Raw genomic sequence first — 115,343 nt, forward strand, 5'->3', positions numbered from 1 at the left:
AAGAACAAAAATGTATTCAAATAATTATGAAGTTTCTGATATAATTTATCCATACGGAAAAAGAGAAATAGAAACTGTTTTTGAAAACGGTGATAAAAGAATAGAAACTTATATGATAGATAATTCTAAATCTATTAATACAAAAACCTCATCAGGCGATACTTATGAATATACTTTATACCCAGACGGTTCTTTTATAAATAGAAAAACTTTAGACAGCAATAAAGCATTTGTTGTAGAGAGATCTGACGGCTCTATTACTACAAACTATAAAGATGATAACGGATCATTTTTCTATACTAGGAGTTTGGATGGAACGGAAGTAAAAAGAACTGAAGATAATTCTGGAAATATAGTAACAGAAACAAAACGCATTGACGGGGCTTTAATCGTAAAAACAGAAAATCCAGACGGAAGTTATGTTGTAGTGGCAAATTATATAGACGGAAGTATAGGAACTACAACTGTAGATACTAATGGCACAAGCAGTTTAAAAGTAGTTTATCCGGACGGAAGAGTAGAAGAGAGAAACTCAACTGGAGCGGGAGCTGGTACATTTTCATATAATGTTAAAGCTGATGACGGAAGTATTATTACAAAAACGTATAATGATGACGGTTCTTTCACTGTTGTAACCAAAAAAGTTGATGGTACTATTATTACTGATACGGTATCTGATGACACTATAAGCGAAATAAAAATGCCGGACGGTACTGTTATAAAAAGAATAATAAGAGAGGACGGTTCAAGAGAAACTACAACTATTAATAGAGATTCAAGCACTATAACCGAAGTTGTATCAGCAGATTCAAGCAGTATTACAACTACAGTAAAACCAGATGGATCTATTACAATAACTACAAGAGATACTGCAGGTAATACAGAAACTACTACAACAGAAGCTGACGGAAGCACTTCTACATCAAAAACTTATATAGATGGAAGAAGTTCTTTAAATGAAGTAAGAGCTGACGGCGTTACTATAGATATGGAAAATGACGGCAGAAATAAAACAACTACAGCAAGGGATTCTGAAGGTTATGTTCTTGAAATGAAGCAGTATAGAAATGAAGACCCTGAAATAACATTGCTTGATGCTTTGGGAGAAACTGTTGATATTGAAACTGCGAAAATGGTTATAAGAAGAATGGATTTAAGTATTAGGGCGGAAGATATTGATAATCTTAAATTGCCTCCTAAAGAAGAGCCGGCATCAAATGAAATAGTTACAAGCCCTACAGATGATACAGCTGAAACTATTACAGATGAGACAACTGTAGCTGATGATACTGCAACAGATGAAACAATAACAGGAGAGGAAACAACAACTACTGATGATACAGTAACAGAAGACACTGCAGCAAATGAAACTGATACAGAAGATACAACGGATAATGATACCGCAGAAAATGCTCCAGACGCTGTAAATTAAAATATCACTAATACCACTTTAAAATATAAATTATTTTTAAGAGCTATGCATTATTGTCATGGCTCTTTTTATTTTAAAAATTATATATACTGGAACAATTTCATTTTGTCAAATAATGCACTTTATATGGAATTATCAGCTTTTTTGTTGCGATTTCGTAAAAGTTTTTATACTTCATATACGCTCACAAAAAACTTAATTGCTAGAACTTTACTTTTAAATATATGTATCAAATGTAGGCTATACCTAAATTTAAACTAAAAATGCAGTATTTTTTTTGCTGCTGATGCCTGTACATGGTTCTTTGTGCAGATAGCGTACAAAATAACTGGGGTACAACTGTGTGGTTCTCAGCAAAGCCGCGAAAATATTTATAATTTAAAAGACTAATCTTGACAAACTTATATAAACAATTTGTCATAGAATATTAGATAATTATTATAAATCACTAAATTTATTTAAACTTTACGGCAAAATAATTATTAAAAACATTTACGGTTAATTAAATAAAAACTAAAAGTAAATTTGAAATACCATTTTCTGCAATGCCTATCATAGAATGCACAGAATGCGGTCTTACTCTTATAATATCGCCTTCTTCTAAATCCACAATTTCTTCTTCTACTACATATCTTACTTTACCTTTTAATACTATTACCATTTCTTCAGAAGGGTGCTCATGATATGGTATAAGCTGATTAGATTTTTGGGCTATTGCATAAACCGTGTAGCCTTTATCCGATAAAGTTTCTATTAATCTTTCATCATCCTTTACACAGTCAAATTCTCTTTCAGTTGTTGATTTGTAATAGTATTGTTCAGTCATTGTACACCTCATTATTATAATATAATTTCGGCTTATAAATCATAAAATTGAATTTATACAAAAATACATTTATACGAAAACTTGTGTTTTTATATCATATTTTTCCATTTATTAATTAAATTTATAGCATCAATTGGGGTAATATTATTTATATTTAATTCTTTAATTTCTTTTTCTATTTCGCTTTCTTTTGTTTTTTCTTCTATTATGTAGTCATTATTTGTATTGTCATAAAATGGAAGTATATCCTTTGATTTTTGAGTATTTAATTCTATATTTTCAACTTGTATGCCTGCCTCCGTTTCAAGTTTTTTTAATATCTCACTTGCTCTTCTTATAACCTTATTAGGAGCTCCTGCTATTTTTGCTGCATATATTCCGTAGCTTGACTGTGCTGCTCCTTCTGTAACTTTTTTCATAAATATTATTTCATCTTTATATTCTTCTACTAATACTTTATAGTTTTTAACCCCTTCTAAATCTTCAAGCATAGTAAGTTCATGGTAATGCGTAGCAAATAGAGTTTTAGCCTTTTTATTTTCTTCATGAACCAAATATTCTACTATAGCCCAAGCAATAGAAAGTCCGTCATAAGTAGAAGTACCTCGTCCTATTTCGTCCATTATAACAAGGCTTTTGTTGGTACAATGATTAAGTATATATGCTGTTTCATTCATCTCTACCAAAAAAGTACTTTCACCTCTTGCAATATTGTCGCTTGCCCCAACACGAGTAAATATACGGTCAACTATAGATATCTTAGCACTTGCAGCAGGCACAAATGAGCCAATCTGAGCAAGAAGCACTATTAAAGCGGTTTGTCTTAAATATGTACTTTTACCGCTCATATTAGGTCCTGTAATTATAAGCATATGCTCATTTTTGCTGTCTAAATATGTATCGTTTGGAATGAAACTTTCTGTTTTTAGATTGACCTCTACAACTGGGTGTCTTCCTTCTTTTATATCTATTATTCCGTCATCTGTTATTATTGGCTTAACATAATTATCCTCTTTAGCAAGGCATGCAAGAGAAGAATAAACATCTATTATAGAAATTACTCTTGCCATTTTTAATATTGAGTTCAAATATTCATTGGTTTTGTTTCTTACATTAATAAATATATCATATTCTAATGCGTAACTTTTTTCATTAGCTTCATTAATAATATTTTCATACTCCATTAATTTGCTTGTGGTGTATCTTTCACTTCCTATTAATGTTTGTCTTTTGATAAAATCGCTTGGTACTGATGAGGCATTTGCTTTGGTTACTTCTATATAATAGCCTATAACATTATTGTAGCGTATTTTTAAATTATTTATTCCAGTATCTAATTTATAATTATGCTCAAGTTCTGCTATCCAAGAGCGTCCTTCTCTTCTAGCTTCATTGTATTTTTTTAATGTCTCATCATAATCATCTTTTATAATGTCGCCTTCATTTATAACTATTTTAGGTTCTTCCAGTATGGCACGTTCTATCAAATCAGTAATTATTTTTATATCGTTAACCTCTTCAAAGTTTACATCCTCAAAATTATTCATAGCAAGTTCTGTTATAACCTCAAGTGAAGTTACCAAAAATCTTTTTAATGATACTAGTTCTTTAGGGTTAATCCTTGAAAGTGCTAGTTTTGATGCAAGTCTTTCTATATCTCCAATATCCTGAAGCAAATCTCTTATTTTATACATAAACTTTTGATTTTTATAGAAAAACTCTACATTATCAAGTCTTTTATTTATATCATTAATATTTAATAATGGCTCTACTATTATTCTTTTTAAGTATCTTGCTCCCATAGAAGTTTTTGTTCTGTCTATAGTGTCAAACAATGTCATTTTATTGTTATCATTTCTTATTGTTTCTAATATTTCCAAACTTGCTATAGTAGCATAGTCCAAAGTCATTGAATCTTTTCTATTATATAGTTTAATATTAGATATATGTTCAAGTGAAGTTTTTGAAAGTTCTTGAATATAAAATATAGTTGAACCTAAAAGCGATATTAAAAGAGGTTTTTCTTCTATACCAAAACTTTTTAATGACACTGTTTTAAAATGATTAGTTAAAGTTTTGTATGCATAAGAGTATTCAGCAGTATAATTTGCCGTTGTACTATAAAATATATTTGAAAACTTATTTTTTATCTCTTTTATAATTATACTTTCTGAAACGGATTCTATAGTCATAATCTCTTTTGGAGAAAATCTTATAATCTCTTCTATAAGTTCATTAATAATTTCTTTTACAGCTTCATTTTGATTTTCTAAATTAGAGTTTATTTCTGAAGCGTAAAGCTCGCCTGTAGAAATATCGCATATAGATAAAGCTGCATTTTTTTCGCTTTTTGAAACTATTATAGAGGCTAGATAATTATTGCTTTTTGATTCTAAATATTTATTTTCTGAAATAGTACCCGGTGTTATAACCTGAGTAACTTCTCTTTTTACAATACCTTTTGCTGTTTTTGGGTCTTCCATTTGATCGCATATAGCAATTTTCATTCCAGATTTAACTAACTTTGATAAATAGTTATCTATTGCATGATAAGGAACTCCAGCCATAGGTACATTAGCTCTTTTGGTGAGGGTAAGTCCTAATATATCTGACACTACTTTTGCATCATCAAAAAATACTTCATAAAAATCACCCATTCTAAAAAGTAGTATGCTGTCATTATATTTATCTTTAATTTCTTTATACTGCCTCATCATAGGGGTGAGTTTTTGAGTTTCTTCTTTATTATCGCTTCCAAAAAATGTTTCCTGCATTATATTTATCCGTTTATAATTTTTTAATTAGTATAATATATTTTTATTCTTTAATCAAATTTGAATCAAACTATGATTAAAAAATATGAAATTAAAAGATTATAGGCATTAATAAATTGGGTTTTGAAACAAGTATAATGTAGATTTTATAAATATGAATATGCTTTTATATAATTGGCTAATAAAAGAGAAATAATAAATGATAATAATATTATTATAGAAATTATAATAAACATTTGGATTTTAAATGTAAAGAAAATAGTTATTACAATAAAAGATATTATTAATGAAAAAATCAAAGATATTATATAAGCAATATTTACAAATATAAATCTGCTCCAAGGATTCATAAACTTAGATGACATTATATTAAAAACTGATAGTATAGCTGATGACAATAAAGAGTTTGATATACTTAATAAAATAATAATGTATTTAGCTTCATAAAATAAATATAATGATATAAAAGCCGATGTATAGAGAAATGATATTAATAATATATTTGAAATAGATTTAATACTAAAAAAGCGTTTATCTCCATTTATAAAAATTTTTTCTAATATGAAATATACTGTATTAGCTAGTATTATAGAAATAAAATTCATAATAGGAAGAAGTGCGTATATATAATTAAATACTACTGATTTATTAAAAACATTTTTTGTAATTAAAATATATAAAATTAATGATATAACAAAACCAATAAAAGAAAATAGAGTTTTATTTTTAATTTCTTTCTTGTAATTTTTAAAAATATTAGTATAAACTGTACGGGAATTGATAAACATGAATACTGAAAATAAACTAAATAAATATACGGCATTAAATATTATATTTATATTGAGTAATGCTGTTAAATTTATTAAAGCTGATATTAAAGAGATTATTAAATTAACTCTTCCTTTGTATTTATATATTGGAGATGCATATTTGTTCATAATATTATTATATACTTTTTTAAAAGTAAAAATTTTCAGCATATATAATTTTAAGCTGCATAATAAAAATCAATTATCTGAAAAAACCAGCTATATTTTCAATAAATCCTGATATTGCATAGAATATAAAAGATGGTATAGCAACTATAATTATAAGTAGAAGTATAAAAATAGGGTATAATATATCATTAAATATTTTACTAAAAATTAATTTTATATTATATGTAAATCCTCCTTGATATGCTTTTTTTCCATTATTATTTTTTATGTTTTTATCTGCATTATTTTCCATCAAAAGGGATATAACTTTTTTTTCCATATCAATATTTCTATATCTATTATTTTTTTTATATGAAATTTTATGAAGTGCAGTATCTCCGTCATTATTTTGTAAATTAATATTTACTGCGTTTTTTATAAGCATTTCAATAATATCATATTCTTCTGTTCCTATATTATCTCTAGAAAGTATATGGTGAAGTATACCATTTCCGTCATTATCTTGTATATTAATATTTGTTGCTCCTAGATTTATAAGTGTTTCAATTTTATATTTACTATCTGGAACTCCTATAATTTCACTTGTAGAGAATTTAGGTTTACGATGTGAGTCGTAGGACTTACTTACATCAAGTATAAGGCTTTTTCCTGCTTCATTTTTCTCGTTAATATTCATTCCATTATCTAATAAAACTTTTACGAAATTAGAGAAATTATTAGTGCTTAAATTAGGTATATAGTCATACCACTCATAGCTACTATTCGTTATAGAGTAGGTTATATATTCTTTATTGTTTTCCATATTTTCAATTACATATTTAAACTCATCAAGATTTTCAGAATATACTGATTGTGCTAATGCTGATTCTTTATTTGTTGCCGCTAATTTCTTAAAATCTTCACTCACTTGAGCATAAGAAATGCACGAACTGATAATAAATATAATAATGACTTTCATCATAAATCTCTTTTTAATTGCATATTTTTCGTAATTATACGTCATATAGGTATGCTTGTCAAATATATGTTTCATAAATTGAATTTTAGAAAATAATTTTTTTATATATTAATTATAATAATAAACTTTATTTATCTATTTTCGGCGATACATATATATTATTTTTTTTCAATTTAAAAGCAAATGTAATTATAACTATTGCTAAAACTATAAATATAAAAGCCAAAATTAATGTATATTTATTAGGTTCATTTATAATAGTTTGCGATTTAGTATCATAAAATATTTCTGTTTTTGAATTAATTGATAAATTATTATTATTATCTTCTAAATATGAATTGGTAATTATGATATTTTTTCCTTCATATAAAAAACTGTAAACTACATTTGCAAATTTTCTTTTTTTAATAGTGCCGTATTCATAGTGATTTATACTTTCTATATTGGCATCAATTTTTATTATACTGCTGTTATTATTATAAAATCTTATATTAAGAAATATAATTATAAATGCTGCAAATATAAACATTAATCCTATAAAAAAAAGAGTTATTTTATATTTTATTATTTTGTATTTATTATTCATAATAATATATAATAATATATTTTAGTTTTTAAATAAACTATCATTAAGTAAAAAATGATAATTAATTAATTGATTTTTTATATTCTATAGTATAGTATTTTCTATATTGTAAAATAATTAAATAAAAGGATTAGTTTCATGAAAAAGATTTTTTGTTTATCTTTATTATTAATTGGATTTATATTTGCTTCATGTTCTTCTTCCAATAATAATGACAATGAAGGATTATTTATCAATGTAGGACCTGAACCAAAAACAATAGACCCAATTTTAAATATAGCAGCAGATGCTTCAGTTTATATAGTTCATGCTTTTGAAGGGCTTGCTTCTAAAGATAAAAATGGTTTAATAACTGCAGGTGCGGCAGAAAGATGGGATATAAGCGATGATGGACTTACATATGTATTTCATTTAAGAACTAACGGCAAATGGTCTGACGGTACACCATTAACTGCAAATGACTTTGTATATTCTTGGCAAAGGGCAGTTGATCCTAAAACGGCAAGCGAATACAGTTATCAGTTTGAGCCTGTAAAAAATGCTATGTCCATTAATGCTGGAAAAATGGAATTGAATACTTTAGGAATAAAAGCTATTGATGATTATACTTTAGAAGTAACATTAGAAAAACCTACTGCTTATTTCTTGGAATTAACTGCTTTTCCTACATTCTATCCAGTAAAAAAAGATATAATAGAACAATACGGTGAAAGTTGGACTATGAAGCCTGAAACTTATATAGGAAATGGTCCTTATGTAATGATAGAGAGAAACATTGATAATAACATAGTAATGACAAAAAATACTAATTATTGGAATTATTCTTCTTTAGTTCCTGAAAAAATTACTTTTGTACTTATGGATAATGCCGCAGCTTCTGTTGCAGGTATTAAAGAAGGTTCTTTGCATTTTTCTGACAGAGTGCCTGCTCAGGATATTGATACTTTGAGAGCCGAAGGGCTTTTGCAGTTAGTAAACCGTTTGGGAACATACTATTATGCTGTTAATCATACTAATGATGTTTTAAAAGATGACAGAGTGAGAAAGGCATTATCACTTGCTATAGACAGAAACTATATAGTTGACAATATAGTTAAAGCTGGTACTCCTGCAGGAGCTTTTGTACCTTATGGGGCCCCTGATGTTAATGGCGATTTTAGAGAGGTAGGCGGTGATTATATAAGTGTAAAAGCTGAAGACTATCAAAAAAATGTAGAAGAGGCTAAAAGATTAATGGCAGAAGCAGGATATGCTAATGGAGAAGGTTTTCCAGTACTTCAGTTTTTAGTAGATTCTAACAGAGAGATTCCGACCTTTGAAGCAGTACAGCAAATGTGGAAAGAGCATTTAGGTGTTGACAGTACCATAAGTCAGCAGGAATGGGCCGTATTTTTGCAGACTTTATATACAGATAAAAATTATCAAATAGGAAGAAGCGGCTGGACAGCAGATTATAATGATCCTATGACATTTTTAGGAATGTTTTTAAGCTACAGTCCCCAAAACCATGCATTATTTACAAATAAGGAATATGACAGTCTTCTTCAAACTGCCATGAATACAATAGATCAAACTGTCAGAATGGATGCTATGCATAAGGCTGAAAAAATATTTATGGATAATGATGTTATAATACCTTTATATTTTTATGCTACTCCTACATTGATAAGCCCTAAATTAAAGGATATTGTTTTTGACAGCTTAGCTATGCATAAGTTTTTCTATGCTTATATAGAAAAATAATTTTTATTTTATAAAAATTTATAAAAATAACTGCAGTAGTACAAAATTACAACTGCAGTTATTTAATAAAATTTACTTGACTTAATACTTTCTTTTAAGAATTTATTATCTAAAATAAAATTATAATATAATTTTTTTAGTATTAACTACGAAACTAATAATGGAGTAATTTAATATGTATGTAGAAAATGTTCACATAAAGAATTTTACTGTATTCAGAGATTGTAGAATAAATTTTTTTAATGGAATATGTCAATAACATAATTGTTTTTATTGAAGTAAAAAATTATAATAAAAAATATTTGGAACTTGAAACAGAAGAAGAAAAAATAATTTCTTTTCAAAATTTGCGTATAAAAAACAAGAAGATGGATATTCTTATACTTATGATTGTATACAAAAAGCAAGAGATACATTTATAAGAGAATATTCATCAAATAGATTAGGATTAAATATACATTATTATGTTATTGTTTCTATGCCTAACAATATTCCAAAGTTTATATTAAGAAATATGCGTAAAGATTTGGAGCGTAACTTACCTATTTTTTCAAATATCGATAGATCATTATATATTAATCAGTTTATACACACTTCCAACGTTTTAACAGAATATTCTTGGAATAATTATATAAAAAACATATTGGGTATTGAAGTTAATTTTTATTAGAAAATATTATTTGAAATTAACATAATAATAAAATTCGCTTGATTTAATAATAATTTATGATAATGTTATAGCGATTTTATTATATTTTAATAAAAAAAATAAAAATTAGAGGATTATATGAACACTAAATACATATTTGTAACAGGCGGTGTTGTATCTGGTTTAGGCAAGGGTATAACAGCAGCTTCACTAGGAAGACTTTTAAAGGCTAGAGGATTAAGCGTAACTATACAGAAATTTGACCCTTATATAAATGTAGATCCAGGTACTATGAGTCCTTTTCAGCATGGTGAAGTTTTTGTTACTGATGACGGAGCGGAAACTGATTTGGATATAGGGCATTATGAGAGATTTATAGACGAGAACTTAAATAAATACAGCAATGTTACTACTGGTAAAATATATCAGCATGTTATAAATATGGAAAGAGAAGGTAAATACTTAGGAGAAACTGTTCAGGTTATACCTCATATTACTAATGAAATAAAAAGAAGAATATACAGAGAAAATGATACTAAAAAAACGGATATAGTGATTACTGAAATAGGAGGAACTATTGGAGATATAGAGTCTCTTCCTTATATAGAAGCTATAAGACAGGTGAAAACACAGTTAGGTCAGGATAATGTACTTTATATACATGTAACTTTAATACCTTTTATAAAATCTTCAGAGGAAATCAAAACAAAACCTACTCAGCATAGTGTTAAAGAACTTATGCAAAGCGGTATCATACCTGATATTGTAGTTTGCAGAACTAGTCAGCATTTGCAGGAGTCGCATAAAAAAAAGATAGCATTATTCTGTAATGTACCTAAAGATAATGTGTTTGAAAACTTTGATGAGCCTAATATATACGGAGTGCCTTTAATGCTTGAAGCTCAGGGACTTTCTGATGTGGTATGCAGACATTTTAAATTAGAAACTGCTAAAATAGATTTAACTAATTGGACTGATTTGGTATGTAAGCAGAAAAATATAGCTATACAGAATGATAAAGTGAAGATTGCTATAGTAGGAAAATATGTTTCTATGAAAGATGCTTATATTTCTTTAACAGAGGCATTAAATCATGGCGGAATATACAATGATGTTAATGTTGATATAGATTGGATATCTGCTGAGGATTTAGAAGATATTGAAGATATATCAAAATATTTTCAAGGTGTTCATGGACTTATTATACCGGGAGGATTTGGCGAGAGAGGACTTGAAGGTAAAATAGAAGCTATTAAATATGCTAGAGAAAACAAAATACCTTATTTCGGAATATGCTTGGGTATGCAGCTTATGAGTGTAGAGTTTGCAAGAAATGTACTACAACTTGAAGATGCTAATACTATAGAAGTTAATGAAAATGTTAAAAATCCTATTATTACGCTTATGGAAGAGCAGAAAAAAAATATATTAAAAGGCGGTACAATGCGTCTTGGTGCTTTTGACTGTGATATAAAAGAAGGAAGTTTGGCACATAAATTATATGGAAAAACTACTATAAGTGAAAGACATAGACATAGATATGAGTTTAATAATGCATATACTGATAAAATGGAGAAAGCAGGATTTATTATCACAGGAAAATTAAAAAATGGTAATCTGGTTGAAATAGCAGAAGTAAAGGATCATCCTTATATGATAGGTGTTCAGTTCCACCCAGAATTAAAATCTAGGATTACCAATCCGCATCCTTTGTTTGTAGGATTTATAGAGGCAGCTAAAAAATTTAGAAAGTAAAAATTAATATTTTTATAAATAGGCATGCTTACAAATTAGCATGCCGTTTTTTATATATATTTTGTTGAAAATGAATTTTTGAAATTTAAAATATTTACTTGTATTTAAGAGTTCTTTATATAAATTTTTAGTTATATGTTAATATCATTTAAAATCTTTATAGAGCATACTTGGCTGAACATCGGTATTATTTTGATATTTACTGCTAGTATATTCTTCATATTCTCCGTCTATAGTGTGATAATAAAGCTGGGCTATCTCTACATTAGGATATATGATAATAGGTTTTATGCAAAATATTTCCAAAGTCCAATATCCTGCAAAACCTACATCTCCGAAACCAGCTGTAATATGAATAAATATTCCAAGTCTTCCTATAGATGAACGTCCTTCTATCATAGGTACATAGTTTTTTGTATTTGTATATTCAAAAGTGCGTCCGAGATATAATTCATTAGGCTTTAATTCATATCCGCTTTCTGGTATTATTATTTCTTCTGCCTCATTGGGTTTTTTCATATCAAGAACTTTGTCTTTATATACTAAAAGTTTATTATGAAGTCTTACATTATAGCTGTTTGAATTTAATTGTTTTCTATTAAATGGTTCTATTATTATATCTTTACCTATATTTTTTTCTATTTGAAGCCCAGACAAAATCATCTATCTTTATCCTATATACAGTATTTTATTTTAGAAATTATAATTATTTTCTTTATTTTTCGGTATTATTATAGTATAATTTACTCACTAAAATAAAACTATGGAGTTATTATGATATCTATAAATTATAAAAATGTGTTGTCTTTTTTAAGAGAACATGAATTGGAATATTTATCTGACTTTGCAAAATATGCTAATGAACTTTTAGAAAATAAAAAGGGTGCTGGTAATGATTTTTTAGGCTGGGTTGATTTACCTGCAGAAGCTTTAAAAATGGTTAGTGAAATCGATAACTTGGCTAAAGAAATAAGAGAGAATGCTGAAGTATTGGTTTCAGTTGGTATAGGAGGTTCTTATTTGGGAGGTAAAGCTGTAATCGAATCATTTTTAAATCCTTTTGCTCAGGCTAAAAAAGGTAATACTCAGGTGGTATATGCTGGTCATAATATGAACGGTGAATATTTTAAGCATTTACTCGATTATTTGGAAGGCAAAGATTTTTATATCAATGTAATATCTAAAAGCGGTACTACAACTGAACCTGCTATAGCTTTTAGAATGCTTAAAGAATATGCTGAAAAAAGATACGGAAAAGAAGGAGCTTCTAAAAGAATAATAGCTACTACAGATAAGGCTAAAGGAGCTTTAAAAACATTATCCAATGAAAATAAATACAGAACTTTTGTTATACCTGATGATGTAGGCGGAAGATATTCTGTACTTACTCCAGTAGGACTTATACCTATTGCCGTTGCTGGTATAAATATAGAAGAGTTTGTTAAAGGTTTTGATGCTATGGCTAAATTAACTAAAGAAATGGATTATAAGAAAAATCCTTCTATGTTATATGCTATGCTTAGAAATGCACTTTATACTAAAGGATACAGTACAGAAATAATGGTTAATTATATACCTAGAATGCATTATATATCAGAATGGTGGAAACAATTGTACGGAGAAAGCGAAGGTAAAGATAAAAAGGGAATATTCCCTGCTTCTGTTGATTTTTCTACTGATTTGCATTCTTTGGGTCAGTTTATACAGGACGGTAAAAGAGGATTATTTGAAACTGTTATAAGAGTTGATAAAGAAGATATTGATTTAAAAATACAAAAAGAAGCATCAGATTTAGACGGACTTAATTATTTAGACGGAAAATCTTTGCATGAAATAAATAAATCAGCATTAGAAGCTACAGTATTAGCCCATGTTGACGGAGGCGTACCGAATATAATAGTAGATATTGATAAAATTACTCCTTTCACTATAGGAGAGCTTTTGTATTTCTTTGAAAAAGCATGCGGTATATCAGGTTATATGCTTGGAGTTAATCCGTTTGACCAACCGGGTGTAGAAGAGTATAAGAAAAACATGTTTGCTATGCTTGGCAAAAAAGGCTATGAAGAGATGGGTAAAACTTTAAGAGCAAGATTAGAAAAATAATAATATTGTATTATAAAAGAAAGAGGCTTTAATATATAAAAGCCTCTTTTTTATTTGTTAAAATAACTCTTTAACAATATCAGGGTATTTCACTATTTCTATTTTTTTATTTTCCGGAGTATTATCAAATTCTGTTGTATGTACTTTTATAGGATTTATCTGCCTTCTTATATATTCTATGACACTCTCTGAAACGAATACATCTTTTTTTATATTTATGACTATAAAAGGAACTTTGAATCCTCTTGTGTGGAATAATTCTACTTGTTCTAAAGATGTATGTATAAGATTGGAATCATACTCTATAACAGGTATTATATGCACTTCATTTTCTTTTTCTATATCAAGTATCAAGTCCATAAAGTTATAGTTTTCTTTTATAGGGCAGTAGAGAGATAATGATTCAAAAACCATATAATCATAGATATTTTTATTTTCATCTATCAAGTCAGTAATATCTCTTTCATCAATTTTTGTATTAATACTATGCATGGGAGATATATTTCCATTTGCAGCATAAGAAACAAATATTTCTGAAGCTTTTAGATTAGTAGTATTTTTTATATATTCGCAGTCAAATAATTTATTGTCTCTTACTTCCATAACAAAAGGTTTGTAATAGCATACTTTCTTATCAAACATTTTTAATGATGATACTATATGAGAGGAAAGATAAGTTTTTCCTACATGGTTTTTATCAGATATAATACAAAATATTTTCATCAAACACCCTTAAAATTAAATATATTTTAAATATCTTTAACAGAAGCTTTAATTTTATATTTTATTTTCTCTCCCGCTTTTAATGATATTTTTTTACAGCATACTATTGTGGAGTTTTGATAATTCATTTCAAGTTTATCAACAGCATCGGATATAGTATAGTTAGGCATATACAAGAATGAAGTTTCTTCACTGCTTTCTATCATCACATTTATTTTTATGTATCCTTCATCAGCCATAGCAAAAGAAGTACCTGTATACTCACCAATATCAGAAAGATTATCTGATATTCTCACCCCTCCGCCTATATAATATCTGTCTTTTTCCTGTCCTGCAAGAAGTGTTATATTATTTTCTAATGCATATATAAACTCTGTATCTTCATTAGATTTATTTTCAATAATAACATCAAGAGAGAAAGTACCGTCATTATTTATTACGTATCTTTTTATCAAATGAACATCTTTACCATTAGCTTTTGAAGTTTTTTCAAAAGAAACTGTAGCATAATCTTTATTAATGAGATTTTCTAGTATATTGTAATACTCTTCATAAAATGATGCATTCTCTTCATATTTTAATAATTGGAATTCTTCTGCAGTAGGCATTTTATTTAAGAAGTGATCTACTCCGAAAACTTTTTCATTTTTATCAAATACTAAATATTTAGCTATTTTTTCATCAACTTTTTTTGCTATTTCATGTATGGATACATGTTCATTGCCGTTATTATTAGTATCTGCATTTTTCATAGCCTCTATATGATAAGCCTCTTTTCTTCTTTTTAGACAGTCTATTAAATTTATAGGATTTTCTTTTTTTATATCCCATTCTATTATAGAGCCGCTTAAAGAATGCAAAATGAAATCGGCACTTTCTGATGAAATCATAACTTCATCTCTTCCGTCCATATCAAAATCCATATTATGACTTAAGAAATGTTTTCTTCCATATACTTTTTCTAAAGATATTGTTGTTGCTTTTATTAGATTGGCATATGTTTCATGTCTTAAATTATTTAAATAAAGTCCTCCAAATGTACCATGCCAATAAGGGCAGTTGCATTGTCCTTTTAATAAATAGTTTAAAGCAATTTCTTTTTCTTTGTAGTTGGATTCTGTAATTTCGCCTATAAGATTGGAAGTAAATATCATTCTCTTATTCATTCTGTTGCTTTCAGAATATTTATAAAAATAATTTCTCCAAAATCCGCCTCTCATAAATCTAGTTATTATTTCATTATTTTCATCTTTTTTAAGCTCTTGCTGTTTTTTATGGAATTCATACTGAGTTTCAGCAGGAAGTACCCAAGTAAGCATTTCTTCATAAGAGCCTGTAGGTATATATATTTTTGAAACAGGTGCATGACGCTCCATATATTCACTGTATGTTGTTGTTATGATAGTATCTTTTTCTTTTGTAAGTGCTTCAAAGAATTTTTCAAGCCATTTATCTTCATATACCCATTTTTGAGTACCAGGCCAATCCCCGTATTTTTCTCCGTCATCGTGCAAAACTACAACTCTGTTTCCATCTTCTGTTGCTATTGATTTTAAATACTCAATAGATTTTTCTACGTCTCTAAAAGGTATAAGGTAGCGAAGTTCTTGTGATATAGGAAATATATTAAGTTTATAGCTTTCATTATCAGTAATAAAATATCCGAACATATTTTTTGTGTCTATTCCTGTAGTTAAAAACTGAGAATCATCAAGCATTATATATTTAATACCGTTTTTGGCTAAATTTTTAACTAATGTAGGCTCCCATACTCTTTCAGCAAGCCAAGCTCCTTTAGGTGTTAAATTAAATTTATCTTCTATATATTCATTTAATCTTTTTATCTGTATGTCTTTATCTTTATCAGGTATTGAAGGCATTATAGGCTCATAAAAACCGCCGCTTTGAAGTTCTATTCTATTATCATCTGCCAATTTTTTTAATGCTTCTATATGTTCTGGGTGATGTTTTTCTATCCATTCTAACAGACAGCCTGTATAGTGAAAATTAAATTTTATATCTTTATATTTTGTGAGTATATCCAAAAAAGGTTTATATGCTTTTTGGTATGTGCTTTCAAATACAAAGTCAAAATTACCTACTGGCTGATGATTATGATTGCCTAGTATTAAGTTAATAGTTTTCATTATTATGCCCTGCCTGATTAAAAATTTATTACTTATAATTTCGTAATAATAGAAATTTTAATTAACATAATTCTATACTAAATAATGCTTTTTGTAAAGTCACTATTATATTTATAGTATTACTTCAAACAGTATTGACTTTATTTTTTTATGATTTAAAATATACGATTATCAAAAATAGGCTATTTTTAAAAAATAATGTTTTTGATAAAATTTATTATTTTGGGAATTTTTTATGTGCGGAATAGTTGGATATATAGGACATAATGATAATGCTATTAATATATTAATGGAAGGACTTTCATCTTTGGAGTATAGGGGATATGATTCTGCAGGTATATCTATAGTTGATTCAAAAAATGATATTATAACTTTTAAGGCAGAAGGAAAACTCGAGAATTTGAGACATATTGTTCAGGATAATATATCCTCAAATATAGGAATAGGTCATACTAGATGGGCAACGCATGGGGCTCCTTCTGATATTAATGCCCACCCGCATTTTACTGAAAGGCTTTCTCTTGTTCATAACGGTATTATAGAAAATTATAAAGATATAAAAAAAGATTTAGTAGCTAAGGGATATAAATTCCTTTCTGAAACTGATACTGAAGTGGCGGCAAATTTAATAGATTCATTATATGATGGTGATCCTCTAATAGCTATAAAAAAAGCAGTTAACATAATAGAAGGATCCTATGCTTTTGCTATAATATTTAAAGATGATATTAATAAAGTATATGCTGTAAGAAAGTCAGCTCCTTTAATAGCAGCATTGGGTCATAATGAAAACTTTTTAGCTTCTGATATACCAGCAATATTGAAATACACTAATAAATACATTCTAATAGAAGAAAATAATATTGCTGTTTTGGAAAGAAACAAAATAAATATATACGATGAAAACTTAAAAGAAATTGATTATAAAATACTTGAGGCCAATTGGACTGTAGAGCAGGCAGAGAAATGCGGATATGATCATTTTATGCTTAAAGAAATTAATGAACAGCCTAAAGCACTTCTTGATACTATAGAGCCTAGAATAGTTCAGGGTGTTCCGGATTTTGAAAGGGACGGTATAACTGATAAAAGTTTTTGGAAGTTTTTTGATAGGGTTTATATAGTAGGCTGCGGTACTTCTATGCATGCTGCTATGATAGGAAAAAGGCTTATAGAAGATAATTGCAGAATACCTGTAGAATGCGAAATAGCTTCTGAGTTTAGATATAAAAATCCTATACTAACAGAAAAAACTTTATCAATATTTATATCACAGTCTGGAGAAACTGCTGATACTTTAGCAGCTTTGAATTTGGTTAAAGATAAAGGATACAAAACTTTAGCTATAGTAAATGTTAATGGATCTTCTATTGCTAGGAATGCTGATTATGTGATATATACTTATGCAGGACCTGAAATATCAGTAGCTTCAACAAAGGCTTATTCTGTACAGATGGCCATAATGTATTTAATAACTTTTAAGATAATATTAGAGAGAAAAATAAAAGATAATGATTATATAAAACTTCTTATAAAAAATTTGCTTAATACTATAGACTCTATAAAAGATGTGCTTAATATGAGCGATGCTATAAAAGATTTATGTATAGATTATAAAGAAGCAAGCAGTATATTTTTTATAGGGAGAGATTTGGACTATTATCAGGTTATGGAAGGGGCTTTAAAAATGAAAGAGATTAGCTATATTCACTGCGAGGCATATGCAGGAGGCGAGCTTAAACATGGTGCTATATCTCTTATAACCGATAATACTCCAGTTGTGGCATTGGCTATACAGGAGAAAATATTAAGTAAAATGATAAGCAATACAAAAGAGGTAATATCTAGGGGAGCTAATGTTCTTTTATTTGCCAAAGAAGATATTGATATAGATAAAGATGCCTACAGAAAAATAGTATATCTTCCGAAAGTAGAGGATATGTTTATGCCTATAGTGTCTATAGCAGCATTACAATTATTAGCTTATCATACTGCTGTTATAAGGGGATGCGATGTAGATAAGCCTAGAAATTTGGCTAAGAGTGTAACTGTAGAATAGTGTTTTTGTGTTTTAATTTAGTATATGCCTAAACAAATATAGTTTGTAATATTTGGCTAAGTGTACATAGTGAGCATTCTGAGTGTATTTGTAAAGGTAGATTAAATTTTATATATTACAATACATTTAATATGTATTTTTTTAATATAAAGTTATAGCAATTGCATTTTATGCGAAGTGTGCCGACGAAGTACTCCTGCGGCTGAAGGAAGTACAGTTAGGTATGTCGTTGGCAAAAACTTGCGTGTGCGGTAAAAAAGTTAATAATTTCTATGAAAAGTGCATCAGTTGATAAAATAAAATTGTTCCAGTATATACTAAATTTAATAATTTATTTCATATGTAAAATATAATTTAGTATTATTTTTAGACTTGCACTTTTTTGGCTCTTTGGGAGAAGTATGCCGTTCTATGTGCCATAGATAAGCGAATCTGGAAAAAATTAATAAAAAATTGATAAACTTAAAAGTTTAACGAATTTTTTAAAATCTATAAGAAAGCGGTACAAGGCTTTATTTTTATTGCAAGACAAAATACAAGCAGGAATCAAACTATTTGAGAGATAGTTTTTCACACTTGTACCGCATTTCAAGCTTATTAAAATTAAAGAACAATTACTGTTATTTTTCTTCTGAGCATACAACTCTTTTGAAGATAGTATTATACTTCTATCCACTTTCATATTGATTCCTTTAATGCTTCAAAAGTTTCTCAGGCTTTTGTTTTTGATGCATTTTATAATTTGTCTTGCGTTAACTAATATACACAAAATAATTTTAAAGTCAACAAAATAAAAAAAATTTTTAAAACTAATTTTTTAATAAAATAAATTTGATTTTTTAGTAGGTAGGTGGGTAGGTTTGTATGCAGTTTTTGGCACATTTCTTGCAGTAGGTTAACTACTACTACTTACCTACCTACTTTTTAACTTTCTTTTTGATTTAAAGATTTTAAAAATAAAAAATTAGAAAACATAGTTATCTAGTATTTATAAAAAAGCCGTGTTTTTGAAGTTTTTTAATCAGGCATACATAAATCTATATTAAACCTAAAAAAGCCCTAAAAACAAGCCTCTACGCTTCAAATAAAACCATTCAAATCAAAAATCAAAACTCAATTTTTAATGATGTTATCGCAATAGCATAAATTAAAAATTAAAATAGCTCCTAATAGAAAAAAGGCAGTAAATAAAATCATAATTTTTTATAGTAAAGTGTGCAAAACGTGCATGTTCATTTCGAGCATCTTAACTAGTAAAGTGTACAAAGCGTGCATGTTCATTTCGAGCATCTTACCAGTAAAGTGTACAAAGTGTGCATGTTCATTTCGAGCATCTTACCAGTAAAGTGTACAAAGTGTGCATGTTCATTTCGTGCATCTTACCAGTAAAGCGTACAAAGTGTGCATGTTCATTTCGTGCATCTCATAAAAAATACCAAATCAATTATAAAAAGTTAAATCAAAAAGTTTTTATTCTTCAGGAATATATTATTTATAAATATCATAATATAGTATGGTATTTATATATAGCCTAGCTATCTATTTTTTATACTCAGTTTATCAATCCTGTTATTAAGCTCATTCATTTTGATGACTATTGTATTAAGTGTATTTGTTATATTTTCTTGAAAGTCATTTTTTATATTTTTGATTTCATTATCTCTATTTATTTTTTCTGTATTTGCTTTATTGAATGGGTGATTACTCATTGCATTTTTTATCATATTCATAAGCACATAAATATATCTGCTCGTTGTTGTATTAATATTTGAATGTCCCATCATCTTGCTTATTAAATAAGTTTCTGTTCCGCTTTCTGCCATATCAGTTGCAAAACCACGTCTAAAAGAATGGCAGGTTATTTTTACCTTATTTCTTTTTGATATTACTCTCATAATCATAGTCATAGTTTCTATTGCTAAATCCTGACCATTATTTTTTATAAAAAGATTATTCTGTTCTTTAATTTTATTTTTTCTTAATATCTCATCACGCTCTGCTATATAATCAATTAATACATCTTTGATCATATCAGAAAAAACAACTATGCGAGGCTTACTTCCTTTGGTTTTATAAATAGTTATAGTTTTGTTTTCAAGATTAATATTTCTAATATCTATTCCTGCAGTTTCCTTTCTGCGAATGCCTGTGTTTGACATTAAAAGCATCATTAAAATATTTCTTTGATTTGTGAAACTTTCTTTTGAAGTTCTTTCTATTTTTTTTATGATATCTAAAGTTTGATTTGCTTTTATCACCAACTGCTCTTTTATTATTGGCTTTGGTCTTTTTATATCATCAAAAGTATCTATCAATATTTTAGCTTCTATTATTTTTTTCTTATGCAAAAACTTCAGATAACTTTTAACAACATTTATTCTGCAGTTGATAATATCAGATGATAATTGATGTTCTGTTTGGTATGATATATATTTTTCTAATAATTCTTTATTTATATTTTTGTATAGAACTTCAGTACTACAAATATATAGATAATCTTTTTCAGCGAAAATAGAATAATCATTATCTTGCTTAATTATGAACTTAAAAAAATATATAATATTATTTTTATAAGTTTTTACAGTTGATGGGCTTTTATCTATAGAAAGATAATCAGAAAATTGAATAATAAAATTGACATCTTTGGAATAATCATAAAGATTATATTTTTCAGCATTAAGCATAAAAAACAACTCCATTTTTATTCTAAAAAATTTGCTTGACTTTTGAAAAAGAATAGAGTTGTTTTCTTAGATGTAATTATTATCGTCTTAAATAATTTTTCATTAAATATTTTTATATAATTATTGACAAAGTCATTTTATTTTATTAAATTTTTAGTAAACAATAGAAGTGAGGGTTATATGTTAATAGCATTTATGATATTTATTTTTATAATAGTTATAGCTAGTTTTTTATATAGTTTTACTTTCTCTAAAAAATCAAATGTTGAAAAAGTTAATAGCAATGATCACATAGAAATTACTTTTGAATATAATGAACCTAGAAAAACAGGTAAATTATTAAGGGACTTTCCTGCTAATTATACCATAATAGATGTTGAAACTACAGGATTAAAACCTAGAGAAGATAAGATAATAGAAATAGGAGCCATTAAATATAGAGATAATAAAGAAATAGATTATTTTTCAACTTTAGTAAAAGTAGATTATATTCCAAACTTTATAAGTTCATACACAAATATTACTAATAAAATGGTAAAAAATGCACCTAGAGTAGATGAAGCTATAAAACAATTTTATGATTTTGTAGGGGATGATATATTAGTTGGTTATAATGTTCCATTTGATATAAAGTTTTTATATGATGCTTTATATGAAGTTAGTAATGGAGAACTTTTATTAAATAATGATTTTATTGATGTTATGTATATAGCTAAAAGAGTATTAAAAGATTTAGAAAATTATAAGCAAGTAACAGTTGCATCATATTATAACATTAGTATAGATAATTTGCATAGAGCTATGGGAGATTGTAAATTATGCAGTGCTATATATGAATGTTTACAAAAAGATATACTTGAAAAATGGGGAGCATTTAATAAGTTCTACAAAAAATATCCGAAAATAAAAAATAAGATTGAAAATAACAAAAATGAATAATTCTTTTGCTATTCATATTGATTGCCTATTTTTATGAAAAAGTTTAAAATTAATTTATATTAATTTCTAAAAACCATAAATTATATTTTTATTCTCAAGGGCAGGAGTTTAAGCTTCGCCCTTATTTTTTATATTCAGTCATAATCAATAAAAAAGATTAATAAAGATTATAGTATAAAGTTTTTTTCTTAAAAGAAATCATAAACCTTAATATTTTGTATATATGGTATAGAATAAAAAATATTTTTTTAATCTGATAAAAAAATATTTTTACTAAATAAAAAAGGAGGTAAATTATGACTTTTAATTTAGAAAAAGCTATTAGAGCAATATTTGTTATAGTTAATACCGTAATTGCTCTAATAGACATATTCAAAGATTAAGGTTAATACCTTATTAAAAGCACCAAATATAGAGCAATATATTTGGTGTTAAAATTATAATATTAAAATAAATAATATCAAGGAGTTGTATATGGCTAATGAATTAGAAAAAAAAGAAGAGTTAAAAAAAGCACCCAAAAAACTGCACTGGGCTTTTACAGCCCCAGAAGAATGTATTAATGAAATGAAAGACTATGCAAGAAAGTACAATATGTCTTTAGGCGAATATATAGAGGCTATTCATAAAAGATATTTAGAAAGCATACAAAAAAAATAATAAAAAAATACAAGGCTGAAACTTGGCAAAGTTACAGCCCTTAATCCAACATATTAGTGAGTCTAATATGCAAAAACTAAACCATATTTATTTTATATTAATAATTAATAATATCAATATAAAATATATTAATAAAAAATAGAGCAGAACTTTAAAAAAGCTCTGCCCATAAAACATTTTATTATAATTTAGGAGAAAAAAATGGTAGATGAATAGTAATATTGATTATTTATTATTTATCGCCTTCAAACTTTGACTGATAACTTTTAAATCCAGCAAGTCCAAGCAAACCACCCATCAAAAATGGAAGAGCTTCACCAAGCCTAACATCTTTAGAAAAAACCAAAAACGCTATACAAACAAGCATAACCGCCGAACCTAATAAGCTGATTAAACGCATACTAGAAAGATGGCCAGTCTTTGAACATAGAAGTAAATCTTTAAAGGTATTAAACATAAATAACCTCTGTAATAATTTTTTAATATAAAAAACTTAAAAATAAAAAATTGGGAGCATCTGCTTGATTTATCAAGCAGATACTTAAAGCGGACAATTTTTTATATATAAAATAAAAAGTAAATCTTTTAATACGTTCATAATGCGTCCTACGAAATTACAGCTATAAAAAACATCACACATCCGTAAGTTAATTTAATAAAATAATATATTGATGTTTTTTCTTTAATAAGAGCTTTTAATCTCTCAGTAAAAGTTCCTTCAATCTCATTCATAAACTTGTTATAGTATTTTACTATTCTAATGAAAGTAAAAACTACCATAACACCTATTAAAAAAATTAATATTAATTTAAACATATTCACTCCTTAAAACTATTTATAAACTTTTAATTTTTCTGCTATTATCTTAAAACTATTAATAAATACCTCTTTTATTTTTTCTCTGTTATTTTCTAATTCTGTTATTTTACTTTCTTTTACTTCAAATAAAGTTCCTATCTGCTTGTTTTGATTATTGAACATATAAACAGTTTCAATAGGAAGATTCTCACTTTCTATAACTTCTGATATTTGCCTAGCCATACCGTAAACATTAACATCAAATAAATAACTAAAATATATATACGGATGGAAATATTCATCTTCAATATGACCTTCGCAGCACTGACTAGTTTTATATCCTTTTTTGTTTAACTCTAAAATGATATCTGCTATATTTTTATCAATGCGTATAAAATGTATTAATTCTCCGCATTGACAAATCATTTTATCTTCATAAAGAGTATTGCACTTAGGACAAAAATTATAATGCTCTTTACTGTTTAAAATATTATGTTTAAATAATGTATCAAATTGTCTATTCATTATTATATCCTTTTAAATTGCTGGCTGTTTAGGACATTCAAAATATATAATATTTTCTTTATTTGCTATTAATCCATTAATTGCTATATAAGCATAAAGAGGTCTTTGATTTACAGTTTGTATTGTATATCCTGAATATTCATAGCCTTTGCCATTTTCAAAAAAATCTTCTATATTGCAATTTACATAAAAATTAACAGTTGTGTTTGGTGGGGTTATTGAGCCTTTTAAAATATATTTTCCACCTATTAAGTGAATACCAAAATCCTCTGACATATTGTATCTAACAGAATTAGCATATCCTATATCATAAGGACATATTACATTAGGATTGTATATTTTATCTGAGCTTATATTAATATTTGCCGATTGATTTTTACCCAATATAAAACATATATATAAATAATTATTTTGATAAACTGAGAAATATTGTGTTCCAGTTGTTTGATTCATTATTAAACCAACTAATTTTCTAGCATCTATATTTAATGTTTTATTAACTCTTATAACAGATGCTTCTGCTGAACTTATAAGTTCAATAGTTCCAAGAAGATATAAAGAACCATCACTTTTTTTTATTAATTTTACTTGGCTTAAATCTCCAAAGCAATTACTATTAATTTCTATATCAGATTCTCCATTATTTAAAGTAATTGTAGTCTTTTCAAATGAATATACTTCCTCTTCAAAAGTTTCTCCAGTATCAGAAGGCGGTTTAATCACAGAGCCGCTTTCCAAAGCAAGCAGACGTTCATGAATATCTTTTATAGTTGCAACAGGAGCTTCATTAGCTTGTCCTCCTTTTATTTTTTCTATATTTGATATTATTTGATTAATATCTTCTGCATACACAGTTTCTTCGCTTTGCCTTGCAGATACTTCTTTATATTCGTTAGGTTTACTTAAAGCCATATAAAACTCCTAAAAACATGGATGTTTTTATACAGCTGCTACACGGAGGTAAAAGCAGCTGTATACATATTATTTATTTTTTATATAAGTAATAATTCGTTCCTACTTGTATGTTGTACCAGAGCTGCCATTCTCCTATCTTTATAATGCTTTCTTGGTATCTTCTCATTAAATCTTGCCGATTTGTTACGGACTTGATTATAAATATTTTTGGCGGTGTAGAAAGCGGTACTTTGACATATTTTGTTTTTGTACTGCATGAAGTTAATATCATTAAAATACTTATAAAAATTATTAGATATATTATTAAATGTTTCATTTTCTGTCCTTGTCAGTAATTCTTCATCTATATTTTTAATCATTAAACTAGAATTACTAAAACTATTTTGAAACTTCTCATTTTCTTTAATAAATAATATTTCATTTTGAAGCGTTTGATTATTAAGCTCCAAGCCCTTAATATCTTCCTGATACTGAGCAATCTCTTTTTCTTTTTTATGTATTTCACTGTCTTTAGCAGCTATTAATACTATAAAAATAGAAACTATTAAAACCATTATGACTGCTATAATGATTTTTTTGTTTATTTTGGACAAAAAGCCCGTTATTATTGTAATCATATATACTCCTATTATTATATTTTTTAATCTTTTTTATTTAATAAAATAAAGAATAGCTTTTATTATTACTATGCTCAAAAAAGCCTATAAGTAAATCGATAATAAATTATCGATTTGGCTTTTTTTCACTTTTTTCTTATTTAGTAAAATAAAGAACAGCCCCTATTATAGTACCTATTGCTGTAAGAAGTCCTGCTATACCCACAACCGCTTTTTGAAACTTATGCAAGGTAGCAACAGTAATATTACCTTCTAAACTTTTCTTTATTTCTTTTAATTCTTCATCTATTTTATTTTTATATTCCTGTATTTCAGTTAAAAAATCTTTTACATGATTTTCCAGCTTTTCTATTCTCAAATCTATTTTGATAAAATCTTCTGACAAATTATCTAAATATGTATCATAGCTTTTTATATCATTTCTCAGATTTTTAATTTCTTCTTTCACTTCTTCTACTTTATGAATAATACCGTTTCCATTTTTTGTGCCGTCCTCATTATATCCGACTTGAAGTTCCAAACGGCTTAATCTTTTTTCTAGCATAGTAGTTTTAGTTTCTCTAGTTGTTGCCATTACTTTAACCTTCTAATATTTTTAAAATATTATTATATCTTTCTTCTCTGTCTTCAAGTCCATTGTACCCGCCGTTAATAAGTTTAGTAACTCCTTTCACATCGCCTTGACGGGCAAGTAAACCGCAGCCTTTCTCCTTCCAAAATAATAATGCAATCTCTATAGCATTATTAGGCTCTTTGGCAAGGTCTGGATTATTAACTAAGTCAGCATTTATTTTTTTACCATAGTTTTTATAATTATTTTTTCCAGTAAGCTGAATAATGCCTCTGCCTCTATATTTATAGCCTTCATCTTGGCCATTACCCAAACGTCCGCCATAAACAAAGTTGCCAATAGCCTCAGCTCCCTGAATACATAACTTTTTAGCATTTTCCAAACTTCCAACTCTTTTTTTGAATACCTCAAAAAGCCTTTGCGGAGTGTATCTGAAGCTCTCTTCAAGTCTTTTATAATTATTGCTTTCATGAGTTGTTTGTGCCAAGAACATAGCAGCTTCTTTTATGTCTGTAATACCATGTTTTTGAAAAGCATTATTTAATGGTAAAAGCCATTTCTTATTTATACCGATTTTATTTAATGTATTTTCATTTAGCATAGATTAAGCCTCTTTATTTTCTATATTGCTGTTATGCTCGTATTCGCCTAAAAATCCCGCTATACTCCAGTATAGCGGCGGCTCATACTCGCTTATTATTGCTTATTATTTACTTTCTTCTTTTTTTAATTCATATACTTTTATATATTCAGTTTTTTGTTTCTCTTTTGCTATTTGGAGTGTTACTTCTCTTTGCTTTAAGACTTTAATCTCTGTTTCTATATTCACTATAGCTTCACTGTATTGATATGATGTATTTTCATGCATTGATATGTTATATCCGTTATGAACTACTTTGCCTTCATGTTCTTTTAATAATGCAAGAACATCATCTTTTAAAGCCTCAATATTTTCTTTATTTTTTTTCTCTTCATTTTTCAGTTTTATATATTTTTCTATTAATGAAGTTTCTTTTTTATTTAATTCTGTTATACTTTCTTTTGCCATGTTTTATCCTTATATCTATATTCATACACTTATATAAAAAAATATAAGGATAATTCATTGCCTAAAGAAAAAATTATAAAATATACGGCATTATCTGTATCATTGAATCCTGAAGTTCTTTCTTTATACTATTTAATTTTTGGGATACATTACTTTGAGACATTTTTAATTTTTCTGCTATTTCTTTTTGTGTATATCCTTTTGCAAGCAGTTCCAGCATTTCTCTTTGATCTTTTTTAAGTAATGCTATTATTATTCTTTTACTGTCTCTATCTTCTACTTTTGAAAGTCCGAAAGTATATATAACTTTAGAAATATCTGTTTCAAATACATTAAATGTAGCATCAGAATAAATATCATTGTTATTTTTTTTATTTCTTATTGCTTTTTTCATATCATCACATAACTCTCTGCATTTATCTCTCTTATGACATAAATTGCAGGTATTAGTATTTTTTTTCATTTTTTATCTCCTAAATTATTTATATACTCTGCTATTTTTAAAGCATCATAAGTATTGCAAATATTTTTAATCTTTAATTTTTTTTTCGCAGAATCTATATCATTTTTCAGCTCAATATACTCAGTGTAATTATTGCTGTATGCTATATCTTCTAAAGACATATTATCTATTGTAATAACTCCTAAACTCGTAATCATAATCTACCCCCTATAATTGTCTTAATTTTATAATATTGTCAAATATATTAAGTTTAAGTATTTCACACTTACAAGGCTTTATATAATAACTTCCATCTTCTCTTTTATATTCTATCTCTACTATATCAAATAACTTTAGAAAATCTAAAGTTTCATAATATTCAAATGTATAATACTCTTTTAATATATATCTGCTTTTCATTATTTCATTAGATAAGCTCACTGCATCTTCTTTTCTTTTTAATAAAGTTTCAAACTCTTCATGTGCATTTATCCTATGTCTTTTTTTAGCTTCCTCTTCAAAATCAGTATTTTTATATGTTGACTTTAATAAATCATATTTAATGCTGCAGCTTGATAAATACTCATCACTTTCTACTGTTTTATCAACCCTGCCCATACAGTACTGTTTTATTTTATATTTGGCTTCATTGCTGCGAAATCTTGTACTGATAAAATCTATTTTATTATTATCTATTTCTAATCTTCCTTGCTCTAAAAAAGAAAGTTCTCCTATCAAATCAAGTGTAGTCTTTTTATTATCATTATCAAGTAAAACAGCGATTTCTCTTGAACGTTCTTCTTCAATCTGCCAATTTTCTATATTATAATTTTCTTTAATGTATGCTATGTTTTCATAATCTTCTAAAATCTCTCTAATGAGAGTTAAAGATTTATAAGGCGGTATATCTATTTCTGCATATATCTCATATAAATTATCATTAGTATCTATTATAGAATGTACTTGGTTTTTTCCCCTAAAAATTAACTGTCCTTTTTCTTTATCTAATGTCCATACTCTTTGACTTCCTTTTCCATCATTATAATCTTTAAACTCAGGTATAAATATCTCCAATTCTCCGCTTATAACCTTACCATTTTCACGTTCTATTATTTCATTTTCACTTTCTGGTGTTTCTATAAAATATATATGCGGCTTCAATTTATTATTATCAAGCGGATCATTTCTATTAACAATACTCTCTATTGCATGTCTTGAAGTGTCGCATATTTCAAAAACTACTTCAGGAATCAAATCAGGATTTAGTATGCTTGGAGTATAATATTTTATAGGTTTTAATTTTACTGTAATGCCATGTCCAGCTGCTAAAGTTCTGCATGTGTCAATTATATCTTCACCGCTTTGCACATTCTCTGGGAAGTTCTTTAAGTCAGGATATTCTTTTTCACTGAAAACATTTTTAGGAAGCTCAGCAGAAAAAGAAGCTCTTATATCTGATGCTGTTATTGTTACAGTTTCTAAAAAAGCATACTCAGGTTTTTGAATAAAACCAGAGAATATAATTTTTGAATCCGAAAAATCACTGCCGTCAAATACCTGCCTGACTAAAAATCTATTACCATATAAATTACTAAAATCATCAAAAAGTCCGTCATCATTTCTTAAAGTAACAGACATTTCATTTGTTTGAATAGTATCAAATGCAAGTGAATCGCCTTCTATATCCGCTGTATCTATTTCCTCCACTCTAGGCTCTACATACATATTATTTAATTCAGTAATTAGGCGACTGCCCGCCTGTGGCGAATTATTATTACTATCAAGCACCGAAGGTGGGCAGGTGTCCCATTCACGTGTGGAGAATAATTTTTTAATATTTATAATAATATTCTTTTTACTGTAAGGAGTTTCAAAGTTATTAAAATGCACGGCTATATAATTAATATTATCTTTTTTATATTGATAATAAGATTTATTCTGTTTATAAAGAGCTTCTAAAGAAAATACTTCTATATATCCTCTGTCATTATCCACACTTACAGAGCCAATATTATATAAATTATATAATTCATCTTCTTGAATATTAAATAATTCATTAAAATAAGAACTGCTGTATAATGAGTATATTTCATTAATACTTGCAGTCCATACACCTCCGAAAGGTGCAAATATTAATCTAGTATCAGGACTAGAAATATCAAGCTCTATAATATTAGCAAAACTCTTAAGCATTTTATAAACCTACTATTTCTGCATATACTCTATAACTGCTGAGCCGTCTTGTCCTTTTTCTCCATTAGCAACAACACCATTGCTGTTACTATTAGTACCTCCATTTCCTCCAGCACCAACTATTATTTTTATTTTACTTGCCGTACCAAGCATAGCTCTTGTAATATCTACTATAGCAGCACTTCCGCTTCCTCCGCCTGCTGTACCAGTGTATGCTCCTGTTACTACTCCTCCATCCCCTCCATTACCTCCGCTAGCCAATGTTATATTATTTAATTTTCCGCCTTTTGCTATTCTGTTAGTACTTAATCTATTTAGAGCTTCACCCTGTACCCCTTGAATTAATTTTCCGCTTCCTGTAGCTACTCCTCCGCTTCCTGCTCTCTCACCAAGTTGTCCATCTATATTTCCTGATTTACCGCCGCCGCCTGCTCCGCAAGTTGTTATAACTTTATCATTTATTAATATTTGGGAATTACCTCCTGAAGCTCCTTCAGAACTATAAACACATCCGCCGCCGCCGCCTGAAGTTATATGTACTGTAATGCTATTAACATCACTTGGAAAATTAAACTCATGAGTACCAACACCAAAGTTCACTGTTTTTCTTTTTAATGTTTGACCTTTTCTTTCTATATCATTAATGTTCCAATATTTCTTTTCTACATATCCGCCTAAATTAGCATCATATTTCATTGATATTCTTAAATATTTTTCTGCACATTTTCTTTGAGAATCTAAATTATAAAAGCCTCTGTTCTCATAATCATAAGTAGGAAATCCATTGCCGACTGTTTCACTATATCCGCCTGCTATTTCTGCTCTTAAATAATCATTGTCTTTATTATTAGAATCCCTTACTATAACAAGTTTAATAAATCTTAAATCCTGCTTAATTACGCCGCCGCTGCTAATATTATCATTGAGTTTTATATTCTCATTTGTTTCAAATAATCTGCCTTCAAACTCGCAAATACTTCCTGCTAAAATATCTGGAAGTTCTCTGTCTGTATCACTCCAATGATTTAATTTTATACCGTCAAAAGCAGTATGAAGCATACGCATTTTCTGCATAATAATATTCTGCTGTCTATAGCTATCTAATAAATTAGTTGGATTTTCTACTGGTTCTTTAATTACCCTAAACATTAATATACTCCATTATTGCTAAGCTCGCCTCACACTATAGGAGCGAATAAGCAGGCTTATTCGCTTGTTCGGCTCGCTTAATTCCTGATATGTGTAATTAATTTTTTAATACACTTCATTATTATAATTGTCTAAATAATATCCATTATATCTATTGCCGTCATAATACATATAGTAAGCTATATATTTATATATCTCTCCATTAACTTCTTTATAAAATCCGCCAAGCTCTTCATTATAAAAACAATCAAGATTTGTAACCAATTCTGCAATTAAGTTTTTGCCGTTATTAGACAGTTTCAATCTTATATATCTATTTCCTTCATCTTTGCTGTTATCAATAAGTTCTATATCCTCTTTATTTTCATATATGGAATTGCAAAATAAACAAATAGAGCCTTTCATTAAAGTAGGCGGATATATATCTAAAAAATGATTAAGTTTAATTCCTTCAAAAGCTGTATATAAAAATCTAGTTTTCTTTAATAATTCATTTTGTTTTTTATATCCCTCTTCAATAGTAAGAGGTATACAGGAAGGCTCATAAATAATCTCAAACATTATTTTATCTCCCTAAATGTAAGCTCTGTAGAATACTGATATAAATCATTCTTTCCTTTCTTAAAATCTATTTTATCATTAGTACATACATAAAGCCCTGATTTCATATAATATTTTACAGATACATTTTTTGACTTAATAGTTGAAACATTTTTATCTCCATACTTGGATAGTCCGTATTTACTTATATTATATTTTGCTGTTTCCATATTCGATGATTTACTAGCATATTTTGCTTTTCCATATTTGCTTATATTATATATTGCATATTCTTTATCTGGACTTATTGTTTCTTCTATCCATACTTGAAGAACAAAAGGTTCAAAATTACTAATATCAAAAAAGTTAATGATTTTTTCTCTATCATCATTAGTCAGATACGGAAAAGATACTTTCCAAGTATCATATCTTTTAAAAGGAAGTTTTCTATAAAAATAATGACCTGTTAAAGAAAAATATGGATTATGAGTATAATTAACAGTATGCGTTTTGCTTTTATCATGAGGAGGGAAATCCACGCCTTCGCCTATTATTAAATATCCGCATTCAAGTATATTGCCGTCTTCATCTTTGATAAAAGTTATTTTGACTTTTATAAACTCTACAGCAGCTATATTATGAATAGCTTGTTTATTTATTATATTAATATTATATGTAAGCAGATCATTATTAATATTTGTTATTTCTAATTTTATTTTTTTAGCATTTGTATTAAATATTGCTATTTCATTTATAATGCCGTTTCCTAATAGTGTTAAACTTCCTTCACTTTCACTTGCAAACTTTCCAACTTCAAGAGTTTGATAATTAAACATATTAGAAATAGAAAAAAAATCATCTTCACTAGAGAAAGTATATTCAAAATTATTAAAAATATTATTCCATAATAGCCTCATAATATTCCCCTTTGTGATACTACCTTAACGCCTCGTTTACTTAGATTAAGCATTGTGCTTGCAACTATCTTTCCGTCAAGCATCAAATAAACAGGCTGATTGAATATAGTTTCTGACTGTGTATTTACTTCATATATTCCATCATTATTTTTAGCAGCTTCAAAAATCTGACTTCCTATTTTTGATAGTATTCTATCTTCAAGAGGTATAACCGCTTCATCGCTTGCACCCTCTCCAATTACAGCATTAATTCCTCCGTTTCTTCTCTCTACAAGTCCGCCTTTTGCCAAGTATTTAGGTTCACTCGGTTTAGCTTGAGATAATGTCGCCAAATTAACAGCACCGCCTGCAATAATTCCTGCTAAAGTTGCATAGGCTATTAAAGGCATTGGAAAAGGACCAGCACTCATAGCTGATGCCAATGCACTTATGGCTGCCTGTGCCATAGAAGCTGACGCCTGAACTAAAGACATTTTCCAGCTTTCCATTTGCGAATTATATTCTAGCTTCATCTTATCATTATTATAGTTTTTCTCTACTTCCATCTGCTTAGCTTTGGCTTCTTCTTCTATTTGTATTTTAGCTAGTTCTTTTTGTTTCTCTTCAAGTTCAGCTTTTATTCTCTCCTGCTCATAAAGTCCTAAAGCAACTTTTTGCCTATTCTGTAATTGTTTTATTTCATTTAATAAACTCTGCTTTTGCGAGTCCTCCATTATTCCTATAGCTTCAAGCCTTGCATTTTTTTCTTCTTCTATCGCTTCTAATGCTGCCTCTTTTCTTTCCTCATTTTTTTCTATTTCAAACTCTATAGCCTGTATTTGCATTTCCTGTATAGCAGAATAAAAATCATTTGTATATCCTATAGTGTCATTAAGCATTTGAAGCCAATTCGCACTAAAATAATCTGAAAAACTTTGAGTAGGTGTTTTCCAAAGTTCGCCGAACTTCTCTTTTAATATTTCTACCTGTTCAGTTGTAAGTTCTAATTCATTAGTTATGCTTTCTATTCCGCTTCTTACTATTTCACTTTTCTGTCCCTGCTGTTCAGCTTCGCTTACTTTATCGCCGAACTCTTCAGCAACAGAAACGCCTCTTTCATAAGCGGATATACTATTTTCTATTTCTTTTACTAATTCAGAAAATCTGTCAGTTTTGATACTGTCTAATGCGTAGCCGTAATTATCACTTAAATATTTTATTTGATTAGCATTTAAGTTTAGTACCGTACTCATTTCTGTGAGTATAGCACCTACTTTGTCTTTTTTAGCTTCTAAAGCCTCAGCATCACTGATTTCAGCTCCCATATTACGAAGATTGCTTACTCTGCGATTTTCCTCTGCCTCTGCTTTTTTTAGTAAAGCTAAATAATCTTCATAAGTTTTTGTTTTATCTTTTACAGCATCAGATTTACCTTTTATTGCATTAATGCTCTTTTCATTAGCTTCTTTTTCTTTAGTCTCTAAATCTATTCCATCTCTAGTTAGAGACTGTCTTAAATGCATGCTTTGATTTAAGTCATTTCTTTGTTTTTCTAATGTATTTAATGTATTTTCTACTTCTGATAATTTTTCATAATCAGAACTCTTTAATATCTCATCATTGGCTTGGCTTTCTCCCATACCAGATGCATATAAAGAACTTCTTAAGTTTTCAACAGCAGTATTATATATTTTGCTCTTTTCTTCTAATTCTTTTATTTTTGTTTCTATAGTTTGTATTTGTATACTTTCTTCTGCCGTTCTATAGTCTTCTAACTTCATAGTAGCAGAATCTATATATGTAATTCCGTCTAAAACTACAGTTTTTAAATTAGGATATAGTCTAGTAAGTTTATCAGTTACTTGGTTTAATCTTTCAGTAGCTGCTGCATCTAACTCTTTGGCACTAGCTAGTTTTTGATACTCTTCAAATAAACCTACATCTTTAAAAGAATTATCATTTAATTCTTTTGTGCTGTTAGCTAATTGGTTTGAAGTATCTATTAATGCTTTATATTCCTGATTTAATTTATATGCTTTTACTGCTAAAGCACCAAGTCCTACGGTTAAAGCTGTTATAATACCAACAGGACTTGCAATCATTACTGTATTTAATGCTTTCCAAGCTGTACTTAATCCTTGAATAGAGCTTGCGGCTGTCTTTAATGTAGATACCGCATTTTTAAAATCTTTTATAGTTTTCTTAGCTTCTGTTATTCCTTTTGAAAGTCCTACTATACCTTTTAATGCAGGACCAAAGCCTGCTGCTAAAGCAACAAAGCCTACACTTACTGCCTGCAAAGGTGCTGGCAAGTCGCTGAATGTTTTTATTAAAGATATAATAGTAAGAATCATTTTTTCAGCTATAGGTACTATTTTATCTTGCATAACAGGAAGTAAATCTTCATTAACAACAGGAAGTAAACTATTTCCAAGCTCTACTACTAAAGCACTAAGCTCTGCTTTCATTTTTTCAAACTGTCTTGCTGGACCGTCATCTATTTTTTTGAATGCCTCAGCTGTAGCTCCTGCCGAATTATTCATCTGATCTAAAGCATCTTTAAACTTATCTGCATTCTTTCCAGATAAAGCTAAACCAGCATTTGCTGCCTCAACACTGCTGAACATACTAGAAATATCTTTTCCGCTTTTATCAGCTTTTTCAGCAAGCATTTGAAGAGCTTCCTGTAAAGTTCCTCCTTGCTCTATAAACTCTTTAAAGCTTTTTCCTGCTATTTCTCTAAATGCTATATCTGTAATGCTTCCTTCTTTATTAAGTTCTACTAAAGCCTGACGAATCTGTGTTGTTGCAACAGAAGTAGGAGTTCCTTGTGCAGTCATTACAGCAATAGCAGCTCCTATATCTTCAAACTTCACTCCTAAAGCTGAAGCGGTAGGAATAACATTAAATAAAGATTTTGATAACTGAGTAAAGTCTGTTTTTCCTAGCTTCAGTGTTTGAAACATTATGTCTGAAGCTCTATTAGTATTAAGAACTTCTGTTCCATAAGCATTAGTAACAGAAGTAAGTCCGTCAACTGAAGTTTCTAATTCAGCAACACCTGCAATAGCAGCTTCGCCTGCCGTTTTTAAGAACTCAAATACATTTTCACGTGGAACTCCTGCAGAAAGTGCTTGATAAAGAGCTTTAGTTGTTTCTTCTGGAAGTTTGCCTATTTCTTTACTAAACGCTAAAGTTTCATTTTTTAATTTTTCAAAACCTTCATTGCTTAATTTAGGAAGAAGAGTAAGAACCTCACGCATTCCATTATCAAAATCAGTAGCTTTTTTAGTAGCTAATGCAAAAGCTGTTGTCCCTGCTGCTATTGGCACAGTTAAACTTTTAGTAGCTAAAGAACCGAACTTGTCAAAAGATTTTCCTATTTTATCAAAGCCTTTTTCTAAGTCTGTTGTTTTATCTTTAAGTTTTCCAAATGCCTCAATAGCTTGAGAAGCATCTGCATTAATATATACATTTAATTTACTCATTATTGCTAAACTCAAAAAAGCCTTTGAGAAAATCGATAATAAATTATCGATTTGGCTTTTTTTCGTTTTTTATTCCTTTTTTATTATTGCTAATTATTTACCGTAATAGTTTCTATTTCCCATAAACCTTGTCTTTCTTTTTTTATAGTTTTATTTCCCTGTTTTATTTCAGATGAAGAATTGTTTGATTTAGTTTTCTCTTCTACTTCTATAATATAAGGCAAATTTAAAGAAGCTGTATAATAGAGCAGAAGTCTTTGCAAACTCATCTCCATCATACAGTCTTCTGTCCACCCATAGCTATTAGCTAAATGTGCAAATAACTTTATTAATTCTATTTTTATTAGTTTTCTTTTTTTTTATCCTCATTAGGAGCATCAATTCCTGCTTTATAAAAGCCGTCCATTATCATTCTGAATATTTTTATAAGCTGATCATAATTAAAATCTTCTAATATATCTTCTCGGCAGGTATTTTTATCCTGTCTTTGTATAAGAGGAATTACTATATCTTCTATCACAGTCTGTGAATCAAGAAAACCTTTCTCTGCTATAGACTGGCTATAATCACTTATTTTTAATGCCAAGCCCACAGGTATATCATTAACATTTATCTTGTATTTGCCAAGTTTGGCATAAACTGCTTTTTTATTACTAAACTCTTCTAAATCTACAATTTCTATATCTGCCATATTTCAGATCCTTATATATTTGCATTTATATTTACTTCTATATCTTTTACAATATCTTCACTGCCTGTTTTTTTAGCTGTGATTTTTAATGTAGCTGTACCTTCTGCCTTTCCTGTGATAGTGAAAGTTTTAGTTTCAGCTTCATAGCTCACATCAAAAAACTGCTGGTCTGGAGGCTCTACTGTATGTGTTATCTCGTCAGCATTTGAAGTTAATACTACAGTATCATTTTCATCTGCTCTTATATCTACATTTGGTTTATCACTTTCTAAAGTTAAAGCTTCTGGAACCGCTTGTATATTAATAGATATATCTTTAGTAATATCTTCACTGCCTGCTTTTTTAGCTGTGATTTTTAATGTAGCTGTACCTTCTGCCTTTCCTGTAATAGTGAAAGTTTTAGTTTCAGCTTCATAGCTCACATCAAAAAACTGCTGATCTGGAGGCTCTACTGTATGTGTTATCTCGTCAGCATTTGAAGTTAATGCTACAGTATCATTTCCATCTGCTCTTATATCTACATTTGGTTTATCACTTTCTAAAGTTAATGGAACATTAGGTTCACTTTCTGTATCTGATGTTTCCTCTTCTGTATCTTTTATTTCTTCTTCATCTTTACCTACAGACTGTTCATCTTCATACCATGCAAGCTGCTCTCCGCTTTGCTGACTGCCTGCTAAAGTCGCTGAGAAACTTAATTTCCCTACCAACACATCCTGTGCTTTATCAGAAGGGAAGCTAAACTCTAAGCCGCCTGCTATTGAAGCCTGCGGTAAATATATTCTTAATTCTTTACTCTCAGCATTAGTATTAACTATCATTATGCATTTAGGTTTGATTGTAGAACTTTTTCCTCCTGTTGCCATGCGTACCATTTTAGGCATAGTTCTAGTATATGTAATAATTAAAGTATCTGTGCTAGGAGATATTTTAGTATCTGTAATTTTTATTCCATTAGTTCCTATTTTTTCGTAGCTTGATTCTTCTATGCGAATATTTCCCATAGAGTTTTTCTTTTCTACTTTAGTTATTGTTACTTCGCTTCCGTCTGCATTTCTAAATGGAACTTTTATTTCTTCACCTCTTTTATATGTATCTGATTCTACTATATACTGTTTTGTAACTTCTGTTTTACCATCATAGCTGTCTATATTATCTATACCGCCTCTTGCCTCAGCATAGTTTTTGAAATTAATTTCTAAACTGTCAAGAGTTAATTCCATTTTATGTTCTGTCACTAAAGTAGCTATAGTTCCTGCATTGTCGCTTTCTATATCTGATGTAGTTATAGTTTCTTTTACAGCAACACTGCGTGCTGCTCCTATATTTATAAGTTTATCAAATCTATCTCCTATCAAAACTTTGGCACTTCCGTATCTTATTGTTTTTTTTTCTTGCACACTTGTTTGACTCATAATATCTCCTTATTGTTATTATGCTAGCTTTATATTAATATTTATATAATATTTCTATTATTGTCATTGTCTGATATGCATTATCTATACGAGAATGGCTTTCATTGCTTATATCACAGCCGCATATCTCAATATTATCTATCTTTTTTTTCAAACTATTAAAATACTTACCTATTTTTTTCTGAAGAGTTAATGCATGTTCTAAACTTGTAGAATAAACACTAACTTGATAAATATCTCTTGAATATTCAAACTCATATTTAGGATTTGAACTTTGAAGAGAATAAACTATATAGCTTTTATCATTATCTACATTGCTGTCCTCAACAAAATCCAAATAAACACCTGCCGTTTTTTTATCTTCTTGAGTAAGACTTTTTAATAATTGATAAATTACTCTATGCATATTTATAAACTCTATTTATTATTAGCTTTTTGTATTACTATATTCAAAGCACTTTTGACTGCCTCTTCTATATTCTCTCTGTTTGATTCAAATAGAGGTATTAACAAAGGCACTTCATTTTTATATTTATTTCCATATTCATTAAAAAAAGCATAATACCTATCGCCTTGCTCTTTATACCATTTTATTTTATTTTTCTCAGGTGCTGTGCCTCTTTTTCCGCTAATTGTAGTAATCTTAACATTGCTTTCAGTATTACTCTTTTTGTTTATTCTTGTTTCTTTTACAGTAAAATATTTATCAAAAGTCCAGCCTCTGCTTTTTGCTTTTGCATTAGCTTCTTTTGCTATTCTTCTAGCTTCTTTTAATGAGGCTTTTTTTACTTCATTCTTAAAATCAATTCCTAACTCTTCTAAAGTTTTCCTGAACTCATCAAACCCTGTAAGAGTTACTTTATTTTTTTCAGACATATTACTCTCTATTGTCAGCTTTTTTATTATTTACTAATTTCTTTATTGTAAATATGCATTCTATATTTTTATATGAAACATTCTCCATATTAATGACTTCATAGATATCATTTTCACGGTTTATTTTGGCCATCATTCCTTTGGTATCAAACTCTTTGAAATAATGAGTATGTACTTTCAAAGTTCTTGTTAAATCTTTTCTTTTACCCTGCTGTATATCTTTATATGTTATATCTTCAATAGAGCATTTTACTTTTCTTAATTCTATTAATTCATTACTTCCTGTTCCGTTTCCATTATCTATATACTTTGTTCTATAAAAAGTTATAGTATGAATTAATTTTCCAACTTTCATTATTGTTATATTCGCCTCGCCTAATAAAAGCGAATAAGTAAACTTATTCGCTGGCTTGGCTCATCTCCTATAGAGTAAACTTTTCCCTTGCAATGGCCAATAATCTATGAACACCTTTCAAAGCAACTTCCTCACTTTGACTGGCTTCTCCTGTTTTGCTTTCAAAATAATGAGCAGCAAGTCCAAGAATAGCATACCTAACTTCAGGAGGACAATCGGCTCTTTTGTATTCTATTTCATTAGCTTTATTACAATAGCCGATTGCACTGTCTAAAGTCAGATGCAGTATATCATCATCATAGTCAATGCCTTCTAAGTTTAGAAACTTTTTGAACTCTGACAAAGTAACTACTTTATTATCTTCGCTCGCTACAAGCCCCGACAATCCCGAGTGATTAGTATCACTCGGCGGGCTTTCCGCTTGCTTTTCTTCGTCATCATCACCTTCTTCGACTACTTTTCTGACATCAATGTCTATACTATTAATATCTTCAGTATCACTGCTCATATATAAAAGCCTTATTAAAAATTATTAAGCTGCATACGCTTGATCATTTGGAAGTAATCTTACAAATGCTGATTTTTGAATAGGGGCACCGTCTCCCCAATATCCTACTTGGAAACCTACCTGATTTGTTTTGCTGTATAACTCATGCAAAACTTGAAGTTCCATAGACAAGCTGTCAAAAATCCAATAATATTTTAAGTTTGCTAAGAACCCAAAATATTTTGTAGCTTCCAGCTTATCTTCTATAAAGTCATTTTGCACAACTGGTATACCAAGTAAAATACTAGGCTGTCCCGCTATTAAACTTTCCTGCCAAATAGGACGGTCCTGCTTATCTTTTAATTTTCTTAAAGCAGCAACTGCTTTTTTATTAAGCATCCATACCGCTCCGTTTTGATATCCGCCTTTCAATCCGCTTACTGCATCTACTAAACCATCATAAGTTATAGCAGCACTTGCAGTTCCTACTTTTATATCTCTGTCAGTTGGAATAGCTGCTGTATTATCTGAAGTTTGAGCAAATATACCTAGAGGTTTATCCTGTCCATTTCCATATAAATAATTATGCTCTAATGTAGAAGCCAATTTATATACTATTCTCTCCTCAACTAAACCTTGAATATCTATGTTGCTTTGCTTTATTAATCTTTTACTAAGTTTAACTAACTTAGTTAATTGATTAGCCTTCATTTCTCTTTTTCCAAAAGACATATTTGTATCTTCTGTAACTTCTGCGATTTCTGCTGTCCAATCAAGATCATTTAAATCACTGTCAAGTGTAGGTATTCCTATGCTTGCATATCCGTTCATAGCAGGAATGATATTTGCTCTTTTTCTTATCTGTACTGCATCATCTAAGTCTTTTATAATTTGCTTTACTAGATACTGAGGTGCTATAGTATATCCGCCGCCTTCGGCAACGCCTGCCTGAAGTGTTTCTCTTATTTCTTTATCATTGCCTGATCTAAACCATCTGTCAACTTTAGCTCTTAATTCAGCTTCGTTATCATCAGCAGATGAATTGTCCAAATTATCAGCTAAATTTCTTTTATTCATAGAAGATTTAGTTTGAAGTGATAGAAGTTTATCATTTCTCTCTATTTCCTTATTTCTATTTTCTATATTCTTCATTAAAGTATCTATATCATTATCTAGTTTTGATATATCTTCTTTTTTATTTTCTCTCTCTTCAATACTCATAGCAGAATATGCTTGTCTTTTTTGCATAAGTTCATCAATAGATTGTAAATCTAAAGCATTTTCATTTTTTAGTTTTTCTATTAAAGCTCTCAATTCTTCTGGTGACATAATTTGATACTCCTTATTATTATTTATTTTTTATTTTTAGATATTTTATTTTTTGTTCATATTCTTTATTTCTATAATCAAAATCATCATTCTCTATAGGTATAGATTTATCAGGCGGTTTTGCCGATAGGCACCTACTCGGTGGAATATATACATCTTCATTTTTATGCCTAACATTCGTTTGAGGATAAGCTGGAAATGTTACTAATGATATTTCATGCAAAGTGATTTCTTCTACTTCACGTATAGGCATTCCGTATTCTTTTAATGTTTCTTTATCATCAATCCAATTATCTCTCACTACTTTGAATCCGAAAGACATCTGCTTTATATCGCCTCTGTCCACGCTTTCTTTCAAATCTCTTGCCCAAGTAGTATTTGGCATAGAAACTTCAAAATATAACCCTTTTTCATCTTCTCTTAAAATTAATGTGCCAGAACTCTTTCTGCCTAGAACATATCTTGTATCATGTCCCCATAAACATACTTGATCATTTTCTAATAATGATTTAGTGAAAGCTCCTCTGTTTATACGCTCTCTAAATAAATCTCCATAGAGAGGCTCACTTAAAGAATTATATACAATAGCATAGCCTCTTAATTTAAGAGGCTCACCTTCTGTGTCTGTACTTTTTTGAATATTAATATCTATACTTCTAATTTCATTATTACTTGCTGGCATCTTTATATTCCTCTTCTAATTTTTTATTTTCATTATTATTTATATTAAAGTCTTGATTGCTCTCATTTTCTGAAGTTTCATAAACTGTTTTTATTGGTCTTATTTGCTGAGAAACGAAATACTCATCTCCGTATTCATCATCTACTTCGTTAAGGTTTTCCAGTATCCGCCATTCATTTCTAGTGAGAACACCATTATTTAATTTTATTTGGTTAGCCTGCTGCCTTGTAAGAGTATCGCCTCTCAAAAGTCCGTCTAAATTAAACTCTATATTATATTTTTTTCTTTCTAAATTATTTAATAAATAGCCATTCAATGCTTTTTCTATACGAACGCACCACGGTCTTATTGTGTGCGTTACAAACTCTATACTTTGATGTTCTATATTATTATTTGTACTCCTGCTTAAATCACCAATTAAATGTGGAGGTACACGGAACACTCGGCATATTTCCTCTACTGAAAATCTTCTGCTTTCTAAAAACTGTGCATCTGACAAGTTCATTGTGATAGGGTCTATTTTCATTCCTTCTTCAAGAACAACAATACCTTTTTCCCAAGCATCTCTGAAACTTTCTTTGAGATTTTGTTTGGCTTCTTTGCTTAATTGTTGCGGATGCGAAATAATTGGAACTTTTTTAACACCATTAGAAAAGAAATCTAATGCAAAATTATCCTGATAAAGTCCAGTAGTTATTTGCTTACGCATCATAGCTATTGGACTGTATCCTATCACTCCGTTCCATCCAAGTCCTGCTATATGCATAACTTGAGACGGAGATAAAGTAATTATTTCTCCATCATCTGAATATTCAAACATTTTATTGCCGTTTGAATCTCTATATATTTTAATCTTATTTGAATCTATTAGATAAAGTTCTGTTACTCTGTTGAAATTATCCCTTACTACTTCTACAAAGCCGTTGCCTTGAAGAAGTATTTGAGTGATTAGACTTTCTATAAATGATACTGATGTGCATTCTTCATTAGGAGCGTCATGCAATAATCTATATAAAGAATGATCTTTAGCTTTTATTTTATTATTTCCATTTACTTTATATACAAAAAGCGGTAAAGTAGCTATTGTTTCAGCAATAACTCTCACGCATGCAAATACTGTAGAGAAAGTTAAAGCAGTATTTGGATTGACTGCTGATAAAGTTTTATCATTTTGAATTGATAAAAAATTACTGCTGTCAATATAGCTGAAATCAGGAAACAGCCATTTTTTTATATAATTCCTTATATTTTTTATTACAGACATATATATATAAAAAAAATATAAGGAAATATAAGTTTTATTTTATATTTCCTATTTTTTTAATGTATTTATAGTCATAAATTATTATATTCATTACTATTTAATGAGCATTATTTTTTAATGGAGTCTATTATGCAAAATAAAAATGATAAAAAAAGATATAAAATACAAGCTCCTCCTAATTATTTTAATAAATATTCTATAAAAAAATGGAAAGAACTTGCACCTATCTTTGCCGAAAAAAATATGCTCGGACCTGCTGACATATCAGCTTTTGAGCTTTTATGTCTTCATTACGGCGATGCTATGAATCTTTATGAGGCTATGATTAATGAAGGAGGTTCTATAGCTGGTTATTTATCAGGTAAAAACTCTCAGACTATGGGAGAATATTTAGCTTATCATAAAGCTATAACGGCATATACAAAAATGCTTACCGAGTTTGGTTTAACTCCTGCTTCAAAAAAGAAAGTACCATATCCTGAAACTATAGAAGAGGATGATCCGCTTGAAAAAATGATAAATGGTTAAATAATATAATGTATACCTATGAAGAATATATCAATAAAGTTATAAATAAAGAATTGCCAGTGTGTCAAGCTGCTTTTTTATCTGTAAAAAGGCATTTGGACGATATAGAAAAATCAAAAAATAATGATTATCCTTTTTATTTTGATGATAATGAAGCTAAACGTCCTATCATGTTTATACAATCTTTAGTACATACAAAAGGAGAATGGGCAAATCATAATATTATACTAGAGCCTTGGGAACAGTTTATAATAGCAAGTATATTCGGATGGAGAAGAAAGGAAAATAAACTCAGACGTTACAAAAAAGCATACGTTCAAGTGAGCAGGAAAAATGGAAAAACTACTTTTGCATCTGGCATTGGTAATTATTGTTTTTTCTGCGACAGTCCTGCAGAGGCTGGAGTTGAAATATATTATATAGCTACTAAAAAAGATCAAGCGAAAATTGCATGGAGCGAAAGCGAAAGGCAAATAAGAAAAGCAAAAGCTCTTAATAAAGAAGCGATTACATATAAACAAACTTCTACAATTACAAAGAAAAAAGATACTGCATCAAAATCCAAACCGCTTGGACAGGACAGCAACACTGAAGACGGATTAAATCCTCATTTAGTGATAGTAGATGAGTACCATGCACATCCTGATAATGAACTACTAAATGTTCTTGAATCTGGAATGGGAGCTAGAAGGCAGCCGCTTGTATTTATAATTACTACTGCTGGTTTTGATAAATCTTCAGTGTGTTTTTCTGAATATGAATATGCAAAGCAAATATTAAAAGGTTCATTAAATAATGATGAATACTTTACAATAATATATGAGCCTGACAACATCAATGATATTTGGGTATTTATGTCCGAATATAAAGAAAAATTAAATAAAAATGAAGATGTTTCTAAGCAGGAAGAATTAATAAATAAAATTATTTTTCAAGCTAATCCTAATATAAATGTTTCTGTAAAAGACAGTTATCTCAAATCTAGGCTTTTAGAAGGGCTAGATAAACCTATTCAAAGAACTGATATACTTACAAAAAACTTGAATGTTTGGACACAGGCTAGTGAAGTTTGGATATCTTCTGACAGATGGATTAAATCTTATTCACATCAAAATATAAATATAAATGAATTAAAAGGCAGGAAAGCCTGCATCGGTTTGGATTTAGCAACTACAAGAGATATAGCAGCTTATGTTTTATGTTTTGATTCTATTGATAATGGTCCGTATATACTTCTGCCTCGCTTCTTTATGCCTAAAGAAAATATAAGGCAGCGTTCTAAAGAAGACAGAGTGCCTTATGAATTATGGGCTTCGCAAGGTTTAATTACTTTAACAAGCGGTGATATAATAGATTTTGATGTTATAGAATCCTCAATACTAAATGATGCGAAAGATTTTGAAATTATAGAAATAGCTTATGACCCTTGGAAAGCTATTGAAATAGTAACACACTTAGAAAGTGAGGGCTTCAAAATGGAACAGGTTAGGCAATCTTTTGCAGTCGGCGGTTTATCTGAAGGAACTTCTTTATTTGAAAAAACTATAGATGAACGAAAACTCCTTCATGGTAATAATGCAGTTCTTAATTGGATGATAAGCTGCTGTGAAGTAAAAACGGATGGGAGGGATAATTATTTGCCTGTAAAACCTGACAGAAGAAGATCATATAAAAGAATAGATGGTGTTGTAGCCTCCATTATGGCTCTTCATAGAGTGATTAAAAATCATTTTGAAGATACTAAAAGTATTTATGAAACTGAAGGCGTTTTTACATTATAATAATATCACTAATTTTATAAGTACCCCCTAATAAAAAAATTATCGCCATGCACAAAAGACTCCCCACTCGTTGCACCGATTGAAAGCCTGTAGAGATTTTCCCCACCCCCCGCCAAGCAAATATAAATCACTTATAATTTTGTTAAAGAAAAAAAGTTATTAATTTTAATTGAAAAATAGTTGACATTTTTTCAAGATATGCTATAATATAATTAATCCTAGATAAAAGGAGGAAATAATTATGGAAGTCTTAACTTTCATAGCTACAATTATTGATATAATGACCCTTATCGTAATTGTGGTTAAGCTGATAAAGATTAAAAAATAATTTTTATTAGCTTACGAAAGGGAGCTGAGTTTGCCGACTTGGCTCCTGACTTCCATAGTTATTATTATATATATAATATAGGAGTTGTCAAGATGTTAACAACTATAAATGCAATATTATCTTTAGTATCATTATCACTTAATATAGCAGTTTTAGTTCTTTTATTTAAAAGAGGTAATTAATGGATAATAAAAAAAATACTCATGGTGGTGCTAGAATTGGAGCTGGCAGAAAAAAGAAAGATGATAAGGATAAAAAGCCTAGCTATAGAATATCTTTTAGATTAAATGAAGAAGAAAATAAAATGCTTGAAGAAGCCGCAAAAAAAGAAGGAATGAGCATAGGACAATATGCTAGAAAATGTGCTTTGGAGAAATTTAAAATATAACAAATAAATAATTTATATATATTAGGTGTTGCGATAATAAAGGTTATCGTATTGGAATTCATTATGTATGTAAAAAAAGAAAGTAAATTAATAAAAGTAAATGGAAGATTAATAACAAATTCTTTAGTAGATAAAAGCAATACTTTTTTAGCTTTATGTGAACTTATAAATAATTCTATTCAAGCATCTGCAAATAATATAGAAATAAATATGACATCTGATTCTGAAGGTGAAATGATAAAAGATAGTATAACTTCTTTATCAATAAAAGACGATGGAGAAGGTGTATCTCTTAGTGATTTTCAAAAGAAAATATTAGAAATAGCTACAGACATAAAACCTAAAGGAAAAGGAACAGGAAGATTTTCAGTCTTTCAATTTGGTAAAACTGCTTATTTTGAAACAGTTTCTTATGATAAAATTTTAAATAATTATACAAAGACATCATGTACATTAAATTTAAATGAACTTCAAAATGGATATATAGATAAAGAAGTAGAACTTGAAAGTTATATTTTTAATTCAAAAAAGGATACATATTTTTTTATAGAAGTAAGAGACATATTTACTAAAGATTATGAAAATTATAACAGTAGAAAACATAAAATTTGTGATGCATTAAAAACAGAAAATATAGGTTTATCATTATTTACTATGTATCCTATAGAAATGTTAGATAAAAATATTCAATTTTTTGTAAATGGTATAAAAATTGATACTAAAAACTATCAGTTGGATAGAAACAAATTTGAAAGACAATATAACGATTATTCAATAGAATATGATGTTATAGAACATAAGTCTAAAAAAAAGAAAGAAGAAAAAGTACTTTGTATAAGAACTGAAAATAACAATATAAAAAATATATTAAATTATTTTGATATAGAAATGGATATACCTTATAAAGAAAAATCGGAAGTTAGTTGGCATATATATGTGGATTCTGAATACATAGATAAAAATGTAGAATCATTTGAAAATATAGATTTAAAGGATATGAATATTGATGTAAAAAATTTTTTAAATCAAATAGAAACAGATATCAAAAATTTTTTCTTAAATAATTATGAAGAATATTTTAATTTTAGAGATAAACTAATAAAAAATGATAACTATCCATATAAAAACAATATTAGTTCATCTAAAAGTAAAGAAATAGCATTTATACAAATAGCGTATTCTATAGAAGATAAATATAAATTATTGTCATCTAATAATAAAGATTTGATGAAAATTATTTATCCATTATTAGATGGTTGTTTAGATAATCCAAATTTAAAAAAAATAATTAATAGTATTAATACGCTAAAAAAAGAACACATCAAACAATTTGAAGAATTAATAGATAAAACAGAATTAGATGAAGTTATAACTTTTTCTGATAATGTTGCTAATAAAATGGCATTTTTAGATTTTTTACATGAAATTAATTATAGTGATGATATATCTAAATATATATTAGAACGTAAACAGTTACATAAAGTACTAGAGAAAAATTTATGGATATTTGGAGAACAATATATTTATAGTAGTGCTATAATAGAAAGTGATACTAATTTAGGAAAAAATTTAGAACGATTACGAGCAAATATTATGAAAAATAATTGTGAAGAGTTTGATGAAATAAAATCAGATGATAATATAACAAAAATAACAGATTTATTCTTTTATTCAGACTTTAAATTTAATAAAAAACATGAGGTATTAGTTGTAGAATTAAAGAGACCTAGTGTTAAATTGGGTAATAAAGAAATTGAACAAGTAAAAAGATATGGATCTGAGATATCAAAATCCAGTAGTATAAGTAAACAAAATGTAAATTTTAAAATCATATTAATAGGTTCAAGTATTAATGAAGATGATGCAATATATATAAGCAATAATGAACCATTATATAAAACAGGAAATATTGAAATATGGGTAATGAACTGGGCTGATTTAATAAAAGAAAATAGAGATAAATTAACTTATATGAGTAATGAAATAAAAGTTAAAGATAATTATATATTAAATAATATTGAAAAAAAATATCCTGAAATAAACTTCAATAATATTAAATTGAAGTTAAATGTGAAAAAATAATTATTAATTATATATTAATATAAAATAAATATTTTGGGAATACATTATGGAATATGAAAAACTTATTACAAAATTAGCATATGATTATAACATATTTAATAAAGATTCTAGTATAGAAAATATTTTAGAGCTTTTTAAAGATACAAATGAAATTAGTATTAAAGAATTAAATTTATTAATATTCATTATTATCAATGAAAAAAGTTACTCTAATTTTTGTAAAGAATTAAAAAATATAACTAACATATATTCAGATGAACAATTAAGTAGTCTATTTTTAAGTTTTATAGCAATTGCTAATTCTGATAGCATAGATATCACTATGCAGTATAGAAATAAATTAGAAAATGAAAAAGAATTAAATATGGTATCTATGACAAATAGTAATATAAAATTAGAAAATAATTATTTTTCATGTAATGATATTATTGACACTACTGTAGATCTTTTAGACTTTAATTTTAAATTATTTAAGTATATAACTAACAATAAGGAAATAATATCATCTACTATCAATTATATGAATATTGATCTAGTAAGAGAAAATAATAAATTTTTAATTTTAAAAACTATTTATGAATATATATGTTTTGAAAATGCATTTTTATCTGAAGTTAGTATTTATAAATATAAAATAGAATATAAAGATAAGTTTCATATATTAAAATATATTAATTTATTGAAGGTTAATGAAAAATTAATATCTTCTCTAATGAATACTCATAACTTGAAAATATATTATTTTGATAACATATACATAGAAAATTTAAAAATAAACGAAATGACTGGTGAAATATTTTTTGATATAGAAAAAAAGTCGGTAAAAAATATGTATATAGAAGGTAGAATGAAATTATATATAAATAGTTTAGTAATATACCATTATTACTATGATAAAAATTATAATGATATGGCACTAAATTTTTTCAGAGTGTTTATTGCATTAGATTATATACTATACAATGTATCAAATTATATAACTGATACAAAGCATAATATCAATTTTTATTTATTTAAAATAAATAAAAAATTACTATCTGAATATTGTACAAAAATAACTAATTTAGATAGTAATATTTGTGATGATATAATAGAATATTTAACTTATGATAATAAATCTAGTTTTTGGAATAAACCTTTAATAAAAAATGGTGATTTTTATCATTTATTAATTACACCTATAAAATATGGCAATATTATATTTATTGTAGATGAATATATGAATAATAAAACAACTTGTTTTAAAGATAAAAAAGGAAATCTATTTGAAAAATTTGTCGTAGATGAAATTACACTTCTATTATCTGAAAAAAAATTTTTTTATAAAATAGATCATGGTAAATATAAAATTTCTAAAAAAGAGATGGAGGAAATAGATTTTATATTAGAAACAAAAAATACAATTATAGTAGCTGAAATTAAATGTATTAGATATCCATTTAATTCACAGTTAATACAAAGATATGAAACTATTATTAATAAAGCGGTTGATCAAATAATAAGAAAAACTACATTTTTAATAAAAAATAATAAAAAATTTCAAAATAAAAAAATTTCATTTCAAAATAAAAAAATTATTAAATGTGTTATAACAAATTATAGTTTATTTTCTGGAACAGAAAGATCTGGAGTTTATATTATAGATATAAATATGCTTCGTAAATATATTAATGTTGGTAAAGAAGGATTTATCAAGTATGACTTAAGTACTAGAGAAAAACATGAAATAGCTAAAAACTTATATAATACTGAAGATGAATTTTCTAATAACTTTGAAATATATTTTATGAGCTCAAATTCTTTTTATGAAGATAGAATTAAAATAATAACTAAGAAATTAAAAATAGGAAATTTTGAAATATCTATACCTACAATAATAGAGAATAAATTGTTTCATTACGAATAATAATACCTCTGCGTAAGCTTTGTGTAGTATTATTATATAGTTGCGATAACATAAATTATCGCAACACTGTATCTAATTGATATAATCTAAAATAAGTTTTTTAATATACTTACGTACGCTCATATTATTTTCTTTAGCTAATCTTTTTAATAGCTTATATTCTTTATAATTAAATCTGCAAACTACTAATCTTTTTTTCATTATTCTACCTCCAAACTTTTTAAGTATATTCCTGTTATAGCTATACTGCTATGATTTAATGCCTGTCTAATGAGTTCTATATCTTTGGTTTGTTTGTATAAAGTAACAGCAAAATAATGCCTTATATCATGTATAGAATATGCAGCTTTTATTTTACCTTGCTGATATAAACGCTTTGAACTTCTATAAAAAATGTTTCTTATCACTTCAGAACTTTTATTTTTGAAAGGATTATTAAAAGAAAGATTATTCTGTTTCGCTCTGCGGGCTTTAGCCAATAATTTAATAACTTTATCTGTAACTTTCCAGCTTATTTCCTTGCCTTTTGAATATGAATAATATTTGTTATTTCTTATTTCTAGTTTAGGTAAAGCACCAACACGTACTCCGCATTCCATTATAAAAATGATGGCCACTTTTATAAGAGGATCTGCTATATCTTTAATTATTAATTCAATTTCTTTTTTAGTTGGGACTTCAAGTCTTTTTTTGTTCTTCACAGGCGGACGAGTTTTTGTACCTCGAAAAGGATTTTTCATAAACGGATATCTTCTCTCTAAAAAAGAAAAGAAAGAGGAACATGAAGAAACTAATGCACGTATACTTAAATTAGAAAGTTCACTTGAATTGACTTCCGTTATAAAATCATCAGCTTCTCTTGCTTTAATAAATAAAATATTTTTCTTATTCATTTTGCAGTATTCCTCTAGTTTATTAAGTCCGTTTCTATATTGTCTTTTTGTGTGATTGCTTTTTGTTTTTGAACATTGCTTAAAAAAGTTTTCTTTTTCTATTTCATAATCTATCTGTTTAATAAGCTGCTCTTCTTTCATATAGTCAAGTATATTTAAGTAGTTAGCTTGCTTAATGAGAAGTTCCGCTTGTTTTTCTGTTATTATATTATTATTGTTTTGTACTATTAATTTATTATTGCTTTTAGAAGCCATGTTTATACCTTTTTATTAAATTAAAGACAAAAGCCTTCATTTAATAAAAAGAATATAAACTTTTATAACTATGTATTATTAAAACGGTACCTCCTCACCGAGTAGGTGCCTATCGGCATCATCTTCCTGACTATTATTTTCTACTGCATTATTCACATCTTTTTTATCAGCAAGCATCTGCATTGACTGCATAATTATTCTCACTTTAGATTTAGTAGTGTTTGTATTTTTATCCTGCCATCTTTCCTGCCTTAGTGTTCCGCATATTAAAACTTGCTTTCCTTTTATAAGATATTTACTTACTGTTTCTGCTAATTTTCCAAAAGCTACTATATCAAAATAATTTACTTCTGTAGTATTTTTTGTAATTACATAATAATTGTTTGCTATAGAAAACTCAGCAATTTCCATTCCTCCTTGTGTATATTTTCGCTGCGGGTCAGCAGTTAGCCTTCCTATTAATGTTACAATGTTATGATCGCTCATTATATTTCACTCCATATTAATTAATGTTATTCATATTCTATATAATCCCTAATTAAAATATTGCTGCATTTGCCATGCTTAATTCTTTTTATAGTATTAATTAAAAGCCTGTTTTCAAGTCCTTTATCAATTTTGAATGCACCGCTTTTTTTCTGTATTTTAAAATTACCATTATCATAATACCATATTAATCCCCATCCGATAGGTAAGTCCTCTTTTTTTATTAATCCTTCAGGACATACATAATATCTATTTGTACCTATAGAAGATTTAAAAGTTTCTATACGCATTTTACTATCTAATTTATAAACTATCCTATGTGGTTTTAATAAATCCCTTCTAAAATCTTTTATATCTGTTTTTATTTCATAAAGAGTTGTATTTGAATAGTTATCAAATATTAATACATCAGGATTTTCCTTCACTAATAAACATTTATATTCTATCAAAGCAATACTTTCCAAAAAATATTTAGCTGTAAGACAGCATAGATCCGAATGTGTTATTTTTTTTATTTTTTTCATTTTACTATACCTATTTCATTGCTTAAAAGTTTAGCTTTATTAATATATCACAAAGTAAAGAAGCAATATTTGATAAAAAGAAACAAAGTAAATAGAAAGCCTTAGCTATATCATTTTTTGATGTTATACTAATAAAAATACATATAACACTAAATATTCCAAAACTTATAGAACCTATTTGATAAACCATCATTTTATAACCTTATTCAATATATTTTCTATTGCCTGCATATAAAACCCCAAACTATGATGACACTCCAATCTCTCATTATTTATAGTTAAAAATAATTCATTTTTCTTTTTTACTTTTTTATAACTAACATTAATATTTTTGTATTTATATTTTAATATTCCTAGAATATCATTCATTCTTCTGAACTCATCATTTACATCATTATAATTAATAATCGCTTTAATCATTTTTTATATCTCTACTATATCAAATAATGAGCTTAGAACATTATAATATTTATTATATTCATCTTCTGAATCACATTCTATTGTTGTAGGCAATCCGCTATCTAAAGTAAATATCCTTATGCTCTTTTTATTTTCATCAAAATAAATATTTGATATACAGTTTATATTTATTAAATATTTTTTAATAAAAATACCTTTCAGCATAAATTACTCCTCATATTCACAAACAATCGTTATTGGAATACCCATATACTTTGATAAACCTTCTAAGCATGATATACAAAGTTTACCTTCTTTTTCTTTCTCTTTTTCTATACCATCTTTATCTTTATATTTAATATTTATTTGTCCTTCCAATATCTCATCATCATTTATATTTTTTTTACATATATCACAAATCATTTTTACACTCCGTTTTTTATTATTTAAGGTTTATATATCTTTTATTAATTCCAACATTTTATTGCACTTTTTTTCTATCCGAAGTCTTTCACCGCATCTATTTAAAATATATCCGAGTGTATAAAACCTATCAAAAACTTCCATACTTAATGTATTGCAATGCTGTATTAAAGCAGAAGCTCCTATTAAGTTTAATTGTATAAATGACATATATACACACATCAAATCTAAATCATTAATATTCCATATTAATTTTTCTGCATAATTATAGCCTAATTCTTCTACTATCTGACATGAAGCTATAACAATTCCTCCGCTTCCTGCTGCTGGTTCATTGCAGTAAATAAAAGATTTACTTTCCAATAATGATTTATCAAAATTAATTTTATTCATACAGTATGATAATTCATAAGGTGTAAAAAATTGACCTTTGAAATCATTTTTTAATTCAAGTTCTTGAAATAAAACTCCTAATACATCCTGATATCTGTTACTCTGGTATTCATTTACTAATCCTAATTTAAATGCATTAAAAAACTCCATTTCATTTTCATCATAAGCAACAGCAATTTTTTTAAATTGTTCTATTCTTTTTTCCTTATCTTCCATATTAAGACTTATTCCTATTGCAATATTTAATGCTGTCATAGCTATAAAATCATAAAATACTTTAGCTATTGTATGTTTATAAGCAACATTCTTTAATATGTTATACAGATTTTTATATTTAGATGATTTTAATTTATTCATTTTTTATTTCCCTTATTCTTTTTTATATATTTATACAAAGTTTCTTTATTATCTTTGACTTTATATAATATATCCAAAACAACATCTTCAGGTTTTTTCTTAGTGTTTATAGCAGTTTGATATATAAGTGTTGCATATCCTATTAAAATATCTTCATAGCTGCCTTTGGTTTTTATCAGGGTTTGATTTTCTTTTGTATTATCAAATATTATAATAGTGTCTTTCATTATATCTTTCCATTTATCATATTCATATATCTTGTTTTTATTATTAAGTTCTTCTATAATTAAATCTATTTTTTCCCTATCTTCTTCAGATTGTTTAAACTCCCATGAATAAGGCTCTTCTAAATCGATAAGTTTAATAAAATGCTTTTTAATAATCAAAAAGCATTTTATTGCCTTCGCTATCAACTTTATCACCATCTGCATCAAAATCCCAATTATTTATATTATCAGTATCTACACTTAATGGATCTTCATCTTCATCTATTATTTTATAATTAGACTGTTCTTCATCTTCTGAGAAAGACATTATCTCATTGTTTTCTTTTAATGTTTCTTCAAAAGATTTATTTTCTCTTTTATCAATTTCTTTTTGTATATCTTCTTTATAATGATCATTCATTGTAACTTTATTCAATTCTTTTAACTCATCAATAGTAAGCTCTGATAGTCTTCTGCCCTGTGTTATTTTATTTTCAAGCTCTCTGCTTTTATTAAACTTCCTGCCTTGTAAAATATGTTTTGCAGTTTCTGTGGTATTATATAAAGCTGATAATTCTTTATCTAATGGAATTATTTTCTCAAGTTCTTCGTCTGTCAGTTCATTGTATGCTCTGCCATTTGTTATAGATTGTATTTTATTTTCAAGCTCAGTTTTTCTTGATATTTCTTTTATTGGTTTTTCTACTTCTTCTATATTGTTATCATCAATATATTCACCTCGTTTTTTCAATTCTTCTATAACTCTATTTCTATATCCTTCTTGTAAATTATAATTTGAAAGATATTGTTTTAATGAAATAGTATTTATTAGAATCCATACAGTTCCTTTGTACTCACCTATAGGACATACAGAAAAATCAATATTTTCTTTTTTCTCATTGCTGCTATTTTTTGATATAAACCTCTGTATAGCATTCATAATAGTATTAGCTTCTGCTTTATTGTCAGACTTAAAAGTTATGCCAAAAAGTCCATTATCTTCTACAAAGTTTAGCTCTCTCATTCTTCATTCCTTTTTTCTAATTCCGTTTTTAATCTTACTGCCTCTTTTATAATATCAATAAAACCATCAGCAGGTACATTTTCTTTATTGGTTACAAAGTATATAAACTCAGTCAACAAATAAATAGTATCTTCGCTGCTAATATTTTTAGCATCGATAATAATACGTTCTTCTTTATTATCTCGTTCTATATGTATATATTGTTTTTGACTATCTATTTTCATAATCATATCCTATTAATAATCTTTCTTTTTATTTCCAAAAGCTCCATCTTCTTTTGCTGTTTTTCTGCTATGACACCTTTTGCATAAAGCCTGCAGATTATTTTTATCATAAAACAGAGGATCATCTTCGCTTTCTATTCTTTTTATATGGTCCACATGTTCAGCAAAGTTATGGCATTCCTCAAAGTTTTTGCAAAGCGGATTTTCTTTCAAAAAACTTTCTCTAAAAGCACGCCATTTTTTGCTTTTGTATCTTTTATATGCTTTTTCATCTCTTCTCATTGCTGCTATGTTCGAACCCGCCTAATATACCCGAGCAAACAAGTTTACTCGGCGGCGGTTTCTCACTTTCCTCCTTTATTACTACCTTGTTCTTTTAGATAAATACTAAAAAGAACTGCATAGCCTGCTATATCAAATACAGTATCAATAATACTTTCCTCTACCATTGGCTTTTCTTTTGATAGTATAAGAGTTTTTAATCTGTTTAATTTATCTTCTATTCTTATTAATCCTATGCTTATACCGTACTCATGCAATGTTTTATCATAACTATTTCCATAATCTTTATTCTTCTTAATTAATAAGTTTTTAAGCTCTTCACATTCATTAATAATTAAATCTTCTTTATTCATTTTTTACCTCCTGATTTTTGAACATCTTATTTACAAGTTATCAACATTGTTGACAACTTATAAACATAGAATTATTCATTATTAGCTATCTCATCTTCTATATCAGTTAGCACTGATTCAAAATCTTCATATTTTCCTCTTTTAATAAAATCTTATATAAATAATCAAAATAATATTTTGACTATTTAAGCAGTTATTAATTCTTTATACTTCTGCATTTCTATTTCTATAATTTTCAAGTTTAATAGTCTGCTTGTAAGTCTGCCTTTCATATATTCAGAATCAGTTTTTTTATTCAAACTCTTTAATAAATCATCATAGCTTTTATTTGATGTCAGTATCACAGTTTTTTCTCCGCTTCTTATATTATCAAATATTTTATAGTATCCATCTATGGCATAATGAAAACCTACGCTGTCAATATCATCTATCATAATAATATCTGCATTTTTGGCATTATCTATTTTTTTATCAATAGCAGCTTTCATATCTTTATCTTTAGCATTTTGATTAAATAAGTTTTTATGCAAATCTTCAAAATGGCTAGCCTTCATATACATTACTTTGATGTTATTAATAGCATATATCTGCCATAACATTTTTAGCATTGTAGTTTTACCTGTTCCGCTCTTCCCTCTGAAATATAATGACATTGTACTTCCTACATTCAAATATTTTTTTATAGAATTAATCAGCTCAGTTTGATTAAATCTTTTTGCAAAAATATCCAAAGTTATTTCATTATCTAATGTGCCGAATACTAAATTATATGTTTTTATAAGGTTATCAATTCTTTCTATCTTTTCTGATATTTTAGTTTTTTCATCGCTTACACAGTCGCACATAGTAGGCAGACTGTATCGTCTTCCTGAAAAACTTAAATCATCTGGAACTTTTAGAAATCCATACTCATCACATTTAGTACATTTTGGGTCTTTTCCGTCCCTTGCTATTTTTTTTAATTCTTCCAAATATTTTTTATAGCTTTGCAGACAATATCCGTTATCCGCAATTTGCAATTTGTGAATACGCATCATCTAGGTTTCCTCCTTCTTCTATAATTTTTAATAAATAATTCAGTTTATCAATTCCGCTTGGTATTGTGTATTTTTTTGTTTCTTCGCTTTGAGTTTTATTTTCTTTGTTATCATTATTTTTTGTACTTTCATTTTTTTGGCATAAAGCCATTTTCAATAAATCCTGCAGTTTCATAGCATATCTTTTTTCTACTGGTAATTTATAAAATGCATTTTTTGTAATTTCTAAAACATCATCAATATTGTTATTTACTCTGTTTTTAAAGATTTTTATTAAATGCATTTTATAAGGAGCTCTTGCCGAGTAGTCTAATTTTTCAAGCAATAATTCTTCATACAATTTTTTAAACTTTTCTAAAAACTCATTTTGAAGCTGAAGCTCTTTTATCTCTTTATCATCTGTTAAAAGTTTTGCAGGATATATTGGATTTTCGTCCACATCTTCATTAAACAAACTAGGCTCATCATATATCACAGTAACAGGAGCTTCGAGATTCTGAAGTTTTTTATCTTCTTCTTTCAGCTCTTCAATTTTATTTTTCAAATTAGTAAAGTCATATACTAATCCTACTTTTATACATCGTTTGTCTTTATATGTTCTTGCTATTTTTATTTTCAAATAGCCTTTTGCCTGCAGGCTTTTTCTTTGTCTTGTGCATCTTCTGCTGATATCTTTATCTCTAATTTCATTAAAATCTTTATTTACTAAATGAAATATCCAGCATATAAACTCAAACTCGCTTGTTGTTAATCCTAGTCTAGTTCTATATTCAAGCACTTCAAAAGGTGTTGTTAACAAATCTGCAGGATAATCTATTTTTCCGTAAAGTGCCGAAAACTTTTCTAACTCTGCCATTATTCTATACCGCCTAATATATTTTTATAAGTCAATTTTCGTACTAACATTAAACTGCCTCCGTGATTGTATTTTTTTAAAAATATTCCTCCTTCTGCAGTGATAAAAATTATTAATGCAAAGAACTGCCCGAATGATTTAAATAAATTTATGCTGCATTTGTTTTTGATATTTTTTAGCAGGAATGCTAATTGATGAAATAAACTCTGTTCTTTATCTAAAAAAGTCAAGCATAACTTTTTAGTTGCAATTATTATCGAGATTTTTAAGGATTGTTGTTGTTTTAAATCTAGTATGTTTTTTAAGCATACTAGATTTTTTAATTTATCGATTTGTATTTTGAGAGAAGATTGTAAAACTCGTACCGCTTTCCATAGTCTTAGAAAATTCGTTAAAATTAAAAATTTTCAGTATATACCTAAATACAGATTGTCAAAAGTAAATCATAAATATTAAAAAATCTATTAATTAAGAATTTTACATTATTTTAATATGGTATATAATAATTCTTCAAAATGAGAGGTAATAAGAAACTATGGCATTAATGTTAAATGAAGAACAAAGACAGGCAGTAGAACATATAAACGGTCCGTTGCTTGCATTAGCAGGAGCTGGAAGCGGAAAAACTAGAGTTATCACAGAGAGAATAGCATATTTAATAAAACATGGAGTGCTTCCTAGTCAGATACTTGCTGTTACATTCACAAATAAAGCAGCTTCAGAGATGCGTGAACGTATAACAAAACTATTAAAAGAAAAACCTAAACAATTAGTAGTAAGCACATTTCACTCATTCTGTGTTAGGGTGTTAAAAGGTGATATTGAAAAATTGGGATATAAAAGTAATTTCAGTATATATTCTTCATCTGACAGCAGAACTCTTATACGTAATATTTTGAGAGAAATAAAGATTAATACTCTCAATTATGATGAAAATTTATTTGCTTGGTATATTGATAGATTTAAAAATAATTTGATGAAGCCTTATGAGGTAGAGCCTCATGATGATCTCGAGAAACAAGCAAAGAGAGTGTACGAAGTTTATCAGAATTATTTGAAAGGATATAACGCTGTTGATTTTAATGATCTTATCAACCTCACAATAGATTTATATATAGAGTTCCCAGAAGTTCTGAATAAATATCAGGAAAGATTCAGATATATTATGGTTGATGAATATCAGGACACTAATTTTGCACAATATAAACTTACAAGTCTTTTAGCATCAAAATACAGAAATATTGCTGTAGTAGGTGATGATGACCAGAGTATATATGCATTCAGAGGTGCTGATGTATCAAATATACTTTCTTTTGAGAATGAGTATCCTGATGCTAAAATAGTAACTCTTACAAAAAACTACAGAAGTACAAAGGCTATACTTGAAGCAGCACATTCTGTAATAAGCAATAATACTCAAAGAAAAAATAAAGAGGTAGTTGCAGAAGGTGATGAAGGAATACCTCCTACAATAATGCCATGCGAAGATGAAAGAGAAGAGGCTCAGTTTGTAGCAGATTCTATTATTAATTATTCTATAAGCAAAAGATTAAATTATGAAGACTTTGCTGTTCTTTTTAGAATGAATGCTCAGTCGAGACTTTTTGAAGAGGCTTTTAGACTTAGAGGACTTCCTTATACAGTAGTCGGAGCTTTTCAATTTTATGAACGTAAAGAGATTAAAGACATATTAGCATATCTTAATTTGTTTGTTAATCCTGAAGATGAAGTTTCTCTGCTTAGAGTTATAAATATACCTAAAAGAGGAATAGGGGCGGTTGCTATAAATAATCTTAATGAAGCTAGTATAAAAAATGGTGTTTCATTATATCAGACTTTGCTTAATTATGAAAGTATGGAAGATATTTCTCCTAAAGCAAAAGCTGGTATAAAAGATTTTCTTGAGATTATAGAGCATTATCATAATTTATTTACAGTTGATAAAAACGATATTGAACGTCCTAAACTATACGAAAACATAAATAAGTTTTTAGATGTTATAGCATATCATAATGAAATCTTAAACTCTAGCGATACCAAAGAGCAGGGGGCAAAAAAAATGGAGAATGTTGAGTCCCTCATGAACGGCATACTTGAATATGAGAAATCTAATAAAAATGCTACTTTAAAAAATTATTTGGACAGAATACTTCTTATGAGTATAGAGGAGCAAAATGATGATGAGGAAAAAAAGAAAGGCATTATGCTTATGAGTATACATGCTGCTAAAGGGCTTGAGTTTCCTTATGTTTATATATGCGGTATGGAGGATGGTATTATGCCGCATCATAAAAGTTCATCTGATGAAATGGGAATAGAAGAAGAAAGGCGTCTTTGTTATGTTGCTATGACAAGGGCTAAAAAGCATTTAACTCTTACATACTGCAGAAGCAGAACAAAAATGGGAAAAAAAGTAGAATGCACTCCTTCAATATTTTTAGAAGAGATGAGTGAAAATTTGCCTGAGGAAATGTCTATGAATGAAGAGGAGTTTTTCTCAAACTTAAAAGCTTCATTAAAACCAGAAAATAAATAGTACTGTAATTTAATTAAAATCAAATTTTAATAAAAAGACTTGTTCCAAAACTAAATTTATTAATTTTATAAGTTTTTAATTTAGTATTTTTAAGTTATGTTTGGGTAGCTTTACACAAACCAAAGTTATTTTATGTCTGTGATTAAGGTACAGCCCGCATTCGGAGAGAACTAAAAGAATTATATTTTATACAACTTATAAAATATTTTATTATATAATAATTAAATTATATAGTTGAACATAAAATACAAACATAGCAGCATATCAGATATGAACAGTTTTTTACAAATAAATAATACATACTCAAGCTATAGTTTAAATTTTTAAATAATTTTTTATATAAATTAATATTATTATATATGAATAATATTTTGTTATAGCATAACTTTTCATGCAAAACGCTTCATAAACAAAGTAAGATATATAAAAATATAATTAATATTCCTCTTTCAAAATTAATAGATTATTTCAAACGATTAATTCTAATTTTCAAAATTAAAATATAAGTAAACACTATGATGTTTATTATAAAAAATTAAATTTAAGGAGTTCAAATATGAACAAAAAACTATTAAGTATTCTATCAATTTTATTTTTATTTAGTTTGTTAGTAATAAGCGATACAACAGGTACAGCTGCATCTGTGGTACTTATGAGTATAAAAATAATAATATTACATAATATAGTGCAACAGTAGATGCAGATGGTATAGTAGTATCTTCTTCTGTAGGAGGATCTTTCAGTGTTGATAGTTTAGGCAATAGTAGTTTAACGAAAATATCAGATAATAATTATAAAAGCGGCTCTAGTGATTATCAATATTTTGAATTTACTGATGATACTCTTACAATAACTAAAAGTGATAACTCTAACAAAAAAACAGTACAATAAATATACTAAAAGTTTTATAAAAATAAGGGGCTATAAAAAGCCTCTTTTTTATTTTAATTATGATTATCTAAAGATTTAAAAAATTACTAAAAATATTTTTTATACTATTGACATTATTTATATTTGTATTATGTTGATTAATTAATAATAAATGATTTATGCAATAGCTCGAGTAATGGATATTCTTTTAAGGTGTATCTGTTGACTAAGAAAGGCTTATTATTTCTATAATTAGCTAGAACGAAAAAAACCCTATGCGGGTAAGCGATATGTTATATACATGTAAATTTTACGGAGGCTGTTGCAAATATACGCATAGGGGGTCATTTTATGAGCGGTAATATTATCGTGTCTTTAAAAAATATCAATGTTTCATATGAAGAAAACTCCATATTAGAAAACTTAAGTCTTGATATAAAAGATAAAGAATTTTTAACTCTTTTAGGTCCATCAGGCTGCGGAAAAACTACCATACTAAGAACTATAGCAGGTTTTATAAAGCCTGATTCTGGAGAGGTTCTTTTTGACGGCAAAGTTATAAATGATACTCCTCCTTATAAAAGAGAAGTTAATACTGTTTTTCAGCGTTATGCATTATTTCCTCATCTTAATGTATTTGAAAATATAGCATTCGGACTTAATCTTAAAAAAGTTCCTAAATCAGAAATTAAAGAGAGAGTTTATCAGATGCTAAAAATGGTAAACTTAGAAAATTACGGAAATAGAAATATAGCAAGACTTTCAGGCGGTCAGCAGCAGAGAGTAGCTATTGCAAGGGCATTAATTAATAAGCCTAGAGTTTTACTTCTTGATGAACCTTTGGGGGCATTGGATTTAAAACTCAGAAAAGAAATGCAGATAGAGTTAAAAAAGATTCAGCAGTCATTAGAAATTACTTTTGTATATGTAACTCATGATCAAGAAGAGGCTCTCACTATGAGCGATACAGTTGCTGTTATGAAAGACGGAGAAATACTTCAGATTGGCACTCCTGAAGATATATATAATGAGCCTAAGAATGCATTTATAGCAGATTTTATAGGCGAGAGTAATATTATAGATGGTATTATGCATGATGATTATATTGTAGAGTTTGCTGGGTATGTATTTGACTGTGTAGATAAGGGTTTTGAAAAGTTAGAAAAAGTTGATGTTGTTATACGTCCTGAAGATATAATAGTAGTACCTCCTGAAAGTGCTAATATATCTGGTTTGGTGGAATCTGCTATATTTAAGGGTGTGCATTTTGAAATGATACTCGATGCCCATGGTTATAAATGGATAATACATTCTACAGAAAAATGGGAGGCTGGCACTGAAATAGGAATTGATGTTGCAAAAGAAAATATTCATATAATGAAAAAAACAGCTAAAGAGGTGATAATATGAAAACAAAAATACCTGCAGTACCTTATTTGATTTGGACATTAGTTTTTGTATTAGTTCCTCTTTTTCTAGTTATATATTTTGCTTTTACAAATCAGAAAGGTGATTTTACATTAGACAATTTTGCTAATGCTGCTTCTTTTACTCCAGTTATAGTGCGTTCTGTTATACTTGCAGCTGTTTCTACTTTAATATGCTTAATACTTGCCTATCCTTTATCATATTATATATCAAGGCAGGAGAAAACTATTCAGCATGCCCTTATAATGCTTGTAATGCTTCCTATGTGGATGAACTTTCTTCTTAGAACTTATGCTTGGATGACTATACTTGAAAACAATGGACTTATCAATAGAGCTTTGCTTTTTATGGGGCTTTCTCCAGTAAAACTTATTAATACTCAGGCAGCAGTTTTAATAGGTATGGTTTATAACTATCTTCCCTTTATGATACTTCCTCTTTACTCTGTAATGACAAAGATACATAGCAGTTTGATAGAGGCTTCTCAGGATTTGGGTGCTAATTCTTTTAATGTATTTACTAAAATAATTTTTCCATTAAGTATTCCGGGTATGGCGGCAGGCGTTACAATGGTATTTGTGGCGGCAGTTAGTACATTTGTTATTTCGCGTATGCTTGGAGGAGGATCTAATATACTTATAGGCGATTTGATAGAGATGCAGTTTTTAGGAATGTCTTATAATCCTAATTTGGGTTCTGCTGTAAGTTTGGTATTAATAGTAATATCTTTATGTGCTATTGCTCTTATGCAGCAGATATATGAAGATGATGATGGTATGTTTTTGTAAGGATATGCTGTTATGATAAAGAAAATTCTCTCAAGAGGCTATATTGCTTTTATATTTCTATTTTTATATGCTCCTATAGCTATACTCATTTTCTTTTCATTTAATAAAGCTAGAGGGAGAGGTGTATTTACTGGATTTACTTTGAATTGGTATAAAGAGCTTTTTTCTAATGATTTGATATTAAGTTCATTTGTTAATACTTTAATAGTAGCTTCTGTATCTTCTATACTAGCTACTATACTTGGTACTATGGCCGCTATTGGAATAAACAGTTTTAATAAAAAAATGAAAAGTGCTGTTATGGGCATTACCTATATATCTATAATAAACCCAGAAATAGTAACTGGTATATCTTTAATGCTTTTATTTGTTATAATGAAATTAAAATTCGGTTTTACAACTTTGATACTTGCTCATATAACTTTTAATGTTCCTTATGTTATACTTAATGTACTTCCAAAATTAAGACAGCAGGATAATAGTTTGTATGAGGCGGCTTTGGATTTGGGATGCACTCCTTCTCAGGCATTTTGGAAAGTGGTGATACCTGATATACTTCCGGGTATACTTGCTGGTTTTTTAATGGCTTTAACTTATTCATTAGATGATTTTGTTGTAAGTTATTTTACTTCTGGAATTACTTCGCAGACTTTGCCTATAACTATTTATTCTATGACTAGAAAGCGTGTAAGTCCGGAGATTAATGCTATATCTACTGTTATATTTATAGTTGTGCTTGTAAGTTTAGTTATAATGAATTTGAAAGAGATAAAAAAAGAAAAATATTTGATTCAGCTAAAAAGAAAAAGAAGTAAATAAAAAAAATAAATAAAAAAGATAATAAAAATTATATTTTGAAGGATAAAATAAAAATGAAAAAAAAAGTTTTTGCTGTTTTAATGTTAATTGCCTTATCAGCAAGTGCTCAAACTGTTGACCTTAGCGTCTTTGATACTAATTATTACCATAAGTATAAAGGACAAAATCTATCGGTTAATGTTTATAACTGGGGCGAGTATATATCTGACGGTTCTGACGGCTCTCTTGATGTAAATAAAACTTTTGAGGAGCTTACTGGAATAAAAGTTAACTACTCCACTTTTGCCTCTAATGAAGAGATGTATGTAAAATTAAAAGTAGGAGGTATTCAGTATGATGTTATTATACCTTCAGACTATATGATAGAAAGACTTATTAATGAAAAATTAATTCAGAAATTAAATTATAATAATATACCAGCTCATACCAATATAGCTAATAGATTTAAAAACCTTCCTTTTGATCCTACAGGTGAGTATTCTTTAGCTTATACTTGGGGAGTAACTGGAATAGTTTATAATAGACAAATGGTAACTGAAAATGAAGCTGATATAGATTGGGATATACTTTTTGATAAAAAATATAAAGGTCAGATACTTATGTATTATAACCCTAGAGATGCTTTTGCAATAGCTCAGGCTTATTTAGGTTATTCGTTAAATACTACTAATGAAACAGAATTAAGAGAATGTGCAAGACTATTAAAAGAACAAAAACCTTTGGTACAGTCTTATGTAATGGACGAAATATACGACAAAATGGAAGCGGGTGAGGCAGCCCTTGGTGTTTATTATGCGGGTGATTCTCTTTCTATGATGGCAAGCAATCATGATTTAAATTTTGTTATACCTAAAAAAGGTGCTAATTTATTTGTAGATTCTATATGCATACCTTCAAACTCAGGTTCTCCGGAATTGGCTGAAATGTATATTAATTTCCTTTGCGAGCCTCAAATAGCTTTGGCTAATATAGAATATATTAATTATGCATCTCCTAATGACGGAGCTATCGCTATAATGAGCAGCGAAACTAAAAATAATAAAATAATATATCCAAATCAGGAAACTTTAGATAACTGCGAAGTTTATATAACATTGCCTGATGATACTAATATATTAATGGAAGATTTATGGAATGAAATACTTTCTAATGATAATGCTTATAAAGGATGGGTAATACCTGTTGCTTTGGGTGTTATAGTAGTTCTTTGTGCTGTTATAATAATACTTCGTAAAATGAAAAAAAGGGAAAATTAATTAAGTAATTTTATAAACTCCAAGTATATTGTTATATATGCTTGGAGTTTTTTATTTATAAAAAATACAAATTAATTTTGTTTTTTATATTGACAAAAAATAATAATTAATTAAAATATATTTAAGTTTAAATAAATGAAGGTTATAAAAGTCTGATTTCTTATTGGACTTTTATTTTGAAGCAAAATGAACATTGTTCATTTTATACTATTTGGGGAATTAATGAATAATATTGTAACTTCAAAAGAAGATATACTAAAAGCGAGCAGAGAATTAATAAAAAGAAAAGGACTTAATGCTATTAATATGCGTTCTGTTGCTGATGAGGCTAATATTGCTGTAGGATCTATTTATAATTATTTTAAGTCAAAAGAAGAGCTGACTATTGCAGTTATTGTAAGCGTATGGGCTGATATATTTCATTCTTCGGATATTTGTCTGGAGTCTGATAGTTTTATTGACAGTATAGATTCCATTTTTAAAATTTTAGAAAAAGGGGAGAAAAAATACCCTCATTTTTTTGCTTTGCATTCTACTATAATATTTGGAAAAAATAAGGATAAGGGTGTAAATGTAATGATGAATATGATAAAGCATATTAAAGATAGTATGTACAAAACTATTATAAATGATAAAAATATAAGAGAATATGCTTTTAATGATAATCTTAGTGCTGAAAAGTTTATAGATATAATATTTTCATTTATAATGGATTCTATGATAAAGGGAAATTATGATAGTTCTTCTATAAAAGAGATTATTAAGAGGACTATTTATTGATATATAAAAAATAAAATAAAGGAAAAAGTTTATGATTAATAAAAGGCTTATTGCTTTGATGGGATATGCCAAAAAATATATAGCTTGGCATGTTATAATACAGCTTGTTAATCTGGCACTTAATATAACAGCCGTATTTTTTATGGCTGATATTATACAAAAGGCTTCTAATGGAAATATAACAAAAGAAGATATTATAAAGTTATGCATAGCTATTTTTGTAATAATAGTATTAAGATTCAGATTTACTGTTTTAATGTCAAAAATGTCATACTATGCTTCTGGAAGAGTTAAGCAGACTTTAATAGAAAAAATATATTCAAAACTACTCACACTTGGAAGCAGATATAAAGAAAAATTTTCTACAAGCGAAATAGTGCAAATATCTATGGAGGGAGTTGATCAGTTAGAAACTTATTTTGGAAGATATTTGCCTCAGTTTTTTTATAGTATGATAGCTCCTATAGTGCTTTTTGCTGTGCTTTCTACTATAAGTATAAAGTCAGCTGTTATACTTTTAATATGTGTTCCTCTAATACCTATATCAATTATTGCTATAGTAAAAATTGCTAAAAGAATACTAAAAAAATATTGGGGAAGCTACAGCGATTTGGGAGAGATGTTTTTAGAAGATGTACAGGGACTTACTACTTTAAAAATATATAAAGCTGATGAAAATAAGAATAAAGAGATGAATATAGAAGCTGAAAAGTTTAGAATTGCTACTATGAATCTTTTATTTATGCAGCTTAATTCTACAACTATAATGGATATAATAGCATATGGCGGTGCTGCTTTGGGAGTTATAATTTCTGTACTTGAATATATGAAAGGAAATATTAATATTGCCGGCACATTTACTATAATAATGCTTTCTGCCGAGTTTTTTATTCCATTAAGACTTTTAGGTTCATTCTTTCACATTGCTATGAATGGAATATCTGCAAGCGATAAGATGTTTGAAATACTTGATATGAAAGATGATGATAAAAGAGTAAATAAAATTAATAAAAATAATGAAGAGATTACTTTTAAAGATGTTAGTTTTGCATACAATGAAGATAAAACTATATTAAAAGATATTAATATGACTATAAAAGAAAAATCATTTGTTTCTATAGTTGGTATTTCAGGTTCTGGAAAAAGCACTATTGCTGGGATTATATCATTAAGAAATGAAAATTATAAAGGCTCTGTTAAGATTGGAGATATAGAAATTTCTACGATAGATAAAGATGATTTATACAAAAGAATAGTTGTAGTTGATCATAACAGTTATTTATTTGAAGGCACTGTATATGATAATTTAAAAATGGCTGGAGATAATATAACAGAAAATCAGATGAATGAGGTATTAAAAAAAGTTGAGCTTTATGATTTTTTACAGTCTGAAGACGGACTTAATACAAAGATAATGGAAAAGGCTGCAAATTTATCTGGAGGACAGAAACAGAGATTGGCATTAGCAAGGGCTATACTTCTTAAAGGGGACATATATATATTTGATGAAGCTACTTCTAATGTTGATGTTGAAAGTGAAGAGAGTATTATGAAAGTGATAAGAGATATTGCCAAAGAAAAAACTGTTATATTAATATCTCATAGGCTTTATAACTCTATGCTTTCAGATAAAATATACTTCTTAAAAGACGGAGTGATAAAAGAAGAAGGTACACATAATGAGTTAATGAATATAAATGGAGAGTATGCTAAAGTTTTTAATGAGCAGACCAATTTAGAGAGCATAACAAAAGGAGATAGTTTAAGAATAGCTATATAAAATAAATATATACTAAAAATTTTTAAATTTGTAATTTTTTTATTGTTCTTTTTCCCGCCGCAAAAAGAACCAAAAAGTGCAAATCTAAAAGTAATGCTAAATAGTACTAATTATGTTTTACATGTAGAATAAATTATTAAATTTAGCCTGAAATATAGCCTTTCGCTACTGCGGGCTGTGCCTGCTTCTTTGTGGCAACAAAAGAAGTGGGGGTGTGGGGGCTAGTCCCCACAAATATAAATAAAATTAATTTTTAAACAAGTCTAGTAATTATAAAAAGAAAAACAACTTTAAAATTTTATATAACAAAGGAGTTTATAAAATGAGAAGAAGCGGTATAAAAATTATGGCGGAATTAATAGGCTTAATAACTCCGCTTATACATGTTATGATACTTGCAATAACTACAGGAGTTCTAGGTTTTTTATGTGCCATATCAATAACTATATTCGGCGGATATGCCATATTAACGTATTTAGGATTAAATAATTTGTTTACTATAAAAACTATATTTATAATAGTTTTGGTGCTTGCTGTTTTAAGAGGGGTACTTCACTATATAGAACAGCTGAGCAATCACTTTATAGCTTTTAAACTACTTGCTTTAATAAGAGATAAAGTTTTTAAGGCTTTAAGAAAATTATCCCCTGCCAAACTTGAAGGAAGAGATAAAGGAAATTTAATAGCTCTTATTACAAGCGATATTGAACTTCTTGAAGTGTTTTATGCACATACTATTTCACCTATAGCAATAGGAGTATTAACTTCAATTATTATGACAATTTTTATAGGAAGTTTTAATATTATATTAGGAGTTATAGCATTATTAGGATATATCACTATAGGTTTTATAATACCTTATTTTTCATCAAGGTTTGGGAAAAATGACGGAATGTCTTACAGAGATGATTTTGGTAAATTAAACAGTTATTTTCTTGATAGTTTATGGGGTATAAAAGAGGTACTGCAATTTGGATACGGAGATAAAAGAGCAAAAAATATAGAAACAAAGACTGACAGTTTAATGCATATCAATGAAAAGCTAAAAAAATATGAAGGTTTTATATCTGCAATTACAACTTCTGCTGTAACATTATTTACATTTGCTGTACTCGTTGTAAGTATTATACTTTCAAAAGATGTAAAAAATAATTTCGCTAATATTATAATACCTACAATAGCAATGGCTAGTTCATTCGGACCTGTTATAGCACTTAGCAATTTATCAAATAATTTGTTTATGACCTTAGCAAGCGGAGAGAGAGTATTAAACTTGCTTAAAGAAAAGCCTATTATTGAAGAAGTTTATAATGGAGAGAAAGATTTAGAGTTTAAAGGCTTGGAATGTAAAGATATATATTTTGACTATGAAGGCGAAGAGATATTAAATGATTATAATTTAGAAATAGAGACTAATAAGATAATAGGAATAAGCGGAAAAAGCGGAAGCGGAAAGTCTACTCTTTTAAAACTATTTATGCGTTTTTGGGATATAAAAAAGGGAAGTCTACAAATATCATCTAAAGATATAAAAGATATAAATACCGATTCTCTTCGTGATATGGAAAGCTATGTAACACAGGAGACTTCTATTTTTAAAGATACTATAGAAAATAATATAAAAATAGCAAATCAAAATGCCTCAAGAGAAGATGTTATAGAAGCATGTAAAAAAGCCTCACTCCATGATTTTATTATGACTTTGCCTAAAGGATATGATACTAATGTAGGCGAGCTTGGAGATACTTTATCAGGCGGAGAAAAGCAGCGTATAGGAATAGCTAGAAGTTTTTTACATAATGCTCCTTTTATACTTCTTGATGAGCCTACAAGCAATTTAGATAGTTTGAATGAGGCTGTTATATTAAAATCAATAAAAGAAAACAGCGTTAACAGAACAGTTGTTTTAGTTTCACATAGACTTTCTACACTTAATATAGCAGATAAAGTTTATAAGATGAAAGAAGACAGGGTTAGTTAGAAAATTATAGCTAATAATAAAAAATTATAATATCAATACTGCAGCATTTTAGTTTAATACTGCAGTATTGATATTTTTTGATAAATCACATATTTAAATATTTTCTTTCTGTTTCATAAGCAAGTTTATATATTTTCTCTTCATCAATGGAAGTAAGTTTTCCTTTTTCTGAAACGACTTTTCCATTAACTATAGTATAATCAACAGTATTCTTCCAGCCTATAGTGCATAATATAGATTTAGAATCAAAATCAGCACCTACCATTTCCAAACGCCTCATATCTATCATGAATAAATCTCCAGCTTTTCCTACTTCCAAACTTCCTATATCATCACGTCCTAAAACTTCGGCACCGCCTTTTGTAGCCATTTTTAATATATCATAAGCACTAGGAGCATTATTACTTGAATTAAGTCTGTGAAGAAGATAGCATACTCTCATCTCTTCTAACATATTAGATCCGTCATTACTTGCACTGCCGTCAACAGCCAAACTTACAGGCACACCTAATTTTAACATCTCTGGTATATTGCATACTCCAGAACTTAATTTCATGTTGGATATAGGACAATGTGCTACTCCAGTTTTTGTATCAGCTAAAAATTTTAATTCCTTTTCATTAAAATGAATACCATGTGCATACCAAACATCATTACCCACCCAGCCTAAAGATTCCATATATTCCAAAGGACGCATATTAAATTTTTCTTTTACATACACTTCTTCATCTTTAGTTTCGCATAAATGAGTATGAAGCCTTACTTTCAAATCTCTTGCTAGAATAGCAGATTGTTTTAATAATTCTTCGCTTACATTAAAAGGTGCACAAGGAGCTAATGCCACCATATTCATAGAGTATTTTGAATTGTCATGATACTTTTCAACTACTCTTTGGCAGTCTTTCAAAATTACATCTAATGGCTGTACTACAGAATCTGGGGGAAGTCCGCCGTCTTTTTTGCTCAAATCCATACTTCCTCTTGAAGCATACATTCTTATACCCAAATCTTTAGCTGCTCTAAACTGAGAATCTATTATTCCTTCAGCATTATTATTTGGAAATAAGTAATGATGATCAAAACAAGTTGTACATCCTGTTTTTAAAAGCTCTCCCATAGCAGTAATAGAACTGTAATATACTACTTCACTATTTAAATTTTTCCAAATTTCATACAGATTGGTAAGCCATTCAAATAATTCCATATTCTGAACCTGAGGCAAATTTCTGCTGAATATTTGAAATAAATGATGATGAGTATTAATAAGCCCCGGATATACAAAATAACCTGAAGCATCAATAACCCTGTCTGCATTTTTTTCTTTTATTAATGTTTCCTTTTCTGCCATTTCTCCTATATATGTTATAACTCCGTTTTCTATTAGTATATTAGCTGAGTTATAAACAGCATCATTTTCCGAACAGGTAACTATAGAAGAAGCGTTTTTGATAAAAAGACTAGACATATATTATACCTCCGTTAACTAAAAAATAAGGCAAAAAACTTATAGTCAATTATTGAGGTAATTGGTAGAAACGTTCAGCCTATTATGAACTTATATAAGTAAATAAATCGCCTAAAGAGAATTATAAAGTATTTTAATTTTATGTCAATTTATATAGAAGATATTGTTTGTATAATAAAAAATCATTGCCTATTTATAATTTTAAATAAGCAATGATTAAATTAATTAATAGGAGAAATAAAACATTTTTATATAATTTGTATTAATATTTCATTAAAAATAATATCGTCCGCCTACACTTATTCTTCCAAAACCAGCCTTATTTATTTTTTCTGGATATCCTAGTTCTTTTCCATTATGCACCATATGAAGACCTCCTCCAAACTCTAAAACTATACCCACATGTTTGCTTACATTTATATTAAATCCAGCTCCTCCTCCTACCTCCCAATAGTACGGTTTTGCAAATAAAAACTTCCCGCTTCTATCAGCATCAAAAGATAAAAATCCGAAACTTGCAAAAGCAAATCCGTATCTCGCTATACTTATTTTACCTGTATACTCATCATCTCCTCCAAATGTAAACTTCTGCATAAGTCCTAATTGGTACATTTGAGGGCTGTCATCATATATTTTAGAGCCTGTTACCGAAGTGTAGCTTTTTATCTGAAAATTATTATATTTCATAATCTTAAATCCAAACTCTATATTAACAGTTGTCTTTATAGAATCTGCACTGCTGAATATTCCTATAGAGAAAAATCTATTATCCAATACAGACTGAAATCCTTTTTTTTCTTCAGTATTTTCTTCCGCTTTAAGTATAGCGAATGAAGATAAAAGTATAATATTTATTATAAAAATATATTTTAATATTTTCATTGACTTTCCTTTAATAAAATATAACTGCTATTTTTAAGAATGTTATTTATTTGAGATTAAAAAATTACTCTATATTATCTAAATTATCTAATTCATTTGTACTTTTATTTATTTCATCTTCTTTTATAGTTTTTATCTGGGTAAAAAAGTATAAATATTTTGAAATAAAAAGTATTACAAGTGTTATTCTAGCATAAATGTTGTTTACAAAAATGAATGTAATTATAAGCATTGCACTTACTGGAAGAAGTATGCTTAGCTTAGATTTTAAAGTCATAGCTCTTGACTTTAAAAAACTCTCTAAATGTTTTTTATATAATTTTGTAGACGTAAACCAATTATGAAACTTTTTAGAGCCTTTTGCAAAAAAGAAAGATGCAAGCAAAAGAAAAGGTGTAGTAGGCAGTATAGGAACAACTATTCCAACAGCACCAATACCTACAAAAATAAAACCTAGAACTATAAATAATACTCTCATATTATACCTTTAAAATTAATCTTTTTATTTTTATTAAAATTATGCTTTATCATAACAATAACATGTTTCAATGCTATTATAGGATTATAAAGAAGCATTCTTTTACCTGAAAAACGCATTATATTTTTTATTTTTTCTTTCATATCTTTATTATAGCACTGAGATTTACATGCACTGCAGAAAGTTTTTGTCTCCATAAACCTGCATTTATCAGTTCTTATGCTAGCATAATTATATATGTTTTCACATTCCTTGCAAATATTTTTACTGCCGAAAGTTTTATTATAAGATTTATGGTATTCTTTATGATTATTTCTGCAGTAAATTTCTATCATACAAAGCATAGTTTTTTTCTCATTTTCTCTTTTTTTGTCTTCATCGCTATAACATAAAAAATCACAATAATTTTTTATCATTTTTATAACCTCTATTTGTTCATATATTGGGTATCTTTTTGATAAAGACACCCAATAATATATTTTCCCAAAGATCTATATAAATCAATAATTTAGCAAATTAAAATTTCCAAGTGATACCAGTACTTCCATTGAAGGCAAGTGAGCTGTTTGCTCTATTTCCAATACCATCAACAGTAGTAGCACCTCCAATCTGAGCTTCAAAATACCATTCCAAATTAGGTTTAGGAGTGATGTATAATTCTCCGTATACCAAATATCCCACAGAGTAGAATAAAGGCGGTATTCTTACAGGTTTTGAACTTGTTGCATAAGCATTAACTCCTCCAGTAAGCATAGAAAATGAAACAGCAGGTTCTAAATACACACTTATAAACTCGCTTTCAGCAGTAAAACCTACCGGCATAGATACACCTATAAACTGAGGTTTCGTAATATAATATTCTGTTCCTCCTATTTCTATGGAAGCTCCTGCCATTGTAGATTTGAAATTATGAGCAGTAAAATCATACCATGCAGGCATACCTGAACCAGAATATGTGGAATTATCCATTTCAAAAGCACCCATTGGAGAAGAAGCATCTATATTATAAGAACCAAATTCTACAGCACCGCTATGTTTATTACCAGAAACAGTTAAAGAATAAGAAGTACCAGTGAAGTCGGCTATTGAACCTTGATATACTACTCTTATTTGAGGTTCTATCAATACAGGGTCAGTTGCTGCTATAAAATATCCTCTTGCATCTATACCTATTGACTGAGCTGTAGTATCATCTGCAAATCCAAACTGTCCGTTACCGCCTATTTCTGGATTTAACATGCCTGATAAAGTTCCAAAATTAGCAGAGCTAAATGCTACAGATCTGCTTGAATTGGCTTTTAATCTGTACATACCGTATTTAAGATTAACTCTTATTCTGCTGAAAATATCATTTCCAGTGTAGTATTCTACTCTTATATCTGTTGAAACGGCTATATCACCATCATTAATGCTTCCGCTTCCTACTCCTATTGTTACAGGTACATTTATTCTCAAATTGTCATTCAATGCAGTGGCTGTGATTATAGGGGTATGTGCCTGCCAAGAACCTGATACATATTTGAATTGATAACCGACTCCTATACCGAAACTATCTGTTTTATATCCAAATCCTGCTATAGCTGCGGGTCTGAAATTATTTATGCCGCCTTCTGTTCCGACATCCAAATTATCAAGCAATACTCCTGCCGTTTCTCCTTCAACACCTGCCATAAATCTGAAATTTTCTGTACCTGCTAATACTCCTAATCTGTCAAGTCTTATAGTAAGCTGATTTTCATCTACTAAAAAATCATTAAAATCTTCTAAAATAGTATAACCAAATATACTATAAACACTTGTTATTAAAGCTGTTAAAATTAAACATAAACGTTTCATAATATTATCCTTTATTTTGTTTATAATTTTTAACAACTTTGTATTTTATTAATACAATATTTTTTATTATAAAACCCTATCACTATTAAAACTGTTTTTATTTTTTATCATAATGGTTTGTTTTTGGTATTGTTTCTTTCTATTGCCTCCTTTAATAATTCTCCGTTTTTATATATGCCTTTGCTCATTTCAATATACTTATTATAATTTTCATCATCTTTTATCTTGAAGTAGTATTGAGAAAGCCATACATATGATAAATATTTTTGGTATTTTTCTTTTGCATTATCCAATGCCTTATTAAAATATTCAAAAGCCTTTTTATTGCTTCCGCCTGCTATGGCTGGAGCATGCATATATCCTACAGCAGTACCAAGAAGTGCAAAAAAATTGGAATTATCTTTATCTAAAATATTTTTATATATTTCTTTACTTTTTGAACCAAAAGAAATTTTTTCAGGTACTTTGCAGTAATAAACTATATAATTCATAAGCTCTGATACACTTATTAAATAATCAATATCATCTGATTTTATATAGTCTGCATTTGCTTCAATTATTGCTTTTAAATAATTATATTTTTCTTTTTCATCTTCTATTGTTTTTGATTTTACAAGGGCGTATATATTTTTAAATGTTTTTGAATTATTATTTTCTGCCACTTTTATATCATAACTTGAAGAGTAATAGCTATTATAAAAACTATTTATTTCTTTCGAATTATATGAATATGCTTTATTTGTTATAATAGTTATTATGATTAAATATATTATAGTTTTTATTTTCATTAAGAAGTCCTATTTTTAGAATTGTTAGTATAGTTATCTAATTTGTTAGTATATTCTAACATTTAAAAGAAAAAAATCAATACATAAAATTAATTTTTATCCTCTAATTTAGGTCCGAATTTAAATCCTATTAAAGCACCGCCTCCAGAACCTCCTATTCTTGGAGTATCAGTCAAAGATCTTAAAGGAAGCCCATAGTCATGCGATATATAAACACCTAAAACTATTGCTAAATTATCAGTTATAAATATAGAATAGTCTAAAGTCGTCTTAAAATAATGCATAACGGATGCACTATATCCGTATTCTAAATCTTTTTTTCCAGCCATAGGTATTTTTATTCCGCCTCCTATTGCAAGAGAAACTCCCCAAATAGTGATTTTGGGCATAAATCCTATTTCAAAATTATGCATATACATAGATGTGTCTATAATCTCTCCATTTTCAAAAGTTTTTGATGATGGAAAACTGTCATACGTATATCCTAAATCAATAAATAATCCAGCTCCTATCCTGTTATATATTTTATGCATATATCCTAATTGTATTTCTAATCCGCTGTCTATACCTTTTTTTGAAGTGTAGCCTAGATTTTTCATAGCATTATTTGGTGTTCCTATTGAAGCTCCTATTGGTACATTTAAAGATATTTCAAATCCTCCTCCATATCCGAATAAATTAATTGATAATATTACAATTAATAATAATACTTTTTTAGTCATGGTAACAATCTCCTTATGATTAATTAAAGTTAGATTATATTTAATAAAAGTTAGTATATTCTAACAATAAATTTAAAAAAATCAATATTAATTATAGTTTTTATTAATTTAATGAAAATACTAAAAAAATATATATATTATGTATATAATAATTGAAAAAAAAATTATATTAGTATATCATTACTGTAAATAAAAATTCATTGGAGGAAACATGGCTGTATCTAAAAAGAAGCCGGCAGAAAAAGCTTCGTCAAAATCTAGTAAAAAAACTGCAGCAGCTAAAAAAACTGCAGCGAGTAAAAAAGCAGTAAAAACAGCAGAGAAAAAAATACCTGCTCCGAAATATTATGTATCAGAAGTTCCATTAAAAACAGCTGATAGAGAGATATTTGCTGCAATGAAAAATGAGTATAAAAGGGAAGTTAATGGTTTTGAGTTAATAGCTAGTGAGAATATAGTTTCACGTGCTGTTATGGAAGCTCAGGGCTCAATATTCACAAATAAATATGCTGAAGGCTACCCGTCAAAAAGGTATTACGGCGGATGCAGTGAAGTTGATATTGTTGAAAACTTAGCTAGAGAAAGAGCAAAAAAACTATTTAAAGCACCATTTATAAATGTGCAGCCTCATTCTGGTTCACAGGCTAATATGGGTGTTTATATGGCTATACTTCAGCCGGGCGATACATGCTTGGGTTTATCTCTTGATGCAGGCGGACATTTAACTCATGGAAAAAATGTAAACTTTTCTGGTAAGATATATAATTTTGAACATTACAGTGTTAGAAAAGATACTATGCAGATTGACTATGATGAAGTAAGAGATATAGCTAAAAGAGTTAAGCCTAAATTAATAGTAGCAGGCGGAAGTGCTTATCCTAGAGTAATTGATTTCAAAAAATTCAGGGAGATAGCTGATGAGGTTGGGGCTATGTTAATGGTAGACATGGCACATATTTCCGGATTAGTAGCTGCCGGACTTCACCCAAATCCTGTTAAACATGCACATTTTGTTACTGGTACTACTCATAAAACTTTGAGAGGACCTAGAGGAGGATATATTATTTCTACTGAAGAAGATTTAGCTAAAAAAGTAGATAAAACAATATTTCCGGGTATACAAGGCGGACCTTTGATGCATGTTATAGCTGCTAAAGCTGTATGTTTTAAAGAGGCATTAGATCCTAAATTTGTTAAATATCAGGAGCAAGTTTTAAAAAATGCTGAAGCTATGTCTAATATGTTTTTATCAAAAGGATATGAATTAGTTTCCGGAGGAACTGATACTCACTTAATATTAGTTGATGTAAAAAAATCCAAAGGTATAACTGGACAAGTTGCTGAAACAGTTTTAGATAGAGCACATATCACTACAAATAAAAACGGCATACCTTATGATACAGAATCTCCAATGGTTACAAGCGGTATAAGACTTGGTACTCCTGCCATAACTACAAGAGGTTTAAAAGAAAAAGATGTTATGGAATTAACTCAGTATATTGATGAGGTATTAAGTAATAGTGATGATGAAAAAGTGATAAATGCTGTAGGCAAAAAAGTTTCTGCTTTATGTAAAAAATTCCCAATGTATAAATATATATCTGAGATGTAATTTTTATATGATATAGTTTTTATATATTGTAAATAAAAGGGAGTGATTTTTTAATCCTCCCTTTATTTTTTATTAAATTGTTTTTATATAATTTCTATATATTCTAGTACCTTATCTATTCTATCTACTGCAATATCAGCTCCGTTTTTTAATAACTCTTCTTTGCTGTAAGTATTTGTGATTGCTGCTGTTTTTATACCGCTTTTTTTAGCTCCTATTATTCCTGCAATACTGTCTTCAAATATTATTACATTTTCTTTTTTTATATTATTATTATAGTTTTTTAAAAGTTCAAAAGCATTGAGAAATAAATCTGCTTCAGGTTTTGCTCTTAGTTTTTCATTATGACAGGAATAATCTTTTATATATTTTGCTATAGATTTTTTTTCAGCCATTTTTTTTACATAATTTATATTACTGTTTGAAGCTATAACAATATCAATACTTTTTAATCTTTCCAATGTTTCAATAACACCATCGAATGTTTCCAAATCTGTCTCTATTATTTTGTGAAAATATATTTCGGCTTCTTTAAAAAAATTATCAGGTACATAGTATCCGTTATTTTTTAGAAAATTATATATATCATTAGTTTGATATCCAGCCAATGATTTAAAATCAAAATCTTTAAGTACATTCATTTCAGATGCAGTATGAATTAGTGCTTTTGTATATAAACTCTCACTATCAACTAAAGTACCGTCAAAATCAAATATAGCTCCTTTTATTTTTATACTATTCATAGAATTTCCTTAATCAATTTTTATTATCAAGAATTGTATATTTATTTATATCAAAATCAAGAGAAAAAATTAATAAAAAATTTGTATTGTTTGATAATAAATGACATATGTGTTATAATTTTTTTAGCAGGCTATTTTATGAAAAATATGATAATCCAATTTTAAAGGAGTATATTATTATGGGTTTAAAATTAATTATTGCAAAAGATGCTAAAGGAGTAGGAAAAAAAACAGCTTTAGAAATTATTAATTTGTTAAAAGTAAAAAAAGATGCAGTTTTAGGTCTTGCTACAGGAGGTACTGCTGAGGCTGTGTATCCTCATTTGATAAAAGCCTATGAGAAAAAAGAAATAGATTTTAAAAATGTGAAATCTGTAAACTTAGATGAGTATAAAGGATTAGACCCAAAAAATGAACAAAGCTACAGATATTTTATGAATAAAAATTTATTCGACCATGTAAATATAGATAAGAAAAATACCTTTGTTCCAAGAGGTATAGGTGAAAAAGAGAAAATACTAGATGATTTCAATAAAAAAATAGAAAAACTACCTAGAGATATACAATTATTAGGAGTAGGTCCTAATGGTCATATAGCATTTAATGAGCCTGATGAAGTTTTGCATGCAAATGCTTTGTGTGTTAAACTTAATGAAAAAACTATTAAAGCTAATTCAAGATTCTTTGCCTCAGAAAAAGATGTTCCTAGAGAGGCATTCAGTATGGGTATGGGCGGAATATTAAAAGCCAAAAAAATAGTTATAGCTGCTATTGGTAAAGGGAAAGCTGCTGCTATGAAAGAGCTTTTAACTAATGATAAAATTACTACTAAATGTCCTGTTACATTCTTAAAACTTCATAATGATGTAGTTGTTGTTATAGATCAAGAATTGGCTGATGCTATACCAGAACTTAAAGAGAAAAAAGCTAATAAGAAATAATTAAAAAAATAATGCTTGTAATTTAGGGCAGCTTATAATGCTGTCCTTTTTTATTTTATTCTTTGAAAATGGTTATATTTAAATACGATATAAATTTAATAAATATAGGATTTTGTATATGAAAAAGAAAGCTGTTTTAATAGTGGTAGATAGCTGCGGAGTAGGGGCATTGCCTGATGCAGCTCTATTTGGTGATGAAGGAGTTAATACACTTGCTCATTTAGCTGAGGCTGAAGGAGGAATAAGTATACCTAATATGGAAAAAATGGGTATTGGAAATATTATAGATATAAAGGGCGTTGCCAAAAATAATAATGCTTTAGGATATTATGGAAAGGCTATGGAAACTTCTAAGGCAAAAGATACTACTACTGGACATTGGGAAATAGCAGGGCTTGTTTCAGAAAAACCTTTTAATACATATCCTAATGGTTTTCCAGAAATTACTCTAAAAAAAATAGAAGAGTTTTCTAAAAGAAGAATAGTATGTAATAAACCTTATTCTGGAACTGAAGTAATAGACGATTATGCAGATGAGCAGTTAAAAGACGGTGCTTTGATAGTATATACTTCTGCTGATTCTGTACTTCAAATTGCAGCTCATGAAGATATAATACCTATAGATGAACTTTACAGCATATGCAAAAAAGCTCTCGAAATATGTAATGAATATTCACCTGTAGCTAGAGTAATAGCACGCCCTTATATAGGAACTAAAGGCAGTTATAAAAGAACAGAAAGAAGACATGATTATTCAGTGCCTCCAAGCGGAGAAACTATGCTTGACAGATTAAAAAGTCATAATCTTCCAGTTGTAGGAATAGGAAAAACAAGCGATATATTTGCAGGGGTAGGCATTACTGAAAACAGACTTACAAATAAAAACAATCTTGATGGTATAGAAAAAACTATAAAAGCTATTAAAGAAATTGATGAAGGATTAATATTTACAAATTTGGTTGATTTTGATATGCTTTATGGGCATAGAAGAGATCCTAAAGGATATAAAAATGCTTTGGAAGAGTTTGATAAATATATACCAGAAATGACTAATAATTTAAATGATGAGGATTTATTTATTATCACAGCAGACCATGGATGCGATCCTACATACAAAGGAAGCGATCATACAAGAGAGTATATCCCTATATTGGCATACGGCAAAAATTTAAAAAAGAATATTAATATAGGAGTAAAAGAATCATTTGTATCAATAGCCGCTTCAATAGAAAAACATCTTCTAGGGTGTACAAAATTAGAAGGCTGTTTCTTGTAATTGCTAATATCATTTAATAACTGGGGAAAAAACTATCTCCAGTTATTAAATATATTTTATCTTTACTTCCAGTCATTTATATTTAATACTTAATTTTATTTATTTTTATCGCTTTAATAATTATACACGACACAATAGTATTATTTAAATTAATGTACTAATTAACGCACGATTGACCTTTTTACCTAAACAATTATAATTTGTCAAAAATTAATTTTTTAAATTTAAAATATTTGCGGGGATTCACAGTCGTGCCCGCTCTGCGTGCCTTCGGCAACCCCACTTCTTTTGTGATGCTGTCCGCCTGTGGCGTGCGGCGGGAAAAAGAACAATTAAAAATTGACAAACTTAAAAATTTTTAGCATATACCTAAACGACTATAATTTGTCAAAAAATAAATTTTTTTAATTTAAAATATAGCAGGGCTTTGCCCCGCACCCCAGTTCTTTTGTTGGCACAAAGAACCAAAAAGACTGCATTTTTAGCCTAAATTTTAGGTATTACCATACATTTAATACATATCTTTAAAATATAAAGTTCTGTCAATTGCGTTTTTTTAAACTTTTTTGTGCGGCAAAAAAGTTGATAATTCTATATAATGTGCATCAATTGACAAAATAAAATTGTTTCAGTATATACAAAATAAGCCTTATTAATGAAAACAATTTTTATTATACAAAAAATCATCTTATCGTGCGTAGCTAAAAATTTTAATGTATATTTTATATTATGATAACTATTAATTGAAATTTTATTATTTTGATATAATATTATTCAATTAATTATTAATCGCATTTCATAATTAAAGAGGAAATATATGCAAAACAATATAGATAAGGTTTTAATACTAGATTTCGGCTCACAATTTACTCAGCTTATTACAAGAAGAATAAGGGAATTAAATGTTTATTCAGAGATACACCCTTTTCATGTTTCAATAGATTTTATAAAAGAATTCAATCCTAAAGCAATAATACTTTCAGGAGGTCCTTCAAGCGTGTATGAAGAAGATGCTCCTAAAGTAGATAAAGCATTATTTGAATTAGGTATTCCTATACTTGGTATATGTTATGGTATGCAGATAATAGTATATTCTATGGGCGGAAAAGTTGAAAGTGCTTCAAAAAGAGAATATGGAAAAGCAGAAATAGAAATAACTAATCATGAGAGCATATTCAAATCATTTGATAAAAAAAATATAGTATGGATGAGCCATGGAGACAGTATTAAATCTATACCAGAAGGTTTTGAGCTTATAGCAAAAACCCCTAATACGGAACTTGCTGCTATAGAAAATAAACAAAAAAATATTTATGCTATACAGTTTCACCCTGAGGTTGTTCACACTGAAAATGGTATAAAAATTATAGAGAATTTCCTTTTTAATATTTGTAAATGCGAGAAAAATTGGAATATGGGTTCCTTTATAGAATATGAGGTTAATAGAATAAAAGAGAGAGTAGGGGATAAAAACGTAATACTTGGGCTTTCTGGAGGAGTTGATTCTTCAGTGGCTGCTGTATTAATAGAAAAAGCTATAGGAAAACAACTTAAATGCATATTTGTAAATAATGGACTTTTAAGAAAAGATGAAGATAAAAAAGTAGTAGAAGTATTCAGAGATAATTTTAATATTGATTTGATATATGTTGATGCTTCAAAGAGGTTTTTAGACAAATTGGCAGGTGTTACAGACCCAGAGCAAAAAAGAAAAATAATAGGTCATGAATTTGTAAGTGTATTTAATGATGAAGCTAAAAAGATAGAGAATGTAGGATTTTTAGCACAGGGTACTCTTTATCCAGATGTAATAGAGAGTGTATCATTAAGGGGAAGTTCTGCTGTTATAAAAAGCCATCATAATGTAGGCGGACTTCCGAAAGATATGAAATTTGAACTTTTAGAGCCTTTCAGAGAATTATTCAAAGATGAGGTTAGAGAAATTGGGCTTGAATTAAAATTACCAGAAGATATTGTATACAGACAGCCTTTTCCCGGACCTGGTCTTGCCGTTAGAATACTTGGAGATATCACAGAAGAGAGAGTAAAAATACTTCAGGAGGCTGATGATATAGTTGTAGCTGAAATAAAACATGCAGGACTTTACAGAAAATTATGGCAGTCATTTGCTGTACTTCTTCCGGTAAAAAGTGTTGGCGTTATGGGAGACGGCAGAACTTATGAACAGGTTTGTGCTGTAAGAGCAGTTGAGAGTGTTGATGCTATGACTGCAGATTGGGCTAAAATCGATTATAATGTATTAGGTATAATATCAAACAGAATAATAAATGAAGTAAAAGGTATTAACCGTGTTGTTTATGATATATCTTCAAAACCGCCTGCTACAATAGAATGGGAATAAAATAAGAAAATATATTTGATGGGGCTATTATTTTTAATAGCTCCATTTTTTATATATAAAGCTTTGTTTTTTAACATATCATAATGTATAATTTTCTCAAGTTTTTATTAAAAATAAAGGAACTGTAAAAATGCATAAACAAAAAATTATAGAAGCTGATAAGAAAGCTAAAAAAATATTATTTAATTATTTCTGGAAAGATGGTTGGATTGATGATAGAGAACAAAAAATAAATGATGATGATTTTTTATATGCTAAAGAAAAAGGATTGATGTTTGATTTTTCTGATAAAATTATTAAACATGATGACATTATAAAAAATATACCAGCTCTTTTAAAAGAAATAGATTTTAATAATACAGTTAAAGCATTTTTATGCAGTTTATCAACTAGAGCATTGCATTTGAGAAGTTTTATATCAAGCTATTATTTAGCTGAAAAAATAATTGAGCATCATTTTATAGCTGAAAACTCATACTGTGATGAATGCTTTAAATATTATATTTTGGGCGATAATTTTTATTTGAAATATAGAAATGTGTATAACTTTGAAAAGTTTAAATGGGGTGGAGTAAGACTCTCAAATCTATCATATATTTATTTTGATTTATTAGAGTTTAGTAAAATTAACTTTGATGAAGGCAATTTAAATCCTTTAAGAGAAGATATAGAAATTTTTAATAATGTATTAAAACAAATTGATTCATATAATAATAAAAATGATTCTGTAAATAAAATGCAAAAAACATTAAAAGATATATTTCCTTCATCAAAAGAGCAAAGAATAATACTTCTTGAAATATTATCATATTTGGATATTTTAGAAGCTAAAGAAGAGAGAGAATACAGAGATACAGAATTATCAGAGAAATTGATGCATTGGAGAGGAGGTGATTCTTATAATAAAGAGAGTGCTTTGAAGATTTTTAAAAAATATATTTTTATTTAGATTTTACAAAATTAATTTCTGTTAAAAATTTCAAGTTTGTCAATTTTTATTTTTTATTAAATGTATTATTATATTTTTTAATTTATTTTATAAAAAATACTACTATCTAAATATAGTTCTTTCATTTGAGTGAATACTTTGTAAAATTCGCTTATTTCACTAAATTTATTACTAATGCATACTAATTAATACCATAAGATATAAAAACTTGCTGTAAATATCTAAATTTAAAAAATACGTTTTTTGATAAAGATAAATTATAGTTGTTTAACTATGTTATATAAATTTTTTTATTAATTTCATATTAGTTTTATTTAAAATAATATAGATGGCAGAAGAAACAGCTATTCCAATAAAAGCTCCAAATACAACATCGCTTGGATAATGAACCATCAAATAAACTCTTGAAAAACCTATAATTAAAGCTATTAATAAAGCAATGAAACTATATTTTTTATTAAAATATAAAAATATAGGAAAAAGAGCAGCAAATGAAGCTGTTGTATGAGATGAAGGACATGAAAAAGAGGTTTCTAAATGTTTTCCCGCTTCTACCCAATACTCATAATAAATAGGGTCTGTAAACGGACGCTCTCTTGCTATTAAAGGTTTTAGTATCACAGCACCTATCAATACAGCAATAAATAAACTAATAGCCATATTGATACCGCAAATCCTAGTATTTTTTATGACAATTAATACAGCAGATAAAATTATTAAACTAAGTCCTTCTCCTAGATTAGTTACCAAAGAAAAGAAAAAGTCAAATATTTTATAATTGACATGAAGATTATGGGCAAACTCTATTATAGTTTTATCAAAAATGTTTATAATTTCCATTGTTCATTTTCCTTTACCAATATATAATAGCTTTAATTATTTCTAATTTAATAGAACTAAAAACAGTTAATTTTATTTATCGTAATATTATTTAATTTGTTAGTATAATGTTTTTTATAAAAAAGAGTGCCTATTATGAAAAATATACTATTAATGTTATTAACATTATTATTTATATCATGCAATAGTTTTTCTTATAAAGATATAGTATCATATGCTTTAATTATTTCTTCGGAAAAAGGACATGAAAAAATAGTAAATATATTATTGAAATGCAATACAGATATTAATATGAAAGATGATGAATACGGTTATACTGCTTTAATGGAAGCCTCATCAAAAGGTTATACAAAAATAGTTAATATATTATTACAGCATAATGCCGATGTAAATCTTCAAAATTATGATGGACGCACTGCTTTAATGCTTGCTTCATCAAAAGGACATACTGAAATAGTTAATATGTTATTAAATTATAATGCCGATGTCAATATAAAATGCGATAATGACCGTACTGCTTTGATAGAAGCTGCTGTAAGCGGATACACTGAAATAGTTAATATTTTAATAGAACATAATGCTGATATAAATGTTAAAAGTTATGACGGACGTACTGCTTTAATAAGAGCCTCTCAAAAAGGATATGAAGAAATAGTAAATATATTATTAAATCATAATGCTGATACGTCTATAAAAGATATATCTTGTTTTACGGCATTAGATTATGCTTTATATGCTGGAAATTCTAATATCATAAAAATGCTTGAAAACCATCAATTCAAAAAATAAACTCAATATAATGATAGTTTTTAATTACTATTATATATTGAGTTTTAAAAATAAAATTAACAAAAATTAAATAAATTAAAATCTTACAATTTCTCTAGTTATTTCTTTTAAGCTGTGAACACCGCACATAGTCATGGCATCTTCAAGTTCGGCACCTAATTGTGCAGCATAAGATTTAACTCCTTCTTCACCTCCGCCGTATGCTGCTATTACAAAAGTTCTAGCAATAACAACTCCGTCAGCCCCTATAGCAAGAGCTTTTAATATGTCGGCACCGCTTCTAATTCCGCCGTCTACCAATATTTTTATTTTTCCTTTAACCGCATCAGCAATTTCAGGCAATACTTCAGCAGTAGAAGGACATTGATCAAGTACGCGTCCTCCATGATTGGATACTATTATAGCATCAGCTCCAGCCTCCAATGCTTTTTTAGCTCCTTTTACAGTCATTATTCCTTTTATTATAAATGGTCTTTGAGCAATCTCTTTTATTTGTCTTAATTCATCAACTGTTTTGCTTCCAGCCTTTGGTGTAAGATTTTTTAAGAAAGGAAGTCCTGCAGCATCAACGTCCATAGCAACAGCAAAAGCATTTGAATCAGCTACTAATTTCATTTTTTCTTTTATAACATCCATATTCCAAGGCTTAACAGTAGGTATTCCTATGCCGTTTTGTTTTTTTATCATAGTAGTAGCAGCAATCATTACATTAGGATTAGTTCCGTCTCCTGTGAAAGCAGCAATGCCAGCCTCATGACATGATTTTACCAATATATCATTATATTCTTCTTCTGTGTATTTATCGCCATAGTGAAGCTGAACAGCACCTACAGGACCAGCAAATATAGGGTATTTGAATTTTTTGCCGAACAGTTCAAAAGAAGTATCAATATCTTCATTAGAACATATTGTATCCATGTTGAGCCTTATTTCTCTCCATTTGTCATAATTTCTAATAGCTACATCTCCTATTCCTTTAGCACCGGGTCCGGGCATACTGTTTTTACATACTTTACCATTACATATGATGCATGCTTTACAGAACCCCATACAGTCTTTTGCTGTTTCTATAATTTCTTTATATGTCATAACATTTCCTCCGATAATAATAATTAAATTGATAATAATTCATAGTAATAATACTAAATATAAAAAATAAAACAAGCAAATTTATTAATAACAATTTTTTTATAGTATTAAATTATTTTTATAATATAATGCTATTAGATTGTAGAAAATTAATAAATAAAAAACAGGAATTATGAATGACAAGAATATCTAATTATCTTTTTAATAAACATATAGAAAAATGCAAAATATCATTAAAAGGCTTTGAGAAAAGTGAAGTTCAAGATTTAAAAGATGATTTTAAAAAAGAAGCAGAAAAAATTCTAGCTGATGCTAATAATTTTTTAAATGGTATTGATGCATTAAATTATTCTGATTTTGATACTTTTAACAGCAAGGCTGAAACTTTTAATGATGAATTAAACACAATACTTGAAACATTTTATATAAAAGATCCCGATGAAATTTATACTTATAACAGATTTATTGAGTATTTTCATTATGATAATACTATGTTTAATGATGAAAATGATAAAATAGATGTCAATGATTTGCATATTTTAGATGAATATTTTGATTATAATACTAATGGAGTTGTTGATAACAATACAGGATCATATGAGAAAGCTATAGAGTATTATAATAAAGCTATAGACTTGATCCCTAATTATGCTTTGGCTTATTATAATAGGGGACTTGCTAGAAATAATTTAGGATTTTTTAAAAAAGCCATAAAAGATTACGATAAAGCTATAGAATTAAGTAAAAATTATAAAGATGCTTATTATAATAGAGGGCTTGCTAAAAATAATGCTAATTTACACAAAGAAGCTATTGAAGATTACTCTAAAGTTATAGAGTTAGACCATAAAAATATAGATGCATATAATAATAGAGGTGTTTCAAAAAATTATTTACACCTTTTTGATGAGGCTATAAAAGATTTTAATAAGATTTTAGAGTTAGATCCTAATAACTATTATGCCTATGGTAATAGGGGCAATTCTAAACATGATTTGGGACTTTATAAAGAGGCTATCAAAGATTATGACAAAGCTATAAAGATTAATCCTAATTATGCAGATTGTTATTATAACAGGGCAAATTCCAAAAAAGAGTTAGGTTTATTTAAAGAAGCCATAAAAGATTATGATAATGCTATAAAATGGAAACCTAAAGATATAAATGTTTATATTAATAGAGGAAATGCTAAATATGATTTAGAATTATATGAAGAAGCTATAAAAGATTATGATAAAATTATAAAATTGGATTCTAATTATACGGACGCTTATTATAACAGAGCAAATGCAAAAAGAGAGCTAGGTTTATATAATGAAGCTATAAAAGATTATGATAAAGCTATATATTTGAATCCTAATTACAGTGAAGCATATAATAATAGAGGGCTTGCTAAAAGCGGTTTAGGAATGTATAAAGAAGCAATAAAAGATTATGAAGAATCTATAGATTTATGTGCTGATAATCCAGAAGCCTATTATAATATAGGAAGTGCTAAATATGATTTGGGACTTTTAAAAGAATCCATTAAATATTATGATAAGGCTATAGAATTAAGACCAACTTACAGTGAAGCATACAATAACAGAGGACTTTCTAAAAATGATTTAGAATTATATAAAGAAGCTATAAAGGATTATGATAAATCTATAGAGTTAAATCCTAATGACAGCAATACTTATAATAATAGAGGACTTACTAAAAGTAGTTTAGGTTTGTATAAAGAAGCTATAAAAGATTATAGTAAGGCTATAGAGTTAAGCCCTAATTATGTATATGCTTACAGCAACAGAGGAAGTGCTAAAGATGAATTGGGAGAGTATAAAGAAGCTATAAAAGATTATGATAAAGCTATAGAATTAAAACCAAATATGGCTTATTTATATAATGATAGAGGCTGGGTTAAGAAAAATGCGGGACTATATAAAGAAGCATTGAAAGATTATAAAAAGGCTTTAGAATTAGAGCCAAATAATGAATATGCAATTGAAAATATGAAAAGTCTTAAAAAAGAATATGGACTTAAATAAAATTATATAAAAAATTAGTTTTATAGGAAATTGTATTATGAATAATAGTAATAATAGTATTGAAGAATTATTAAATAAAGCTAAGGAATCATTTGAAAATAAGGATTATGAAAAAGCTATTGAATATATTGATAAAGTTATATTTTATAATGGTGATTCTTATGATCTTTATCATAATAGAGGATTAGCAAAATTAAATTTGCGTTTATATGAAGGAGCTATAAAAGATTTTGACAGAGCTATTGAGCTTGGGGATTATAATTCCTATTATGAAAGAGGATTGGCCAAATTTTATATGGCTTTTTATAAAGAAGCAATAGAAGATTTTAATAAAGTTGTAGAATTAGATAAAAGTTCTGCAGCAAGTTTTGCATATAACACTATTGGTTTATGTAAATACAATCTAAATGAATTTGATGAAGCTTTAAAATATTATAATAAAGCTATAGAAACAAATCCTAATCTCATTATCGCCTATCATAACATTGCTTTGTTAAAACATTCTATGGGTTTAGATGATGAGGCTTTGTCTTATTTAAATAAAGCTTTAGAAATAGATACTAATAATATTGAAACATATTTAAAAATTTATTCTATAAAATTAGGTTTAGGTTTAGAGCGGGAAGCTAATGAATATTTAGATAAAATTATGGAAATGTATCCTGATGACCTTTATATTTATGACAGAATAGGAAACATAAAAATTGATGCAGGATATATGGAGGAATCTTTAGAATATTTAAAAAAAGCATTAGAAATAAATCCTAACTTTATTGATGCATATTATGATATTGCTTTTGCTTTGCATAAATTAAATTTAAATGATGAGGCTTTATCTTATTTAGAAAAAGCACTTCAAATTTCTCCTAATAATGCAGATACTTATTTTAAAATATTTTTAATTAAAAGGGCTTTAGGTGATTATGACGGAGCTTTATCTTGTTTAGAAAAAATACTTGAAATAGATGATACTGATGTTGCTATTTATAATGAAATTGCTTTGATAAAAATTGAATTAGAATTATATGAAGAAGCTTTATATTATTTGAATAAGGCTTTGTGTATAGATAATAATAATGCTGAAATATATAATACTATTGGTTTGGTTTATCATTATAAAAGAAATTATGAAGAAGCTATTAAAAACTTCAATAAGGCCTTAGAGTTAAATACTTCTATGGACATGGCATATTATAATATTGGTTTATCATATTATGAAATGCATGATTATGAAAAAGCTATTGAATACTATAATAAGGCATTGGAGATAAATACTCAATATTCAGCTGCTTATATTAATTTGGGACTTATTGAGCATAATTTTGGAAATTATCAAGAAGCAATTAACTATTATAAAAGAGCATTAGAAATAAATCCTAATTATAGCTTATCTTATTATAATATTGCTCTTGCTGAAATGAGTTTAGAAGATTATGATAAGGCTTTGGAAGATTTTAATCATGCTTTGGAATTGGGATATAATGAAGCAGATATTTATACTAATATTGGGCTTATATATTCAAGAGAGGCTATATATGATAAAGCTATAGAGTATTATAATAAAGTATTAGAAATAAATCCTAATAAAGTTAATGCCTATTATAATATTGCTTTTTGTTTATCTAATATGGATAAATACAAAGAAGCTTTGGAAATATATGATAAAGTTATAAGAATGTATCCAGGTAATTTTGATGTTTATTATGAAAGAGGCTATACTAAATACAGAGTGTCAAAGTATGAGGAGGCTATAAGAGATTTTGATATTATTATAAATGTGAATTCCAAACATTATAATGCTTATTATTATAGAGGATGTTCTAAAAAATATTTAAAGAATTATGATGAGGCTATAAAGGATTTTGATAAAGCCATAGAATATAATCCAAATAATCCAGACTATTACAGTGAAAAAGCTTCTTGTTATGATTATTTAAATAAATATAGAGAAAGTATTGAAAATTATGATAAAGCCATTGAGTTAAATGATAATGATTGGTTTTTATATATTTTAAGAGCTAAAGAGAAATTTCTTTTATCAAAGGAAACTAATTTAGAAAATAAAACAAATGATAAGAAATCGTTTTTTAATAAAATTATATCAAAAATTACTTCATCTAAAAATTATACGGATTTAGAAAAGTCAGCATTAAATGATTTAGAGAAATCTTATAACTTAGCTTTAGAAGATGAATTTAATCTTATGGTATTTAAAGATATTATAAAAGATGAATTTACCAATATAGATTTAGCAGCTGATTTTTGTAAGGATAATAATATTACTTTATAAATTACAATATTAGCAGCTGTTTTATTTTTTGTTTTAATTTTGGAAAAATAACAATAAAAAATTAACAAACTTAAAAATTTTCAGTATATACTATGATATAATTGTATCATATATAAAATTGTAACTTGTATATTAATAATAAAGAGTTATAGGAGTTAAAAATGGCAACAATGACTAATTTTCTATTTATGCAACATGTAAAAGAATCTAAAAACAAATTAGACAATTTTCAAAAGGAATTAAATAAATGTGTATATGAATTTAATGATTTTTTAAATAATATTGATGCAGAAAACTATTCTGATTTCGATGATTTTAACGACCGAGCAAAAACTTTTAATGAAGAATTAAATAAAATAATTTCAGATAAAACATATCTTATAGGCAGTTTTACAAATATAGTTGACAATAAGAAAGAAGTTGATATTGATCGTTTAAACAATCTTACTGATTATCATGATTATAATTCTAAAGGTATTTATAAAAGTGCTAATGGAGAATATGCAGAAGCTATAAAATATTATGATGAGGCTATAAAGTTAAACCCTAATATGTCAGATGCTTATTATAACAAAGCTATTGCCAAAACTAAACTTGGACTTTTAAAAGAAGCTATAGAAGAATATGATAAGGCTATAGAGTTAAGAGCGGATTATGCAGACGCTTATTATAACAGAGGACTTCTTAAAAGCGATTTAGTACTTTTAGAAGAAGCTATAAAAGATTTTGACAAAGCTTTATCAATAGATCCTAATTTGTTTGATGCTTATAATAACAAAGGAGTATTAGAAAATGAACTTGGACTTTTTAAAGAAGCAATAAAAGATTTTAACAAAGCTATAAAAATATCAGATAATGATGCGGTTATTTACAACAACAGAGGTAATTCAAAATATAATTTAGAGCTTTATGAAGAAGCTATTAAAGATTATGATAAAGCTATAAAATTAAATCCTAATTATGCTCTTGCATATAATAATAGAGGTAATGCTAAAGATAATTTAGGACTTTATGAAGAAGCTATAGAAGATTTTGATAAGGCTATAAAATTAAAACCTGATTATGCAGATGCTTATAATAACAGAGGCCTTACTAAGGAAAATTTAGGTCTTTATGAAGAGGCTTTAAAAGATTATAAGAAGGCTTTAAAATTAGATCCTAATAATGAATATGCTAAAGAAAATATAAAATATCTTAAAGAAGAATATGGCTTGAAATGAAGTTGTAATATAACCAAACAACTATATTTTGTCAATTTATGATTAATTATAACTTATAAATAATATAAAATATTAACACATAGTAGTAAAATATGTTTTAAATATAATATAAAAGTATACATTTTTGCAATAATGAATAATCAGCCGCATACTTACAGTACTTCCTTTGGTCGCATATAGTTGGCTATCCATAATGATTTGCAATACCGTGAGGAAAGCCTCCGTGAAGCGTACCCAATGGGTATAGGCGAATAGTTGACAAAGTTAAAAATTTTTAGTATATATTTTGAATTTAATATTAATCGTTGATTAATTATAGGATTTGAATATAGCGGCAATGAATAATTATTTTTTCTTAAGACATATACAAAGAATGTAAAAGAAAATTAAAAGATTTTGATAAGCCTAAAACATTAAAAAATAAAGCAAAAAAATATAAGATGAATTTAATAATTTTTTAGATAGTATTGACACAGAAAATTATTCTGATTTTGATGATTTTAACAGCAGAGTAAAAATTTTTAATGAAGAATTAAATAAAATACTAAAAGCTAATCAAATAGATAATTCTGATATTATAAGTATTTTTACGAATATATATGATATAGAAGTTGATATTGATGATTTAGAGAAAAAAGCAAATATTTTGATTATAATGATAAAGGGCGTTGTAAAAGTATAAATAAAGAATATTCATAGGCTATTCAATATTATGATAAAGCTATAGAATTGAAGTCTGATTTTCCTTATGCCTATATAATAAAGGTCTTGTTAAATATTAACTTGGACTTTATGAAGAAGCTATAAAAGAATATACTAAGGCTATAGAATTAAAAGCGGATTATGCTGATGCTTATTATAACAGAGGGCTTGGGTTTATACAAAGAGGCATTAAAAGATTATGAAACTGCAATAGAAAATATAGATAATCTTAAAAAATATTACTGGTTTGACTAAATATATAATAGAGTTTTTTATAAATTTACTGAAAAATCATATTGTATATAAGCACAATAATATAATAGTCATTATAATAAAAAAGGGACTTAATTTTTATATTAAGCCCCTTTTTTATTTTTAGTTATATATTAACCCCATAATATATCTTATAAACTCAGCTGCCAAAAATATCATGACAATAAAGCCTAAGAATATCCATGATTTTAAAGTACGTTTTCTAGTTTCTCTTTTATTAAATTCTCTCCTAAAAGGATCATTATTATTATCATATTCCATAATAAAATCCATCATACTTTTTTCAAATATTTTTGTGTATCAACAGCAACAGCAGCGATGATGATAGCACCTTTAATTATGTACTGAAGATATGGAGAAATACCAACGAATGTCATACCATAGTTAATAACTTGGAATATCAAAACTCCGGAAACTATACCTAAAATAGATCCGATACCTCCAGAGAAAGAAACTCCTCCAACAACGCATGCCGCAATAGCATCAAGTTCATAACCATTACCCAAATTGTTAGTAGCAGAACCCACACGGGCAACCTCTAAGGAACCAGCTATACCATATAAAGCACCAGACATAGTATAAACTATCATAAGAGTAAGAGGAATATTAACACCGCTTACAGCAGCAGCTTCAGGGTTTCCTCCCACAGCAAATATGTTTTTACCTAATTTAGTTTTATTCCAAACAACCCACATAATAGCGGTTATAATGACTGCAAATATGATTAGGTATGATATAGTATAACTTCCTAATTTTATACCGCCTTGAGCAAGATTACTAAATCTAGGATCAAGTCCTCCGATAGGCTGAGCACCATAAGGAGGTCTGTCAAAATAAGTACTAGTTACACCATAAAGTATAAGCTGCATACCTAAAGTAGCAATAAATGGAGTTACATAAAGTTTAGAAATGATAAAACCATTTAAAAATCCAAATACCATAAGTATAAGCATAACTAAAAGTATAGGAAGTATAACCGGAAGCATAGGTAAATCCGGATACATTCTAGTAGGGTTAGAAGGAGATTGTAAAAGTGAAGCACTTACAACTGCAGCAAGTCCTACAGCTCTTCCTGCTCCTAAGTCATTACCTTGTGTTACAAGAAGAGTACCAACTCCTACAGCTATTATCATACGAGTAGAAGCCTGAGCAAATATATTTAAGAAATTACTCAATTTGAAGAAACTAGGGTCTTTAATGATAATACCTATAATTATTATAAGTAATGCTGCAAATATAGCATTGTTTAATACAAATGATTTAATAGTTTTAATGTTTATTTTATTAGTGTCCATGATTTTTCCTTTTTAAAATTATAAATATTTAGCAGACAATGCCATAATTTCTTCCTGATTAGTATTTTTAGTTTCAACTATACCAGCAACTCTTCCATTACTCATAACCATGATTCTGTCAGTTATTCCAAGCAATTCCGGCATTTCTGAACTTACAACTATTACAGCTTTTCCAACGGTAGCTAAATCAATAATAAGTCTGTATATATCATATTTAGCACCAACATCAATACCTCTTGTAGGTTCATCAAGCATTAATATATCAGGCTTGCTTAAAAGCCATCTTCCTAAAATAACTTTCTGCTGATTTCCTCCTGATAATGACTGTATAGCTGTTTTTTCAGAAGGGGTCTTTACCTGCATACTGTCTATAACCCATTTAGTATCTTCATGCATTTTTTTATTGTCCAAAAATCCAAATTTATTTTTGTAATGGTCTATATTTGCTATAGTAGAATTAAAATTAATAGAAAGCATACTAAATATACCAGTCTGTCTTCTCTCTTCCGTAACTAGAGCAAAACCATTTTTTATAGCTCTTCTAGTAGAGGAGTTATTAACTTCCTGACCCATTTTTATAACATGTCCGGAAGATAAAGTACGCATACCAAATATACTTTCTAATACTTCAGTTCTTTTAGCACCAACAAGCCCAGCTATACCAAATACTTCTCCTTTTCTTACATTGAAATTAACATCCTTAAGTGAAGGCTGATAAAATGCTGTAAAATCTTTTATTTCTAAAATATTTTCAGCAGGCGTATTTGTTTTTTCTGGGAAACGATTAGTTAAATCTCTTCCTACCATTTGCTTAATAATCATATCAGTGGTTAATTCTTTAGACGGAGTAGTAGCAACATATTTACCGTCTCTCATTATAGTAACTTCATCAGATATTTGAAGTATTTCTTCCATTTTGTGAGATATATAAATCATACCTACACCTCTGCTTTGAAGTTTTTTTATGATTTTAAATAATTTTGCTACTTCTTTTTCTGTGAGGGAGCTAGTAGGTTCATCTAATACTAATATTTTTGAGTTATAAGAAACAGCCTTTGCTATTTCAACCATTTGCATTTCTGATACAGATAATGTAGATACTTTTGTTCTAGGATCTAGAGGTATTTCTAAATCATCAAAAATTGCTTTAGTATCATCATACATCTTCTTCTCATCAATAATAACTCCCATCTTAGTCGGATATTTACCAAGCCATATATTATCCTGTATATTTCTCTGTCTAACTTGGTTAAGCTCTTGGTGAACCATAGCCACACCATTATTTAAAGCCTGTTTAGGTGATGTAAAATTAACTTCTTTGCCGTCTAAATATATTTCTCCGCTGTCTTTGCGGTATATACCAAACAAACATTTCATTAAAGTAGATTTACCAGCTCCATTTTCACCCATAAGAGCTACTACTTCTCCCTCTCTTACAGTGAGCTTAACATCATCTAATGCTTTAACACCGGGAAAAGACTTTGAAATACCTTTCATTTCAAGAACAATCTTTTTATTATCCATATATTAAAAACCTTTAATAATTGAAATTTTACTCTGCTATAATAATACAGGGATATTAGATTAATATCCCTGTTTATTATAATAAAATTATTTATTATTTATATGCTTCTTCAGCAACATTTACATTATTTTTAGTTATAGGAACATAAGGAACGCGAACAGCTTTTACTTCGTCCAAAGTCCAAGTAGTACCGTCTAACGGATCTTTTCCAGCTGCAGCATTTAAAGTAATGTCTACAAGAGCCTGAGACTGACCTACTGGGTCATTAAGTACTGAACCTGCTACAGTTCCTTTTTTGATTTCATTAATCATTTCTGGAATAGCATCAACACCAACTATAGGAATATATTTAGTAGTATCGCCTTCTTTGTTATATCCTAAAGCTTGTACTGACTGCAAAGCACCTAAAGCCATAGCATCATTGTTGCAGAAAATATATTCTATTTTATCGCCATGTTTTTGCATCCAAGCATCTACTATATCTTTAGCTTTTGCTGTATCCCACATAGCAGTTTGTTCTGGTTCTAATCTTTCTACTTGAAGACCATTATTAGTTATGTATAAAGTAACATGACTAGTTCTAGCTTCAGCATCTGGGTGACCTGGTTCTCCTTTTAATAATACATACTGTATAATTCCGTCGCCGTTTCTATCCCAAGTAGGATTAGCTTTCCAAGTATCTACAACAATTTTTCCCTGCATATCGCCTGATTCTTCAGGAGTAGTACCTACATACCAAGTTTTATCATAGCTAGCCATAGCCTGAGCACTAGGCTGTTTGTTGAAGAAAATAACTGGTATATTTTTAGCTTTAGCTTTATCTATAATAGTTTGAGCTGCTTGAGGATCAACCAAATTAATAGCTAATGCTTTTGCATCTTTTTGAATCATAACATCAACTTGGTCATTTTGCTGAGCTTGGTTATTTTGAGAGTCATTGATTATTAAATTAGCTTTTCCATTGATTCTGCTTTCAATGTTTCTTCTGTAGAAAGACATAAAGTTATCATCATAACGATATATTGTTACTCCTATAGTAGGACCATCAGCAGATGCTGCAGATGAAGAAGAATTGCCGCCGCATGATACTGCAAAAATAGAAGACATTATTAATAATGCTCCCATAACGATAAGTGATTTTTTCATGTTAGAAAACTCCTTAAATTAATTAATATTCTCTATCTAACTAGTATATAAATTTATTTTCTTAAATCAAGTCAAAACAAATTTTTTACATTTTGACAATTATATTACATCTGTTTCAAAATTATTAACACTTATATATTTTTAATTCGGCATTTTTTTATTATAGTTTTAGTTTTGAATGACTATATGTTTTATTATGTGAAATTGCAGTTATTTTTTGATAAGGTTTTACTTAAGTGTAATAAAAATAAGCATATTCCAACTACACTTCATTTTGTAAAAAAACTTGATATTTATGTATTAAAATAGCTGATTACCCAATATTTAAAATATTATATCAGAAGTTTAAAATTAACTAATTTTTTCAATAATATCTTAATAGATTTAAAATTATTAAAAGACAGCCAATATTATTATCAGCTGTCTTTTTTATTATATATTTTAGTTGATTTCATCTGAAAATTCAATAGTTATTGGTTTGTAATGTACTCTTACAGATTTTGTATTATCTAATGTCCAAATAGTACCTAATATTGGATTTAAAGTTTCATTTTTGAATAAGTTTACTGCTAAATCAGAAATTGCTTTTGCCTGAGTTAAACTATCATTGAGAACTGTACCAACTATATTGCCGTTTTCTATTTCTTTAATAGTTTCATTGATAGCATCTATTCCTACTATTGGGATAAATTTATTAGATTCGCCTTTATTATAGCCAAATCCCTGCACAGATTTTAAAGCTCCTAATGCCATTTCATCATTATTTGAAAATATATACTCTATTTTTGTATCAGAATCTTCATTATCATTATGATTGGACATCCAAAAGTCTACAATATTTTTAGCTCTATCTCGATTCCACATAGCCGTTTTTTTATCTAAGATTTCTAATTCTATACCGCTGTTTTCAATAAATGAAATGAGGTTTTCTGTGCGGATTTTTGTATCAGCATGCCCCGGTTCTCCTTCAAGAATTACACATTGAATTTTACCGTCTCCGTTTTTATCCCAAGATGGGTTTGCTTTCCAGCTGTCTGCAATAATTTTACCCTGAATATTGACTGCTTCTTCACTTAAAGTACCTACATACCATACTTTATCATAACTATTCATAACTGAAGGGTCTGGGGATTTGTTAAACAATATTATAGGAGTGTCACTGTTTTTAGCTTTGTCAACTATATCCTGTGCTGCCTGAGTGTCTACCAAATTTATTACTAAAACTTTAGCACCTTTTGAAATATAATTATCTATCTGACTATTCTGTGTAGTTTGATTGTTTTGAGAATCATTTACTATATATTTAGCTCTTCCTGATATGAATTTTTCTATATTATTCTTTAAACTGTTAGCAAATGGATCATCTGTTCTATATATAGTAATTCCTATAAAATTATTATTAGTTTTCTTATCTGAGCAAGAAATTACAATAAAACTTGCTAAAATTATTAGTAATAATAGAACTCTTTTCTCCATATATGCTCCTACAATTGTTTTTTTGTATTTTATAAAACATTTAAAACTTTATTATGTAAATTTAATGTTTTTTATTTATACGCTTCAGATGCCTCATTAATATTTTCTAATGTAATAGCTCTGTATGGTACTCTTACTCCTTTTACCTCGTCTAATTTATATTCAGTTCCTGCAAGCACATCTTGTCCTTTAGCAGCATTAAGAAGCATATCAACTATTGCTTTGGCCTGATCTTTAGGACTTTGTAAAACTGTACCAACTACTGTTCCTTTTTTTATTTCTTCTATAATTTCTGGTATGGCATCTACTCCTACTATAGGTATAAATTTATTATTATCGCCTATATTATATCCCTGTTTTTGAATAGATTTTAATGCTCCTAAAGCCATAGCATCATTATTAGAAAATATAAACTCTATATTATTGCCGTACTTTTCTATCCAAGCATCTGCAGCTGTCTGAGCCTGAAGTATATCCCAATTAGCTGTTTGTTCATCTAATTGTTCTATTTCTATAGCATTATTAGTTAATACGGCTTTTATTCTTTCTGTTCTAGCTTCGGCATCAGGGTGTCCTGCTTCTCCTTTTAATAAAACATATTGTATTTTTCCATCCCCGTTTTTATCCCAAGCAGGATTTGAATTCCATGCTTTTACTACTATCTCTCCCTGCATATTTCCAGATTCTTCGCTTAAAGTACCTACATACCATGCCTTATCATAGCTTAACATATCTTCTTTGCTTGGTTCTTTATTAAAGAATATAACAGGTATTCCGGCAGGTTTAATTTTGTTAATCATAAAACTTGCTGATGCTGGATCTACCAAATTAATAGCTAAAGCATTGACATTTCTTTGAATAGCAGCATCTATTTGATCATTTTGTTTTACCTGATCATTTTCCGAATCGTTCATTATAAATTTTGCCTTTCCATTAAGCATAGTTTCAATATTTCTTCTCATAAAGGAAATAAAGCTGTCGTCATATCTATATATTGTAATTCCGACTTCTATTTCATCGTCAGAATTTTTTGTATTATTTGTGCAGCTGATTAATAAAAATAGTGATATAATCATAAATGTTAAAATTGCTTTATTCATAAAAAGCTCCTATTTTATGTAGTTATATTTTAGTTTATTAAAAAAAAACTTATAAGTCAAATAAAAATATGTAAAAATTGTAATTTATTATTATTATTTTTATCAATAAACCTAAACATAAATAGATTATAACTTTAAGAATTATATTTTATTCATATATTTTTATGGCTCTCTCTATATTAGATAATGTTACAGGTATATACGGTATTATAACATATTTATTATTATAAAAATTAAAATGTGTTCCGTCTAAAGGTGATTTGCCGTTTATTATATTGCTTGATATAGAAGATAATACTTCAGCCTGAATTGCTGGATTTTGAAGCACTGTAGCAAATATACCGTAATTTTTTATCTCTTCTAAACATTCTGGTATGCCGTCTATTCCTATTATTGGTATATAGTTAAGCATTCTGCTGTTTTTGTTAAGTCCTAATTTTCTTAATGTTTCTAATGCCCCTAATGCCATATAATCATTATTGCATATAATATATTCTATTTTCTCTCCATATTTGGCAATTAGATTTTCCATTACTTTTGATGCATTATCCTTTTTTCCCATAGCAGAAACTTCGGATAATATATCCATTCTTATATTGTTTGATGATATATATTTTTTCATGTATTCTGTTCTCTTTATTGTGTCAGGGTCATTAATGTCTCCTTTTATTATAACAGCCTGTATTTTTCCGTCCTGATTTTTATCCCAATTAAGTCTGTTTTTCCAGCTTTCTGCTATTACTCTGCCCTGAGCCATTCCAGCCTCGTCGCTAGTGCCTCCAATATACCATACTTTATCATATGTGTTCATAACTTCTGGATTTGGTTCTCTATTAAAAAATACTATAGGTGTATTTTTTATGCTTACTTTGTCTATTACTTTTTGTGCCTGACTTTTATCTACTAAATTAACAGCAAGTAAATTAACATTCTTTTTTAAAAGCATTTCTATCTGGGCATTTTGGGTAGATTGGCTATTGTAAGAGTCAACTATAAGCAAGGAAGATTTTATATTTTTTTCTATATATTGTTTTAAATATTTCATATAATTATCATCATACCTGTAAAGTGCTACACCTATGGAATTGTTTTTTTTCTGTGTGTATAAAATAAGAGAAGATGATAATAATAATATAAATAATAAAATAAAAAATTTCTTCATTTGTAAATGCTCCTAATGCCTTTAATATTGCTTTTAAATTATAGTTTAATAGTTTTTATTGTCAAGTAATATAATTTTATTTTTATTAAATCCTGCTTTTTGATAAATATTTTATGACTAAATACAATGCTAAAATAATAATAACTATGATATGTGAAAAGGCACTTATATAATTAGAAATTATAAAATATTTTGGTACTTCCCATTTCACCTCTTTAAAACTTAAAAAATTATCTAACTTTTCAGTATCATTAGTAGAAAATCCGCTGAACTGGGGAAAATCATCATTAAAAAATATTAAACTTCTAGGATCAGTAAAATTGTATCGTCCGTCAATTATTTTGTATGGAGAGCCTTCTTCTTTTGCTTTGAAAGTTTCTAATCCATATCCATATATAGATTCATAGGGAAGTCTTGATGTATTTAATTTATAATTATCATTTGTAAAATCCATCATATTATTAATCTCTGATTTATTATTTATATATGTTACTTTATATTTACTATGATTATTTTTTATTGCCATAAATACATCATTATCAAAATCTATATTAATTTCCTTAAAATTATTATTAATACTGTATATATTTATAAATTTATATGAATATAGTATAGAAGTTGATAATATTATGAATAAAATCATATTGCTTTTATTATTGAATTTAAACTTGTTAAATAGTATAGAAAATATCATAACAATGGGTATTATTAAAGAACTTGATATTCTATAATGTAAATTTACATATCTTAATTTTGTGAAACTAGAACGTATAATACCATTTGCAAAAAATAAATCACAGTACAAATAAATAAATATTAGTAAAAATATAATATTAAATTTATATTTTCTTATAAATTCTTTTTTTTCTTCTAAAGAGGAATTTTTTAAATTATAAAATATCATAATTGCAATTAATATAATCATAAAAACAGGCATAGCTATATCTCTCTCCCAAATAAGACTATTAAAATCTCTTGTATAGCTTATAATATTTTGAATAGGTGTTAAAAAAGTATTGATAATATTTCTTGTAATGTATATTGGATCATTGGTATGTATACCTTGTTCTCCTCTTTCTATAAGCCTTCCAAAATATACAGACATTATAAATTTAGACATTGATAATATTATAGATAATAAAAACGAAGCTATTATAGAAATACATTGATATATAAATTTTTTATTTGCTTTAAATAAAATAGAATCAACTGCAATTAGTGTAAAACAAGTATAGAAAAATACTGTTTGCATAGCACCGCCAAATAGCATCATTGAAAATAATAGTGCATTTATTAATATTCTTATAATATAATTAAATTTGTCAGAGAAAGAAAGATATACTATTAATGCTGTAAGAGGATGATATAAAAAAGCCCAATGTCCTACCATTATATGATATATATAATATCCTGTAAAAGAAAAAAGTATTGATGACATTAAAGATATTTCAAAGTTTAATTTTAGTACCTCTTTACTAAAACAATAATATGATATAAAACCTATTATAGAAAATATAAGTGTACATAATAAATATGCTTTCCAAAAAGGCATTATATATCTTAAAAAATAAAATATAGAAAATTGGTCATACTGAGGATTGGGGTATGATATTAATCCTGCACCAAATAATGGAGATGCAAACTCTATATTAAAAATACCATTATTTTCAGCATAAGTTAATAAAGAATATGCTCTTGGAAGTATCATACTAATATCTTCACCTACAAAAGGATAGTATAAATTAATAATAAATATATTTGCTATTCCTACTAATATAGATATTGTTATAACTATTAGAAATTTATACTTATTATTTAACATAAGCTCTTTTATAAATGGCTGTTTAATATTAAATATAAAATAAAAAGATATTACTAAAAATATACCTATGTAGTTGAATGATAATTTTAAAAAAACATTGCTTATTACTGCAAATACAAAGAAATATAAATATAAAAATAATGCTCTATATTTTATATTTTTTACTAATATAGCGGTAATTACTGATATCATAAAAAGACATATTATTATGCATATCATATATACTTCTTCTTTGAGCTTAAGTATATATTCTGCCTTATATTCTTTATTATTATTTAATTTTTCTGATGATAATATTTCTATTTTTTATCACCATTTTTTATACTAATTACTTCTTTTATATAGTATGGAAGTTTTTTATTATTTAAAAATATATAGTATAAATCGCTTTGCTTAAATATTGGATCTTTAGTTTGTATATTAACTAAATATCTAAATATTTTTTCACCGCTTATTGTGTTTGATTCTTCTAACATATATATATCAGATATATAACAATCTCTTGATATATTTCCTAATATTGAAAAAGAAATCATAAAACTTAGAGACAATATAAATATAATAATAGGCACTATAATTTTTTTTATCATTTATTACTCTTTTTTATTTTTTTTAAATTATATATTAATAATTAATAAATTACTATTTATAACATCTATTTTATTTTTTAAAATACTTTATAATAAAGAAGTTATCATTAATAATAATTAATAATTAGGAATAAAATAATATGAATAAAGCAGAAGTAAAAATAAAAAATGATATAAATATTAACTATGATATTTTAGTTCAAAAGGGATTAATAAAAGAAACAGGCAAATTAGTAAAAAATATATTAAGAGGAAAAAGAGCTTTAATAGTTACAGATGATATAGTAGATAAACTTTATACTGACACTGTAAAAGAAAGTTTGGAAAAAGAAAATATTATAACTTCTGTATGCGTTCTTAAAAATGGAGAACCTAATAAAAATATAGAAAGTATAATTGATATTTTCTCTTCTCTTGCCAAAAACGAATTAAGCCGTAAAGATATAATAATAGCATTAGGCGGAGGAGTAATAGGGGATATGGCTGGATATGCTGCTGCTTCTTGGATGAGGGGTATTGATTTTGTGCAGATTCCTACTACATTGCTTGCATGTGTAGATTCTTCTGTTGGCGGTAAAACTGGTATTAATATAAAAGAAGGAAAAAACCTAGTAGGAGCTTTTCACAGCCCTAAACTCGTTATAATAGACAGCAATACTTTATTAAGCCTTCCTAAAAGGGAGTTCAATGAAGGAATGGCTGAAGTGATAAAGCATGCATTTTTATTTGATGAAAAACTTTTAGAGCTTATAGAGGATCACTGTTATAATAATGCTGAATTGGATATGGATTATATACTTAAAAGAAACTGTGAATTAAAGGCTCATATTGTAGAAATAGATTATAAAGAGCAGAGAGAGAGAATGTTTTTAAACTTCGGTCATACTATAGGACATAGTGTGGAAAATGCTGCAGGTTATGGTGTGCTGCTTCATGGAGAGGCTGTTGCTATAGGTATGATTTTTGCTATAGAGTACGGCATTAAAAAATCTATAACAAAAGATAAAAATATATTAGAAAGAGCTAAAAATATATTAAAAGCATTTTCTTTGCCTATAGCTATACCTGATAATATAGATTTGAAAGAGGCTATTAAACTTGACAAAAAAAGAAGTGATGATAAAATCAATTTTGTATTTTTAGAATCTATTGGAAAACCTTGTGTTGAAAAAGTAAGTATTGATGATATTCTAAATGAATAAATTTACTTTTGTAATTATGTTTTCTATTGTTATTAATATTATGATTAATGATATTGGTAAATATTATGAGTATTACAATTTTAATTAAAAAGAATAAAAACTAAATTTGATTAATGAAAACAAAAAATTACAAACTTAAAAATTTTTAGTATTTTTTACAAAAAATGAGTATGGAGGATATTCTAAATGAATAAATTTATTTTGGCACTTATGCTTTCTATTGTCATGCTTGTATTATGTGCCGCTAATACAAAATCTGATAAAAAAACAAAATACGAAAATACAAAAACAGAAGTAATAGGTTCTGCTTCTATTGATATAAAAAATAATAGTTACACTAATATAGATAAATATGTTATAAAAACTTTAGATGCTTATAAAGTATATACAAATAAATATAATGATATAATTAACATAAATGGAAATAAATATTATATTTCTAGTGTATATACTTTTAATATTGATGATGAAAGTTTTTATGAAAAACAAGATTCGGAGGATTATGTTTATATAAGTATATGGAAACTAAATAATAATAAGGCAGATTTTGTTTCTGCTTTTTATCCCATTAGTGCATCTTCAGAAATAGATTATATATCTTCTAATATTACTAATAATATGCTTGAATTTGAAATAGCTCGTTATTCTACTAGCTATCAATATGTTAATTATTATAAATTTAATATAGTTGAAAATAATAATACAATTAATTTTTATCTTACTAACTTTTCAGAAAAAACTCCTGAGCGGGATTATAATACAGGAGAAATATCAGATGTTGAATATATATTTGAGCATGATAATGTTAATATGAATGATCTTGGTAAATTAGGTTACGGATATTATAATCTTAATTAATAAATAATTAAGAGGCATTAACTTTTTTATAAGCTAATGCCTCTTTTTTGTTTTAGGATTTATTTTTATTTATGCTTTCACCAATGCCTCGCCTAAACTCACACATTCACTTACAGCATTATCATCTGGAGTGAGATTTGCGATAAGTCCGTCTTTAACTAAAGAAGCACCTGCCGAACTTACATCCTCCTGCCAATTTCTCATCCATTCGCCATCGCCCCAATCATAAGAACCGAATAAAGCAACTTTTTTTCCTGATAAACTTCCTCTTATGGAATCATAAAAAGGCTGAAATTCAGACTCTTCCAAAACTTCTGCTCCCATAGCAGGACAGCCTAATGCTATTTTTGAATAGTTATTTATATTTGCCGCATTGAAACTTGATACACTAAAAATATCAGCTTCTCCTCCAGCATTTTCCACACCTTTTTTTACATTTTGAGCCATTAATTCAGTATTACCTGTGCCGCTCCAATATATTATTCCTATTTTATTACTCATATTATTACCTCCTTACGTAATAAATAATAATTTTTATTATTATAAAGAATGAAGTTTGTAATCGTCCATTATCTCCAAAATGCCCTTTCCTCTTAAAAATGTATTTATATAAAAAGTTCTGCATCTATTATAATTATCAAAAGTTTTTAGAGCTTCTTTTTTATTATGATACACTTTCCAATATCCTGTATATAAACTATTTTTTCCATAGTTATTTATAAAGCCGTTTATGTCTATAAGCGGATAACCTAAAAATATACCTATTTCATGAGGAAAAGTTTTAGAATACTGCATTCTTCTTTTTAAAATTCCTATGCTTTCATATATATTTTTTGACCTATATCCGTAATTTTTCAAAAACTTAAAAATATTATCATCTGATAAATAATTTTCTAACGCTTTTTTGTTATAAACATAAACTACAGCCTTATTATTATAATATTTTATAACAGCTACATTTATACCTCTTTTGTTTAGAATATTGTTGTATAAAGAAATTTTTTTATTAAGTTCTTCTTTAAACTTATATTCATAAGTAAATATATTAGCTATTTTTATACCCGATAGAGTGGGGGCACAATGGTCAATAATTAATTTATCAAACATTCAATCTCCTATTGTTAGACTATTCTAACATATAGATTAAAAATTGTCAACAGTTTTGTTAGTATATTCTAACATTTTTTTGAAAAATTTATTATTTTTATTATTATTGCTAATAAAATAAGAATTAAATAAAACTAATGATTATACAGAATATCAATGACATTATAATTTGAAGCGATAAAAAACCAGATATGAATTTATTAATTTTTTCATTATTTGTATACATTAATAGTATGAAAGGCGATGGAGATAGAAAATATATAATCATAGACTTTACAAGAATTGAATTTACAGTGATTATTTTTGACATAACAAATAAAGCCAATGATATTAATACCGCCATAGTAGCAAATCTTACAAAGAATAATTTAATTGCTTTTTTGAATATATCTATTTCAAATTCAAGTTCGGCACCTATACATATTAATATCATAGGGGATAAAGGCTCTGCTAAAAAAGATATTATTCTATTGTATGTAGATGCAAAATTTGAATTATCAATTTTTTCTCCAAAATTAAATAAAGCACCTATTATACCCAATATAAGGCTTATTATTATTGGGCTTTGGAATATAGATTTTATTATTTGTTTGGCACTTTGTTTATTTCCAGATATTAAAGTCAATCCTGTTGTAACTACTGTAAAAACAAATATATTATTTACCATATCCATTTGTATTATTTGAAAGAGATTATCTTTTCCTATAATCATATTGAGCATAGCTAAAGCAAACATTCCGCTTTCAATACAGGTATTTGTATAAGGAACATATTTTTTTATATCATCTGTAAATAATGGCTTATACAAGAATCCTAACAAATATGCAGAAAATATAATTATAAATCCAGATATTATTAATACTATAGAATCCTTATTAAATGTACCATGGATAATGATATTAAAAAAAGTGAATGGAAGAAATAAATTAACTGCTAAATTTTTTATAGTTTTTATTCCTTCATTACTGATTATATTGAAATGTTTTAATATTTTACCGAATGCTATTAAAAGAAATATAGGAAGTATTAGTTCTATAATAGTATACATTTTTTTACCCAAATATCTTATTATGATATATATAGTATATAAAATATTATATAAATAATTAAAATTTATTGTAATAAAATATTTGCTTTTTTTTAAATTTTTATTATAATTATAAAATATTCACAAACTTTTATATATTTAGACTTTATATATTCACTTTAATACTTTTATATTTAATCTTTAACCTTTAAAGAATTTTAAATAACTAAATTAAGGAGTTTATATTATGGCAGAAAAACAAATACTAAATTTTGAAGCCGAAACTAAACAAATATTAAATTTAATGGTGCATTCTATATACACTCATAAAGAAATATTTTTAAGAGAGCTTATCTCAAATGCAAGCGATGCATTAGATAAAGCAAGATTTGAATCTATAACAAACGGCGATAAATACCCAGACATAGATAATTTAAGAATAAAAATAGATACAGATGAACAAAACAGAACTCTAACCATTCAGGATAACGGTATCGGTATGACTAGAGAAGATGTTATCAATAATATAGGTTCTATTGCAAGAAGCGGTACTAAAGCATTTTTGGAAAGAATACAGAAAGATAAAGAAGCATCAAAAGAAAGCGGTATTGATTTGATAGGGCAGTTCGGAGTTGGTTTTTACTCTGCTTTTATGGTTGCTGATAATATTGTAATAGAGACAAAGCATGCCGACAGTGATAAAGGCGTACGCTGGGAAAGTAACGGAGACGGTTCTTACTCTGTGGAAGATATTGATAAACAAGACAGAGGAACTAAAATTATATTAAAATTAAAAGGAAAAGATGAAAAATTAGAGGAAGAAGGTTTTATTGATGATGATTACTGCAATAAATATACATTAGAGCGTTTAATACATAAATATTCTAATTATGTTCATTATCCTATAGTTATGGACATGCCTATACCTAAAAAAGACGAAAAAGAAGTTCAGCAGTATGAAGAGAAAACTATTAACTCTATGATAAGTATATGGCAGAAATCAAAAAGCGATGTTAAGCCGGAAGAGTATAATGAGTTTTATAAAGAGCATTTTCATGATTATGCTGATCCTTTTGAGGTTATACATACTAAAGCTGAAGGTACTATAGAGTATACGGCACTTTTATTTATACCTTCAAAAGCTCCTTTCAATTTCCTTCACCCAGATTTTGAAAGAGGACTTGAACTTTATTCAAGAAATGTATTTATAATGAGTAAATGTAAGGACTTACTTCCAGAGTATTTAAAATTTGTAAGAGGATTAGTTGATTCTCCAGATTTCTCACTTAATATTTCAAGAGAGATTTTGCAGCACAGCACTCAATTAAAAAGAATAGCTTCTAATGTTGAAAAGAAAGTTCTTGATACTTTGGAAAATATGCTTAAAAATGACAGAAAAAAATATGAGAAATTCTTTAAAGAGTTTGGTGAATCTATCAAAATAGGAATATATTCTGATTTCAGTAAAAAAGATAAACTTGCAAATCTATTGTTATTTGAATCTTCTAGTACAGCAGAAGGAGAATATACAACATTAGCAGAATATAAATCAAGAATGAAAGAAGGTCAGGAGTTTATATATTATGCTGCTGCCAAAGATAAATCAGCTATAGAAAAACTTCCTCATATGGAAGGAATGAAAGAGAAAGGCTATGAAGTATTATATTTTACTGACAGAGTAGATGAGTTTATGGTTAGTATGATGAGAGAGTTTGACGGTACTAAACTTCACTCTATACTTCAAGCTGATAATTCTGAAAATAAAGATGAAAACAAAGACAGTGCAAGCAAAGAAGTTCTTAATGCTATAAAAGATGTATTAGGTGCTGATAAAGTTGCTGAAGTAAGAGAGACTAACAGACTTAAAGAGAGTGTTGTTTGTCTGTCAAATAAAGAGGATTCTATCAGCTTTAATATGGCTAAAGTTTTGGCTGAAACTGGAAATAATATGTTTGGTATGAAGCCGGAAAGAGTATTAGAAATTAATACTTCTCATGATGTTTTCAAGGCTATAGAAAAAGAATACAATGAAAATAAAGTTTCAGAGCTTTTCAAAGAGTACAGCGAGCTTTTATATGATGAGGCATGTATACTTGAAGGACTTCCTCTTGAAGACCCAAAATTATTTGCAAGCAGAATGAGCAAATTAATGCTTAAGTTATAAAAAATGTTTAATTAATTAAAATTGATAACTGATTAGAAATAGTTAGTTTATCAAAAACTTTAATAAAGGACCTAAGTTTCAATACTTAGGTCTTTTTATTTTTTGTAATTTATTTTAAATCTCCACTTTTAAATTTATAGCTTTATTTGACCTATTAATTTTATTTATATTTAATACTCACATCCGCTCAAATGCTTTTTATTTATGCACTGCACGCGTTAAAATAAATTTATAGCAACAACTATAATTATAACTGTCTTTTTATTTTTAGAGTAAATTTAACTCGTGGTTTAAAATTTTGTATTTTTATCTAAAGAAAGATGCATATCTATAAGCTATTTGTATTCCTAAATCTAAATTTCCGTATGCCTCTCCTTTTGTAATCTCAGGCAGATCAACGTTATTAAGATTAAATCCCCAATCATAACCTAGATATAATCCAATAGCTATAGCCATATCCTCTCTGAAGAATATATTATAATCAGCTAAAAATTTTAAATATGTTCTTGGAGTACTTTTACCATTTGAAGAGTAATCTTTTCCTTTGTATTGTATTGTAAGACCTGGTCCTAAAGATAGTCTTATTCCTATGTCAAGTCCCAAAGAAAAATCTCCTATATAAACTTTGGGCATTCCTCCAAAAGTGATAGAATTAGCTTCATAAATATAATTAATATTTACATTATTTTTATGTATACTTGTTTTATTATATGAATAAGAAAAAGTACCTAAAAAACTCATACTCACTAAATCACTTATTCCTAAATAATATCCTAATCCTATACCAACACCGCTTTGAAAATTTACTTCATTTCCTGTAGGCTCATATTTAGGAATGTTTCCATGCGGAATCATTATCCCCATTCCTATTGGTACATTAATATTAAAATCAAGCCCATGTCTTATCATTATTGGATACAGCTTATTAGAAGCAGTTAATATTATAAGCAATAGAAATACTATCATATAATTTCTTTTTATCATACTATCTCCAATATATTAATATTTTAATCATCAAATTTCTGACCTAGAAGCTGTCCATTATTTGAATCTATATAAAGTTTCATCATATTATTAAGCTTTATTTCATAAAGATTCCATTTTCTTTTTATTTTTGTTACCACATTATTTGGATATGTTTTTAATACAGTATTTGCTACATACTGCGGGAGTATATTTAAAGGTAATGCAGTGTAATTTCCTTCTATTTCTTTTAAATCCCCATTTCTAAAAAACTCTATTTCTACTCCGTTATCCAAAGCTATTTCATAAGTTTTTCTGTCCATTTCAGCATAAATAATGGAATTGTTTGGAAAATAACTTTTTACAAACTGAAGTATATTATTCGGCAGTTGATTTGGTGCAATATATATTTCATCAGCGTATACTGCCGCCGCCGCTATAAAAAATAACAGTATTATTTTTTTATTCATGTTTCCTCTTGTTTTTATATTTTATGTTTTCTTTATATTAGCATTTCTGCAAAATATATAATTATCTAAATTAATAATATTTTTATAATATCAGTCTTTATATTTCAATAAAGTTCTTTTCTATACAATTCTATACAATTTTTGTGTATTTAAAAAAATTACTTTACTATTTTATTCAATGTACTATTTGAATTAAAATTTATTATAATTTCATATATTTTATTTAATTTATACTTTGCAGATATATTATTATAATTAAAATAATATTTAATAAAGTTTTTTTTATACAATATTTTAATATATGAAACTAAATATTTACATAAAAGTAAAAATATAAGTATTATTATAAAAAATATTTTAATCATTGCATTTATTGTAATTATTTTATACATATTGCACTTACTTATATAAATATAACAAAAATTTTTATAAATATCAATTAAATATCAGTAAAATAATAATTAAAAAAATTAAAATAATCTGGTAATTAATAAAAAATAATATAAAATATATAAATATCTAATTTCTTTTTTGGGTAATTATTATGATAATAGATTTAAAAAAATATATGTCTGTAACATTATCACATATAAAGACCTGTATTAATAGTATAATAGAGAAACAATTTGATATTATACTTGTTAGTGAGATGGTATATTAAGTTTTATTCCATACGATAAAGCAGAAGAAGTTTTTAAATCTTTAGAGAATAACAGTTATCTTGATAAATGCACGATTTATATAAATAAACAGTTCAGTAATATTATTGGAACACAGGAGAGTATAGATTTAAATAAACAGCATGCAGATATACATGATATTGATATATTTTATAAGCTATATAAAAATTGTATATTTGAAACGGATAAAGAATATTATAATGCTCATTTCAAAGAATTAATATCTATAAGGCATGTTGAAAGAATAGAATATTTAAAAAATTTATTTAATAAATTGAAAATGTTTATTTCTCAAAGTAAATTAGATTTAGAGCTTGCCAAATTAATAGGAAATATTTTAACAGATATAGGTATTATAGAACGTTTAAATCTTATATATCATTTGAACTATATAAAACAAAACAGCATATCCAGCTTAAAAGATTATCAGAATGTTAAGAAAGATGATCTTATATTTGCTGATATTATAGGTACTATAGTTAATTTGCTTGAAAAAGAGTATGAAACTTTTGGCATATTCAATAATTTATCTTCTTTCATCGATGATAATGTCATATCGCACAGCAACAGAGTTTTTGTTATGATGGTTGAATTTCTTCATTACTATAATGAGGAGATATCAAGAGGCATAGCTTCAAAACTAAGGGTTGATTATAGAAGAAAATATTATTCTTTTTTCAATGATATAGGAATGAAATTTCATCTTCTTACTAAGGCAGATAGGATAGAAGATATATCAAGAGTAGGATTTAGAAAAATCGAACAAAATGAAATAAAATATTATGCAAGGGCGGCATTTTGGCATGATATAGCTCTTGTAGATGTTTTGCCTAATATTCCTATTATTGAAAATAATGAAGGAGACACACATGCTATATTGGGCTTTAATCTTTTAAAATACTGTATGGCACAAAATGAATATACGTATACTACAGTAGGACTTCATCATGAATATTATGGATTTGGATACGGAATATTTATGAATATGTATAATAAGCAGTTTGCCAATAAAAATTTTAATAATATAGAACATATATTAACTTATGATCCTAGTGATATTAATAGTTTATTAGCCTTATCATATTTTCCGGCTAAGGTATTAGAAATAGTAGATTCTTATGATAGTTTGTATATGAAATTCTCAAAAAATAAAGAGATAGGGAATATACCAAATGAAGTTATTTCTTTTATGTATGAAAATTTTTTGGAAAATAATATAAAAATAGATCCAATAATTTTCCATATATTTATAAAATATTTGGAAAATGTTAGGAATGCTCCTATATATGATTGTCCTTTATAATTAGTAAAAATTAATTATACTGCTTGACAATTTACGAAAATCTTATATTCTTATTATAAAGATTTTCTGTTTTTGTTATAAAATGTTTGTATTTTAGGGAAAGTAATTGTTAAAAAAAGATGTTAATCAAGAGTATAAAGGACCTGTGAGCGTATATTTAAAGCAAATAGGTGAAATAAGAAGACTCTCTAAGGAAGAAGAATTGGATTTATGGCAGCGTCTTGAAGTCTGCCGAGATAAAAAGGCTTTGCTTTTAGAAAAAGAAGATGAAGAATCAAAAAAAGAGCTTGAATCTTTAGAAAAAGAAATTGATTCTATACAGCATAAACTTGTCAAATCAAATTTAAGATTGGTAATAAGCATAGCCAAAAGATACTATAACAGCGGAGTACCTTTTATAGATATTATAGATGAAGGCAATATTGGTCTTATAGAGGCAGTAAAAAGATTTGAATATAAAAAAGGGTTTAAATTTTCTACTTACGGTGTTTGGTGGATAAAACAGAGCATAGTAAAAGAAATATCAAGCAAAAGGCATATTATACGATTTCCTATGCATATAGCTAGATTAATAAAAAAAAGCATACAAACTTCAAAAGTTTTAACTCAAAAGCTAGGACGTGAGCCTACTACTGATGAAATAGCCAAAGAGATGAAGATAGACAGAAAAACTCTTTCTTATATAATGATATTCACTCAGGATACAGCAAGTGTCGATTCATTTTTTAAAAACTCTGATAATAATGATATGACTTCTATAATAGAAGATAAAAACTTCCCTTCTCCTCATCAAAAGGCATTTATGGACAGTCTCAGAGATACATTGACTGAAGCTTTAAAATGTTTAGATGAAAAAGAGAGAACAGTTATTATTTCAAGATTTGGTTTGTATGGAAAGGAAGCAAAAACTCTTGAAGATACGGGTAAAGAATTGAATATCACCCGTGAGAGAGTAAGGCAGATTCAGATAAAAGCTATTAAGAAACTTGCGGGGCTTAATTTATCCAAAGAATTAAAAAGTTTCTTGTGGGATTAATTTTATTTATCAAATAATACAATAAATTCTTTTTTTTATTAAACAATTTCTAATTTTACCGAAAAATTAATATATAAATAAAATCATGGATGGAATTTTATGTCTAACGAAATGAAAGCAAAATTAAAACCAATTATCATTATAGTAATAGTTCTTGTAATTCTAGCTGCAGGTTTCTTTATTGCAAAAAGCATACTAAGCAGCAGAAATATACCTATATTTGATTTTACACAAAATGAAACAAATGGTATGCCTGAAGATACAATTACAACAGATGATATATTCGGCGAAGATATAACACCTGAAGAAAAAGACTTCTTAGCAACTAATAATACAATAACACCGGATAATACTAATAGTAATGTTCAGACAAATAAAGATTCTTCTATAAATCTGTCAGGAAATGGTTTGTATGAAGTAAATACAAATAATATACCGGATATACCTCCTTCTTCAAAACCAAATAATAATAGAGGAAGTTCTGCTTATACTTATAATACAGAAAATACAGTATTGGTAACCACTTCCAATACTTTAAGACCGAACAATAATGCAATGACAGTATTAGATGATAATACTAATCAATCTGTTAGAATAAGTTCATTCATTATAAACTATAATGACAGATTTGTGGCAAGCAGAAATAATCCTCTTTTAATAACTTTGGCTGTAAAAACACCTCCTGAAGCAAGATATGCTAAAATAAGAGTGTATGCTAGAAAAATAGATAACAATTACAATATATTAAGCAGAGATTTAGTATTCTATTTGCCTAAAATATATGTACTTGATGGTCAGGCTCAGACACAGTTCTATTTTGCTGGAAGAATGTCATCAGGAAGCCGCTATCTTACTAAAGGCAGATATTTACTATATGCTGAGGCTGAAATTACTGATGCTAATGGAA

At 27.6% G+C, this 115,343-nt stretch carries 111 protein-coding genes and 1 riboswitch (2 of these 112 running past the window's edge); of the genes, 37 read left to right on the forward strand and 74 right to left on the reverse strand.

Annotated elements, in window-relative coordinates; translation table 11 throughout:
* On the forward strand, positions 1-1,432 hold the 3' portion of the coding sequence (locus tag BMUR_RS11190; RefSeq protein WP_013114675.1) for a tetratricopeptide repeat protein. It extends 1,409 nt beyond the left edge of the window; 1,432 of the gene's 2,841 nt are visible here — the last part of the coding sequence; the start codon falls outside the window, past its left edge; it ends in the stop codon at positions 1,430-1,432.
* Between the two features lie 502 nt (positions 1,433-1,934).
* Here BMUR_RS11190 and BMUR_RS11195 read toward each other — a convergent pair.
* The 5 genes from BMUR_RS11195 to BMUR_RS11215 all read right to left on the reverse strand — a co-directional run bounded on the left by BMUR_RS11195 (position 1,935) and on the right by BMUR_RS11215 (position 7,457).
* Positions 1,935-2,258 (reverse strand): cupin domain-containing protein, encoded by a 324-nt coding sequence (locus BMUR_RS11195; RefSeq protein WP_013114676.1) that lies wholly within the window; start codon positions 2,256-2,258, stop codon positions 1,935-1,937.
* An 89-nt stretch (positions 2,259-2,347) separates the two neighbouring features.
* Positions 2,348-5,032, reverse strand: a complete 2,685-nt coding sequence (gene mutS, locus BMUR_RS11200) for a DNA mismatch repair protein MutS (protein ID WP_013114677.1) — start codon at positions 5,030-5,032, stop codon at positions 2,348-2,350.
* 146 nt (positions 5,033-5,178) lie between these two features.
* Entirely contained in the window at positions 5,179-5,970 is a 792-nt protein-coding gene (locus tag BMUR_RS11205; RefSeq protein ID WP_013114678.1) for a hypothetical protein, read from the reverse strand.
* Between the two features lie 73 nt (positions 5,971-6,043).
* Positions 6,044-6,928, reverse strand: coding sequence for an ankyrin repeat domain-containing protein (locus tag BMUR_RS11210; protein ID WP_041750012.1), 885 nt, complete (start codon positions 6,926-6,928; stop codon positions 6,044-6,046).
* Positions 6,929-7,055: 127 nt separating this feature from the next.
* Positions 7,056-7,457 carry a hypothetical protein gene (locus tag BMUR_RS11215; protein ID WP_232473669.1) on the reverse strand — a complete coding sequence of 134 codons (402 nt, stop codon included), beginning with the start codon at positions 7,455-7,457 and terminating at the stop codon, positions 7,056-7,058.
* Positions 7,458-7,652: 195 nt separating this feature from the next.
* On the opposite strand from BMUR_RS11215, the gene BMUR_RS11220 reads away from it, so the two are divergent.
* From BMUR_RS11220 to BMUR_RS11230, 3 genes are all read left to right on the forward strand, one after another.
* Complete coding sequence (locus BMUR_RS11220; protein ID WP_013114681.1) at positions 7,653-9,257, forward strand: peptide ABC transporter substrate-binding protein; 1,605 nt, start codon at positions 7,653-7,655, stop codon at positions 9,255-9,257.
* A 478-nt stretch (positions 9,258-9,735) separates the two neighbouring features.
* Entirely contained in the window at positions 9,736-9,927 is a 192-nt protein-coding gene (locus tag BMUR_RS15065) for a hypothetical protein (RefSeq protein WP_013114682.1), read from the forward strand.
* A 117-nt stretch (positions 9,928-10,044) separates the two neighbouring features.
* A complete protein-coding gene (locus BMUR_RS11230; protein WP_013114683.1) occupies positions 10,045-11,661 on the forward strand; it encodes a CTP synthase in 1,617 nt (538 codons plus the stop codon).
* Between the two features lie 144 nt (positions 11,662-11,805).
* On the opposite strand, the gene dcd is transcribed toward BMUR_RS11230, so the two are convergent.
* Positions 11,806-12,324, reverse strand: coding sequence for a dCTP deaminase (gene dcd, locus BMUR_RS11235; RefSeq protein ID WP_013114684.1), 519 nt, complete (start codon positions 12,322-12,324; stop codon positions 11,806-11,808).
* A gap of 111 nt (positions 12,325-12,435) precedes the next feature.
* On the opposite strand from dcd, the gene BMUR_RS11240 reads away from it, so the two are divergent.
* Positions 12,436-13,767 carry a glucose-6-phosphate isomerase gene (locus tag BMUR_RS11240; RefSeq protein WP_013114685.1) on the forward strand — a complete coding sequence of 444 codons (1,332 nt, stop codon included), beginning with the start codon at positions 12,436-12,438 and terminating at the stop codon, positions 13,765-13,767.
* Between the two features lie 57 nt (positions 13,768-13,824).
* Here the strand turns inward: BMUR_RS11240 and bioD are convergent, their stop codons facing one another.
* Positions 13,825-14,490: an ATP-dependent dethiobiotin synthetase BioD gene (gene bioD, locus BMUR_RS11245; protein ID WP_013114686.1), complete on the reverse strand. Its 666-nt coding sequence runs from the start codon at positions 14,488-14,490 to the stop codon at positions 13,825-13,827.
* Positions 14,491-14,516: 26 nt separating this feature from the next.
* Positions 14,517-16,637, reverse strand: a complete 2,121-nt coding sequence (locus BMUR_RS11250; RefSeq protein ID WP_013114687.1) for an alpha-amylase/4-alpha-glucanotransferase domain-containing protein — start codon at positions 16,635-16,637, stop codon at positions 14,517-14,519.
* Positions 16,638-16,872: 235 nt separating this feature from the next.
* On the opposite strand from BMUR_RS11250, the gene glmS reads away from it, so the two are divergent.
* Complete coding sequence (gene glmS, locus BMUR_RS11255; protein WP_013114688.1) at positions 16,873-18,696, forward strand: glutamine--fructose-6-phosphate transaminase (isomerizing); 1,824 nt, start codon at positions 16,873-16,875, stop codon at positions 18,694-18,696.
* 1,535 nt (positions 18,697-20,231) lie between these two features.
* Here the strand turns inward: glmS and BMUR_RS11260 are convergent.
* On the reverse strand, positions 20,232-21,380 hold the full coding sequence (locus tag BMUR_RS11260) for a tyrosine-type recombinase/integrase (RefSeq protein ID WP_013114689.1): 1,149 nt from the start codon (positions 21,378-21,380) through the stop codon (positions 20,232-20,234).
* Positions 21,381-21,560: 180 nt separating this feature from the next.
* Here BMUR_RS11260 and BMUR_RS11265 point away from each other — a divergent pair, with 180 nt between their 5' ends.
* Together BMUR_RS11265 and BMUR_RS11270 are read left to right on the forward strand one after the other, a co-directional pair.
* Positions 21,561-22,319 (forward strand): 3'-5' exonuclease, encoded by a 759-nt coding sequence (locus BMUR_RS11265; protein ID WP_013114690.1) that lies wholly within the window; start codon positions 21,561-21,563, stop codon positions 22,317-22,319.
* Positions 22,320-22,793: 474 nt separating this feature from the next.
* Positions 22,794-22,979, forward strand: coding sequence for a hypothetical protein (locus BMUR_RS11270; RefSeq protein WP_013114691.1), 186 nt, complete (start codon positions 22,794-22,796; stop codon positions 22,977-22,979).
* A gap of 232 nt (positions 22,980-23,211) precedes the next feature.
* On the opposite strand, the gene BMUR_RS11275 is transcribed toward BMUR_RS11270, so the two are convergent.
* The 25 genes from BMUR_RS11275 to BMUR_RS11395 all read right to left on the reverse strand — a co-directional run bounded on the left by BMUR_RS11275 (position 23,212) and on the right by BMUR_RS11395 (position 43,260).
* Complete coding sequence (locus BMUR_RS11275; protein ID WP_013113805.1) at positions 23,212-23,436, reverse strand: hypothetical protein; 225 nt, start codon at positions 23,434-23,436, stop codon at positions 23,212-23,214.
* Positions 23,437-23,585: 149 nt separating this feature from the next.
* A complete protein-coding gene (locus tag BMUR_RS11280) occupies positions 23,586-23,795 on the reverse strand; it encodes a hypothetical protein (protein ID WP_013114692.1) in 210 nt (69 codons plus the stop codon).
* Between the two features lie 15 nt (positions 23,796-23,810).
* Positions 23,811-24,302 (reverse strand): hypothetical protein, encoded by a 492-nt coding sequence (locus BMUR_RS11285; RefSeq protein ID WP_013114693.1) that lies wholly within the window; start codon positions 24,300-24,302, stop codon positions 23,811-23,813.
* Positions 24,303-24,314: 12 nt separating this feature from the next.
* The gene (locus BMUR_RS14805) at positions 24,315-25,214 is read right to left on the reverse strand and encodes a hypothetical protein (protein ID WP_013114694.1); all 900 of its coding nucleotides are present in this window, start codon (positions 25,212-25,214) and stop codon (positions 24,315-24,317) included.
* Between the two features lie 80 nt (positions 25,215-25,294).
* Entirely contained in the window at positions 25,295-25,834 is a 540-nt protein-coding gene (locus BMUR_RS11295; protein WP_013114695.1) for a hypothetical protein, read from the reverse strand.
* Positions 25,835-25,970: 136 nt separating this feature from the next.
* Positions 25,971-26,408, reverse strand: a complete 438-nt coding sequence (locus BMUR_RS11300) for a hypothetical protein (RefSeq protein WP_013114696.1) — start codon at positions 26,406-26,408, stop codon at positions 25,971-25,973.
* Positions 26,409-26,412: 4 nt separating this feature from the next.
* Entirely contained in the window at positions 26,413-27,006 is a 594-nt protein-coding gene (locus BMUR_RS11305; RefSeq protein ID WP_013114697.1) for a glycoside hydrolase family 19 protein, read from the reverse strand.
* A gap of 105 nt (positions 27,007-27,111) precedes the next feature.
* Positions 27,112-27,453, reverse strand: a complete 342-nt coding sequence (locus tag BMUR_RS11310; RefSeq protein WP_013114698.1) for a hypothetical protein — start codon at positions 27,451-27,453, stop codon at positions 27,112-27,114.
* A gap of 73 nt (positions 27,454-27,526) precedes the next feature.
* Positions 27,527-27,916: a helix-turn-helix transcriptional regulator gene (locus BMUR_RS11315; protein ID WP_013113812.1), complete on the reverse strand. Its 390-nt coding sequence runs from the start codon at positions 27,914-27,916 to the stop codon at positions 27,527-27,529.
* The gene (locus tag BMUR_RS11320; protein ID WP_041749991.1) at positions 27,913-28,113 is read right to left on the reverse strand and encodes a hypothetical protein; all 201 of its coding nucleotides are present in this window, start codon (positions 28,111-28,113) and stop codon (positions 27,913-27,915) included. Before BMUR_RS11320 ends, BMUR_RS11315 begins: the two co-directional genes overlap by 4 nt.
* Before the next feature lie 10 nt (positions 28,114-28,123).
* Positions 28,124-30,088 carry a hypothetical protein gene (locus BMUR_RS11325; protein WP_013114699.1) on the reverse strand — a complete coding sequence of 655 codons (1,965 nt, stop codon included), beginning with the start codon at positions 30,086-30,088 and terminating at the stop codon, positions 28,124-28,126.
* Between the two features lie 12 nt (positions 30,089-30,100).
* On the reverse strand, positions 30,101-31,237 hold the full coding sequence (locus BMUR_RS11330) for a hypothetical protein (RefSeq protein ID WP_013114700.1): 1,137 nt from the start codon (positions 31,235-31,237) through the stop codon (positions 30,101-30,103).
* 105 nt (positions 31,238-31,342) lie between these two features.
* Positions 31,343-31,798, reverse strand: a complete 456-nt coding sequence (locus tag BMUR_RS11335; RefSeq protein ID WP_013114701.1) for a hypothetical protein — start codon at positions 31,796-31,798, stop codon at positions 31,343-31,345.
* Positions 31,798-32,694 (reverse strand): hypothetical protein, encoded by an 897-nt coding sequence (locus BMUR_RS11340; RefSeq protein WP_013114702.1) that lies wholly within the window; start codon positions 32,692-32,694, stop codon positions 31,798-31,800. Before BMUR_RS11340 ends, BMUR_RS11335 begins: the two co-directional genes overlap by 1 nt.
* Complete coding sequence (locus tag BMUR_RS11345; RefSeq protein ID WP_013114703.1) at positions 32,691-36,161, reverse strand: phage tail tape measure protein; 3,471 nt, start codon at positions 36,159-36,161, stop codon at positions 32,691-32,693. The genes BMUR_RS11340 and BMUR_RS11345 overlap by 4 nt, the downstream gene beginning before the upstream one ends.
* Before the next feature lie 89 nt (positions 36,162-36,250).
* Positions 36,251-36,439, reverse strand: a complete 189-nt coding sequence (locus BMUR_RS11350; RefSeq protein WP_013113818.1) for a hypothetical protein — start codon at positions 36,437-36,439, stop codon at positions 36,251-36,253.
* Positions 36,440-36,504: 65 nt separating this feature from the next.
* On the reverse strand, positions 36,505-36,852 hold the full coding sequence (locus BMUR_RS11355) for a hypothetical protein (protein WP_013113819.1): 348 nt from the start codon (positions 36,850-36,852) through the stop codon (positions 36,505-36,507).
* 11 nt (positions 36,853-36,863) lie between these two features.
* Complete coding sequence (locus tag BMUR_RS11360) at positions 36,864-38,267, reverse strand: hypothetical protein (protein ID WP_013114704.1); 1,404 nt, start codon at positions 38,265-38,267, stop codon at positions 36,864-36,866.
* A gap of 34 nt (positions 38,268-38,301) precedes the next feature.
* The gene (locus BMUR_RS11365) at positions 38,302-38,673 is read right to left on the reverse strand and encodes a hypothetical protein (RefSeq protein WP_013114176.1); all 372 of its coding nucleotides are present in this window, start codon (positions 38,671-38,673) and stop codon (positions 38,302-38,304) included.
* An 11-nt stretch (positions 38,674-38,684) separates the two neighbouring features.
* Positions 38,685-39,143, reverse strand: coding sequence for a hypothetical protein (locus tag BMUR_RS11370; RefSeq protein ID WP_008730217.1), 459 nt, complete (start codon positions 39,141-39,143; stop codon positions 38,685-38,687).
* A 1-nt stretch (position 39,144) separates the two neighbouring features.
* A complete protein-coding gene (locus tag BMUR_RS11375; RefSeq protein ID WP_008730219.1) occupies positions 39,145-39,498 on the reverse strand; it encodes a phage head completion protein in 354 nt (117 codons plus the stop codon).
* 67 nt (positions 39,499-39,565) lie between these two features.
* A complete protein-coding gene (locus BMUR_RS11380) occupies positions 39,566-40,006 on the reverse strand; it encodes a head-tail connector protein (RefSeq protein ID WP_013113822.1) in 441 nt (146 codons plus the stop codon).
* Between the two features lie 24 nt (positions 40,007-40,030).
* Positions 40,031-41,314, reverse strand: a complete 1,284-nt coding sequence (locus tag BMUR_RS11385) for a phage major capsid protein (RefSeq protein ID WP_013113823.1) — start codon at positions 41,312-41,314, stop codon at positions 40,031-40,033.
* Between the two features lie 19 nt (positions 41,315-41,333).
* Entirely contained in the window at positions 41,334-41,996 is a 663-nt protein-coding gene (locus tag BMUR_RS11390; protein ID WP_013114177.1) for an HK97 family phage prohead protease, read from the reverse strand.
* On the reverse strand, positions 41,983-43,260 hold the full coding sequence (locus BMUR_RS11395; protein WP_013113824.1) for a phage portal protein: 1,278 nt from the start codon (positions 43,258-43,260) through the stop codon (positions 41,983-41,985). The genes BMUR_RS11390 and BMUR_RS11395 overlap by 14 nt, the downstream gene beginning before the upstream one ends.
* 129 nt (positions 43,261-43,389) lie before the next feature.
* Here BMUR_RS11395 and BMUR_RS11400 point away from each other — a divergent pair, with 129 nt between their 5' ends.
* The 5 genes from BMUR_RS11400 (at position 43,390) to BMUR_RS11420 (ending at position 50,273) form a co-directional block, all read left to right on the forward strand.
* Positions 43,390-43,788, forward strand: coding sequence for a P27 family phage terminase small subunit (locus BMUR_RS11400; RefSeq protein ID WP_013113825.1), 399 nt, complete (start codon positions 43,390-43,392; stop codon positions 43,786-43,788).
* Between the two features lie 8 nt (positions 43,789-43,796).
* Positions 43,797-45,569: a terminase large subunit gene (locus BMUR_RS11405; protein WP_013113826.1), complete on the forward strand. Its 1,773-nt coding sequence runs from the start codon at positions 43,797-43,799 to the stop codon at positions 45,567-45,569.
* Positions 45,570-46,078: 509 nt separating this feature from the next.
* Entirely contained in the window at positions 46,079-46,285 is a 207-nt protein-coding gene (locus BMUR_RS11410; RefSeq protein ID WP_013113827.1) for a DUF6290 family protein, read from the forward strand.
* Between the two features lie 63 nt (positions 46,286-46,348).
* Positions 46,349-48,367 (forward strand): ATP-binding protein, encoded by a 2,019-nt coding sequence (locus BMUR_RS11415; protein ID WP_013114178.1) that lies wholly within the window; start codon positions 46,349-46,351, stop codon positions 48,365-48,367.
* Positions 48,368-48,413: 46 nt separating this feature from the next.
* The gene (locus BMUR_RS11420) at positions 48,414-50,273 is read left to right on the forward strand and encodes an NERD domain-containing protein (protein ID WP_013114179.1); all 1,860 of its coding nucleotides are present in this window, start codon (positions 48,414-48,416) and stop codon (positions 50,271-50,273) included.
* 72 nt (positions 50,274-50,345) lie between these two features.
* Here BMUR_RS11420 and BMUR_RS15205 read toward each other — a convergent pair whose 3' ends face one another.
* From BMUR_RS15205 to BMUR_RS11495, 16 genes are all read right to left on the reverse strand, one after another.
* Positions 50,346-50,474 carry a hypothetical protein gene (locus tag BMUR_RS15205; protein WP_008729085.1) on the reverse strand — a complete coding sequence of 43 codons (129 nt, stop codon included), beginning with the start codon at positions 50,472-50,474 and terminating at the stop codon, positions 50,346-50,348.
* Entirely contained in the window at positions 50,474-51,421 is a 948-nt protein-coding gene (locus BMUR_RS11425; RefSeq protein WP_013113830.1) for a tyrosine-type recombinase/integrase, read from the reverse strand. Before BMUR_RS11425 ends, BMUR_RS15205 begins: the two co-directional genes overlap by 1 nt.
* Before the next feature lie 78 nt (positions 51,422-51,499).
* Positions 51,500-51,907 carry a single-stranded DNA-binding protein gene (locus tag BMUR_RS11430; RefSeq protein ID WP_013113831.1) on the reverse strand — a complete coding sequence of 136 codons (408 nt, stop codon included), beginning with the start codon at positions 51,905-51,907 and terminating at the stop codon, positions 51,500-51,502.
* A 26-nt stretch (positions 51,908-51,933) separates the two neighbouring features.
* Positions 51,934-52,431, reverse strand: coding sequence for a hypothetical protein (locus BMUR_RS11435; protein ID WP_013114705.1), 498 nt, complete (start codon positions 52,429-52,431; stop codon positions 51,934-51,936).
* Positions 52,432-52,453: 22 nt separating this feature from the next.
* The gene (locus tag BMUR_RS11440; protein WP_013113833.1) at positions 52,454-52,624 is read right to left on the reverse strand and encodes a hypothetical protein; all 171 of its coding nucleotides are present in this window, start codon (positions 52,622-52,624) and stop codon (positions 52,454-52,456) included.
* Positions 52,621-52,851, reverse strand: a complete 231-nt coding sequence (locus BMUR_RS11445) for a hypothetical protein (protein WP_013113834.1) — start codon at positions 52,849-52,851, stop codon at positions 52,621-52,623. The genes BMUR_RS11440 and BMUR_RS11445 overlap by 4 nt, the downstream gene beginning before the upstream one ends.
* Positions 52,852-52,854: 3 nt before the next feature.
* On the reverse strand, positions 52,855-53,055 hold the full coding sequence (locus tag BMUR_RS11450) for a hypothetical protein (protein WP_013113835.1): 201 nt from the start codon (positions 53,053-53,055) through the stop codon (positions 52,855-52,857).
* 3 nt (positions 53,056-53,058) lie between these two features.
* Positions 53,059-53,253 carry a hypothetical protein gene (locus BMUR_RS11455; RefSeq protein ID WP_013113836.1) on the reverse strand — a complete coding sequence of 65 codons (195 nt, stop codon included), beginning with the start codon at positions 53,251-53,253 and terminating at the stop codon, positions 53,059-53,061.
* Between the two features lie 30 nt (positions 53,254-53,283).
* Complete coding sequence (locus tag BMUR_RS11460) at positions 53,284-54,003, reverse strand: N-6 DNA methylase (protein ID WP_013113837.1); 720 nt, start codon at positions 54,001-54,003, stop codon at positions 53,284-53,286.
* On the reverse strand, positions 54,000-54,389 hold the full coding sequence (locus BMUR_RS11465; protein WP_013113838.1) for a hypothetical protein: 390 nt from the start codon (positions 54,387-54,389) through the stop codon (positions 54,000-54,002). Before BMUR_RS11465 ends, BMUR_RS11460 begins: the two co-directional genes overlap by 4 nt.
* Positions 54,379-55,233, reverse strand: coding sequence for a hypothetical protein (locus BMUR_RS11470; protein WP_013113839.1), 855 nt, complete (start codon positions 55,231-55,233; stop codon positions 54,379-54,381). The genes BMUR_RS11465 and BMUR_RS11470 overlap by 11 nt, the downstream gene beginning before the upstream one ends.
* Positions 55,230-55,457 (reverse strand): hypothetical protein, encoded by a 228-nt coding sequence (locus BMUR_RS11475; protein ID WP_013113840.1) that lies wholly within the window; start codon positions 55,455-55,457, stop codon positions 55,230-55,232. The genes BMUR_RS11470 and BMUR_RS11475 overlap by 4 nt, the downstream gene beginning before the upstream one ends.
* Before the next feature lie 12 nt (positions 55,458-55,469).
* Positions 55,470-55,739, reverse strand: a complete 270-nt coding sequence (locus tag BMUR_RS11480) for an HNH endonuclease signature motif containing protein (RefSeq protein ID WP_013113841.1) — start codon at positions 55,737-55,739, stop codon at positions 55,470-55,472.
* Positions 55,740-55,801: 62 nt separating this feature from the next.
* Positions 55,802-56,092, reverse strand: a complete 291-nt coding sequence (locus BMUR_RS11485) for a nucleotide modification associated domain-containing protein (RefSeq protein WP_013113842.1) — start codon at positions 56,090-56,092, stop codon at positions 55,802-55,804.
* 185 nt (positions 56,093-56,277) lie between these two features.
* Positions 56,278-57,129, reverse strand: a complete 852-nt coding sequence (locus tag BMUR_RS11490) for an AAA family ATPase (RefSeq protein WP_013114706.1) — start codon at positions 57,127-57,129, stop codon at positions 56,278-56,280.
* Positions 57,095-57,985: a hypothetical protein gene (locus tag BMUR_RS11495; RefSeq protein ID WP_008730407.1), complete on the reverse strand. Its 891-nt coding sequence runs from the start codon at positions 57,983-57,985 to the stop codon at positions 57,095-57,097. Before BMUR_RS11495 ends, BMUR_RS11490 begins: the two co-directional genes overlap by 35 nt.
* A gap of 535 nt (positions 57,986-58,520) precedes the next feature.
* Between BMUR_RS11495 and BMUR_RS11505 the strand changes: the two genes are divergently transcribed.
* The 8 genes from BMUR_RS11505 to BMUR_RS11540 all read left to right on the forward strand — a co-directional run bounded on the left by BMUR_RS11505 (position 58,521) and on the right by BMUR_RS11540 (position 70,223).
* Positions 58,521-60,521, forward strand: coding sequence for an ATP-dependent helicase (locus tag BMUR_RS11505; protein WP_013114707.1), 2,001 nt, complete (start codon positions 58,521-58,523; stop codon positions 60,519-60,521).
* A 1,221-nt stretch (positions 60,522-61,742) separates the two neighbouring features.
* Positions 61,743-62,801: an ABC transporter ATP-binding protein gene (locus BMUR_RS11510; protein ID WP_013114709.1), complete on the forward strand. Its 1,059-nt coding sequence runs from the start codon at positions 61,743-61,745 to the stop codon at positions 62,799-62,801.
* Positions 62,798-63,607 (forward strand): ABC transporter permease, encoded by an 810-nt coding sequence (locus tag BMUR_RS11515; protein WP_013114710.1) that lies wholly within the window; start codon positions 62,798-62,800, stop codon positions 63,605-63,607. The genes BMUR_RS11510 and BMUR_RS11515 overlap by 4 nt, the downstream gene beginning before the upstream one ends.
* Before the next feature lie 12 nt (positions 63,608-63,619).
* Entirely contained in the window at positions 63,620-64,426 is an 807-nt protein-coding gene (locus BMUR_RS11520; RefSeq protein ID WP_013114711.1) for an ABC transporter permease, read from the forward strand.
* 53 nt (positions 64,427-64,479) lie between these two features.
* Entirely contained in the window at positions 64,480-65,682 is a 1,203-nt protein-coding gene (locus BMUR_RS11525; RefSeq protein WP_013114712.1) for an ABC transporter substrate-binding protein, read from the forward strand.
* 222 nt (positions 65,683-65,904) lie between these two features.
* Positions 65,905-66,462: a TetR/AcrR family transcriptional regulator gene (locus tag BMUR_RS11530; protein ID WP_041750013.1), complete on the forward strand. Its 558-nt coding sequence runs from the start codon at positions 65,905-65,907 to the stop codon at positions 66,460-66,462.
* A 31-nt stretch (positions 66,463-66,493) separates the two neighbouring features.
* Positions 66,494-68,242 carry an ABC transporter ATP-binding protein/permease gene (locus BMUR_RS11535; RefSeq protein ID WP_013114714.1) on the forward strand — a complete coding sequence of 583 codons (1,749 nt, stop codon included), beginning with the start codon at positions 66,494-66,496 and terminating at the stop codon, positions 68,240-68,242.
* Positions 68,243-68,564: 322 nt separating this feature from the next.
* Positions 68,565-70,223, forward strand: a complete 1,659-nt coding sequence (locus BMUR_RS11540) for an amino acid ABC transporter ATP-binding/permease protein (RefSeq protein WP_013114715.1) — start codon at positions 68,565-68,567, stop codon at positions 70,221-70,223.
* An 85-nt stretch (positions 70,224-70,308) separates the two neighbouring features.
* On the opposite strand, the gene BMUR_RS11545 is transcribed toward BMUR_RS11540, so the two are convergent.
* The 7 genes from BMUR_RS11545 to BMUR_RS11575 all read right to left on the reverse strand — a co-directional run bounded on the left by BMUR_RS11545 (position 70,309) and on the right by BMUR_RS11575 (position 76,394).
* Positions 70,309-71,688, reverse strand: coding sequence for an 8-oxoguanine deaminase (locus tag BMUR_RS11545; RefSeq protein WP_013114716.1), 1,380 nt, complete (start codon positions 71,686-71,688; stop codon positions 70,309-70,311).
* 22 nt (positions 71,689-71,710) lie between these two features.
* A riboswitch (purine riboswitch) is annotated at positions 71,711-71,806 on the reverse strand.
* A 155-nt stretch (positions 71,807-71,961) separates the two neighbouring features.
* Positions 71,962-72,570, reverse strand: a complete 609-nt coding sequence (locus tag BMUR_RS11550) for a hypothetical protein (RefSeq protein WP_013114717.1) — start codon at positions 72,568-72,570, stop codon at positions 71,962-71,964.
* A 64-nt stretch (positions 72,571-72,634) separates the two neighbouring features.
* Complete coding sequence (locus tag BMUR_RS11555) at positions 72,635-73,048, reverse strand: YbaN family protein (protein ID WP_013114718.1); 414 nt, start codon at positions 73,046-73,048, stop codon at positions 72,635-72,637.
* Positions 73,045-73,464, reverse strand: a complete 420-nt coding sequence (locus tag BMUR_RS11560) for a nitrous oxide-stimulated promoter family protein (RefSeq protein ID WP_013114719.1) — start codon at positions 73,462-73,464, stop codon at positions 73,045-73,047. Before BMUR_RS11560 ends, BMUR_RS11555 begins: the two co-directional genes overlap by 4 nt.
* Before the next feature lie 100 nt (positions 73,465-73,564).
* Positions 73,565-74,884: a hypothetical protein gene (locus BMUR_RS11565; RefSeq protein WP_013114720.1), complete on the reverse strand. Its 1,320-nt coding sequence runs from the start codon at positions 74,882-74,884 to the stop codon at positions 73,565-73,567.
* 107 nt (positions 74,885-74,991) lie between these two features.
* A complete protein-coding gene (locus tag BMUR_RS11570; RefSeq protein WP_013114721.1) occupies positions 74,992-75,672 on the reverse strand; it encodes a hypothetical protein in 681 nt (226 codons plus the stop codon).
* Positions 75,673-75,761: 89 nt separating this feature from the next.
* Positions 75,762-76,394 (reverse strand): hypothetical protein, encoded by a 633-nt coding sequence (locus BMUR_RS11575; protein WP_013114722.1) that lies wholly within the window; start codon positions 76,392-76,394, stop codon positions 75,762-75,764.
* A 211-nt stretch (positions 76,395-76,605) separates the two neighbouring features.
* Here BMUR_RS11575 and glyA point away from each other — a divergent pair, with 211 nt between their 5' ends.
* On the forward strand, positions 76,606-78,006 hold the full coding sequence (glyA, locus tag BMUR_RS11580) for a serine hydroxymethyltransferase (protein WP_013114723.1): 1,401 nt from the start codon (positions 76,606-76,608) through the stop codon (positions 78,004-78,006).
* A gap of 83 nt (positions 78,007-78,089) precedes the next feature.
* Here the strand turns inward: glyA and BMUR_RS11585 are convergent, their stop codons facing one another.
* On the reverse strand, positions 78,090-78,749 hold the full coding sequence (locus BMUR_RS11585; RefSeq protein ID WP_013114724.1) for an HAD family hydrolase: 660 nt from the start codon (positions 78,747-78,749) through the stop codon (positions 78,090-78,092).
* A 179-nt stretch (positions 78,750-78,928) separates the two neighbouring features.
* Here BMUR_RS11585 and BMUR_RS11590 point away from each other — a divergent pair, with 179 nt between their 5' ends.
* The 4 genes from BMUR_RS11590 to BMUR_RS11605 all read left to right on the forward strand — a co-directional run bounded on the left by BMUR_RS11590 (position 78,929) and on the right by BMUR_RS11605 (position 84,277).
* Positions 78,929-79,690 (forward strand): glucosamine-6-phosphate deaminase, encoded by a 762-nt coding sequence (locus tag BMUR_RS11590; RefSeq protein WP_013114725.1) that lies wholly within the window; start codon positions 78,929-78,931, stop codon positions 79,688-79,690.
* A 118-nt stretch (positions 79,691-79,808) separates the two neighbouring features.
* On the forward strand, positions 79,809-80,966 hold the full coding sequence (locus BMUR_RS11595) for a phosphopentomutase (protein ID WP_013114726.1): 1,158 nt from the start codon (positions 79,809-79,811) through the stop codon (positions 80,964-80,966).
* 817 nt (positions 80,967-81,783) lie between these two features.
* Positions 81,784-83,328: a glutamine-hydrolyzing GMP synthase gene (guaA, locus tag BMUR_RS11600; protein WP_013114727.1), complete on the forward strand. Its 1,545-nt coding sequence runs from the start codon at positions 81,784-81,786 to the stop codon at positions 83,326-83,328.
* Between the two features lie 130 nt (positions 83,329-83,458).
* Complete coding sequence (locus tag BMUR_RS11605; RefSeq protein ID WP_013114728.1) at positions 83,459-84,277, forward strand: hypothetical protein; 819 nt, start codon at positions 83,459-83,461, stop codon at positions 84,275-84,277.
* 276 nt (positions 84,278-84,553) lie between these two features.
* Here BMUR_RS11605 and BMUR_RS11610 read toward each other — a convergent pair whose 3' ends face one another.
* Positions 84,554-85,117 (reverse strand): phosphatase PAP2 family protein, encoded by a 564-nt coding sequence (locus tag BMUR_RS11610; RefSeq protein WP_013114729.1) that lies wholly within the window; start codon positions 85,115-85,117, stop codon positions 84,554-84,556.
* A 135-nt stretch (positions 85,118-85,252) separates the two neighbouring features.
* On the opposite strand from BMUR_RS11610, the gene BMUR_RS11615 reads away from it, so the two are divergent.
* Positions 85,253-85,906, forward strand: a complete 654-nt coding sequence (locus BMUR_RS11615) for an ankyrin repeat domain-containing protein (protein ID WP_013114730.1) — start codon at positions 85,253-85,255, stop codon at positions 85,904-85,906.
* A gap of 75 nt (positions 85,907-85,981) precedes the next feature.
* Here the strand turns inward: BMUR_RS11615 and BMUR_RS11620 are convergent, their stop codons facing one another.
* Positions 85,982-86,995 carry an alpha-hydroxy-acid oxidizing protein gene (locus BMUR_RS11620; protein ID WP_013114731.1) on the reverse strand — a complete coding sequence of 338 codons (1,014 nt, stop codon included), beginning with the start codon at positions 86,993-86,995 and terminating at the stop codon, positions 85,982-85,984.
* Between the two features lie 176 nt (positions 86,996-87,171).
* Between BMUR_RS11620 and BMUR_RS11625 the strand changes: the two genes are divergently transcribed.
* From BMUR_RS11625 to BMUR_RS15255, 4 genes are all read left to right on the forward strand, one after another.
* Positions 87,172-89,025, forward strand: coding sequence for a tetratricopeptide repeat protein (locus BMUR_RS11625; RefSeq protein ID WP_013114732.1), 1,854 nt, complete (start codon positions 87,172-87,174; stop codon positions 89,023-89,025).
* 37 nt (positions 89,026-89,062) lie between these two features.
* Positions 89,063-91,315 carry a tetratricopeptide repeat protein gene (locus BMUR_RS11630; protein ID WP_013114733.1) on the forward strand — a complete coding sequence of 751 codons (2,253 nt, stop codon included), beginning with the start codon at positions 89,063-89,065 and terminating at the stop codon, positions 91,313-91,315.
* Between the two features lie 161 nt (positions 91,316-91,476).
* Positions 91,477-92,535 carry a tetratricopeptide repeat protein gene (locus BMUR_RS11635; protein WP_013114734.1) on the forward strand — a complete coding sequence of 353 codons (1,059 nt, stop codon included), beginning with the start codon at positions 91,477-91,479 and terminating at the stop codon, positions 92,533-92,535.
* Positions 92,536-93,338: 803 nt separating this feature from the next.
* Positions 93,339-93,440: a tetratricopeptide repeat protein gene (locus BMUR_RS15255; protein ID WP_083771125.1), complete on the forward strand. Its 102-nt coding sequence runs from the start codon at positions 93,339-93,341 to the stop codon at positions 93,438-93,440.
* 172 nt (positions 93,441-93,612) lie between these two features.
* Here the strand turns inward: BMUR_RS15255 and BMUR_RS14810 are convergent, their stop codons facing one another.
* The 9 genes from BMUR_RS14810 to BMUR_RS15070 all read right to left on the reverse strand — a co-directional run bounded on the left by BMUR_RS14810 (position 93,613) and on the right by BMUR_RS15070 (position 103,626).
* Complete coding sequence (locus BMUR_RS14810) at positions 93,613-93,771, reverse strand: hypothetical protein (protein WP_013114735.1); 159 nt, start codon at positions 93,769-93,771, stop codon at positions 93,613-93,615.
* 11 nt (positions 93,772-93,782) lie between these two features.
* Positions 93,783-94,805 carry a galactose/methyl galactoside ABC transporter permease MglC gene (gene mglC / locus BMUR_RS11640; protein ID WP_013114736.1) on the reverse strand — a complete coding sequence of 341 codons (1,023 nt, stop codon included), beginning with the start codon at positions 94,803-94,805 and terminating at the stop codon, positions 93,783-93,785.
* Between the two features lie 18 nt (positions 94,806-94,823).
* Positions 94,824-96,329 (reverse strand): galactose/methyl galactoside ABC transporter ATP-binding protein MglA, encoded by a 1,506-nt coding sequence (mglA, locus tag BMUR_RS11645; protein ID WP_013114737.1) that lies wholly within the window; start codon positions 96,327-96,329, stop codon positions 94,824-94,826.
* A gap of 94 nt (positions 96,330-96,423) precedes the next feature.
* A complete protein-coding gene (locus BMUR_RS11650; RefSeq protein ID WP_013114738.1) occupies positions 96,424-97,476 on the reverse strand; it encodes a galactose ABC transporter substrate-binding protein in 1,053 nt (350 codons plus the stop codon).
* Between the two features lie 441 nt (positions 97,477-97,917).
* On the reverse strand, positions 97,918-98,952 hold the full coding sequence (locus BMUR_RS11655) for a galactose ABC transporter substrate-binding protein (protein WP_013114739.1): 1,035 nt from the start codon (positions 98,950-98,952) through the stop codon (positions 97,918-97,920).
* 71 nt (positions 98,953-99,023) lie between these two features.
* Complete coding sequence (locus BMUR_RS11660; protein WP_013114740.1) at positions 99,024-100,052, reverse strand: galactose ABC transporter substrate-binding protein; 1,029 nt, start codon at positions 100,050-100,052, stop codon at positions 99,024-99,026.
* Positions 100,053-100,200: 148 nt separating this feature from the next.
* Complete coding sequence (locus BMUR_RS11665) at positions 100,201-101,214, reverse strand: galactose ABC transporter substrate-binding protein (protein ID WP_013114741.1); 1,014 nt, start codon at positions 101,212-101,214, stop codon at positions 100,201-100,203.
* Between the two features lie 85 nt (positions 101,215-101,299).
* Complete coding sequence (locus BMUR_RS11670; protein ID WP_244833446.1) at positions 101,300-103,255, reverse strand: hypothetical protein; 1,956 nt, start codon at positions 103,253-103,255, stop codon at positions 101,300-101,302.
* A gap of 80 nt (positions 103,256-103,335) precedes the next feature.
* The gene (locus BMUR_RS15070) at positions 103,336-103,626 is read right to left on the reverse strand and encodes a hypothetical protein (protein WP_013114743.1); all 291 of its coding nucleotides are present in this window, start codon (positions 103,624-103,626) and stop codon (positions 103,336-103,338) included.
* A gap of 140 nt (positions 103,627-103,766) precedes the next feature.
* On the opposite strand from BMUR_RS15070, the gene aroB reads away from it, so the two are divergent.
* The gene (aroB, locus tag BMUR_RS11675; protein ID WP_013114744.1) at positions 103,767-104,828 is read left to right on the forward strand and encodes a 3-dehydroquinate synthase; all 1,062 of its coding nucleotides are present in this window, start codon (positions 103,767-103,769) and stop codon (positions 104,826-104,828) included.
* Positions 104,829-105,014: 186 nt separating this feature from the next.
* Positions 105,015-105,686 carry a hypothetical protein gene (locus BMUR_RS11680; protein WP_013114745.1) on the forward strand — a complete coding sequence of 224 codons (672 nt, stop codon included), beginning with the start codon at positions 105,015-105,017 and terminating at the stop codon, positions 105,684-105,686.
* A gap of 69 nt (positions 105,687-105,755) precedes the next feature.
* On the opposite strand, the gene BMUR_RS11685 is transcribed toward BMUR_RS11680, so the two are convergent.
* From BMUR_RS11685 to BMUR_RS11695, 3 genes are all read right to left on the reverse strand, one after another.
* Entirely contained in the window at positions 105,756-106,187 is a 432-nt protein-coding gene (locus BMUR_RS11685) for a flavodoxin (protein WP_013114746.1), read from the reverse strand.
* A 39-nt stretch (positions 106,188-106,226) separates the two neighbouring features.
* Complete coding sequence (locus BMUR_RS11690) at positions 106,227-106,793, reverse strand: DUF3793 family protein (RefSeq protein WP_013114747.1); 567 nt, start codon at positions 106,791-106,793, stop codon at positions 106,227-106,229.
* A 124-nt stretch (positions 106,794-106,917) separates the two neighbouring features.
* Entirely contained in the window at positions 106,918-107,841 is a 924-nt protein-coding gene (locus tag BMUR_RS11695; RefSeq protein ID WP_013114748.1) for an AEC family transporter, read from the reverse strand.
* Positions 107,842-108,067: 226 nt separating this feature from the next.
* Here BMUR_RS11695 and htpG point away from each other — a divergent pair, with 226 nt between their 5' ends.
* Complete coding sequence (gene htpG / locus BMUR_RS11700) at positions 108,068-109,984, forward strand: molecular chaperone HtpG (protein WP_013114749.1); 1,917 nt, start codon at positions 108,068-108,070, stop codon at positions 109,982-109,984.
* Between the two features lie 306 nt (positions 109,985-110,290).
* Here htpG and BMUR_RS11705 read toward each other — a convergent pair whose 3' ends face one another.
* Together BMUR_RS11705 and BMUR_RS11710 are read right to left on the reverse strand one after the other, a co-directional pair.
* Complete coding sequence (locus BMUR_RS11705) at positions 110,291-110,968, reverse strand: hypothetical protein (RefSeq protein WP_013114750.1); 678 nt, start codon at positions 110,966-110,968, stop codon at positions 110,291-110,293.
* A gap of 23 nt (positions 110,969-110,991) precedes the next feature.
* Positions 110,992-111,417 (reverse strand): PepSY-like domain-containing protein, encoded by a 426-nt coding sequence (locus tag BMUR_RS11710; RefSeq protein ID WP_013114751.1) that lies wholly within the window; start codon positions 111,415-111,417, stop codon positions 110,992-110,994.
* Positions 111,418-112,377: 960 nt separating this feature from the next.
* On the opposite strand from BMUR_RS11710, the gene BMUR_RS11720 reads away from it, so the two are divergent.
* The 3 genes from BMUR_RS11720 to BMUR_RS11730 all read left to right on the forward strand — a co-directional run.
* Positions 112,378-113,400, forward strand: a complete 1,023-nt coding sequence (locus tag BMUR_RS11720; protein WP_013114753.1) for a hypothetical protein — start codon at positions 112,378-112,380, stop codon at positions 113,398-113,400.
* A gap of 106 nt (positions 113,401-113,506) precedes the next feature.
* The gene (locus tag BMUR_RS11725) at positions 113,507-114,436 is read left to right on the forward strand and encodes a sigma-70 family RNA polymerase sigma factor (protein ID WP_013114754.1); all 930 of its coding nucleotides are present in this window, start codon (positions 113,507-113,509) and stop codon (positions 114,434-114,436) included.
* Between the two features lie 99 nt (positions 114,437-114,535).
* Positions 114,536-115,343, forward strand: the 5' portion of a protein-coding gene (locus BMUR_RS11730) for a hypothetical protein (protein WP_013114755.1). Its footprint extends 65 nt past the window's final position; the window shows 808 of its 873 coding nt (coding positions 1-808); its start codon is at positions 114,536-114,538; its stop codon lies beyond the right edge, outside the window.

It is taken from the genome of Brachyspira murdochii DSM 12563 (assembly GCF_000092845.1).
GTDB classification, from domain to species: Bacteria; Spirochaetota; Brachyspiria; order Brachyspirales; family Brachyspiraceae; genus Brachyspira; species Brachyspira murdochii.

Bases quoted from the DNA above. Each gene is read 5' to 3' on its own strand.
- BMUR_RS11570 (WP_013114721.1), bottom strand. From the start codon at position 75,672: ATGAAAATAAAAACTATAATATATTTAATCATAATAACTATTATAACA.
- BMUR_RS11455 (WP_013113836.1), bottom strand. From the start codon at position 53,253: ATGATTTGTGATATATGTAAAAAAAATATAAATGATGATGAGATATTG.
- BMUR_RS11325 (WP_013114699.1), bottom strand. From the start codon at position 30,088: ATGCTTAAGAGTTTTGCTAATATTATAGAGCTTGATATTTCTAGTCCT.
- BMUR_RS11345 (WP_013114703.1), bottom strand. From the start codon at position 36,161: ATGAGTAAATTAAATGTATATATTAATGCAGATGCTTCTCAAGCTATT.
- BMUR_RS11310 (WP_013114698.1), bottom strand. From the start codon at position 27,453: ATGGCAAAAGAAAGTATAACAGAATTAAATAAAAAAGAAACTTCATTA.
- BMUR_RS11430 (WP_013113831.1), bottom strand. From the start codon at position 51,907: ATGAGCGATCATAACATTGTAACATTAATAGGAAGGCTAACTGCTGAC.
- BMUR_RS11565 (WP_013114720.1), bottom strand. From the start codon at position 74,884: ATGAAACGTTTATGTTTAATTTTAACAGCTTTAATAACAAGTGTTTAT.
- BMUR_RS15070 (WP_013114743.1), bottom strand. From the start codon at position 103,626: ATGATAAAAAAAATTATAGTGCCTATTATTATATTTATATTGTCTCTA.
- BMUR_RS11220 (WP_013114681.1), top strand. From the start codon at position 7,653: ATGAAAAAGATTTTTTGTTTATCTTTATTATTAATTGGATTTATATTT.
- BMUR_RS11480 (WP_013113841.1), bottom strand. From the start codon at position 55,739: ATGAGAAGAGATGAAAAAGCATATAAAAGATACAAAAGCAAAAAATGG.
- BMUR_RS11450 (WP_013113835.1), bottom strand. From the start codon at position 53,055: ATGCTGAAAGGTATTTTTATTAAAAAATATTTAATAAATATAAACTGT.
- BMUR_RS11495 (WP_008730407.1), bottom strand. From the start codon at position 57,985: ATGGCAGAGTTAGAAAAGTTTTCGGCACTTTACGGAAAAATAGATTAT.
- BMUR_RS11395 (WP_013113824.1), bottom strand. From the start codon at position 43,260: ATGTCTGTAATAAAAAATATAAGGAATTATATAAAAAAATGGCTGTTT.
- BMUR_RS11335 (WP_013114701.1), bottom strand. From the start codon at position 31,798: ATGTTTGAGATTATTTATGAGCCTTCCTGTATACCTCTTACTATTGAA.
- BMUR_RS11550 (WP_013114717.1), bottom strand. From the start codon at position 72,570: ATGAAAATATTAAAATATATTTTTATAATAAATATTATACTTTTATCT.
- BMUR_RS11330 (WP_013114700.1), bottom strand. From the start codon at position 31,237: ATGTTTAGGGTAATTAAAGAACCAGTAGAAAATCCAACTAATTTATTA.
- BMUR_RS11555 (WP_013114718.1), bottom strand. From the start codon at position 73,048: ATGAGAGTATTATTTATAGTTCTAGGTTTTATTTTTGTAGGTATTGGT.
- BMUR_RS11280 (WP_013114692.1), bottom strand. From the start codon at position 23,795: ATGTTTAAATTAATATTAATTTTTTTAATAGGTGTTATGGTAGTTTTT.
- BMUR_RS11605 (WP_013114728.1), top strand. From the start codon at position 83,459: ATGCATAAACAAAAAATTATAGAAGCTGATAAGAAAGCTAAAAAAATA.
- BMUR_RS11615 (WP_013114730.1), top strand. From the start codon at position 85,253: ATGAAAAATATACTATTAATGTTATTAACATTATTATTTATATCATGC.
- guaA (WP_013114727.1), top strand. From the start codon at position 81,784: ATGCAAAACAATATAGATAAGGTTTTAATACTAGATTTCGGCTCACAA.
- BMUR_RS15205 (WP_008729085.1), bottom strand. From the start codon at position 50,474: ATGAAAAAAAGATTAGTAGTTTGCAGATTTAATTATAAAGAATATAAG.
- BMUR_RS11400 (WP_013113825.1), top strand. From the start codon at position 43,390: ATGCAAAATAAAAATGATAAAAAAAGATATAAAATACAAGCTCCTCCT.
- glyA (WP_013114723.1), top strand. From the start codon at position 76,606: ATGGCTGTATCTAAAAAGAAGCCGGCAGAAAAAGCTTCGTCAAAATCT.
- BMUR_RS11575 (WP_013114722.1), bottom strand. From the start codon at position 76,394: ATGACTAAAAAAGTATTATTATTAATTGTAATATTATCAATTAATTTA.
- BMUR_RS11665 (WP_013114741.1), bottom strand. From the start codon at position 101,214: ATGAAGAAATTTTTTATTTTATTATTTATATTATTATTATCATCTTCT.
- BMUR_RS11650 (WP_013114738.1), bottom strand. From the start codon at position 97,476: ATGAAAAAATCACTTATCGTTATGGGAGCATTATTAATAATGTCTTCT.
- BMUR_RS11525 (WP_013114712.1), top strand. From the start codon at position 64,480: ATGAAAAAAAAAGTTTTTGCTGTTTTAATGTTAATTGCCTTATCAGCA.
- BMUR_RS11625 (WP_013114732.1), top strand. From the start codon at position 87,172: ATGACAAGAATATCTAATTATCTTTTTAATAAACATATAGAAAAATGC.
- BMUR_RS11595 (WP_013114726.1), top strand. From the start codon at position 79,809: ATGAAAAAGAAAGCTGTTTTAATAGTGGTAGATAGCTGCGGAGTAGGG.
- BMUR_RS11380 (WP_013113822.1), bottom strand. From the start codon at position 40,006: ATGAGCAGTGATACTGAAGATATTAATAGTATAGACATTGATGTCAGA.
- BMUR_RS11365 (WP_013114176.1), bottom strand. From the start codon at position 38,673: ATGCATAGAGTAATTTATCAATTATTAAAAAGTCTTACTCAAGAAGAT.
- BMUR_RS11655 (WP_013114739.1), bottom strand. From the start codon at position 98,952: ATGGAGAAAAGAGTTCTATTATTACTAATAATTTTAGCAAGTTTTATT.
- BMUR_RS11510 (WP_013114709.1), top strand. From the start codon at position 61,743: ATGAGCGGTAATATTATCGTGTCTTTAAAAAATATCAATGTTTCATAT.
- BMUR_RS11670 (WP_244833446.1), bottom strand. From the start codon at position 103,255: ATGATATGCATAATAATATGTCTTTTTATGATATCAGTAATTACCGCT.
- BMUR_RS11660 (WP_013114740.1), bottom strand. From the start codon at position 100,052: ATGAATAAAGCAATTTTAACATTTATGATTATATCACTATTTTTATTA.
- mutS (WP_013114677.1), bottom strand. From the start codon at position 5,032: ATGCAGGAAACATTTTTTGGAAGCGATAATAAAGAAGAAACTCAAAAA.
- BMUR_RS11545 (WP_013114716.1), bottom strand. From the start codon at position 71,688: ATGTCTAGTCTTTTTATCAAAAACGCTTCTTCTATAGTTACCTGTTCG.
- BMUR_RS11305 (WP_013114697.1), bottom strand. From the start codon at position 27,006: ATGCTAAATGAAAATACATTAAATAAAATCGGTATAAATAAGAAATGG.
- BMUR_RS11260 (WP_013114689.1), bottom strand. From the start codon at position 21,380: ATGCTTAATGCTGAAAAATATAATCTTTATGATTATTCCAAAGATGTC.
- BMUR_RS11610 (WP_013114729.1), bottom strand. From the start codon at position 85,117: ATGGAAATTATAAACATTTTTGATAAAACTATAATAGAGTTTGCCCAT.
- BMUR_RS15065 (WP_013114682.1), top strand. From the start codon at position 9,736: ATGCCTAACAATATTCCAAAGTTTATATTAAGAAATATGCGTAAAGAT.
- BMUR_RS11315 (WP_013113812.1), bottom strand. From the start codon at position 27,916: ATGAAAAAAAATACTAATACCTGCAATTTATGTCATAAGAGAGATAAA.
- BMUR_RS11265 (WP_013114690.1), top strand. From the start codon at position 21,561: ATGTTAATAGCATTTATGATATTTATTTTTATAATAGTTATAGCTAGT.
- BMUR_RS11435 (WP_013114705.1), bottom strand. From the start codon at position 52,431: ATGAAAAAAATAAAAAAAATAACACATTCGGATCTATGCTGTCTTACA.
- BMUR_RS11475 (WP_013113840.1), bottom strand. From the start codon at position 55,457: ATGAAAATAGATAGTCAAAAACAATATATACATATAGAACGAGATAAT.
- BMUR_RS11420 (WP_013114179.1), top strand. From the start codon at position 48,414: ATGGAATATGAAAAACTTATTACAAAATTAGCATATGATTATAACATA.
- glmS (WP_013114688.1), top strand. From the start codon at position 16,873: ATGTGCGGAATAGTTGGATATATAGGACATAATGATAATGCTATTAAT.
- BMUR_RS11205 (WP_013114678.1), bottom strand. From the start codon at position 5,970: ATGAACAAATATGCATCTCCAATATATAAATACAAAGGAAGAGTTAAT.
- BMUR_RS11275 (WP_013113805.1), bottom strand. From the start codon at position 23,436: ATGTTTAATACCTTTAAAGATTTACTTCTATGTTCAAAGACTGGCCAT.
- BMUR_RS11390 (WP_013114177.1), bottom strand. From the start codon at position 41,996: ATGCCAGCAAGTAATAATGAAATTAGAAGTATAGATATTAATATTCAA.
- bioD (WP_013114686.1), bottom strand. From the start codon at position 14,490: ATGAAAATATTTTGTATTATATCTGATAAAAACCATGTAGGAAAAACT.
- BMUR_RS11215 (WP_232473669.1), bottom strand. From the start codon at position 7,457: ATGTTTATATTTGCAGCATTTATAATTATATTTCTTAATATAAGATTT.
- mglC (WP_013114736.1), bottom strand. From the start codon at position 94,805: ATGGACACTAATAAAATAAACATTAAAACTATTAAATCATTTGTATTA.
- BMUR_RS11470 (WP_013113839.1), bottom strand. From the start codon at position 55,233: ATGAGAGAGCTAAACTTTGTAGAAGATAATGGACTTTTTGGCATAACT.
- BMUR_RS11320 (WP_041749991.1), bottom strand. From the start codon at position 28,113: ATGATTACGAGTTTAGGAGTTATTACAATAGATAATATGTCTTTAGAA.
- BMUR_RS11295 (WP_013114695.1), bottom strand. From the start codon at position 25,834: ATGATTACAATAATAACGGGCTTTTTGTCCAAAATAAACAAAAAAATC.
- BMUR_RS11240 (WP_013114685.1), top strand. From the start codon at position 12,436: ATGATATCTATAAATTATAAAAATGTGTTGTCTTTTTTAAGAGAACAT.
- BMUR_RS11630 (WP_013114733.1), top strand. From the start codon at position 89,063: ATGAATAATAGTAATAATAGTATTGAAGAATTATTAAATAAAGCTAAG.
- htpG (WP_013114749.1), top strand. From the start codon at position 108,068: ATGGCAGAAAAACAAATACTAAATTTTGAAGCCGAAACTAAACAAATA.
- BMUR_RS11370 (WP_008730217.1), bottom strand. From the start codon at position 39,143: ATGTCTGAAAAAAATAAAGTAACTCTTACAGGGTTTGATGAGTTCAGG.
- BMUR_RS11505 (WP_013114707.1), top strand. From the start codon at position 58,521: ATGGCATTAATGTTAAATGAAGAACAAAGACAGGCAGTAGAACATATA.
- BMUR_RS11540 (WP_013114715.1), top strand. From the start codon at position 68,565: ATGAGAAGAAGCGGTATAAAAATTATGGCGGAATTAATAGGCTTAATA.
- BMUR_RS11485 (WP_013113842.1), bottom strand. From the start codon at position 56,092: ATGAATAAAGAAGATTTAATTATTAATGAATGTGAAGAGCTTAAAAAC.
- BMUR_RS11445 (WP_013113834.1), bottom strand. From the start codon at position 52,851: ATGATTAAAGCGATTATTAATTATAATGATGTAAATGATGAGTTCAGA.
- BMUR_RS11440 (WP_013113833.1), bottom strand. From the start codon at position 52,624: ATGATGGTTTATCAAATAGGTTCTATAAGTTTTGGAATATTTAGTGTT.
- BMUR_RS11460 (WP_013113837.1), bottom strand. From the start codon at position 54,003: ATGAATAAATTAAAATCATCTAAATATAAAAATCTGTATAACATATTA.
- BMUR_RS11425 (WP_013113830.1), bottom strand. From the start codon at position 51,421: ATGGCTTCTAAAAGCAATAATAAATTAATAGTACAAAACAATAATAAT.
- BMUR_RS11530 (WP_041750013.1), top strand. From the start codon at position 65,905: ATGAATAATATTGTAACTTCAAAAGAAGATATACTAAAAGCGAGCAGA.
- BMUR_RS11585 (WP_013114724.1), bottom strand. From the start codon at position 78,749: ATGAATAGTATAAAAATAAAAGGAGCTATATTTGATTTTGACGGTACT.
- BMUR_RS11300 (WP_013114696.1), bottom strand. From the start codon at position 26,408: ATGGCAACAACTAGAGAAACTAAAACTACTATGCTAGAAAAAAGATTA.
- BMUR_RS11340 (WP_013114702.1), bottom strand. From the start codon at position 32,694: ATGAGGCTATTATGGAATAATATTTTTAATAATTTTGAATATACTTTC.
- BMUR_RS11710 (WP_013114751.1), bottom strand. From the start codon at position 111,417: ATGAATAAAAAAATAATACTGTTATTTTTTATAGCGGCGGCGGCAGTA.
- BMUR_RS11685 (WP_013114746.1), bottom strand. From the start codon at position 106,187: ATGAGTAATAAAATAGGAATAATATATTGGAGCGGCACAGGTAATACT.
- BMUR_RS11210 (WP_041750012.1), bottom strand. From the start codon at position 6,928: ATGAAAGTCATTATTATATTTATTATCAGTTCGTGCATTTCTTATGCT.
- BMUR_RS11535 (WP_013114714.1), top strand. From the start codon at position 66,494: ATGATTAATAAAAGGCTTATTGCTTTGATGGGATATGCCAAAAAATAT.
- BMUR_RS11360 (WP_013114704.1), bottom strand. From the start codon at position 38,267: ATGAGTCAAACAAGTGTGCAAGAAAAAAAAACAATAAGATACGGAAGT.
- BMUR_RS11230 (WP_013114683.1), top strand. From the start codon at position 10,045: ATGAACACTAAATACATATTTGTAACAGGCGGTGTTGTATCTGGTTTA.
- BMUR_RS11705 (WP_013114750.1), bottom strand. From the start codon at position 110,968: ATGATAAAAAGAAATTATATGATAGTATTTCTATTGCTTATAATATTA.
- BMUR_RS11590 (WP_013114725.1), top strand. From the start codon at position 78,929: ATGGGTTTAAAATTAATTATTGCAAAAGATGCTAAAGGAGTAGGAAAA.
- BMUR_RS11415 (WP_013114178.1), top strand. From the start codon at position 46,349: ATGTATGTAAAAAAAGAAAGTAAATTAATAAAAGTAAATGGAAGATTA.
- BMUR_RS11690 (WP_013114747.1), bottom strand. From the start codon at position 106,793: ATGTTTGATAAATTAATTATTGACCATTGTGCCCCCACTCTATCGGGT.
- BMUR_RS11355 (WP_013113819.1), bottom strand. From the start codon at position 36,852: ATGGCAGATATAGAAATTGTAGATTTAGAAGAGTTTAGTAATAAAAAA.
- BMUR_RS14810 (WP_013114735.1), bottom strand. From the start codon at position 93,771: ATGGAATATGATAATAATAATGATCCTTTTAGGAGAGAATTTAATAAA.
- BMUR_RS11560 (WP_013114719.1), bottom strand. From the start codon at position 73,464: ATGATAAAAAATTATTGTGATTTTTTATGTTATAGCGATGAAGACAAA.
- BMUR_RS11515 (WP_013114710.1), top strand. From the start codon at position 62,798: ATGAAAACAAAAATACCTGCAGTACCTTATTTGATTTGGACATTAGTT.
- BMUR_RS11375 (WP_008730219.1), bottom strand. From the start codon at position 39,498: ATGAAAGTTGGAAAATTAATTCATACTATAACTTTTTATAGAACAAAG.
- dcd (WP_013114684.1), bottom strand. From the start codon at position 12,324: ATGATTTTGTCTGGGCTTCAAATAGAAAAAAATATAGGTAAAGATATA.
- BMUR_RS11410 (WP_013113827.1), top strand. From the start codon at position 46,079: ATGGATAATAAAAAAAATACTCATGGTGGTGCTAGAATTGGAGCTGGC.
- BMUR_RS11195 (WP_013114676.1), bottom strand. From the start codon at position 2,258: ATGACTGAACAATACTATTACAAATCAACAACTGAAAGAGAATTTGAC.
- BMUR_RS11620 (WP_013114731.1), bottom strand. From the start codon at position 86,995: ATGACATATAAAGAAATTATAGAAACAGCAAAAGACTGTATGGGGTTC.
- mglA (WP_013114737.1), bottom strand. From the start codon at position 96,329: ATGGATAATAAAAAGATTGTTCTTGAAATGAAAGGTATTTCAAAGTCT.
- BMUR_RS11720 (WP_013114753.1), top strand. From the start codon at position 112,378: ATGTTTATTTCTCAAAGTAAATTAGATTTAGAGCTTGCCAAATTAATA.
- BMUR_RS11250 (WP_013114687.1), bottom strand. From the start codon at position 16,637: ATGAAAACTATTAACTTAATACTAGGCAATCATAATCATCAGCCAGTA.
- BMUR_RS11285 (WP_013114693.1), bottom strand. From the start codon at position 24,302: ATGAATAGACAATTTGATACATTATTTAAACATAATATTTTAAACAGT.
- BMUR_RS11405 (WP_013113826.1), top strand. From the start codon at position 43,797: ATGTATACCTATGAAGAATATATCAATAAAGTTATAAATAAAGAATTG.
- BMUR_RS11350 (WP_013113818.1), bottom strand. From the start codon at position 36,439: ATGATGGAGATGAGTTTGCAAAGACTTCTGCTCTATTATACAGCTTCT.
- BMUR_RS11680 (WP_013114745.1), top strand. From the start codon at position 105,015: ATGAATAAATTTATTTTGGCACTTATGCTTTCTATTGTCATGCTTGTA.
- BMUR_RS11635 (WP_013114734.1), top strand. From the start codon at position 91,477: ATGGCAACAATGACTAATTTTCTATTTATGCAACATGTAAAAGAATCT.
- BMUR_RS11270 (WP_013114691.1), top strand. From the start codon at position 22,794: ATGGCTAATGAATTAGAAAAAAAAGAAGAGTTAAAAAAAGCACCCAAA.
- BMUR_RS11695 (WP_013114748.1), bottom strand. From the start codon at position 107,841: ATGTATACTATTATAGAACTAATACTTCCTATATTTCTTTTAATAGCA.
- BMUR_RS14805 (WP_013114694.1), bottom strand. From the start codon at position 25,214: ATGGCTTTAAGTAAACCTAACGAATATAAAGAAGTATCTGCAAGGCAA.
- BMUR_RS11490 (WP_013114706.1), bottom strand. From the start codon at position 57,129: ATGATGCGTATTCACAAATTGCAAATTGCGGATAACGGATATTGTCTG.
- BMUR_RS11520 (WP_013114711.1), top strand. From the start codon at position 63,620: ATGATAAAGAAAATTCTCTCAAGAGGCTATATTGCTTTTATATTTCTA.
- aroB (WP_013114744.1), top strand. From the start codon at position 103,767: ATGAATAAAGCAGAAGTAAAAATAAAAAATGATATAAATATTAACTAT.
- BMUR_RS11385 (WP_013113823.1), bottom strand. From the start codon at position 41,314: ATGTCACCAGAAGAATTGAGAGCTTTAATAGAAAAACTAAAAAATGAA.